The 115,343-nt window shown below is 74.1% G+C and carries 87 protein-coding genes and 1 pseudogene (2 of these 88 running past the window's edge); 38 read left to right on the top strand and 50 right to left on the bottom strand.

The genetic code is table 11. The annotated features are described in order from the left end of the window. Both AWW66_RS00710 and AWW66_RS00705 read left to right on the top strand, forming a co-directional pair. Positions 1-656, top strand: partial view of a peptidoglycan-binding protein gene (locus AWW66_RS00710; RefSeq protein WP_157527032.1) — the end only. The gene continues 2,452 nt to the left of window position 1, outside the view; 656 of the gene's 3,108 nt are visible here — the last part of the coding sequence; its start codon lies off the left edge, out of view; the stop codon is at positions 654-656. Between the two features lie 58 nt (positions 657-714). Continuing rightward, positions 715-3,489 (top strand): peptidoglycan-binding domain-containing protein, encoded by a 2,775-nt coding sequence (locus AWW66_RS00705; RefSeq protein ID WP_067359305.1) that lies wholly within the window; start codon positions 715-717, stop codon positions 3,487-3,489. 138 nt (positions 3,490-3,627) lie between these two features. Here AWW66_RS00705 and AWW66_RS00700 read toward each other — a convergent pair whose 3' ends face one another. The 3 genes from AWW66_RS00700 to AWW66_RS00690 all read right to left on the bottom strand — a co-directional run bounded on the left by AWW66_RS00700 (position 3,628) and on the right by AWW66_RS00690 (position 7,590). Continuing rightward, positions 3,628-4,287, bottom strand: coding sequence for a response regulator transcription factor (locus tag AWW66_RS00700; RefSeq protein ID WP_067359304.1), 660 nt, complete (start codon positions 4,285-4,287; stop codon positions 3,628-3,630). After that, a complete protein-coding gene (locus tag AWW66_RS00695) occupies positions 4,284-6,458 on the bottom strand; it encodes a sensor histidine kinase (protein WP_067359303.1) in 2,175 nt (724 codons plus the stop codon). Before AWW66_RS00695 ends, AWW66_RS00700 begins: the two co-directional genes overlap by 4 nt. A gap of 109 nt (positions 6,459-6,567) precedes the next feature. Beyond that, positions 6,568-7,590, bottom strand: a complete 1,023-nt coding sequence (locus AWW66_RS00690; protein WP_067359302.1) for a peptidoglycan-binding domain-containing protein — start codon at positions 7,588-7,590, stop codon at positions 6,568-6,570. 200 nt (positions 7,591-7,790) lie between these two features. Between AWW66_RS00690 and AWW66_RS00685 the strand changes: the two genes are divergently transcribed. After that, the gene (locus tag AWW66_RS00685) at positions 7,791-10,088 is read left to right on the top strand and encodes a tetratricopeptide repeat protein (protein ID WP_169807032.1); all 2,298 of its coding nucleotides are present in this window, start codon (positions 7,791-7,793) and stop codon (positions 10,086-10,088) included. A gap of 108 nt (positions 10,089-10,196) precedes the next feature. Here the strand turns inward: AWW66_RS00685 and AWW66_RS00680 are convergent, their stop codons facing one another. From AWW66_RS00680 to AWW66_RS00625, 12 genes are all read right to left on the bottom strand, one after another. After that, on the bottom strand, positions 10,197-10,958 hold the full coding sequence (locus AWW66_RS00680; RefSeq protein ID WP_211271798.1) for a GntR family transcriptional regulator: 762 nt from the start codon (positions 10,956-10,958) through the stop codon (positions 10,197-10,199). Between the two features lie 142 nt (positions 10,959-11,100). Next, entirely contained in the window at positions 11,101-11,982 is an 882-nt protein-coding gene (locus AWW66_RS00675; RefSeq protein ID WP_067359300.1) for a fumarylacetoacetate hydrolase family protein, read from the bottom strand. Continuing rightward, positions 11,979-12,392, bottom strand: a complete 414-nt coding sequence (locus AWW66_RS00670) for a RidA family protein (RefSeq protein WP_067359299.1) — start codon at positions 12,390-12,392, stop codon at positions 11,979-11,981. The genes AWW66_RS00675 and AWW66_RS00670 overlap by 4 nt, the downstream gene beginning before the upstream one ends. Before the next feature lie 26 nt (positions 12,393-12,418). Then, complete coding sequence (locus AWW66_RS00665) at positions 12,419-12,955, bottom strand: cupin domain-containing protein (RefSeq protein ID WP_211271797.1); 537 nt, start codon at positions 12,953-12,955, stop codon at positions 12,419-12,421. Beyond that, positions 12,952-13,323, bottom strand: a complete 372-nt coding sequence (locus AWW66_RS00660) for a cupin domain-containing protein (RefSeq protein WP_067359298.1) — start codon at positions 13,321-13,323, stop codon at positions 12,952-12,954. Before AWW66_RS00660 ends, AWW66_RS00665 begins: the two co-directional genes overlap by 4 nt. A gap of 32 nt (positions 13,324-13,355) precedes the next feature. Beyond that, positions 13,356-14,960 (bottom strand): FAD-dependent monooxygenase, encoded by a 1,605-nt coding sequence (locus AWW66_RS00655; RefSeq protein ID WP_067359297.1) that lies wholly within the window; start codon positions 14,958-14,960, stop codon positions 13,356-13,358. Further along, positions 14,957-15,691 (bottom strand): SDR family NAD(P)-dependent oxidoreductase, encoded by a 735-nt coding sequence (locus AWW66_RS00650; RefSeq protein ID WP_067359296.1) that lies wholly within the window; start codon positions 15,689-15,691, stop codon positions 14,957-14,959. Before AWW66_RS00650 ends, AWW66_RS00655 begins: the two co-directional genes overlap by 4 nt. 97 nt (positions 15,692-15,788) lie before the next feature. Further along, positions 15,789-16,856, bottom strand: coding sequence for an Ldh family oxidoreductase (locus AWW66_RS00645; RefSeq protein WP_067359330.1), 1,068 nt, complete (start codon positions 16,854-16,856; stop codon positions 15,789-15,791). Beyond that, positions 16,853-17,668 carry an ABC transporter permease gene (locus AWW66_RS00640; RefSeq protein ID WP_245647800.1) on the bottom strand — a complete coding sequence of 272 codons (816 nt, stop codon included), beginning with the start codon at positions 17,666-17,668 and terminating at the stop codon, positions 16,853-16,855. Before AWW66_RS00640 ends, AWW66_RS00645 begins: the two co-directional genes overlap by 4 nt. Beyond that, complete coding sequence (locus AWW66_RS00635; RefSeq protein ID WP_067359295.1) at positions 17,665-18,432, bottom strand: ABC transporter ATP-binding protein; 768 nt, start codon at positions 18,430-18,432, stop codon at positions 17,665-17,667. The genes AWW66_RS00640 and AWW66_RS00635 overlap by 4 nt, the downstream gene beginning before the upstream one ends. Positions 18,433-18,491: 59 nt before the next feature. After that, the gene (locus AWW66_RS00630) at positions 18,492-19,493 is read right to left on the bottom strand and encodes an ABC transporter substrate-binding protein (protein ID WP_067359294.1); all 1,002 of its coding nucleotides are present in this window, start codon (positions 19,491-19,493) and stop codon (positions 18,492-18,494) included. Between the two features lie 330 nt (positions 19,494-19,823). Beyond that, positions 19,824-21,266, bottom strand: a complete 1,443-nt coding sequence (locus AWW66_RS00625) for a glycoside hydrolase family 43 protein (RefSeq protein ID WP_067359293.1) — start codon at positions 21,264-21,266, stop codon at positions 19,824-19,826. A gap of 391 nt (positions 21,267-21,657) precedes the next feature. On the opposite strand from AWW66_RS00625, the gene AWW66_RS00620 reads away from it, so the two are divergent. Next, complete coding sequence (locus AWW66_RS00620) at positions 21,658-24,141, top strand: M14 family zinc carboxypeptidase (RefSeq protein ID WP_067359292.1); 2,484 nt, start codon at positions 21,658-21,660, stop codon at positions 24,139-24,141. Between the two features lie 116 nt (positions 24,142-24,257). Here the strand turns inward: AWW66_RS00620 and AWW66_RS00615 are convergent, their stop codons facing one another. Both AWW66_RS00615 and AWW66_RS00610 read right to left on the bottom strand, forming a co-directional pair. Further along, positions 24,258-26,804, bottom strand: coding sequence for an FtsX-like permease family protein (locus AWW66_RS00615; protein WP_067359291.1), 2,547 nt, complete (start codon positions 26,802-26,804; stop codon positions 24,258-24,260). Next, entirely contained in the window at positions 26,801-27,571 is a 771-nt protein-coding gene (locus tag AWW66_RS00610) for an ABC transporter ATP-binding protein (protein WP_157527030.1), read from the bottom strand. The genes AWW66_RS00615 and AWW66_RS00610 overlap by 4 nt, the downstream gene beginning before the upstream one ends. 144 nt (positions 27,572-27,715) lie before the next feature. On the opposite strand from AWW66_RS00610, the gene AWW66_RS00605 reads away from it, so the two are divergent. Beyond that, positions 27,716-28,966, top strand: a complete 1,251-nt coding sequence (locus AWW66_RS00605) for a sensor histidine kinase (protein ID WP_245647799.1) — start codon at positions 27,716-27,718, stop codon at positions 28,964-28,966. Then, a complete protein-coding gene (locus AWW66_RS00600; RefSeq protein ID WP_067359289.1) occupies positions 28,963-29,607 on the top strand; it encodes a response regulator in 645 nt (214 codons plus the stop codon). Before AWW66_RS00605 ends, AWW66_RS00600 begins: the two co-directional genes overlap by 4 nt. Before the next feature lie 60 nt (positions 29,608-29,667). On the opposite strand, the gene AWW66_RS00595 is transcribed toward AWW66_RS00600, so the two are convergent. The 10 genes from AWW66_RS00595 to AWW66_RS35870 all read right to left on the bottom strand — a co-directional run bounded on the left by AWW66_RS00595 (position 29,668) and on the right by AWW66_RS35870 (position 42,125). After that, complete coding sequence (locus tag AWW66_RS00595) at positions 29,668-31,326, bottom strand: carbamoyltransferase C-terminal domain-containing protein (RefSeq protein ID WP_067359288.1); 1,659 nt, start codon at positions 31,324-31,326, stop codon at positions 29,668-29,670. A gap of 29 nt (positions 31,327-31,355) precedes the next feature. Then, positions 31,356-32,603, bottom strand: a complete 1,248-nt coding sequence (locus AWW66_RS00590; RefSeq protein WP_067359287.1) for a beta-ketoacyl-[acyl-carrier-protein] synthase family protein — start codon at positions 32,601-32,603, stop codon at positions 31,356-31,358. Beyond that, positions 32,596-33,648, bottom strand: a complete 1,053-nt coding sequence (locus AWW66_RS00585; RefSeq protein WP_157527029.1) for a MupA/Atu3671 family FMN-dependent luciferase-like monooxygenase — start codon at positions 33,646-33,648, stop codon at positions 32,596-32,598. Before AWW66_RS00585 ends, AWW66_RS00590 begins: the two co-directional genes overlap by 8 nt. Before the next feature lie 9 nt (positions 33,649-33,657). Continuing rightward, positions 33,658-35,040: a condensation domain-containing protein gene (locus AWW66_RS00580; RefSeq protein WP_067359286.1), complete on the bottom strand. Its 1,383-nt coding sequence runs from the start codon at positions 35,038-35,040 to the stop codon at positions 33,658-33,660. Between the two features lie 82 nt (positions 35,041-35,122). Beyond that, positions 35,123-36,166 carry an NAD-dependent epimerase/dehydratase family protein gene (locus AWW66_RS00575; protein ID WP_211271796.1) on the bottom strand — a complete coding sequence of 348 codons (1,044 nt, stop codon included), beginning with the start codon at positions 36,164-36,166 and terminating at the stop codon, positions 35,123-35,125. A gap of 3 nt (positions 36,167-36,169) precedes the next feature. Continuing rightward, positions 36,170-36,868: a phytanoyl-CoA dioxygenase family protein gene (locus AWW66_RS00570; protein WP_067359285.1), complete on the bottom strand. Its 699-nt coding sequence runs from the start codon at positions 36,866-36,868 to the stop codon at positions 36,170-36,172. Positions 36,869-36,891: 23 nt separating this feature from the next. Further along, complete coding sequence (locus AWW66_RS00565; protein ID WP_157527028.1) at positions 36,892-37,815, bottom strand: glycosyltransferase family protein; 924 nt, start codon at positions 37,813-37,815, stop codon at positions 36,892-36,894. A 10-nt stretch (positions 37,816-37,825) separates the two neighbouring features. Further along, on the bottom strand, positions 37,826-38,671 hold the full coding sequence (locus AWW66_RS00560; RefSeq protein WP_067359283.1) for a glycosyltransferase family 2 protein: 846 nt from the start codon (positions 38,669-38,671) through the stop codon (positions 37,826-37,828). Further along, a complete protein-coding gene (locus AWW66_RS00555; protein WP_067359282.1) occupies positions 38,668-39,978 on the bottom strand; it encodes an MFS transporter in 1,311 nt (436 codons plus the stop codon). The genes AWW66_RS00560 and AWW66_RS00555 overlap by 4 nt, the downstream gene beginning before the upstream one ends. After that, positions 39,975-42,125, bottom strand: coding sequence for a hypothetical protein (locus AWW66_RS35870; RefSeq protein ID WP_157527026.1), 2,151 nt, complete (start codon positions 42,123-42,125; stop codon positions 39,975-39,977). The genes AWW66_RS00555 and AWW66_RS35870 overlap by 4 nt, the downstream gene beginning before the upstream one ends. Before the next feature lie 368 nt (positions 42,126-42,493). Between AWW66_RS35870 and AWW66_RS00545 the strand changes: the two genes are divergently transcribed. From AWW66_RS00545 to AWW66_RS00515, 7 genes are read left to right on the top strand one after another with little or no spacing between them, the layout of a single operon-like run. Beyond that, the gene (locus tag AWW66_RS00545; RefSeq protein WP_067359280.1) at positions 42,494-43,447 is read left to right on the top strand and encodes a ribonucleotide-diphosphate reductase subunit beta; all 954 of its coding nucleotides are present in this window, start codon (positions 42,494-42,496) and stop codon (positions 43,445-43,447) included. Beyond that, complete coding sequence (locus tag AWW66_RS00540) at positions 43,444-44,667, top strand: aldehyde dehydrogenase family protein (RefSeq protein ID WP_067359279.1); 1,224 nt, start codon at positions 43,444-43,446, stop codon at positions 44,665-44,667. The genes AWW66_RS00545 and AWW66_RS00540 overlap by 4 nt, the downstream gene beginning before the upstream one ends. Continuing rightward, positions 44,660-45,355, top strand: coding sequence for a hypothetical protein (locus AWW66_RS00535; RefSeq protein WP_157527025.1), 696 nt, complete (start codon positions 44,660-44,662; stop codon positions 45,353-45,355). The genes AWW66_RS00540 and AWW66_RS00535 overlap by 8 nt, the downstream gene beginning before the upstream one ends. Then, on the top strand, positions 45,352-47,103 hold the full coding sequence (locus tag AWW66_RS00530; RefSeq protein ID WP_083978101.1) for a thiamine pyrophosphate-binding protein: 1,752 nt from the start codon (positions 45,352-45,354) through the stop codon (positions 47,101-47,103). The genes AWW66_RS00535 and AWW66_RS00530 overlap by 4 nt, the downstream gene beginning before the upstream one ends. A gap of 6 nt (positions 47,104-47,109) precedes the next feature. After that, positions 47,110-48,492 carry a class I adenylate-forming enzyme family protein gene (locus AWW66_RS00525; protein WP_067359277.1) on the top strand — a complete coding sequence of 461 codons (1,383 nt, stop codon included), beginning with the start codon at positions 47,110-47,112 and terminating at the stop codon, positions 48,490-48,492. Then, positions 48,482-49,627: a beta-ketoacyl synthase N-terminal-like domain-containing protein gene (locus AWW66_RS00520; RefSeq protein ID WP_067359276.1), complete on the top strand. Its 1,146-nt coding sequence runs from the start codon at positions 48,482-48,484 to the stop codon at positions 49,625-49,627. The genes AWW66_RS00525 and AWW66_RS00520 overlap by 11 nt, the downstream gene beginning before the upstream one ends. 1 nt (position 49,628) lies before the next feature. Continuing rightward, entirely contained in the window at positions 49,629-50,381 is a 753-nt protein-coding gene (locus tag AWW66_RS00515) for an SDR family NAD(P)-dependent oxidoreductase (RefSeq protein WP_067359275.1), read from the top strand. Positions 50,382-50,457: 76 nt separating this feature from the next. On the opposite strand, the gene AWW66_RS00510 is transcribed toward AWW66_RS00515, so the two are convergent. Continuing rightward, on the bottom strand, positions 50,458-51,042 hold the full coding sequence (locus AWW66_RS00510; RefSeq protein ID WP_067359274.1) for a DinB family protein: 585 nt from the start codon (positions 51,040-51,042) through the stop codon (positions 50,458-50,460). 112 nt (positions 51,043-51,154) lie between these two features. Here AWW66_RS00510 and AWW66_RS00505 point away from each other — a divergent pair, with 112 nt between their 5' ends. Continuing rightward, positions 51,155-52,747 carry a mucoidy inhibitor MuiA family protein gene (locus AWW66_RS00505; RefSeq protein WP_067359324.1) on the top strand — a complete coding sequence of 531 codons (1,593 nt, stop codon included), beginning with the start codon at positions 51,155-51,157 and terminating at the stop codon, positions 52,745-52,747. Positions 52,748-52,798: 51 nt separating this feature from the next. Here the strand turns inward: AWW66_RS00505 and AWW66_RS00500 are convergent, their stop codons facing one another. Further along, positions 52,799-55,060 carry a hypothetical protein gene (locus AWW66_RS00500; protein WP_245647798.1) on the bottom strand — a complete coding sequence of 754 codons (2,262 nt, stop codon included), beginning with the start codon at positions 55,058-55,060 and terminating at the stop codon, positions 52,799-52,801. Between the two features lie 237 nt (positions 55,061-55,297). Beyond that, a complete protein-coding gene (locus AWW66_RS00495) occupies positions 55,298-55,876 on the bottom strand; it encodes a TetR/AcrR family transcriptional regulator (protein ID WP_067359272.1) in 579 nt (192 codons plus the stop codon). Positions 55,877-55,985: 109 nt separating this feature from the next. Here AWW66_RS00495 and AWW66_RS00490 point away from each other — a divergent pair, with 109 nt between their 5' ends. Continuing rightward, a complete protein-coding gene (locus tag AWW66_RS00490) occupies positions 55,986-56,921 on the top strand; it encodes an SDR family NAD(P)-dependent oxidoreductase (RefSeq protein WP_067359271.1) in 936 nt (311 codons plus the stop codon). 100 nt (positions 56,922-57,021) lie between these two features. Here AWW66_RS00490 and AWW66_RS36275 read toward each other — a convergent pair. From AWW66_RS36275 to AWW66_RS00475, 4 genes and pseudogenes are all read right to left on the bottom strand, one after another. Next, positions 57,022-57,081: pseudogene (locus AWW66_RS36275) on the bottom strand (VOC family protein); the annotation flags it as partial. Positions 57,082-57,145: 64 nt separating this feature from the next. After that, on the bottom strand, positions 57,146-57,679 hold the full coding sequence (locus AWW66_RS00485) for a nuclear transport factor 2 family protein (RefSeq protein ID WP_211271795.1): 534 nt from the start codon (positions 57,677-57,679) through the stop codon (positions 57,146-57,148). Next, entirely contained in the window at positions 57,676-58,134 is a 459-nt protein-coding gene (locus AWW66_RS34745; RefSeq protein ID WP_083978099.1) for an Atu4866 domain-containing protein, read from the bottom strand. The genes AWW66_RS00485 and AWW66_RS34745 overlap by 4 nt, the downstream gene beginning before the upstream one ends. 337 nt (positions 58,135-58,471) lie before the next feature. Next, the gene (locus AWW66_RS00475) at positions 58,472-60,565 is read right to left on the bottom strand and encodes a family 43 glycosylhydrolase (protein ID WP_067359270.1); all 2,094 of its coding nucleotides are present in this window, start codon (positions 60,563-60,565) and stop codon (positions 58,472-58,474) included. Positions 60,566-61,185: 620 nt separating this feature from the next. Here AWW66_RS00475 and AWW66_RS00470 point away from each other — a divergent pair. Beyond that, positions 61,186-62,838, top strand: a complete 1,653-nt coding sequence (locus tag AWW66_RS00470; RefSeq protein WP_067359269.1) for a glycoside hydrolase family 27 protein — start codon at positions 61,186-61,188, stop codon at positions 62,836-62,838. 230 nt (positions 62,839-63,068) lie between these two features. On the opposite strand, the gene AWW66_RS00465 is transcribed toward AWW66_RS00470, so the two are convergent. The 5 genes from AWW66_RS00465 to AWW66_RS00445 all read right to left on the bottom strand — a co-directional run bounded on the left by AWW66_RS00465 (position 63,069) and on the right by AWW66_RS00445 (position 69,752). Next, the gene (locus tag AWW66_RS00465) at positions 63,069-64,697 is read right to left on the bottom strand and encodes a lipase family protein (RefSeq protein ID WP_067359268.1); all 1,629 of its coding nucleotides are present in this window, start codon (positions 64,695-64,697) and stop codon (positions 63,069-63,071) included. A gap of 125 nt (positions 64,698-64,822) precedes the next feature. Continuing rightward, entirely contained in the window at positions 64,823-65,788 is a 966-nt protein-coding gene (locus tag AWW66_RS00460) for a TauD/TfdA dioxygenase family protein (RefSeq protein WP_067359267.1), read from the bottom strand. Between the two features lie 611 nt (positions 65,789-66,399). Further along, positions 66,400-67,131, bottom strand: a complete 732-nt coding sequence (locus tag AWW66_RS00455; RefSeq protein WP_067359266.1) for a DMT family transporter — start codon at positions 67,129-67,131, stop codon at positions 66,400-66,402. Between the two features lie 171 nt (positions 67,132-67,302). Continuing rightward, on the bottom strand, positions 67,303-68,460 hold the full coding sequence (locus AWW66_RS00450; RefSeq protein ID WP_067359265.1) for an MGDG synthase family glycosyltransferase: 1,158 nt from the start codon (positions 68,458-68,460) through the stop codon (positions 67,303-67,305). A gap of 98 nt (positions 68,461-68,558) precedes the next feature. Beyond that, positions 68,559-69,752: an acyltransferase family protein gene (locus tag AWW66_RS00445; RefSeq protein WP_067359264.1), complete on the bottom strand. Its 1,194-nt coding sequence runs from the start codon at positions 69,750-69,752 to the stop codon at positions 68,559-68,561. Between the two features lie 110 nt (positions 69,753-69,862). Between AWW66_RS00445 and AWW66_RS00440 the strand changes: the two genes are divergently transcribed. After that, on the top strand, positions 69,863-70,492 hold the full coding sequence (locus AWW66_RS00440; RefSeq protein WP_067359263.1) for a TetR/AcrR family transcriptional regulator: 630 nt from the start codon (positions 69,863-69,865) through the stop codon (positions 70,490-70,492). Between the two features lie 2 nt (positions 70,493-70,494). Here the strand turns inward: AWW66_RS00440 and AWW66_RS00435 are convergent, their stop codons facing one another. From AWW66_RS00435 to AWW66_RS00405, 7 genes are all read right to left on the bottom strand, one after another. Beyond that, entirely contained in the window at positions 70,495-71,184 is a 690-nt protein-coding gene (locus AWW66_RS00435; protein ID WP_067359262.1) for a response regulator, read from the bottom strand. Further along, positions 71,181-73,730: a sensor histidine kinase gene (locus AWW66_RS00430; RefSeq protein WP_067359261.1), complete on the bottom strand. Its 2,550-nt coding sequence runs from the start codon at positions 73,728-73,730 to the stop codon at positions 71,181-71,183. The genes AWW66_RS00435 and AWW66_RS00430 overlap by 4 nt, the downstream gene beginning before the upstream one ends. Positions 73,731-73,826: 96 nt before the next feature. Continuing rightward, complete coding sequence (locus tag AWW66_RS00425; RefSeq protein WP_067359260.1) at positions 73,827-74,708, bottom strand: potassium-transporting ATPase subunit C; 882 nt, start codon at positions 74,706-74,708, stop codon at positions 73,827-73,829. Further along, positions 74,708-76,948 (bottom strand): potassium-transporting ATPase subunit KdpB, encoded by a 2,241-nt coding sequence (kdpB, locus tag AWW66_RS00420; RefSeq protein WP_067359321.1) that lies wholly within the window; start codon positions 76,946-76,948, stop codon positions 74,708-74,710. The genes AWW66_RS00425 and kdpB overlap by 1 nt, the downstream gene beginning before the upstream one ends. Before the next feature lie 5 nt (positions 76,949-76,953). Further along, positions 76,954-78,609: a potassium-transporting ATPase subunit KdpA gene (gene kdpA, locus AWW66_RS00415; protein ID WP_067359259.1), complete on the bottom strand. Its 1,656-nt coding sequence runs from the start codon at positions 78,607-78,609 to the stop codon at positions 76,954-76,956. Beyond that, positions 78,609-78,698, bottom strand: a complete 90-nt coding sequence (locus AWW66_RS00410; protein WP_067359258.1) for a potassium-transporting ATPase subunit F — start codon at positions 78,696-78,698, stop codon at positions 78,609-78,611. The genes kdpA and AWW66_RS00410 overlap by 1 nt, the downstream gene beginning before the upstream one ends. Positions 78,699-79,161: 463 nt before the next feature. Continuing rightward, on the bottom strand, positions 79,162-79,773 hold the full coding sequence (locus AWW66_RS00405) for a class I SAM-dependent methyltransferase (RefSeq protein WP_067359257.1): 612 nt from the start codon (positions 79,771-79,773) through the stop codon (positions 79,162-79,164). A 447-nt stretch (positions 79,774-80,220) separates the two neighbouring features. On the opposite strand from AWW66_RS00405, the gene AWW66_RS00400 reads away from it, so the two are divergent. The 14 genes from AWW66_RS00400 to AWW66_RS00340 all read left to right on the top strand — a co-directional run bounded on the left by AWW66_RS00400 (position 80,221) and on the right by AWW66_RS00340 (position 97,239). Continuing rightward, entirely contained in the window at positions 80,221-80,565 is a 345-nt protein-coding gene (locus AWW66_RS00400; RefSeq protein ID WP_067359256.1) for an STAS domain-containing protein, read from the top strand. 169 nt (positions 80,566-80,734) lie between these two features. Further along, on the top strand, positions 80,735-80,869 hold the full coding sequence (locus AWW66_RS35865) for a hypothetical protein (protein WP_281179548.1): 135 nt from the start codon (positions 80,735-80,737) through the stop codon (positions 80,867-80,869). 208 nt (positions 80,870-81,077) lie between these two features. Next, the gene (locus AWW66_RS00395; protein WP_245647797.1) at positions 81,078-82,577 is read left to right on the top strand and encodes a sugar ABC transporter ATP-binding protein; all 1,500 of its coding nucleotides are present in this window, start codon (positions 81,078-81,080) and stop codon (positions 82,575-82,577) included. Beyond that, the gene (locus AWW66_RS00390; protein ID WP_083978095.1) at positions 82,574-83,632 is read left to right on the top strand and encodes an ABC transporter permease; all 1,059 of its coding nucleotides are present in this window, start codon (positions 82,574-82,576) and stop codon (positions 83,630-83,632) included. Before AWW66_RS00395 ends, AWW66_RS00390 begins: the two co-directional genes overlap by 4 nt. Beyond that, entirely contained in the window at positions 83,622-84,671 is a 1,050-nt protein-coding gene (locus tag AWW66_RS00385) for an ABC transporter permease (protein WP_083978094.1), read from the top strand. Before AWW66_RS00390 ends, AWW66_RS00385 begins: the two co-directional genes overlap by 11 nt. Continuing rightward, positions 84,668-85,723 carry a rhamnose ABC transporter substrate-binding protein gene (gene rhaS, locus AWW66_RS00380; protein ID WP_067359254.1) on the top strand — a complete coding sequence of 352 codons (1,056 nt, stop codon included), beginning with the start codon at positions 84,668-84,670 and terminating at the stop codon, positions 85,721-85,723. The genes AWW66_RS00385 and rhaS overlap by 4 nt, the downstream gene beginning before the upstream one ends. Before the next feature lie 73 nt (positions 85,724-85,796). After that, positions 85,797-86,978 (top strand): L-rhamnose isomerase, encoded by a 1,182-nt coding sequence (gene rhaI, locus AWW66_RS00375; RefSeq protein ID WP_067359253.1) that lies wholly within the window; start codon positions 85,797-85,799, stop codon positions 86,976-86,978. A 96-nt stretch (positions 86,979-87,074) separates the two neighbouring features. Then, positions 87,075-87,296, top strand: a complete 222-nt coding sequence (locus tag AWW66_RS00370; protein ID WP_067359252.1) for a LuxR C-terminal-related transcriptional regulator — start codon at positions 87,075-87,077, stop codon at positions 87,294-87,296. Between the two features lie 74 nt (positions 87,297-87,370). Continuing rightward, positions 87,371-89,401, top strand: a complete 2,031-nt coding sequence (locus AWW66_RS00365; protein ID WP_067359251.1) for a bifunctional rhamnulose-1-phosphate aldolase/short-chain dehydrogenase — start codon at positions 87,371-87,373, stop codon at positions 89,399-89,401. Positions 89,402-89,469: 68 nt separating this feature from the next. After that, positions 89,470-90,945: a rhamnulokinase gene (locus AWW66_RS00360; RefSeq protein WP_083978104.1), complete on the top strand. Its 1,476-nt coding sequence runs from the start codon at positions 89,470-89,472 to the stop codon at positions 90,943-90,945. A 1-nt stretch (position 90,946) separates the two neighbouring features. Then, complete coding sequence (locus AWW66_RS00355) at positions 90,947-91,684, top strand: (Fe-S)-binding protein (protein WP_067359316.1); 738 nt, start codon at positions 90,947-90,949, stop codon at positions 91,682-91,684. Then, on the top strand, positions 91,681-93,111 hold the full coding sequence (locus tag AWW66_RS00350) for a lactate utilization protein B (RefSeq protein WP_067359250.1): 1,431 nt from the start codon (positions 91,681-91,683) through the stop codon (positions 93,109-93,111). The genes AWW66_RS00355 and AWW66_RS00350 overlap by 4 nt, the downstream gene beginning before the upstream one ends. Then, positions 93,093-93,704, top strand: coding sequence for a LutC/YkgG family protein (locus tag AWW66_RS00345; protein ID WP_083978093.1), 612 nt, complete (start codon positions 93,093-93,095; stop codon positions 93,702-93,704). Before AWW66_RS00350 ends, AWW66_RS00345 begins: the two co-directional genes overlap by 19 nt. 331 nt (positions 93,705-94,035) lie before the next feature. Next, positions 94,036-97,239, top strand: a complete 3,204-nt coding sequence (locus AWW66_RS00340; protein WP_067359249.1) for an alpha-L-rhamnosidase — start codon at positions 94,036-94,038, stop codon at positions 97,237-97,239. 207 nt (positions 97,240-97,446) lie between these two features. On the opposite strand, the gene AWW66_RS00335 is transcribed toward AWW66_RS00340, so the two are convergent. After that, positions 97,447-98,382 carry a GlxA family transcriptional regulator gene (locus tag AWW66_RS00335; protein ID WP_067359315.1) on the bottom strand — a complete coding sequence of 312 codons (936 nt, stop codon included), beginning with the start codon at positions 98,380-98,382 and terminating at the stop codon, positions 97,447-97,449. A 72-nt stretch (positions 98,383-98,454) separates the two neighbouring features. Here AWW66_RS00335 and AWW66_RS00330 point away from each other — a divergent pair, with 72 nt between their 5' ends. Continuing rightward, positions 98,455-98,790 (top strand): cupin domain-containing protein, encoded by a 336-nt coding sequence (locus AWW66_RS00330; protein WP_067359248.1) that lies wholly within the window; start codon positions 98,455-98,457, stop codon positions 98,788-98,790. Positions 98,791-98,920: 130 nt separating this feature from the next. Here AWW66_RS00330 and AWW66_RS35860 read toward each other — a convergent pair whose 3' ends face one another. Next, entirely contained in the window at positions 98,921-102,055 is a 3,135-nt protein-coding gene (locus tag AWW66_RS35860; protein ID WP_157527023.1) for a hypothetical protein, read from the bottom strand. A 238-nt stretch (positions 102,056-102,293) separates the two neighbouring features. On the opposite strand from AWW66_RS35860, the gene AWW66_RS00320 reads away from it, so the two are divergent. Further along, positions 102,294-105,632, top strand: a complete 3,339-nt coding sequence (locus AWW66_RS00320; protein WP_169807031.1) for an ATP-binding protein — start codon at positions 102,294-102,296, stop codon at positions 105,630-105,632. 25 nt (positions 105,633-105,657) lie between these two features. On the opposite strand, the gene AWW66_RS00315 is transcribed toward AWW66_RS00320, so the two are convergent. Then, entirely contained in the window at positions 105,658-106,344 is a 687-nt protein-coding gene (locus tag AWW66_RS00315) for a hemerythrin domain-containing protein (RefSeq protein WP_067359245.1), read from the bottom strand. 289 nt (positions 106,345-106,633) lie between these two features. Here AWW66_RS00315 and AWW66_RS00310 point away from each other — a divergent pair, with 289 nt between their 5' ends. The 5 genes from AWW66_RS00310 (at position 106,634) to AWW66_RS00290 (ending at position 115,300) form a co-directional block, all read left to right on the top strand. After that, on the top strand, positions 106,634-108,979 hold the full coding sequence (locus AWW66_RS00310) for a lysylphosphatidylglycerol synthase transmembrane domain-containing protein (RefSeq protein ID WP_067359244.1): 2,346 nt from the start codon (positions 106,634-106,636) through the stop codon (positions 108,977-108,979). Between the two features lie 141 nt (positions 108,980-109,120). After that, complete coding sequence (locus tag AWW66_RS00305) at positions 109,121-109,303, top strand: hypothetical protein (protein WP_067359243.1); 183 nt, start codon at positions 109,121-109,123, stop codon at positions 109,301-109,303. Between the two features lie 35 nt (positions 109,304-109,338). Continuing rightward, complete coding sequence (locus AWW66_RS00300; protein ID WP_067359242.1) at positions 109,339-111,105, top strand: thiamine pyrophosphate-dependent enzyme; 1,767 nt, start codon at positions 109,339-109,341, stop codon at positions 111,103-111,105. Between the two features lie 32 nt (positions 111,106-111,137). Next, positions 111,138-114,215: an FAD-binding and (Fe-S)-binding domain-containing protein gene (locus AWW66_RS00295; protein ID WP_067359241.1), complete on the top strand. Its 3,078-nt coding sequence runs from the start codon at positions 111,138-111,140 to the stop codon at positions 114,213-114,215. Further along, on the top strand, positions 114,212-115,300 hold the full coding sequence (locus AWW66_RS00290) for an enolase C-terminal domain-like protein (protein WP_067359314.1): 1,089 nt from the start codon (positions 114,212-114,214) through the stop codon (positions 115,298-115,300). Before AWW66_RS00295 ends, AWW66_RS00290 begins: the two co-directional genes overlap by 4 nt. A gap of 33 nt (positions 115,301-115,333) precedes the next feature. Here AWW66_RS00290 and AWW66_RS00285 read toward each other — a convergent pair whose 3' ends face one another. Next, positions 115,334-115,343, bottom strand: the final stretch of a protein-coding gene (locus tag AWW66_RS00285) for a glycoside hydrolase family 15 protein (RefSeq protein WP_067359240.1). Its footprint extends 1,757 nt past the window's final position; 10 of the gene's 1,767 nt are visible here — the last part of the coding sequence; the start codon falls outside the window, past its right edge; its stop codon occupies positions 115,334-115,336.

The raw sequence follows: 115,343 nt of genomic DNA, 5'->3' as shown, positions 1-115,343 counted from the left end.
CCCTCGTCCTGCACGGCGGCCAGCAGCACGCGGCGTACTCGTTCACCAGCTACTCGGCGTGGCGGTACAACGACGACAACCGGTCGGCGATCCGGGGCAACACCCACTACGACTGCCTGTCGTACCGGTCCGGTGACGCCTTCAAGAACTACTCGATCAAGATTGTCACCCCCGGCGAGGACGACCACGTCGCCCACGGCCGCTACTACCTGGACGACATCAGCAACCCCCGGCCGTTGCCCGGCGTCAACCCGACCTGGCACCCGTTCGCGCCGCTGCTGCACGTGCGCGACGACCCCGACGGCAAGCGCTTCATCCGGTTCCACGACGGGCACACCAACACCGGGGACGACGCGGCCTCCAGCACCGGATCGGCGGGCTGCATCGTCTCGCCCGCCTACTTCGACCTGCGGCAGACCCTGATCGGGCTGCACCAGCAGGAGCGGGCGCTGCTCGGGTTGGCGCCCGACCCGCCGCTGGCCGACCTGGCCCCGCTCGGGCGCGCCGAGTCCCGGGCCCTGTGGACCCGCAGCAGCACCGACCCGCTGACCCCGCCGCCACCGCACGTCACGACGGCCCAGTGGCAGAACATGATCGCCGCCCGGCTGTGGCTGGTCCGCCCGGACGAACGCCCCGTCGGGCCGGCCGCGCCGTGAGCCGCCGGCCCTTCCCCCGACGTCCACCACCAGGGCCGGTACCGGCCGAGGGAGGATCATGAGCACCGAGACGACCGACCCGGTCGCCGTCGTCCTGTCCACTGCGCTGCACACGCTGCCGCAAGAGGGCCGCCGCTGGATCGACGGCCCCGTCACCCTGCGCCGCGAGTACAAGGCCTTCAGCCCCGACCTGGAGCAGTACCTGGACTGGCTGTCCGAGGTCGAGTCGACGATCGGCGACAGCAAGGAGACCGCGCAGCGGATCCGCATGCTGCACTACGGGCTCACCAATAAACAGCCGGAGTTCGACGTACTGCTCAACTCCCACCGGGGCTGGAGGTTCGCGCCGCTCATTCGAGAGCACGGAACGCAGGAAGCCCTCGACGGCCTGGTCAGCACCGGCTCGGTCAGCACCTGGAGCGATGGCCCCGACGGCCGGCTGCGCCCGGCGGTCGAGCTGTCCCACTTCTGGGTCTGCGCCGACAGGGCGCTCAACGGGCTGACGATCCACGGGATCGCCCTCGGCACCTACACTGATCTGTACGGGCTGTTCAGTTGGGTCGGCGACCTCGCCTCGTGGTGGATCGGGTACAACGAGGCCCGGCGCGAGGCCAAGAAAGCGGCCGGCGACGGGTGGGAGGAGCCCACCGATCCGGAGTCACTGGCGGTGCCGACCGCCTGGCTGGATGCCGCCGCCGGTCGGTGCGCCGTCGACGACATGCTCGGCGACATGGATGCCATCATCCTCATGCCCGAGATGGAAACGCTCGACCCGACGCTGCCCACCCCCCTGACCGACCTCCTGCGCCGCTACTACGGCCCCGGCACACCCGGCACCGGCGCCGACGGCACCCCGCCCGACCGGCGGGTGCTGCACTCCGACAACCGGTTCCACCTGTTCGTCCGGCGGTCGCACCCGGCGATCCCGCACTCCTACGACGAGACCACCGGCACGGTCACGCTGGACCCGCAGGCCGAGAGCGCGATCGCGGCGTCCGTGCGCAGTGCCGTCTCGGCGATGATGTGGTCCAAATTCAAGATCCCCTCCTCCGACCTGGACAGCGAGTGGGGCCTGGCGATGATGGACCTCGTCGTCGCGCGGTTCACCCGGTTCCTGCGCGACGGGCTGGCCAGTCACGGCTGGCACATCGGCTCGTGGCGGGTGAACCCGCAGGCGATCCACGGGTACGGCGGGGAGATGCTGCGCATCGGTGACAACGACGCCGAACACCGCTACGGCGGCGTGCTCCACGGCGACGTCCCACCCCGGACCGCCGTGCGTGACCTCCAGGAACACCTGGCCGCGGTCGGCTTCTCGACCGCGCCGGACCCGTCCGGAAGCTTCGGCCCGCAGACGGCGTCGGCGCTGCGCGAGTTCCAGATCTCGGCACGGCTGGCCCAGGTGTACACCGTGTGGCGGGACCAGGCGGGCAACCCGGTGGGCCACGCCCGGGAGCGGGCAATCCGCCGCTACCAGGGCCTGATCAACGGCTGCCTGACCCCCGACACGGCCACGGTGTTGGCCGCCTGGCTTACACCGGTCAGGGGCGAGGCCCGGCGCACCCGCAACGCCGCCACCGTGGACGCGTACCGGATGCAGGGCACCGTGCCGGGTGAGGTCGTCACGGCGAACCTCTGGCACCCGGCCGACGGGGCCGACCCGACTCTCGGCGTGTACGCCACCGACCACCTGGAGCGGTACCCGATCCCGGCGGCCCGGCGGCTGCCGGGCGGTCCCGGCCGGGTCGCGCTCGGGCGGTACGCCGCACCCGGCCCCGGCCCCGGCACCGGCACCGGCACCGGCGCACCCGGCGGTCCCGACGTGACCGGGGCCGCACTCTGGCCCGAGCTGGCGCTCACCCCGGCGTGGATCCCGCCGGAGTACGAGGACAACCCACCACCGCCGCTGCCGGCGGACCTGAGCACGTACCGGGTGATCCGGGCGGTGGCCGAGGCCGGCGGCGGGACGCACTTCGACGCGGTCGACGCCAGCGGCACAGACCTCCTGCGACTGGGACCGCTGCGGTGGTCGCTCGGCGCCGACGGCTTCGGCGACCTGCCCGCCCTGCTCGCCTACTACCAGTTCCTCGATCCGGCCGGGTATCAGCGCGACCTCGGCCAGTACGGGATCTGGCCGGCTCAGCCGTGGTGGGCGCGCGACGTCTGGTCGGCCGGCGAGGCCGGGCACCGTGCCCGTGAGGCGGGCCGGCTCGCCCTGTACGGGCTGCGCGACGCCGACGGCCGGGTGCACCCGTACGACCTGCTGCCGCTGGGCCCCGCCGACGGCCAGGTGCTCGACCACCTGCGGGGCTGGCACACGGTGCACCGCCTGGTGATGACCCTGCGCACCACCGACGGGCTGCGCCGGACGATGTGGCGGTTCGCCGTCCGGCGGATCCGCCGGCTGCGGCAGCGGAGCTGGCGTTACCCGGGTAGCACCGTACCGACCGGTCCGGTGGTGCGCTACGGAACGGACTCGTCCCGGGACGCCACCCTCGGCGAGGTCTTCACCAGCGAGCAGGCCGTGGCGGCGCTGCTGCGGTGGCACACCGCCGTACCGGAGCAGGTGCTGGGCGAGCACGGCGTCGAGGACGCGCTCCGGGCGGTCTTCGAGGCGGTGTACGGCCCCGGACCGCACCTGCTGGACCCGCGCGTCGGCGCCGAGGCGGACTGGGCCCAGGCGGCCCTCACGGCCGCGCTCGTGGACCTGGCCCCGGCGGCCCCACCGGGGTTCGGGGGCAGCGTGGCCGTGGCTGCGGGCTACACCGGTCTCTCGCCGGTCGCCGGCTCGTTCCAACTCGCGCAGCTGTGGCCCCCGGACGTCGACGAGTAGACGGCCCGCGCCTCGGGAGGGTCGACCGGCCGGTGACCCGGTCCCGCCGCCCGGCCGGCATCCGGACGGGCGGTGGGACCGGGCCGTCCCGTGCGCCGGCACGGGCGGGTCGTGCACGTCACGCCGGGGCCGGCCCGCTCAGCGCCGGCCGAGGCCGTGGTCCCGGGCCCGCACGATGGCCTGGGCCCGGTCCCCGACGCCGAGCTTGACCAGGATGTTCGACAGGTGGTTGCGGACGGTCTTCGGGCTGAGCGCGAGCCGGTGCGCGATGGCGGCGTTGCCCAGCCCCTGCGCCACGTGGTCGAGGATCTCCCGTTCCCGGTCGGTGAGCTGCGGGAAGGGCGTCGGATCGGCGCCCCGGGTGAAGAAGCCGACCGCCCGGGCGCCGATCTCCGGACCGAGCAGCAGCTCGCCGTTGGCCACCGCCCGGACGCCCCGTTCCACCTGCTGCGGGGCCGCGCCCTTGAGCAGGTACCCGGACGCGCCGGCCCGCAGCGCCCCGAACAGCGAGTCGTCGTCGTCGAACATCGTGACCACCAGCACCGCGACGTCGGGATGCCGGGCCCGGATCAGCCGGGTGGCCTCCACCCCGGAGCGTTCGCCCAGGTGCAGGTCCATCAGGACGACGTCCGGCGCGTGGCTGGCGACCAGAGCCAGCGCCGAGTCGACGTCGACCGCCTCGCCGGCGCACTCGATGCCGGCCAGGGTGCCGAGCAGCGCGGTCATGCCGAGCCGGAACACCGGGTGGTCGTCCACGACGGCGACCCGGATCGGCCGCTCCGGCTGGTCCCGGCTCACCGGAGGCTCCCGGGCAGCAGCAGCCGGACGCGGGTGCCCGGGCGTACCGGTCGAGCGTGGGCGGGACCGATGGTCAGGTCGGCGCTGATCCCCTCCGCCCGTTCCCGCATGGAGCGGGTGCCGACCCCCACGGCCGCCTCGGGCGGGATGCCCGTCCCCTCGTCCACCACACACACCTCCAGCCCGTCCGGCCCGTCCGTCACGTCGATCGCGCAGCGGTCCACATCGGCGTGCCGGTGCACGTTGCGGACCGCCTCGGCCACGATGCCGTACACCGCCGTCGCCACCGGCTCCGGGAGGTTCACCTCGGGGGACCGGATCCGTAGGAGCAGCCCGGCGTCGGCGTAGCGCTGCCGCAGCCGTTCCAGCGCCGGTCGCAGCGCCCCGTCGTCGAGCAGCGGGGGCAGCAGGTCCCGGGCGTTGTCCCGCACCGCCACGGTCTGCCGGTCGACCTCGGCGATCAGCCGCTCCAGCAGGTCGTCCACCGCCGCGACCGCCGGCACCTCCCGGTGCGGGCGGAGCATGTTGCGCCCGGCGGCGAGCCCCAGCGACACCCCGCTCAACGCGGGTCCCAGGTCGTCGTGCAGGTCCCGGCGCAGCTTGCGGCGCTCCTCGTCCCGGCCCCGGGCCAGTTGCAGCCGCGACCGCTCCAGGTCCTGCTGGGCGACCGCCAGTTCGGCGAGCGCGGCCAGCACCGGGGCCAGGTCGGCAAGCACCGACGCCGTCCGGCCGGCCACCCGCTCGCCGGTACGCGGCCACGCCCGCAGCACCCCCACCAGCCGGTCGCCGGTGACCAGGCGCACCGTCAGCGGCGCCGCGCGTCGCCCCGTCGGCCCGCCGGCCGGACCGCCTGCGGTGGCCGGCGCGACCGGGGTCGAACCGCTCCACCACTGCGCGGGCACGGACACCGCAGGGTCGCCGGTCACCGTGATCGTCACCGTCGCCAACCGCAACGAGTCCGCGATCCCGTCGGCCACCGCGTCGAGCATCTGCATCCCTCCGTCGGCACTGCGTAACCGGTCGGCGACCTGGCGGATCAACGGCTGCCCGCCGTCGCCGTGCACCAGCCGGTCGACCCGGCGCTGCACCCACTGACGCACCGGGTGGAACACCGCCGCCAGCGCCGCGGTCACCAGCACCTCGGGCAGCACCGAGGAAGCCGGCGAGAGCGCGCCGAGCGCCACCACCCCGAGGGTGTACGCGCCGATCAGCAGCCCGGTGGTCAGCGCCCACACCAGGGTCCGCCGGACGGTGTGCGCCAGCGCCCACAGCCGCTGGCGCAGCACCAGCACCAGCACCGCCGCCGGGAGGAACGCCTGCGCGGCGAGCATCAGCAGCGGCGCGGCCGGGGCCGGGACGCCGAGCGGCAGGACCGGGTGCAGGGCGAACGCCAGCAGCGCCAGCGCGTGCAGCAGGGTGCCGACGGCGAGCCAGCCCAGGCCGTGCCGCTGCCACGGCGGCAGGGCGCGGCGGCGGGCCAGCACGCCGGCCACGGCGGCGAACGCGAGCAGCGCGAGGACCGGGGGCAGCCAGGCCCCGAGCGCCGCCCCCGCGGCGTCGCGGGCCGGTCCGGTGAGCGGCTCCGGCCCCCACCCGCGCGGCAGGACCCAGCCGTGCGCCACGGTCGGTACGATCGCCGGCGCCGCGACGGCGGACACGACGGCGGCTCCCACGGCGATCCGGGTCGACCGGTCCACCGGCCACACCGGGAGCAGCCACGGCAGCACCACGACCAGGGCCGACCAGGCCGGCACCCCGGCCCCGGGAGACGGGACCTCCGGTGCCCACAGGTGCGGCCAGCGGTGGGCCGCCGTCGCCCACCCGACGGCCGCCGCCGAGCCGGCAGCGGCCACCCCGACCAGCGCCATGAGCCCGGCAGCCGGGTGCGACCGGCGCAGCAGGGTCAGCCAGGCGACCAGCCCGTAGCTGGCACCGACGGTCAGGTCGACCAGCCACCAGAGCGTCCCCGGCGGCCAGGGCGGGGCGGCGACCGTCCAGACGACCGCCGCGCCGACGGTGAGCCCGCCGGTGACGGTGAGCACCAGCCACGCCACGACCGGACGAGCCCGGTCAGTGCCGGCCACCGCCATCGCGTCCTCCACCGCCGGGCCGCCGGCCGGTTCCGGTTCGGAACCGGTCGGGTCGATCTCGCCGCACGCATCATGCCTCACCCGTCCGCCTTCCCGGCACCGACGAACCGCCGACCCGACACCACCGCGCCCGCCCGGTCCCGCCACCACCACGGGGCCGGTGGTCACCGCCGGCCGGGCCGGGCGACGGTCAGTAGGTCACCTGGACACCCATCTGCCGCCACGTCTGCGGACCGACGACGCCGTCCACGGTGATCCCCCGGATGCCCTGGTACCACTGCACGCCCGACTCGGTCATCGCGTCGAACGACCCGGTCGCCGGCCCACACCGCCGCTCGCCGACGAAGCGCTGGACGAAGGCCACGTCCGCGCCGGTGCTGCCCCGACGCACGGTCCGCGACCCGGGCTTGGGGCCGGTCGACGGCGTTGCGGGCGCCGGGGTGGGTGCGGTCGCCGCCCGCAAGGCGGCGAGGGTCCGGGGACCGACGATGCCGTCCACGGTGAGCCGCTGCGCCTTCTGGAAGTCGCGGACCCAGGCCTCGGTGCGGGAGCCGAAGTCACCGTCGACGGCGAGCTTCGCGCCGAGCCGGCCGGCGAGCGTCTGCAGTTCCCGCACGTCGCTGCCCGTACTGCCACGGCGCAGCACCCGGTCGCCGAGCTTCGGGACGACCGCGTCGGCGATCCCCCAGCTCCGGGTGCTGTTCTCCAGGGCCCGGTCGTGGCTGACGCTGACGTGCAGGTGCTTGTCGTGCGGGTTGCTGCCGGTGTACCGGGCGGCGGCGAAGTTGCGGGTCCGGCTCCAGATGGTCCGGTCGAAGATGACGTACTGGGTCGACGGGTGGGCGATGCACCGGCGGACCACCAGCATCGGGTCGATGCCGTCCCGGTCGATGTCGAGGGCGTTGACCGACCCGTTGTCGGCGTCGGGGTTGTGGTCGGACCGGGTGCCCCGGTGCGCCGCGTCCCCGATCCAGCCGTCCGAGGTCCGGTCCCGCTTCGGCCAGCGCCGGTCGACCTCGTCGCGCAGCACCTTCAGCGTCGGCGCGAGGTGGTACGCGGCCCGCGCCCCCGCCGGGTCCTCCTCCACGGACCCCGGATCCTCCTGGTCCTCGCGGTCGAAGAGGTCGTAGTCGACCGCCTCTCCGATCCGGCTCTCCGGGTCCTCGTCCTCCAGCAGCGTGCCGGCCACGGGCACCTCGACGGTGATGTCCACCGGGTCCTCCTCTCGACTCCGGCGGCGAGTCTGTGTCGCGCGGCGACCCAGGCACCAGGGACGGCTGTCCCGGGCGACCGGGACGGTGCCGGGCACGACCGGTGTGACACCACGCGGACCGGGCTGCCCCGGTGAGCGCGAGCGAGAAACGCCCACCCCGCCGACGGCGGGGCGTTGCAGCGATCGACGACAATTGCCGGGTGACTCTCCGGGTTGTCTCCCGTCGTGTGCGTTACGTGGGGATCGGCGGGGCGGCTGTCGTGGGCTCCTCCGTCGCCTCGGCGTTCTTCCTCGAACCCCAGGTCGTCAGCTCGGTCGGCGTCCTGCTGGGCGTCGCGGTCAGCGCGGTCAGCGCGGTCGCGGGCTGGGCGCAGGTACGCCAGGCCCAGCCCGGCCGGGCCCAGAGCCCTGCCGTCGCGGGGCCGGCCGAGCAGTCGGTGGCGGCACCGGTCGGCAACACGCCGGCGACGCTGCGCGGACGCGACGCCGAGCTGTCCCGGCTGCGGGCCGCGCTGGCCCGGCCATCGGGGCCGTTCCGGGTGCTGGCCGGCCTCGGCGGCGTCGGCAAGTCGGCGCTGGCGCTGGCCCTGCACACCCACGCGGCCCGCCGCCGTGGGCGACCCGTCTGGTGGATCTCGGCCCGCACCCCGGAGACGTTCGTCGAGGGACTCGTCTCCGTCGCGATCTCGCTCGGCGCCACGACCCCCGCCGACGCCGACGCCATCCGGGCGGGCACCGGCCACGCCCGGGACCGGTTCTGGGAGCTGCTCGGTCGGGCCCGCCGTGGCTGGCTGCTGATCGTCGACGACGCCGACGACCTCGGGGTGCTGGGCACCCTGGACGGCCGGGGCTGGCTGCGCCGGAGCCGGCGGGGGCTGATCGTGGTGACCAGCCGGGTCCGGAGCCGGCAGGTGTGGGGACGCGACGCCGAGATCATCGAGCTCGACCGGCTCGGGGCCGACGCCGGCGCCCAACTGCTGCTCGACCTGGCCAGGGCCGGCAGCGAGGCGGAGGCCCGCAGCCTCGCACGGCACCTGGGCGGGCTACCGCTGGCGCTCAGGCTCGCCGGCAGCGCTCTCGCCTGGGAGTTCTCCCGCTGGGACTCGTTCCGCGCCTACCAGCGGGCCCTGGAGTCGGAGGACCTGGCCGACGTCCTCGACGGCGGGACGCCGACGGACCAACGCCAGGCCGTCACCGCGACGTTCGAGCTGTCCCTGGAGAGCCTGCGGCAGGCGGGCTTCCCGCAGGCCACGCCCCTGCTCCGGCTGCTCTCCTGCTTCGCGCCGGACCTTCCGGTCCCGGTCGGTCTGCTGGCCTGCCCGGCGGTCCACGCGCTGCTCGACAGCCCTCCCGGGGACACCGCCGGGCAGCAGCACCTGCACGCCGCGCTGCGGGAGCTGGCCCGGTTGAGCCTGATCACCGAGGAACACCTGCACCACGACGGGGCGCGGACGAGCGCCGTGTCGCTGCACCCGCTGGTCAGCGAGACCAACCGCGGCCACCTGCGCCGCGCCGGCGACCCGTCCTCGGTACGCACACCGCACGAGGTCGCCGTCGAGACGGTCGCCGGCGCGCTCGGCCCCCTGCGGCCCGACGACAGCCGTACCTGGCCCCTGGCCGCGACGCTCGTCCCGCACGTCCGCCAGCTCCTCGCCACCAGCACGCCGTATCTCGGCGAGCGGCACGGCACCCTGCTGCTCGATGCCGCCGCCCGGCTCGTCGCCGCCGGGGCGTGGAGCGGGGACGCCACGACCAGCGAGCAGCTCGCCGCCGACGCGCTGGCCCGCACCGAGCCGCTCGGCGACCACGTCTCGCGCCTGGCGCTGCGGACCGAGCTGGCCTGGGCGAGGGGCCGCAACGGCCGCTGGGACGTCGCACAAGCCCTGTTGACCTCGGTGCTCGACGCCTGGACGGCCCAGCCCGAGCCGCCGCCGCAGATCGTGCTGGACGTCCGTCACAAGCTCGCCTGGTCGGTCGGGATGACCGGGGACTGGGCGCTGGCCCGCGCCCAGCTCACCGCCGTACGCGAGCAGCGTCGGAGCCTGCTCGGCGACAACCACCCGGACACGTTGCACACCCGCTGCTGCCTGTCCTGGGCGTTGTGGCGCACCGGGTCCCCCGACGAGGCCGAGGCCGGGTACCGCGCGGTGATCGCGGACCGGCGGGCGGTGCTCGGCGACGACCACGTCGAGGTCATCGACGCCTACCACTCACTGGCGGAAGGCTACGTGCTTGACGGCCGCCACGCGGAGGCGGAGGCGGTGTTGCGTCAGGTCATCGACGCCCGGGGCCGGCTCGTCGGCTCGGAGCACCCGGAGACGTTGGACAACCGGCCGCGCTACTGGCTCGCCCGGGCCCTGCGGGGCCAGGGCCGCGACCGCGAGGCGAACCGAATCCTCACCCGCCTGGTGGAGCAGCAGTCCACCATGCTCGGCGCCGACCACCCGGCGACCGTCGCCACCCGGGAGCTGCTGTCCGGCCCCGACCCGGCCTCCTGACCGGAGCGCCCCTGTCGGAGCGGGGGCGAGGGCGCGCGGTGGACCAGACCAGACGTGGGCGTACCGGACCTGACGGCGCGACCCGGACGGCGGCCGGCGCGCGGCCGGTCATCCGGCGGGGCGTGCCTGCGGTCCCCGGGGTGGGGGCACCGCCACGGCGTCGGTGTTCATCTTGGCCAGCACACGTTCGGCGGCGTGCCGGATGTGCACCTGGACGGCGGCGACCGCCGCCGCCACGTCACCGGTCACGCACGCGTCCAGGATGGCCTGGTGTTCCCGGACCCGCTCCTCGTGCTGCCCCGGCGGGGTGACCGTGGCGAACCGGTACCGCTCGCTGTTCTCCCAGACCGGCTCCAGCCCGCGCAGCAGCCAGCGCGACCCGGCGGCCCGGTAGATGGTGAAGTGGAACTCGGTGTGCGCGCGGCGGGCGGCCGGCGCGTCGCCGCGCGCCGAGGCGGCGACGTGCTCGGCGAGGGCCGCCGCGGCACGCTGGGCGTCGGCCTCGGTGAAACGGGTCGCCGCCCGCTCCACCAGCGCGGTCTCCATGGCGATCCGGGCCTCGTGGGTGTCGATGGCGTCCTCGACGGTCAACGGCATGACCCAGGCGCCCTTGTGCTGCACCACCTCGACCAGACCGATCGCGGCCAGCCGGCGGATCGACTCGCGGACGGGGCTCATGCTCATGCCGAGCAGGTCGGCCATCTCGGTGAGCCGCAGCGGGGTCCCGGCCGGCAGCCGGCCGGTGAGGATCGCCTCGTGCAGGATCGCGGTCGCCGAGTCGGCGAGGGTGCGGTGCTGCTGCCCGTCGGCTCCGGCGATGCCGTCACCGCCGAGGTCACCCGGGGTGGTCCCTGGCCGCGTTGCCGTCACGGTGTGCCTCCGGATCGAGGCGCACGGTCGTCGGATGATTCCGCCAACGCGCTCGCACCCCCTGGAAATGGTATCAATCCCGGCCCTGTCCAGGGGTGCGGGACGTCTCGGTGTCGCCACGCCCGCACCCCTGTCACGGTCGTCAGTGCAGGCTGGTGAGCCGTACCCGGTTGCGCAGCTCACCGAGCCCGTCCACCCGGGTCACCACCAGGTCGCCGTCGGTGAGGAACACCTGCGGGTCCCGGGCGTTGCCGATGCCACTGGGCGTGCCGGTGAGCAGCACGTCACCGGCCCGCAGGGTCATCCCCCAGCTCAGCTCGGCGATCAGGCGGGCGAACGGGAAGGCCATCTGCGCGGTCGAGGCGTCCTGCAACGGCACCCCGTTCACCTCGCACCGGATGCGCAGGGCCGCCGGGTCCGGCACCTCGTCCACCGTGGTCAGCCACGGCCCGAGCGGCATGGTGGCGTCGATGCTCTTGCCCTTGAGCCACTGCCCGCCGTGGGCGCGTTGCAGGTCGCGCTGCGACACGTCGTTGGCGACGCAGAACGCCGCCACGTACGACATCGCGTCCGCCTCGCTCACCGACCGGCAGTCCGCCCCGATGACCAGCGCGACCTCCGCCTCGTAGTCCCACTTGGCCGACACCTGCGGGTCGTAGGCGATGTCGTCGTACGGGCCGACGACGGTGTCCGGGCCCTTGGTGAAGAAGGTGGGGTGCTTGGGGCGTTCGGTCGGGTCCTGTCCCTCCCGTCGGCCCCGGGACTCCTCGAAGTGGTCCCAGTAGTTCCAGCCCGTGCAGAGGATGTCCCGGTTGAACCGGCGCAGCGGCGCGTCGAGCCGGACCTGCGCCAGCGGTACGGGGGTGACCCGCGCGGCGGCGTCGCGCACCGCGTCCAGCGCGGCGGCCCCGCCCCGGATCGCGTCGTCCAGGACGCCCGCCTCGGCGGGGAGCACCGCGACCGTGTCGCCGTCGACCACCCCGATGCGCCGGCCGGTGTCGGTGCGGACACTGGCGAGCCTCACCGGTCGTCCTGTCCGTCGTCGACCACCGCGATGGCGTTGATCTCGATGAGGTAGTCCTTGTTGACGAACTTCGAGACCTCCACCATGGTCGAGGCCGGCGGCTCGCCGGTGAAGTACTGCCGGCGTACCGCGTGGATGGCGTCGAAGTCCTCCATGTTGCGGACGTAGACGTCCACCCGGACGACGTCGTCCAACGACCCGCCGGCGGCCGTCATCGCGGCGCGCAGGTTCTGGCAGACCTGGTGGGTCTGGGCGGTGACGTCACCGACGCCGGTGACCCCGCCGTCGCGGTTGCGGGCGGTCATGCCGGACACGAACACCATCCGGCCACGCGCCCGGACCTGGGTCGCCTGGGCGAAGTGGCCGTTGGGCGCGGCCAGCTCGGGGGAAACGATCTGCTGCTTGGGCATGGTGCTCTTCTCTTTCGGGCGTGGTGCTAGCGGGCGTCCGCCGGATCGGTGTACCACTGCGGCTGGGTCGGGTAGTGCGGCCCGTCGTAGATCTCCAGCAGCACGCTCTCCTCCTCGGCGAGGGTGGGGCCGTGCAGGCTGCCCTTCGGGTTCCAGTAGAAGGCGCCCGGGGTGAGGGTCAGCCCGGTCGGCACGTAGGTGTAGCGGCCGCTGAGGCAGAACATGAACTGGTTGGAGGCGTGCGAGTGGCGCAGCGGGATACCGGCGCCCTGGCGGAACCGGATCAGCGAGATGGACGCCTCGGTCTGCTCGTCGCGCCACAGGGCCTTGTGCGACAGGCCGGCCAGGGTCTTGTCCGCCCAGTCCAGCTCGTCGGTCTGGAGCAGGATCTCCCGGAACCGGGCCAGCACCAGGCCGTCCGGGCCGGCGACCAGTTGCTCGCGGGAGCGGTCGGCCGCCTCGCCGCCGTAGGCCGACGGCTCGGAGAGGTTGTGGGCCCACTCCTGCGGGTCGACGCCGGCCGGCACCGGCGGGGCCGGCACCACCGCCGGCTGCCCGGTCACCGGTCACCCCCGCCGGCCACCAGGTTCTCCCCCAGGCACTTGAGCTCCACGAGGCGGCTGCGGTACCGGCTGGTGCCGTGGTTGGTCAGCATGTGGATCTCCCCCGGCTCGCGGTAGACCACGCCGCCGACCTGCTCGTGCACCAGGCGCGGGTCGCCGCCGGCGAGGGCGTCGATCCGGTTGTCGGCGGCCTCCAGGGCGATCACCAGGTACGGGTTGAGGTGGTGGTGCCAGGGCTGCTGCTCGCCCGGCTCCAGGGTGATCTCCCAGACCCGCACCTGCTCGTTCTCGAAGACCACCTCCTGACCGACGGCGCCGAGGGGGACGGAGCTGCCGTCCGGGGCGGTCGCGTGACCGTACTCGCTCATCTGTTTCTCTCCTTCCGGGACGAGGGGTGTGGTCAGGCCGGGTCGCGGGGCGGCGGGCACCCGGTGATGCGCTGGTAGATGCCGCTGGCCGCGTCGCGGTCGGCGCCGGGGTCGAAGGGTACGATCGCGGCGACGTGCCCGTCCGGGCGGATCAGCACCAGGGTGTCGTCCGCTACGGCGAACCGGCGCCGGACCCGGTCGCCCGGGTCGAACAGCGCCCGGTCCCGCAGCCCGGAGTCGTGCGGCGCGTCCCACCGGCTCACCACGTAGTGCCGCAGCGCGGGCGAGTCCTGCGGCGGCAGCACCGGGGCCCGGCGCGGGTCGGTGAAGTACAGCGCCACGAAGGCGTCGGCGGTCAGGTCGTGCAGGTGCACCCGGCCGGTGCGGCCGATCAGCGGCAGGTCGGGGCTGCGCGCCCCGGCCAGCACCGGCAGCGGGTCGTCGCCCGCGGCGACCATGGACCAGTCGCCGGTGCCGTCGACGTCCAGGCGTACCCCGAGCATGCCGCGGGTGAAGGCGTTGCCCCAGTTGCCGGCGGTCATCACGCCCGGGTCGTCGGCGCGGCGGGCCATGTACGCCCGCGCCGCCGCGGCCATCGCCGCCGAGCCCTGGGAGGCCACCGGGGCCTGCTCCGTCTGGTACCCGTCGAGCAGGTCCGGCTCGGCCCAGCCGCGCAGCACCCAGGCCATCCGCCACGGCAGGTTGGAGGCGTCCAGCACCCCGGTGTTCAGGCCCAGCGCCCACATCGGCGTGATCAGGTGCGCGGCGTCGCCGAGCAGGAAGACCCGCCCGTCCTGCCAGCGGTCGGCCACCCGCTGGTGGACGTGGTAGATGTTGGTGCCGATGATCTCCAGGGTCTTCGTGTCGCCGATGAACCGGCGGGCCTTGTCGGCCAGTTCCTCGCGGCTCGGCTCGGCCTGCCCGGCCTGCAGGGGGTACAGGAACCGCCAGCAGTGCGGCTGGCGCACCAGGATCATCCACTCCTGCGGGTCGCCGAAGTAGGCCAGGTACGGGTAGTCCCGGGGGTTCTCCACGTCCAGGTCGACCTTGAGGTCGACCAGCATGTACCGCTCCTGGTAGGTCTCGCCCTCGACCACCGCGCCGATCTGGTCCCGCACGGCGGACCGGCCGCCGTCGCAGGCGAGCAGGTACCGCACCGGCACGGTCCGGTCCCCGTCGGCGGTGCGCAGCCGGACCTCCACCCGGTCCGGGTGCTGGGTGAAGTCGAGCAGCCGGTGCCCCATGTGCAGCGCGCCGGGGACGGTGGCGTCGAGGCGCTGCCGCAGGATCGGCTCCAGTTCGTGCTGCGGGATGTTGATGACGAAGGGGAACCGGGTGTCCTCGGTCAGGTCGCCGGTGCGGACGCTGAGCGTCTGCCGGTTGGTGGCCCGGTCCAGCTCACCGATCTCGTCGATGCGCAGCGCCCCGGCCAGCACGTCGTCGAGGGCGCCGTAGCGGTGCAGCACCTCCAGGGTGCGGGTGAGGACCGTGCCGGCCTTGGTGTCCCGCGAGAGGGTGTCGTCCTCCTCGAAGACGACCACCGGCACCCCGTAGTGGGCCAGCCCGAGTGCGGTGATCAGGCCGACGGGTCCGGCGCCGACCACGCCCACCGGCAACTGCTCGGTCGTGGTGCTCATTCTGCCTCGTTCCTCGGGTAGGCGCGGTCACGGGTCAGGGTGGATCCGGTCATGGTGGCGGCGGCGGAGAGCAGGAACATCAGCGGTCCGACGACGTCCTCCGGCGTGCCGATGCCGGTGGCCCGTTCCCAGTGCTCCCGCTCGCCGCCGGTCGGGTTGGCCTGCCGGAACTGCGGGGTGTCCACCACGCCGGGGAAGACGGTGTTGACCCGGATGCGGTGCTCGGCGACCTCGGCGGCGAGCGACTTGGCGAAGGCGATCAGGGCGCCCTTGCTCGCCGCGTACGCCGAGGCCTGCGCCCGGCCGGCGGTGGCCAGGCCCGAGGCGAAGACCAGGATGCTTCCCGACCGGCGGGCGATCATGTCCGGCAGGACCGCCTGCGCGCACCACACGACCCCGTCCAGGTTGACCGCGAGGGTGCGCCGCCACTCCTGCGGGTCCATGACGGACACGTCGCTGCGGGGCTGCACCGCCGCGCCGGCCACCAGCGCGTCGATCCGGCCGTGGTCGGCGAGGACCCGGGCGACCGCGGCGTACACCGCGTCCCGGTCGGCGACGTCGACGTGGTGGGCGTGCACCCGCCCGCTGGGGTGCGGCCCGGCGGGTGCCACGTCGAACACCACGGCCGTGCCCCCGGCGTCGGCGTAGGCGTGGGCGAGGGCGGCGCCGATGCCGTTGGCGCCACCGGTGACCACGAGCACCTCACCGGTGGCGTCGAAACTGGCCTGCATGTCGTTCCTTCTCCTTGTCGTCCTGGCCGGCTCCCCCGCCGGTTCCGGCCGGGTCCCTTGTCGGGGGCGGCCGGGTCCCTTGTCGGGTCCGGCCTGGTCAGCCGGCCCCGCCGGGCTCCGGCAGGGTCACCCCGAGCCCGGCGGCGACCCGGGTCAGGCCGGCGAGGACCGACGGCTGGAGCGCGACCCCGTCGCGCACCGCCCGGTCGTACCGGTCGGCCTCGATGTCACCGGGCAGGTGGACCCGGTCGGTGCCCGGAGCCAGCGTGGAGCCGTACACCTGCTGGGCCAGGTCGTCGACCCGGCGGGCGATGGCCTGCGTGTCCTCGGCGAACGTCTCGGCGTCCAGGGCCAGGAAGAAGTGCGCGCAGTCGTTGGGTACCGACACGTCGGCGTAGAGGCCCTGCACCCCCTGGCCGTACGCGCCGCCGGACAGCACACCGGTGAGCACGTCGATCATCAGGGCCAGACCGTATCCCTTGTGGGCGCCCGAGGGCAGCAGCAGCCCCCGGAGTGCTTCGGTCGGGTCGGTGGTGGGACGTCCCTGCGCGTCGGTCGCCCAGGTGGCGGGGATCTCCCGGCCCTCGCCGGCGGCCAGCCGGATCTTGCCGAGCGCGGCCTCGGAGAGCGCCACGTCGAGGATCACCGGTCGACCGCCCGCGCGGGGCACCCCCACGGCGATCGGGTTGTTGCCGACGACCGCCGACGCGCCGCCCGGCGCCGGCATCAGCGGACGGGTGTTGGCCGCCGCGATGCCGACGCACCCCTGGGTGGCGGCGAGGTCCACGTACCGGAAGGCGCCCCCGAAGTGGAACGCCCGGCGGACGGTAACCACCCCGACGCCGTAGTGCTGCGCCTTCGCCACCGCCAGCCGCATCGCCTGGTCACCGGTGAGCTGTCCCAGCGCGTGCCCGGCGTCGAGCACCGCGATGGCGCCCCTGTCCCGGACCACCTCGGCGTGTTCGGCCCGGCTCACCGAGCCGGCGGTGATCCGGTCCACGTACATCGGCAGCAGCATCACCCCGTGCGAGGCGATGCCCCGCATGTCGGCGTCCACCAGGCTGCCGGCCACCAGGTAGGACGCGGGCCCGGAGAAGCCCAGGGCGCGGAAGACCGAGGCCACGGCGTCGGTCAGCCACCCGACGGAAACCCTCGACGCGCTCACGACCGGTCCGCCCACGGCACGAAGAACCGCTCGACGGCGGCGGTCAGGTAGAACAGCACGACGCTGAGCACGCCGAGGAGGATCATCGCGGCGAAGGCCAGCGCGGTGTCGGCGCTCGCTCCGGAGGCGACGATGACGTAGCCGAGCCCCTCGGTGGCGCCGACGAACTCGGCGATCACCGCGCCGATGACGGCGAGGGTGATGGCGAGCTTGAGGCCGACGAAGAGCTGCGGGACGGCGGCGGGCATCCGGATCATCCGGAAGGTCTGCCACCAGTTCATCTTCAGCGATCGGCCCAGTTCGACCAGGTCGGCCTGGGTGGAGCTGAGCCCGGCGGCGGTGGAGATGACGATCGGGAAGAAGCAGACCAGGAAGACCAGGAAGACCTTGGGGAACTGACCGAAGCCCATCCAGACCACCAGCAGCGGCGCGACGGCCACCTTCGGGACGGCGTTGAGCATCAGCAGCAGCGGGTAGACGGTCCGTTCCAGCATCCGGGAGGCGGTGACGACCAGGGCCAGCGGCACCCCGACCACGATGGCCAGCAGGAAGCCCAGCAGCGTCTCCCAGAGGGTGACCAGGGTGTTGTCCCACAGGTAGTCGGCGTCCTCGACCAGGGTCTGCGCGACCTGGAGCGGGGACGGCAGGATGAAGCTCTCCACCTCGAAGACGACGGTGACCGCCCACCAGAGGGCGACCGCGGCGGCCAGGCCGAGCACGGGTGGGAGATGCTGCGACCACTGACCGATCCGGCGGACGGTGTCGCGGCCGGCGGTGTCGCGGCGGGCGGGTGGGGCCTGGGTGACGCTCACCGGGTCACCTCCTCGGTGGTCATGAGCAGGTCGTGCAGTCGGGCCCGCAGCTCGCCCAGGGCGGCGGAGTGGCCGTCGTGGCCGAGCGACCGGGGGCGGGCGACGTCGACCTCGACGATCTGCCGCAGCCGGCCCGGTCGCGGGCTGAGCACGACGACCCGGTCGGCCAGCAGCACGGCCTCGTCGACGGAGTGGGTCACGAAGAGCACCGTGGAGGCGTGCTTCATCTGCAGGCGTTGCAGCTCGACCGTCAGGTCGGCGCGGGTGAGCGCGTCGAGCGCGGAGAACGGCTCGTCCATCAGCAGGACCCGGGGCTGCTGGATGAGGGCCCGGCAGAGCGAGACCCGCTGCTGCATGCCGCCGGAGAGTTCGTGCGGCAGGCGCTTGTCGAAGCCGTTCAGCCCGACCAGGTCGAGGAGTTCGTGCGCGCGGGTCCGGGCGACCCGGCGGTCCACCTTGAACACCTCCAGGGGCAGCATGACGTTGTCGATGACCGACCGCCACGGCAGCAGGGCGGGCCGCTGGAACATGAACCCGATGTCCTGCCGGGGGCCCCGGATCGGGGTGCCGGCGACGGTGATCTCGCCCGAGGTGGCCGTCTGGAGGCCGGCCACCAGCCGCAGCAGGCTGGACTTGCCGCACCCGGAGCGTCCGACGATCGCCACGAACTCGCCGTCGGCGACGTCCAGCGACACCTCCCGGAGGGCTTCCACGTCGCCCGCGCGGGTGCGGTACACCTGCGAAACGTTCCTGATTCCGATCATGTTCGCCTCTCGCGGCGCACGCGGCCCACGGGCCGTCCGCACCGCCGTCGTCGAGGGGGTCAGGGCGTGGTGATGTCGTAGGCGCCGAGGTCGTCGGCGCTCGGCGTGGACTTGAGGGTGCCGGTGCCGGCCAGCAGCGTGATCATGCGCTCCATCCGCGCCCGGTCCAGCGTCCCGGCCGATCCGCCGTCGCCGAGGACGTAGGGGCGCATCTCGGTGAGCTCGGCGGCGGCGACGGTCTCGTCGGCGGTACGGTCGTGCTTCTTGAGCAGCTGGGCGGCTTCCTCGGGGTGCTCCACCGCGTAGACCAGGCCCTTGACCAGCGCCTCGGTGAACTTCTCGACCTCTTCCCGGTCGCTGTCCAGCTTCGCGGCGGAGACCAGCAGGCCGTTGCCGTACAGGTCGGGCAGCTTGTCCGCGTACGGGAGCATGGTCACGGACTTGCCACCGGCCGCCTTCTCCAGCAACGGCTTGCCGGCGGCGAACTGACCGATCGCGTCCACCGAGCCGGCGGCGAGCAGTTGGGGCAGCGACTGGGGCGAGGACGGGACGAAGGTGACCGTGGCGGGGTCGATGCCGGCCGCCGTGGCGTACGCCGGGAAGATGATCATGTTGGTGGAGCCGGAGCTGTCGGCGATGGTGGTCCCGGCCAGCTTCTCCGGGGAGTCGATCGCCTTGTCGAGGGAGGCGATCCCGGCCATCGACCGCTGGTGGATGGCGGCCACCGCGCGGACCGGGATGGGCTCGTTCGCCATCGTGGTGATGACGCCGGAGAGGTCGCCGGTGCCGTAGTCGGCCTGGCCCGACCCGATCAGCTTCATGACGTCGACGGTGCCGGTGCCGGGCTTGACGGTGACGTCGAGCCCCGCCTCCCGGAAGTAGCCCTTCTCCAGGGCGACGTAGACGTACGAGTCCCGACCGAACGTCCCGAAGGAGGTCAGGTAGGTGACGGAGGTGCCGTCGGCGGCGTCCTCCGCCGCCGACGATCCACCACAGGCGGTGACGGTGAACGCGAGAGCCGATGCGGCGACAACTGCGACGAGACGGCGACGACCTGACATAAGACCTCCTCCATGAGCGGGTTTTATCAAATGTCAAATACGTCGAGTCGTCAAGGTCTCATTTCGGCATCGGCCACCGGCCGCCCCTCCCGCCGACGCCGCCACCTGCGAGCAGGCGCGCACGCGCCACCGGTCCACGACCCCCTGTCGGGGAGCCGGGGACCGGTGGCGGGGAGCGTGGGCAGGTGGCGGGTGACCGGGCGCCCGGGGCGGCGCCGACGGTGGCGGTCGGGGTACCGGGTCAGGCCCGGACGGGTGCTCGCCGCAGAGGCGCCGGGCAGCCGGCGGGCCCCGGAGTCGTCGGCCGGGCCACCCCGCGCCGAGGCCGGGTCACGAGGTCAGGCGGAAGGTGGCGTCGCTGCGGCCCTGGGCGTCGCCGATCGGGTCGAGCCGCAGCAGGTAGTTGTCGTGCCGGAGGTACCGGTCGGGGTAGTTGTACGACTGGAACGAGGTCCACGACGCACTGGCGAGTCCGGCGACCGGGCGGAAGGTGGCGTCGGCGGCGAAGGTGGCGGTGCCGTCGTGGGCTTCCAGCCGCAGGTCGAACCCGTAGTGACGCAGGTAGTGGCCGGGGTAGTTGACCGACTGGAAGGACACGTGTCCGGAGCCGTTGGCCAGGCCGGGGACGAGCCGGAACTGCGAGTCGGCCAGCGGGCTGACGTTCGCGTCGATCCGCACGTCGAAGTCGACGTGCCGCACGTACCGGTCCTGGTGGTTGTAGGACTGGATCCGGTTCGGCGCGGTGCTGCGCCAGCGGGCCAGGACGCGCTCCTGCTCCGCGCCGGTCAGGTTGAGGATGGCGCCGTGGCGCTTCTTCGTGCCGCCCAGGTGGTACGACCCCGCCCCGGCCGTCCGGTAGGTGGCCGGGCTCGACGGGTTGGTCGTCAGCACCGGCAGGTAGCCGCGACCCGACGCGTACTGGTCCAGGTACAGCACCCACTCGTTGCGGGTGTTGACCTTCGTCCACATCGGGCCCTCGACCTGCGCGCCGGTCAGCCCGATGCCGGACAGGTTGCCCAGGTGCGTCCAGGTGCCGAGGAGCGAGTTGCTGCCCTCGATGGTGATCTGGCCGTCGCGGGAGGCGCGGACGTACCGGTGGCTGCCGACCCCGGCGGGCAGTTCGACGATCTGGGTGTCGATGATGTCCTGGGCGCCGGCCCGGTCGATGTAGAGCTGCGGCGTGGTGATGCTGCGGAAGTTCGTCGTGCGCGCGGCGTAGACGCGGTGCTTGAGCACGCCGTTGACGGTCGCGTTGGTCGCCCAGTAGAGGTGGTAGTCGTTGCTGGCGGGGTTCCAGATCGCCTCCGGCGCCCACGCGTTGCGCCCGTCCGGAATGGCGCCGGCGACGTTGAGCAGCCACGGCGCCGACCAGGTGACCAGGTCGGTGGACTCCCACACCACGAGGTTGCGGCTGCCGTTGAGCTGGGCGTCCTGCCAGTTCTGGCCGCAGCCGATGCACAGGTCGGTCGCGAGCAGCCAGTACCGGTCCCCGGCGGGTGACCGGACCAGCGCGGGGTCGCGGACGCCCCGGGTGCCCACCGTGGAGCGCAGGACGGGGCCTCCGTTGGCCAGGTCGGTCCAGGTCAGGCCGTCCGGGCTGTGGGCCAGGTGGATCTGCTGACCGGTGGCGGACTCCCCGGTGAAGTGGGCCATCAGGTAGCCGGTGAACGGGTCGAGGGCGAGCGCCCGGGTCGGCGCGACCACCGACCACGAGGTGAGCAGCAGCAGGACGGCGGCGACCAGGGCGCCGCACCGGGTCACGACTCGGGACATGCGCGTCTCCTAGCGGCGGGGAGGATCCGACGGGTGGCACCCCCACCAGCACGTCGGGCCCGTTGCGGGTGTGTCAGGGACCACGGTAGTGACATAGTGAACCCTGTCAATGACTAGTGCCGGCCCGGTGGGCCCGACCGCCGGCAGCCGCGCCGACGACAAGCTCAAGTAATGCTCAAGACCCAGGTCGGGCGATCCGTCGATGCGACGGATGCCCATACGCTCGCCGCACCCGACTCGCCTCCGCCTCCCACCACGGCGACCGTTCCTGGTCACCACGTCCACCGGGGCGAGCTCAGCACAACCGTCCTGACCGGATCGATTCCGGTCGGGCCCGCCCGCGGGTCCGGCCACGGCATCAACCACAGGCCGCACACAGAAGGAGGGGAGCATGCGACGCACACGACTGCGCGCCACGCTTCTCGCGTTGCCCGCCCTGATGGGTATCGTCCTCACGGCAACCACGCCGGCGGGGGCGGACCCCACCGGGCCCACGACCACCGGATCGGAACGGTCCCACCTTGAGCAGGAGGATGCGGTACGCCACGTCCGCATCCAGATGACCGGCGCCGCCATGCTCGAGAAGGTGGTGGAGGCCGGCTTCGACGTGGGGCACGGCCTCCAGCGCGTGCCCGACGGCATCGAGGCCGAGGCGGTGGTCACCGCCGAGCAGGTGGCCAGGCTGACCGCGATGGGAGTCCGGGTCCTCGGCGCCGACGAGGGCTTCGAGTGGAGCCACGTGGCCGACGGTGGCCTGAACACCGCCAGCGCACGGACCGCCCAGGCGACGGCCCCACCGGCGAACACCGCCACGGTACGGGTCGTGCGCGCCGACTGGTTCACCACCAAGGGCCAGGGCTTCCTGTACGTCGAGGCGCGGACCACCGAGGGGCAGCAGACCACCCCGATCGTGGGGATGCAGCTGGAGAACGACTCGGGCCGGACCACCGAGTTCGGCTTCGCCCGGACGATGAGCCGCTTCGTCGACTCCGGGCAGTACATGTTCCACCGGAACCTGTTCAAGCTCGACACCCGGCCGCACAAGATCCGGGTCACCAGCTCGACCGGTGGTGTCGCCACCGGGCTCGTCTCCGACTGGCTGGAGAACGCGCCGCCGCCGCTGACCTCGGCCCGGGGCTACAAGTCGGACTTCATCGACGGCTACAAGACGCCGCAGCAGCTCTTCGCCCGCGCCGAGGAGATCGCCCGGCAGTACCCGGACATCGCCGAGATCGTCTACCTGCCGCACCAGACCAACGGCTACCAGCGCAAGGCGCAGGCCACGATCGGTGGCACCGGGCAGTCCGCGGTCGTCGTCAGCTCGGCGGCCTGGGGCCACGAGGGCGGCAACGACATCACCGTCGAGTTCGCCAACCAGCCGGGGGCGAACCTCCCGCTGGCCGTCGAGGTGACCGGCAAGGCCGTCCGCGTCCTGCTCGCCACGGACGCCGCCGGTGCCCCCACGAGCACCGCCGCCGAGGTCTCGGCGGCCCTGCAGACGCAGTCCCAGGGGCTCATCGACCGGGCGCACCCGTACCGCACCAACACGGGCACCGGCGTCGTCGTGCCCACGGCCACCCCGGTCGCGCTGACCGACTTCCTCGACCAGAAGCGGGTCGGCGCCCCGGAGGGCGAGGTGCCGCGCGGCCCGGCCACGATCCCCGTGCTGCGGATCGGCAAGCACCGCGACGGCCGTAACCCCGGTGTGCTGATCCAGGCGCAGGACCACGCCCGCGAGTGGGTGCCGCCGACGACCACGCTGGAGACGGCCGAGCGCCTCGTGCAGAACTTCAAGAGCGACCCGGAGACGAAGAGGATCGTCCGGAACACGGACATCTTCCTCATCCTCTCCAACAACCCGGACGGGGCGAACTACAGCTTCTACAACTTCGCCTCGCAGCGCCGGAACATGACGAACCACTGCCCGGACGCGAACGCCGATCCGGCCCGCCGCAACTCCTGGGGCGTGGACCTGAACCGGAACTACCGGGTCGGGTCGGGGCACGACGGCTACGCGGGCGCGTCGACGAGCTGCGTCAGTGACACCTTCCAGGGGCCGGAGAAGCTCTCCGAGCCCGAGTCGAAGAACGTCATCTGGCTGGTCGAGAAGTACTCGAACATCAAGTTCATGATGTCGGTGCACTCCAACGGCGGCCAGCTCTTCTGGCAGCCCGGCGCCTACATCGCCGACGGCCGGATCACCACGCCGCGCCCGCCGCTGGGTGACGAGGCGTTCTACTGGCAGTCGGCCGCCCGGATCCTGTCGCAGGTCAAGGCGCACCGGGAGACCGTGGTCACGCCGCAGAACGTCGGCGGTTCGTCGGACGTGCTGTACTCCTCCGCCGGCAACGTGCGGGAGGACCTGTACCACACCTACGGGATCTACTCGTTCGGCTGGGAGGTCGGCGGCTCGATCTACAACCCCGCCACCGGCAACTGGCAGGGCGGCTCGTTCCAGCCGCCGTGGGCCGGCGACCCGGCGCTCGTCAGCGGCCACGCCGAGACCATGGAGTACGCCAACGGGATCATGGAGATGTTCCGGGTCGCGGCGGACTGGGGCAACGACAAGAAGAAGCCGACGTCCACGCTCGTGCCCGGCGGCGGGACGTACGTCCGGCCCGTCGACGTCCGCTTCGAGACCAGCGAGCCGGCCACCATCTACTACACCACCGACGGCAGCCGGCCCACCCTCGAGTCGCCGCGCTACCAGGCGACCGAGTTCCGCGAGCCGGGGCAGGTGTTCCGGGTGACCGAGACGACGACGTTCAAGTGGTTCTCGGTCGACGCCGCCGGCAACATCGAGCGGAACTACGACCCGACGAAGAGCGACAGCCGCGACAACTACCGCTCGGCCACGGTCACCATCAAGAAGTAACGGCCGGTCCGTGACCACGGCCTCGTCGACGCGGGTGGCACCGCGTCGACGAGGCCGTGCCGCGTCCGCCCCCGGCCGGGCCACCAGCGGCGCGACCCGCGCCGGCCCCGGCCTGGTCAGCCGTCGGCGGCCAGGGCCGTGACCGGGCTGATCCGGGCCGCCCGCCGGGCCGGGAGCAGACCGGCCAGCGCCGTCGCCGCCGACAGGGCCGCGACCACCAGGAGCAACTGTCCGACCGGGAAGACCACCGGCGCGTTCGCGCCGAGCGCCCGCACCGCCAGTCCCCCGTACGGCACGGCCAGCAGCAGGCCGAGCACGGCACCGATCACCCCGTACAGGCCCGCCTCCACCGTCATCATCAGCCGCAGCCGTCCCCGGGACAGGCCGACCGCGCGGAGCAGGCCGGACTCGCGGGTTCGTTCCACCACCGACAGCGAGGTGGTGGTCCCCACCCCGACCACCGCGACGACGACGGTCAGGCCCAGCAGGGACAGCATCACCGCCACCACCGCGTCCAGGCTCCCGCTGAGGTCGTCGCGCTCGTCCGCCAGGACCGTCAGGTGCGCCTCGGGTCCACCGGCCGCGCGCAGCGCCTCGACCGCCGCCGTCCGGTCCCGGTCCCGGTCACCGGCCACGTCGGCGAGCAGCGCCGTCGGCTCCGCCGGCATCCCGAGCCGGTCCAGGTCCTGCGGGTGCACCAGCGAGCCGGCGTTGACCGGGGTGTTGTCCAGGGTGCCGGCGACCACCAGCTCCACCGACCGGTCGCCCCGGGTGAGGGTGACGGTATCCCCCGGCCCGACCTGCGCCGCCCTGGCCACCGCCGTGAGCAGCACCACCCGGCCGGGGCCGAGCTCCGCCACGCTGCCGGCGGTGGCGTGGAAGTCCGACCAGGTGGCCAGGGCGCGCAGGTCCACGTCGGTGGTGTCCAGCCCCTCGATCGCGACCTCGTCGACCCGCACGTCACGGACCGCCCGGAAGGGCACCACCCGGGTCAGCTCGTCGGCGGCGCGGACCCGGTCCAGCACCCCGGCGGGCAGCGGCACGCCGCTGGTGGGGCTGGCGTGCAACTCCAGGTCGGCGGGGGCCGTCCCGGCCAGTTCCCGGTCCAGCAGGTGCCGCAGCGAGGCGTTGCCGACCAGCACCCCGGCGATCAGGGTGACGCCGAGCGCGACCACCACGCTGACCGCCGCCGCGCGGCGCGGCGCGCCACCGACCCCGCCGACCGCGAGCCGGCCGAGCGGGCCGAGCCGGCGCAGCGGCCAGCCCACCGCCGCCAGCACCGGCCGGACCAGCGCCGGGCCGAGGGCGACCAGCGCGCCGTAGCCGAGGGCGCCGGAGACGACGATCAGCAGCAGCGGCCCGGTCGCGTCGTACGCCTGTGGTTCGGTGCCGGGCAGGCGGGTGACCACCAGGGCGGCGGCGGCCACCGCGCCGGCCAGCAGCAGCCCGCCCAGCCCGGCGCGCAGCCGGGGCACACCGCTGCGCCCGGCGGTGGTGTGGGCGGTGCGCAGCGCCTCCAGGGGGGCGACCCGGGCGGCGGTGACCGCCGGGGCGAGCACCGCGCCCACCGTCAGCAGCATGCCGCCCAGCACCACCGCGACCGCCGCGCCGACCGGTTGTCCGGGGGCGACGACCTCGACGCCGGCCAGGCCGGCCAGCGGCGGCAGGAGCAGACCCAGGGCGTACGCGATCGTCACGCCGACCGCGCCGGCGACCAGTCCGGTGAGCGCGCCCTCGGTGACCAGGGCCCGGAGCAGGGCGCCCCGGTCCGCGCCGACGGCGCGCAGCAGGGCGAGCTGACGCATCCGCTGGGCGAAGACGATCCGGAAGGTGGAGGTCGCCACCAGGGCGGCGGCCACCACGGTGACCGCGACGAACATGCCGATCAGGGCGAAGAGCCGGTCGACGTTGTCGCTGACCGCGTCGAGTTCCGCCTGGCGGATCTCCGCGCCGGTGGCGATCGACGGGGCCGGCGCGTCGGCGCGGGTGCCCGCCGTGGCCCGGCGCAGCGCGGTCAGCGCCGTCTCGGGGTCGGTTCCGGGGGCCAGCCGCACGTCGATCCGGGTGGCCCAGTCGTCGACGAGGCGCAGCATCGTCGCGTCGGTGGTGTAGGCCGCCGCGCCGCCGTCCTCGGGGGCCTCGACCACGCCGACCACCCGCAGGGTGACCGGCGGCGCCGCGTCCGGCCCGGTGGTGACCGGCTCGACGCGGACGGTGTCGCCGACGTCGAGCCGCGACCGTTCGACGGTACGGCTGGTCACCGCGATCTCGGCGGCGCCGCTCGGGTAGCGGCCGGCCGTCACCCGGACCGTGGCCAGCGGGCCGGTGCCGGGGTCGGCGGTGACCGTGAGCAGCCGGCCGTCCCCGACCACCGGGGTGGTCACGGCGAGGCGGGTCACCGCCTCGGCGACCTCCGGCAGCCCGCGCAGGGCGTCGAGGTCGGGCCGGGTCGCGCCGGTCTCGTGGCCGACCACGTAGTCGACGGCGGCGGGGGTGCCGGCGAAGTGCGCCGTCACGGTCCGCTCGGTGCTGCGCGCCGCCAGCACCGTGCCGAAGGTGACGAACGCCGCGATGATCATCGCCAGCCCCATCAGCAGGACCCGCCGGGGCCGGCGGATCCCGTCGATCACCTGGGTCCGCAGGACGGTGGTACGCCGGCTCACCGGGGCACCGCCAGGTCGTGCAGCGCGCCACTGATCGTCGCCCGGTCCGGTCGGTCCAGGTCACCGGCGATCCGGCCGTCGGCGAGCAGGACCACCCGGTCGGCGTACGCGGCGGCGGCGGGGTCGTGGGTGACCATCACCACCGTCTGCCCCCACTCCCGCACGCTGGTCCGCAGGAACGACAGCACCTCCGCCCCGGAGTGCGAGTCCAGGTTCCCGGTCGGCTCGTCGGCGAAGACCACCTCCGGGGCGGTGACCAGGGCCCGGGCCAGGGCGATGCGCTGCTGCTGGCCGCCGGAGAGCTCGCTGGGCCGGTGCCGGAGCCGGTCGCCGATCCCGAGCACCTCGACCACCCGGGCGGACAGCGCCGGGTCGGGGGCGCGGCCGGCGAGGTCCAGCGGCAGGCGGATGTTCTGCTCGGCGGTGAGCTGCGGCAGCAGGTTGAACGACTGGAACACGAAGCCGATCCGCTCCCGCCGGACTCGGGTGAGCACCCGGTCCGGTTGCCGGGTCAGGTCGGTGCCGCCGAGCAGCGCCTGGCCCGAGGTGGCGGTGTCCAGCCCGGCCAGGCAGTGCATCAGGGTCGACTTGCCGGAACCGGAGGGCCCCATGATGGCGGTGAAGGCGGCCCGGCCGAACCCGACCGTGACCCCGTCCAGCGCCCGGACGGCGGTGGCTCCCGTGCCGTACACCTTCACCAGGTCGACCGCCGCCACGGCCGTCGTCGGCGACTGCGCCCCGGCGGGGTCGCCGTGCTGCATTCTCATCGTTCCTCCACGTCTGCGGTGACGTCGACGATCGTGGCCGGGGCCCGGCCCCCGGCACATCCGCCCACGGGCAGGTCCGGGGGCGGCGACTCTGACTTTCGGCCGATCCGGGTGCCGGCCGGTGGTGGCTACCGTTGGCGGACGATGACGGAGACCATGCAGCGCTGGTGGGGGCGGGCCGGGACGGCCTTCGCCCTGGTCGCTCTGGGCGTGGTGGGGCTGTTCGAGCTGACCTACGGGCGGATCCTCGCCGACGGTCACCTGCTCGATCCGGTCTTCCTGGTCCGGGGCGTGCTGGCGGTCCTCGCCGCCGGGGTATGGCTGGCCGCCGGACGGCTCGGTCCCACGTGGCTGCCCGTCACGGCCGGCGCGGTCGCCGTCGTCTCGGCGGCCGTCAGCCTCGGGCCGTACCTGGCGCTCCGGACCCTGGTCGTGCCGGACCTCCGGTACGGCGGCGGCTCGTCCACCTTCTGGGGGCTGCCCGAGTCGGTGGCCCTGCTCGGCGTCGTCTTCGCGCTGGCCCGGACCGCCCGACCGGTGCCCGCGTTGCTGGCCATCACGGTCACCGGTGGCGCCCTGACCGTCATGCCGCTGCGCAGCGGCACGGACTACGTCTTCCTGTTCATCGGCATGGTCTACGCGCTGCTCGCCACCGGGGTGGCCGCCGGTGGCATGTACCTGCGCCTGACCGCCGCCGTCCGGGACCGCCAACTCGCCACGGTCCGCGCCGAGCAGCGCGCCGAGTTCGCCCGCGACCTGCACGACTTCATCGCCCACCACGTCACCGGGATCGTGGTGCAGGCCCAGGGGGCCCGGTACGTCGCCGGCCAGGATCCGGGCCGGGCGGTCGAGGCGCTGGAACGGATCGAGCACGCCGGCGCGGAGACCATGACCGCGATGCGCCGGATGGTGGGGGTGCTGCGGGACCAGGCCAGCGCGCCGGACGGCCCGCTGGCCCCGCTCGCCGGGGTCGGCGACCTGCCGGAGCTGGTGGACCGGTTCACCACCGCCGGGCCGGTGCGGGCCCGGCTGCACACCGAGGGGGTCCTCGACGACCTGCCGGTGGAGGTGACCTCCTCGGCGTACCGGGTGGTGATGGAGGCGCTGACCAACGTCCGGCAACACGCCCGGGGGGCCCGGCGGGTGGACGTCTGGCTCAGCCGTACCCCGGGCCGGCTGCTGGTCCGGGTGGTCGACGACGCACCGGCGCAGCGCGCGTCCCGGCGCGGCGGGCAAGGCTTCGGGCTGGCCGGGCTCGCCGAGCGGGTCGGTGCCACCGGGGGCCGGCTGCGCGCCGGGCCGGGCATCGACGGCGGCTGGACCGTCGACGCGGAACTGCCGCTGCCGGAGGGTGACGCGGACATGCCGCTACCGGAGGGTACGGTGCCCCGGTGATCAGGGTGATGGTCGCCGACGACCAGGCGATGGTGCGGACCGGCTTCGGGATGATCATCGGGGCGCAGCCGGACATGGAGCTGGTCGGCGAGGCCGGTGACGGCGTCGAGGCGGTCGAGCTGGCCCGGCGGACCCGCCCGGACGTCGCCCTGCTCGACATCCGGATGCCGCGGATGGACGGCCTGGCGGCGCTGCGGCTGCTCACCGGGCCGACCGCGACCCATCCGACCCGGGTGGTCGTGGTCACCACCTTCGACCTGGACGAGTACGTGCACGCCGCGCTGCGCAACGGCGCCTGCGGCTTCCTGCTCAAGGACTCCGGCCCGGCCCTGCTGGTGGAGGCGGTCCGGGCCGCCGCCAGCGGCGACGCGCTGATCAGCCCCTCGGTCACGGTCCGGCTGCTGCGGCACCTGAACCCGCCGCAGACGCCGGCCGGCGCGCCCGAGGGCGGCCTCTCCCCGCGCGAGCTGGAGGTGGTGCGGCTGGTGGCCCGGGGCGCGACCAACGCCGAGATCGCCGGGCGGCTCTACATCTCGGTCGGCACCGTCAAGACGCACCTGGGCAGTGTCCAGGCCAAGCTCGACGTCCGTAACCGGGTGGAGATCGCCGCCTGGGCCTGGGAACGCCGCCTGGTGGACTGACCGGCGCGAGCCGACCGAGCCGGCGTGGGCCGCCGGGGCGCGGTGGCGGCGGCCGGTGGATCACCGGGCCTTGCGGATCAGTGAGTCACCGAGGACGAGGAAGTCCAGGTCCATCGACCGGAACGCGGCGAGCGCGTCGGCGGTGGTGTTGACGATGGGCTCCCCCTTGTCGTTGAACGAGGTGTTGAGCAGCACCGGCGGTGCCCCCCGGCGCTCCAGGACGTCCAGGATCGCCCCGACCGCCGGGGCGTCGTCGCCGTGCAGCACCTGGGGCCGGGTGGTGCCGTCGACGTGCACCACCCCGGGGGCGACCGTCCGGCCCAGCTCGGTGACCCGGGCCGCGCCCAGCATGTACCGGCTCAGGTGCTCCTGGCCCGCCCAGAGCTGGGCACCGTACTCGGCGCGGGTCACCCCGGCGAAGGGGCGCCACGGCTCCCGGTGCTTGATGGCGTTGACCCGGCCGTTGACCTGCGCCTGGTACGGCACGGCGATGATCGAGCGGCGGCACAGGGCGCGCGGGCCCACCTCGGCCCGGCCCTGGGCGACCGCGCCGACCCGGCCGTCGAGCAGCAGCCCGACCACCTCGTCGACGTCCAGGTCGGTGGCGGTCAGACCGGACAGGTCGACCGCCGCGCCGGCACCGCCCCGGGGCGGGCCCGCCACGTCCATGCCCAGGTACGGGCTGAGCGGCCCGGCGCGCCGGGCCGGCGGGCGGACCGTCCAGGCGGCGCCGAGCGCGACCCCGGCGTCGTGCGGCACCGGTGGCACGTACACCGGGCCGGGCAGTCCGCCGTTGGTGGTGCAGTTCAGCGCGACCCCGCCGCTGAGGCACAGGGCGTCCACGCCCGCCGCCGTCCGGGCCAGCGCCGCCAGGTGCCCGACGGTCTCCTCGACGATCCGCTGGGCGGTGTACGCCACCGCGACGGCCCGGGGGTCGTCGGCCAGCCGGTCGCCGGGCACGGTCGGGCCGTCGGCGCGCACGAGCGCGCAGTACCGCTGTCGCCAGGCGGCGACGGTGGCCCGGTACTGCCGTTCGACCTCGTCGGCGGTGGCCGGCCCGTCGTCGTGCCCGGCGGTCCGCACGGCCAGCCGGAACCCGTCGCGGTCCAGCTCGACCAGGGGGTCCACGGCCAGGCCCCGGGCCCGCCCGTACGCGGCGAGCCCCATGGTCTTGCCGGCGTTGAGGAAGGAGAAGCCCAGCCACGTCGACGCGGCGTCGTAGGCGTACCCGAGGGAGGCGCTGCGCGGCCAGCTCCGCTCCAGCCGGGGCTCCTCGCCGTCGGCGAAGGTCCAGATCGTCGAGGACTCGTTCTCCCCGTTGCCGTCCACCACGACCACGGCGGCGCGGCGGAACGGCGAGGCGTAAAACGCCGACGCGGCGTGCGCGAGGTGGTGCGGCACCTGCACCACCTCGGGGGTCCGGCCGCCGAAGTCCAGGCCGACGGCGTGCGACAGCAGCTCCGCGTCGGTGGCGAAGCGGTCCGGGTAGAGCTGCTCGCCGTCCCAGCCGATGGCCACCACGTCGATGTCCGCCGGATCGATGCCGGCCTGGTCCAGGCAGAACCGGACGGCGCCGGCCGGCTTGCGGAACAGCGAGTGCCGGCGTCGGTTGATGCGCTCCTCCTCCGCGAAGGCGACCACCTCGCCGGCACCGTTGACCAGACACGCGGCGGTGTCGTGCCAGCCGGTGGGTGGCGCGTTGACCCCGAGGACCCACATGGCGCTGCCTCCCTCTCCATCCCCTGGTTTCACGGCCACCGTTGGACGACCAGGACCGCGTTGTGCCCGCCGAACGCGAAGGAGTTGGTCATCGCGCGGCGTACCGGGCGTTCCCGGGGCCGGTCCCGGACGAGGTCCAGCTCCGGGTCCTCCGGCTCGTCGCAGTTGATCGTCGGCGGGATGCGGCCGGTGCGGACGGTGTGCACGGTGGCGACGAGTTCGGCCGCCCCGGCGGCGCCGAGCATGTGGCCGGTCATGGACTTGTTGGCGGTGATCGGTACGCGGGTGGCGTGGTCGCCGAAGACCCGCCGGATCGCCCGGACCTCCACGGTGTCGTTCAGCCGGGTGCCGGTGCCGTGCGCGTTGACGTGGTCCACGTCGGCCGGGCCGATCCCGGCGTCGGCCAGGGCCGCCGTCATCGCCCGGCCGCTGCCGAGCCCCTCGGGTTGCGGCGCGGTGAGGTGGTGCCCGTCGGTGGTCGCGCCGTACCCGGTCAGCTCCGCCAGGATGGTGGCGCCCCGGTCCCGGGCGTGTCCGGCCTCCTCCAGCACGACCACGGCCGCGCCCGCGCTCATCACGAACCCGTCCCGGCCGGTGTCGAAGGGCCGGCTGGCCCGCTGCGGGTCGTCGTTGCGGCGCGACAGCGCCCCGGCCATCGCCGCGGCGCCGACGTCGAGGACGGTGAGCGGGGCGTCCGCGCCGCCGGCCAGCATGACGTCCACGACACCGGCCCGGATCAGCCGCATCGCCTCGCCGACGCAGGTGGTGCCCGTCGCGCAGCCGGTGGCCACCGACATCGTGGGGCCCTGGATCCGGTACCGCAGGGCGATCTCGTTGACCGCGTGGTCCTGGCCGCTGACGGCGAAGAAGTGCGGGCTGACCGCCCGGTGGCCGCGCCGCTGCGACGCCAGCGCGCCGTCCACGCAGAGCTGGGTGGGGCCGACCGCCGTGCCGACGAACGCGCCGGCCCGGGGTCCGAGGCCGCCGTCGGCCGGCAGGCCGGCCTGCGCGACCGCCTGCGCCGCCGCCGCGATCGCGTACTGGGCGTAGGCGTCGATGCGGCGGCTGAGCGTCCGCGGCATGTAGGGGGCCGGGTCGAAGTCGTGGATCTCGCCGCCGATGCGCACCGGCAGCTCGGCCGCGTCGATCCGGCGCAGGGGGCCGATGCCGCTGCGCCCGGCGAGCAGCCCGGCCCAGAACCGCGCGGTGGTCGACCCGATCGGGGACACCACGCCGCAGCCGGTGACCACGACCCGGCGCGGCCCCTGCTCAGGCACCGCCGCGCACCTTCCGGCGGACCGCGTCCAGGTACGGCAGGGCCGCCAGCACCTGGTCCTCGTCGACGCCGAAGTCGACCAGGGAGGCCACCTCGGTCACCCCGATCGCGGCGAGCTGCTCGACCAGGCCGACGCACTTCTCCACCGACCCGAACAGCGCCGACCTGCCGAAGTAGCGTTCGAAGGCGAAGCTGGAGAGCCGGTCCAGGTCGGAGCTGGCCAGCTCCGGCCACTGGTGACGCCACAGGTTGACCGAGGAGCGCAGGTAGCGGACGAAGGGCTCCCGGATGACCTCCCGGACCCGCTCGTCGGACTCGTGCACGAAGGTGTGCAGCATCAGCGTGACGGTGCCGGCGTCCGGGTCGTGCCCGGCCGCCCGGCGGGCCTCCCGGTACGCCTGGATCTTGGTGGCGAGCTGGTCGACCCGCTGCACCAGCAGCCCGGTGAGCACGTTCAGCCCGTGGGTGCCGGCGAGCACGAAGGTCTCCACCCCGGACGTGCAGGTCAGCCAGAGCCGCAGGTCCCGCTGGAGGGGCCGGGGGAAGGTCCGGAACTCGGTCGGCTGGCCCTCGCCGTTGGGCCGGGTGATCGGGGTACCCGCCCAGAGGTCGCGCAGCACCGGGATGGTGTCGATCACGAACTGCCGGCGTCCGGCGAACCGGTCGGGGGCGAGCACGAAGTCGTTCGCGATCCAGCCGGTGGCCAGCGCCAGGTCGACCCGTCCGCCGGAGAGGTTGTCGACGAACGCCCAGTCCTCCACCACGGTCACCGGGTCGCGCAGGGGCAGCACCACGCTGCCGGCCCGCAGCCGGATGCGGCTGGTGGACACGGCCAGCGCCGCGGCGGCCAGCGCCGGGTTGGGGTACGAGCCGCCGAAGGGGTGGAAGTGTCGTTCGGGCACCCACAGCGCGGTGAAGTCGTGGCTGTCGGCGAACCGGGCGGTCTGGATGAGCAGGTCGTACTCGCGCGGCGGGTCGGTCGCCTCACGGTTGGCGAAGTAGAGCAGGCTGAAGTCCATCGCTCCCCCGAAGGTGCGCTCGGTCACGGGCCGGGCTCATCCGGAGCCCCAGGTCTGGCGAGCCTCCTTGATCCACTGCTGGAGCGGCAGGTCGGCGGCGGAGGTCAGCACGGTCGCGGCCCGGCGGACGACGGCCAGGAACACCTCGGCGTCCGGCAGGTCCTCCGGGTCGTGGTGCAGCGCCACCTCCAGCCGTCCGCCGCGCAGCGCGAACAGCCGCAGGCCGGTGTTGTGGGGCAGCACGGTGCGCTGGTGGATCGGGTGCGGGCGGGCGGCGGCCAGTTCCTCGTTGGGCAGCGGGACGGCCCGCAGCGGCCCGATCGGGATCGGCCGGGTGGTGGGGTACACGTTGACCGTCACCCGGCGCAGCTCCATCACCGTGTCCAGCGTCGCGTAGTCCACCAGCGCCCGGCTGCGCAGCGGCGGGGCGGAGGCGTTGGCGGCGACGAAGCCGGCCGCCCAGTCGCCGACCGTGCCGCCCGTCGCGTCGCCGGCGGGTGGGCGGGTGATCAGGGTCTCCCACAGCGGCCCGGGCAGCCGCAGGGTGGCCCGGACCCGGCCGTGCCGGTGGCCGGTCAGCGGCAGGAACTCCCCGTCGAAGGCGGCGAGCAGCGCGAGGGAGACCGCCGCCTGGAACAGGTGGGCCAGCGACGCGCCGGTGCGGGTGCCGAGGTCGGTCAGTGCCCGGCCCTCGTCGAGCGGGAGCGCCACGAAGTGGTTGACGCCGGCCTGGCGCTGCTGCCACGGTGTCCACCCGCCGCCGGGGAACGTCACCCGGGGCGGCGGCTCGGCCAGCGCGGGGGCCCAGAACCGGTCCGTCTCGGCGAGGCCGTCGCGGTCCGCGGCCACGCTGCGGGCGTACGCGAGGAAGGACGGCGTCCGGGCCGCGCGGGCCGCCTGCGCCGGGTCGCCGTCCAGCAGCGCCTGGTAGACCCGGCCGACCGTACGCAGGATCGCGGCCATGCTCTGCTGGTCGGCGACGGTGTGGTCGATCGCCATCGCGAGCACGTGCCGGTCGTCGGCCTCCCGGATCAGCGTCACCGCGGCCAGCGGACCGTCCTGCATGTCGATCAGCGGGGTGTAGCTGCGCATCAGGTGCAGGCCGAGCCGGGCCCGGTACCGGTCGTCCGGGCAGCCGCGCAGGTCGACCTGCTCGACCGACACGGCGGCGGCCCCGTCCTCGGGCACGAACCGGAAGCCGTCGGCGCCGCCGCGCAGCCGCGCGGTGAACACGTCGACCGCATCCGTCACCAGCCGCAGCGCGGTCCGGAAGTGGTCCTCGTGCAGGTCGCCTCGGAGCTGGAAGGCGTCCCACACCGGGTTGACCGGTGGGCGGCGCGGGTGGCCGGCCTCGTCGAGGGTGGCGCGCAGGCAGAACTCCCGCTGCATGCCGTACGCGGCGATCGGCTCCGGGGTCACGTGCGCCTCCCTGTCTCGGCCGCCGTGGCCAGGGGTACCGGTGTGGTCCGGCCGGACCGGGCCGGGCGGATGCGGCGCGCGGTCACCGGGTCCCCGACAGGGCGGCGGTGGACTCGACGCGGCGCAGCCAGCGGGCGTGCCGGGCCATCCCCTCGGCCAGGCCGACGCGCGGCCGGTAGCCGAGCACCCGGGCGGCCACGGTCAGGTCGGCGGCGGTGGCCGGCACGTCACCGTCGCGCTCGGGCAGCCGGTCCAGCCGGACCGGTCGCCCCGTCACCCGTTCCACCAGGTCCACCACCTCGGTCATCGGCACGCTCGCGCCGCCGCCGACGTTCACCGTCACCGAGCGGGGCGGCCCGCCACCGGGCGCGCTCCGGGCGGCCGGGCCGCCGGCGGTCAGGTCGGCCGACGCGGCGGCCACCGTCGCGGCCACCACGTCGGAGACGAAGGTGAAGTCCCGCCGGTGGCTGCCGTCGCCGTAGAGCGGGAACGGCTCGCCGGTGGCGGCGGCGGTCAGCAGCCGGCCGATCGCCATGTCCGGCCGCTGGCGGGGCCCGTACACGGTGAAGTAGCGCAGCGCGACGACGGTCGTCGGGTGCCCGGGGCGCGCGGCGTACGCGTGGCACAGCTGCTCCCCGGCCAGTTTGGACACCCCGTACGGTGAGGCCGGCGCGGTCGCCTGGTCCTCCCGGCTGGGGCCGCCGACCAGCCCGTACACGCTGGACGAGGAGGCGTACACCAGCCGCCGGACGGCCCCGGCCAGGCACGCCTCGGCGACCCGCTGGGTGCCCACGACGTTCGTCTCGGCGTACCGGCGGAAGGAGTCCCAGGAGGGGCGTACCCCGGGGATGGCGGCCAGGTGGAAGACGGTGTCGCAGCCCTCGACGGCCGGTGCCAGGTCGTCGGTGGTGATGTCGGACCGCAGCGGGGTGTAGCCGGGGCGGGCGGGCGGGGCGGCGGGGCCGGCCGGGGGGTGCCCGTCGGGGGTCCGCAGGTCCAGCCCCACCACCTGGTGCCCGTCGGCCAGCAGGGCGTCGACCAGGTGCGAGCCGATGAACCCGGCCGCGCCGGTCACCAGGACCCGGGACCTCGGCGGCAGCCCGTGCCCGGGGTGTCGGTCGGCCATCGGTCAGCTCGCGTGCCGGCGGCAGAGCGCGGACAGCCGCGCCGCCTCGGCGGGGTCGGCCACCATGGTGGGCAGCGCGGCCAACAGGTCGTGGTATTCGTCGCGCTCGGGTCGGGCGGCGGCGCCCGGCCCGACGAAGCTGTAGTTGAGGTAGTAGCGCACGGTGCCGTGCGGACTGGGCGGGCGCATGTGCCAGGTGGCGGAGTTGACCACGGCCACCGTCCCGGGGCCGCCGACGACGGTCAGGTCGTCCGGTGCCACCTCGAAGCCGTGCTGGTTGGGGTGGTGCCGGGGCACCCGGGCCGTGTGCGTGTCGGGGCGCAGCACCAGCGGGCCGTTGTCGGCGGTGAGACCGGCGGGGTAGATCATGACGTGCACCATGGCGGTGTCGGACCGGCCGTCCCAGGGCTGGTCGCTGTCGTAGTCGTGGTGCCAGACCTTGCCCTCGCCCCGGGTCAGCCGCATGCCGTTGGCGTGGTGGAACAGGTAGGTGTCGCCGAGCACCGGCCGGACCAGCGGGTCGAGCACCCCCTCGGCGAGCAGCCGCAGGAACGGCGGGTGCGGCATGAGCCGCTTGCGGCCCGGCTCGGTGGTGGCGAGGTCGTCGAGGCCGGCGCGCAGCCGGTCACACCACCGTGGCGGCAGCCAGTCGGGTGCCACGACGTACTCGCGGGTGGCGGTGCCTCCCCCGTGGGTACCCATGTTCTCTCCTCTCCGCGCCCGGGTCATCGCGCGCTGATGCCCGCCTGGGTCAACACCTCGGCCGCGCCGCTGCGCTCCAGCGCCCCGGAGACCAGGTGCCGTGCCCACGGGTCGGCCTTGTTCTGGGCCAGGTGCAGGATCGCGGCGTCGCGGTACGCCCGTTCGTCGAGGTGTTCGGTGCCGACGGGTACCGGCACCAGGTGCCCGGCCATGAAGTTCCACCGCACCGGCATCTCCTCGACGCGCAGGTCGTGGCGCAGCTCCCACATGGTCAGCCAGAAGCCCAACTGGTCGCGCGGGATCATCACCCCGGCCGCCGCCATCGGCAGCATCGCCCGGTAGTGCCGCAGCCACCGGTCGGCGATCCGACGCAGGGCCGGAGCCGAGCCGAGCAGGATGCCGCTGTTCCAGCAGTGCATCTCGTCGAGCGCGGCGGCGGGCAGACGGACGCCGAAGGTCCGGTGCACCAGGTCCAGCACGCCGGCCCGGTCGATGTCCGGGTCGGTGAAGTAGAGCCGCCGGTCCCCCCAGAGGGTCGGCGCGACGGGCCGGTTGAGCAGCGAGTACAGGTCGACGTCGGGGCCCAGCTCGGTGGCCATCAGCCCGATGTCGGCGCGGACGATGGTGTCCGAGTCGAGGTACAGGTGCTGCGCGGTGGTGGCCCGCGCCATCGAGGTGATCTTGACGATCCGGGACCGGATCGACTCGGCGTCGGCCGGCCGGGCGCCGGCCAGGTCGTCCGGGCCCACCGGCACCACCTCGACGTCGACGTCGAGCAGGTCGGCGAGGCGGGTGAGCGCGGACGAGGCCTCGTCGGCGAAGACGGTGACCGGCACGGACCGGTTGTGCTCGCGCAGCGAGGCGATCGCCGCCGCGACGTACGGCAGGAAACCCGCCGTGGCGGTCAGCGTCACCCGGAACGCCCCCGGGGTGCCCGCCGGGCTCACGCCGTCCACCTCATCGGACCAGCCCCTCTCGCTCGTCGGTCGTTCGCGCGTCGTCCGGGCCGGTCACCTGGCGCACCGATCCGGCGTCGGCGTTGGAGTAGCCGCCCATGTAGTAGTCCAGCGTCGCCCGCTCCGAGCAGGTCACCGGCACGCCCTGGCGGACCAGCTCGATGCTGAAGGCCAGGTCCTCCGTGTAGCCGCGGCGTCGCCGCCAGGACGGGTACCGGGTCGGGAACGGGATGCGCTCGTGCAGGTCGCGGCGGACCAGGTACTCGCTGGTGTCCACCCGGGTGATCGGGATGCCGGCCGCCCGCAGGGTGTCGCGCACCACGTTGGACCCCGGCGCCAGCACGCCCCACCCGACGAGCTGCCGGTACGACTCGGCCCGCTGCTGCGGGTCGGGGTGCCAGGGATCCTCCCCGTCCGGCACGAACGGCCGGCCGTCCTCGGTGAGCAGTCGCCGCCAACTGTGTGCCACCTGCGCGCCCGGCTCGGCGGCCAGCGCGTCCACCAGGGACCGCAGGTGCTCCGGGTGGTAGGCGTTGTCGTCGTCGAGCTGCGCGACGTACGCGCCGCGGGCCAGCCCGATGCCCTCGTTGCGCAGCCGGGCCAGCCGGGCGGGCAGGTACTCCCCGTCGTCCGCCGAGCGGTGGACCACCCGGATGACCGCCGCCGGGAACCGTCGCCGCAGCGACTCGCGGGCCGCCGGGTCGCCCAGGTACGGGCAGTCGTCGCCGAGCACGATGTGCTCCACGCGCACGCCGCGCTGCGCCACCACGGACGCCATCGCGCGGCGTAGCTGGCGCGGCCGGTCGCGGGTGAGCGTCACGACGCTGACCAGGGGCGGCGACGTCACGGCGACCCGCCGGGGGGTGACACCCGGACGAACGACCGGGTGAAGGCGAGCACCGGCACGGCCATCAGCAGCGTGATCAGCACCGCCGACCAGCCCAGCCCGAGCAGCCCCACGGCGGGCGCGCCACCGATGAACCCGACGGCCACGAACAGGTCCGTCAACGGGACCAGGCCGGCGTAGTACCGGCCCATGTGGGAGGCGGGCAGCCGGCGTTGCACCTCGGCGAAGAAGACCACCGTGGCCACCGACTCCAGCACGCCCGCCACGAAGGTCAGCCCGAGCAGCACCACCACCGAGCCGGCCAACGGCATCGCCAGCCAGCACAGCCCCTCCACCACGTTGGCGAGCAGGTAGAGCCAGCCGGCGGGGAGGCGACCGAGCCGTCCGCCCAGCAGGCCGCCGAGCACCCCGCCCACGCCCATGGCGGCCAGCGCGTACGCGAACGCGCCGGAGCCCGGCCACCGCTCGGTCTCGAAGGCGGTCAGGAACACCCGCCCCAGGCTGACCGCGGCCACGTACGTGAACGCCGTGACCGTCAGCCCCAGCATCAGCCGGTCCCGGCGGACCAGGCCGGCCAGCTCGCGGGGGCTGGTGATCAGCACCCGGCGGACCAGGTCCCAGGCGACCCGGCCGACGGATCGGCGTCCGCCGGTCGGCGCGGGCGCGTCGCCCGGTGCCGGGGGCGACGCGGCGGCCCCGGCCGCGTCCGGGCGCGGCACCGGCGGCAGACCCAGCAGCAGCACCGCCGCCAGCACGGCGGTCACCGCCTCCACCCCGAACAGCCAGCCGATGCCGGCGAAGGCGACGATCGGTCCCGCCGTGGCCGGGCCGAGGAAGCTGGTCAGCCGCTCGCTGGTCACCAGCAGGCTGTTGCCGCGCAGTTCGCTGCCGCTGGGCATGACCGCGGGCCGCAGCGCCATCCGGGTGGGCACGCCGAACATGAAGGACAGCCCGACGAGGAACGCGAGGACCTGGATCTGCCACATCGCCGTGGTGAACGGGAACAGCGCGACCACGGCCGCGCTGGCCAGCGCGCTGTAGACCGCGACGCGGCGCGGATCGTACCGGTCGGTGACGTGTCCGACGGCCGCGCCGAGGAAGATGTTGGGCAGGAACCGGATGCCCAGCGCCAGGCCGACGTCGAGGCCCAGGCCGTACCGGTCGAGCACCAGCAGCGGCAGGCCGACGGTGGTCATCCCGGTGCCCAGCCGGAGCAGGAACAGCGACAGGGTCAGCCGGACGAACGGGCCGTTGCGCAGCAGCGACCGGGTGGTCAGGTCCGGGGGCGCGGCGGCGGGCCGGGTCATCGGGCCGCCCCGGTCGCGGCCGGTGCCTGCGCCTCGACGTGCCCGGGGTGGGCCCCCGGGTCGGCCAGGTGGGCCGGGTCGCGCAGCACGTGTTCGCCGTCGGCCACCTCGACCAGCCCGGCCCGGGTGAAGACCGTGCGGGCCGGCTCGTTGCGGGGGGTGCGGACCACCAGCCCGCGCAGGCCGGCGCGGTCGCGGCCGGCCGCGCGGACCGCGGCGACGAGGAACGGTACGGCCACGTCCAGGCCGAGCACCCGACAGCTCACCGCCATCGCGGTGACCGTCTCCCCCTCCAGCACCAGCGCCCCGGTCAGCCCGTAGTCGGCGAAGCGGTCGCGCACGGTGAGCGCGAAGACGACGGCGTCCGGGCGGTCCAGCAGGCGGCGCACCTGGGCCTGGGTGAGCGGGCGGGCCGTGGTGGTGAACTGCGTTGTCCGGCTGAACAGCTCCGCCAGGCGGGCCGCGTCGGCGGCGACGGCGGGCCGGACGGTGAGCCGGATCCCCAGCTCCCGCAGGAAGTCGGCGCGGTCGGTGGCGCGCGCCTCGACCGCCTGGCGGGCGAGCACCGCCCGGGTGGTGTCCGACCGGGCGGCCCCCTCCGGGGTGGTCCAGGGGACCTCGCAGCGGGGGTCGGTGAGCAGCAGCCGGCGGAAGTCGGCCACCGGCGCGTCGAGGACGTGCACGTCCGGCAGGGCGTGCCGGATCTCGGCCCGTTCCACCGGGTGGTCGTCGAGGACGAGGACCTGGTGGTGGGCGATGCCCAGGTCGGCGCAGAGCGCGGCGAGGTTGGCCGACTTGGGCTGCCAGTTGATCCGGTGGGCGACGAAGTCGTCCGGCCCGAGCGGCAGCCCCGCCGCGTGCTGCCGCCACAGCCCCAGGGTGACCTCCTCGGTGCCCTTGCTCAGACTGACCAGCAGGATGCCCCGGTGCCGCAGGAGCCGCAGCGCCTGGTGCAGGCCCAGGTGCAGCCAGCGGCTGGTGGTGTCCCGGTCCAGCCAGCCGAACCCGTCCTCGGCCGCCACCGAGGGCCACAGCGTGCCGTCCAGGTCGACCGCGACGCACTTGATCCGGTCGGCGCCGGTGTGCAGCAGGTACAGCGCGACGTACTCCTCGGCCAGCAGGTCGCTCAGCGGCCCGGTCTGGTGGGGCTGCTCCACGGCCGGGTCGACCGCGCCGCCGTGGTGGGCGTACGGGAACACCAGGTCGTCGAGGAGGTGGGCGGCGCCGTGCCGGGCGGCCAGCGCCTGCTCGTCGACGACGAGCACGGTGGGGTGCGCCTGGGCGCACCGGTCCAGTTCGCTGTTGACCGCGTACACGATGTCGCGGACGTTGACCGGCTGGCGGAAGTCGGTGCGCCCGAACGGGGAGACCGCCGGGGCGGCGACGTTGTGCACCAGGACGGGCCGGTCACCCGCGGCCCGCGCCAGCTCCGTCACGGTCGTGCGCAGCACCCGGAGCAGGGCGGTCAGCCGCCGTCGCCGGTCCTCGCCGGAGCGGTACGGGCCGTCGTCCCACAGCGGCGCCAGGAAGTGGACGGTGGTCGGCTGGAAGACGACCAGGTCCACGTCGTCGAGGGGCTGCTCCCGCCAGGAGTCGGGCCACCGGTGGGTGGTCCGCACGTCGAGCCCCCGCCGGGCGGCGGCGCGGACCAGGGAGTCCTCGGCGAACTGGAGCACGCAGCCGCCGATCAGCAGTACCCGCAGGGGGCGTGGCGCACCGGGCCCGACGGCGGCCAGGTCGGCCACCCGCAGGGGGTTCGGCTGGACGTACCGCGCGGACGTGGCGGCGGCGAGCGGGCCGCCGGGCGGCGCGGCGGCTGGCCCGGGAGGTGACCGGTCGACGTCGTCGGGCGCGGTCGCCGGAGGGTGACCGGTGGTGGCCCCGGGCGACCGGCTGTCGCATGGGGACGGCGCGGCGCAGGCCAGGCCGCGCGACAGCAGCAGGGACAGCAGCCGCTCCCCGACGCCGGGCCGGGGCAGCAGGTCGTCGAATTGCGCGACCGAGTGCGGGGACCGGGCGAGCGCGGCACACGCCGCCGCCAACTCCTGGTCCACGCACAGCCGCTCGTCGGCCCGACTGAGCTCCACGTAATTGCCCGCGTCCACGCTGACCGTCGCAGGATGCAGGCGGTATCTGCGGTCGGACATGCCCCCGTTTTCTGACTCAATATGCATTGTCTTACCTGGATTCGCACGACTGTCAGCGTCGACCGCCGGTCGACCAACCCGACCGACCCTAGCAAACGATCACCCCTTGAGAAAAGGCTTTCCCGTCGATCCGGGACGAGTGCCACTGAGGACTGACGCAGACATCGATCGTCATGCTACTCTCCGAGCATCGGGACGTCGGCGACACTTTTAATCGACTCCAACGGACACTCAGCAATGCAATGACATTGACTACTGTCGCCCAATCAGGCGGTGTTTTTCGGCGCGGGGGAACCGGGAGTGGTCGCAGCGCGCGGTATTCACGCACTGGCCAGGGGCATTGTCGATAACCTCCCGGAAGGTTGATCATGACAAGGTGGAGCACACTGCTGCTCGACGAAGCGCGACTCGACGACCTGCCCCACGTCCCCGTCTCCGAGATCCTGCGCCACCGCGAGGCGCTGGCGACGTACCGGCCGTCGCCGGCCGACCTCTACGAGCGGTGGGAACGGCAGCAGTGGCGGGCCGAGGACATCCCGCTGGAGCCGGACCGGGACCGGTTCGACCAGCTCTCCGAGGGCCACCGCCGGTACCTGACCGCCACGATCCACACCTTCATCGTGGGCGAGTACACCGGCCTGGACCTGCTCGGCCCGATCCTGGCCGGCGCCCCCGCCGAGGCCGACCTGCTGTTCCTGGGCACCCAGGTCGCCGACGAGGCGCGGCACACCCGGCTGATGCTGCGGCTCGGCACCGACCTGCTCGGCCTCGACCTGGACACCCGCCGGCTGCTGGACGAGGCGTGGCTGGCCGTCACGCCGGCCCACCGGCGCCTGGCCGCGCTGGAGACCCGCATCGTCACCGACCTCCAGGCCCACCCCGGCGACTACCGGCGGTGGCTGCGGGCGGTCACGCTCTTCCACCTCATCACCGAGGAGGTGCTGGCCGTCGCCGGGCAGACCGCCATGATCCGCCTGCTCAAGCAGCTCCCCGGGTTGCCCGGCCTCACCACCGCGTTCATCGCCATGACGCGGGACGAGTCCCGGCACGTCAACTACGGGATCCACACCCTGCGCGAGGCGGTGGCCGCCGGGTACGCCGACGAGATCAGCGAGACGATCGAGGAGGCCGCCACGCTGACGGTGTGGATCGACGCGGTGGCCGCCCCGACCCGGGCGCAGGCCCGCCACATCCAGGCCAGCGCGCAGCTCTGCGCCCGGCGGCTGGGCCGCGCGATGCGCCGGCTGGACCTGCCCGAGCCGTACGTCGAGCACGTCACCCGCCGTGCCCTGGCCGCCGAGCCGCAGGAGGCGATCCGGTGAGCCCGGTCCGCCGCACCGACCTCGACCTGCTGGCCATCGACGTGATCCGCCGCAACCACGACGCGCTGCTGGACGCCCTCGTGCAGGTCGCCACCCACAGCGCCGCCGTGGACGAGATCCGCCGGTCCATCCGCGCGCTGGCCGGGGCGCAGTGGGAGCTGGCCCAGAACCGCCCCGCCGAGCGGGAGCAGCTCATCGTCTTCCTGCCGTCGAACAACGTCCTCTACTCGTACGTGCTGTTCGGGCTGGTCCCCGCGCTGTACTGCCGGGAGGTGGTGGCCCGGCCGTCCAGCCGGGTGGCCGCGACCACCGCGGCGGTGCACCGGATCCTCAGCGCGGACCCGGCGATGCCCCGGCCGGCGCCGGTGACGTTGGCGCACGCCTCCCAGCGGGAGTTCCTCACCCGGCACCGCGACGCCGACGTGGCCGTCTTCACCGGGCAGCCGGCCAACGCCGACAGCGTGGCCGCCAGCCTGTCCCCGCAGACCCTGCTGCTGACCTTCGGCTCCGGCCCGAACCCGGTGGTGGTCGGCCCGGACGGCGACCCGGAACAGGTCGTGCCGGACCTGCTGCGCGCCCGGCTGTACAACTCCGGCCAGGACTGCCTCTGCCCCGACGTCGTCTTCGTGCACCGCGCGGTGGCCGCCGAGCTGACCGACCGGCTGGTCCGGTCGGTCGGTCGGCTGGCCGTGGGCCCCCGGGCCCGGCCGGACACCGTCGTGTCGGCGCTGACCTACCCGGACGTCCTGCCCCCGCTGGAGCAGTACCTGCAGCAGCACGCCCGGTACGTGCGCGGCGGCGGGCGGGTGGACCGGGACCGGCTGCTCGTCGAGCCGACCGTGCTGCTGCGGCCGTGGACGGCCGACATCCAGCCACCCGAGTTCTTCGCGCCCGTCTTCGACCTGGTCGAGTACGACCACGCCGGGCAGATCCGGGCCTGGCTGGAGTCGCCCCCGCAGCGGCGACGCGGCATGTACGTCTCGGTGTACGGCGAGCCCGGCCTGCCCGCCGGGGTGCTCGGCACCAGCGTGGTGCTGCCCGGGGTGACCACCCTCGACGTGGAGGACGGCAACCGGCCGTTCGGCGGGTACGGCATCGAGGCCAACTCCGTACGCCGGGGCGACCAGGTGGCCGCGCGCCCCCTGCTGCTCTCCGCCGAGCTGGGGCCGGCCGGGCCGGCGCTGCGCGCCCGACCCTCCGGGGCGGTGCTGCATGCCTGAGCCGACACCGACGCGGACACCGTCCACCGCCGCGCCCCCGCCGGTCGGCGCACCGCCGTCCGACCCGCCGCCGGTGGCCCCGACCGGGGCCGGTCCGGTCGTCGTGCTCGCCCGGTCGACCGGTGCCACCGGGACGCTGCCGGGTCCGGTCGAGCCCGCCGGGGCCGACGGCCCGGTGCCGCCGGCCCGTCACCCGGGCTGCGCGACGGCGCCGGAGCTGGTGCACCGGGTGCTCGGCAGCGTGCTGGCGCACCTGCCACCGGACGGCCGGACCGGTGTCGCGCTGGTCTTCGCGGCCGACGCGTACTGCGCCTGGGCCGCCGACCGGTACGCGGGGCGGTGCCGGGACACCAGCCGGCGGCTGCGCCCGTCGGACTCGATCCGGTTGGAGACCGCCGAGCTGCTGCGGACCTTCGACGCCGGCGCCGGCTGGCCGGGGGACGCGGTGATCCTGGCCGGCGCCGACGCCCACGGGCCCGCCGCCCGGGCCGCCGTGGCGGCCCTGAGCCGGGTCCGCTCGCCGCTGGTGCACTGTGAGCTGCGGGCCGCCGCCCCGGACCGCACGCCCGCCCCGGCCCGCGTCGGCGCGCCCGCCGGCACCGTCCGGGCGACCGACGACAGGGCAGCGGCCGGTGACGGGGCACCGGACTTCGTGGCCACCGCGACGCTGTGGGGACGGCAGCCGTGACCGCCGGGCCCACCACCGCCGCCGGGGAGCCGACCACCGCCCCGGCATCCGGCACCACCCCGGCACCGGCCGCCGGGCCGGCCTGGGTCGTGCTGGCGGACACCCTGGCCCGCGCCGGGTGCCGGGCGGTCTTCGGCCTGCCCGCCGACGAACCGGGCCTGCTCGACGCGGCCGAGGCGCATCCCGACCTGACCGCCGTGGCCGTCGCCGACCAGCGCGTCGCGGCCTGCGCCGCCGCCGGCCACGCGCTGACCTCCGGCACGCCGGCCGTCCTCGCGCTGACCACCGGACCGGCCTTCGTCAACGCGCTGGCCGGGCTCTCCGAGGCCGCCAGCCTCTGCGCGCCCGTGGTCGTGGTGACCACCCGCGCCCCCGGCGCGCAGCTCGGCCGGGGCGCCTTCCAGTACGTCGACCAGGCGGCCATGGCCGACCCGCTGCTGACCTGGTACACCCTGGTGGAACGGCCCGACCGGCTGGTCTGGGCCGTCCGCCGGGCGGTCGCGCTGGCGGTCGCCGGCCGACCGGGGGTGACCGTCGTCGAGGTCACCGACGAGGTGGCCCGCGAGGTCGTCGACCCGGCCGGGGAGCCGGTCGCACCGGCCCGGCGGCTGGTCGCCGTCCCGCCCGCCGCCGACCTGGACCGGGCCGCCCGGCTGCTGACCGGGGCCCGGCTGCCGGTGGTCCTGGCCGGCGGCGGTACCCGCTGGGGTGACCAGGCCGCCGCCGTGGTGCGCCTCGCGGAGCGGCTGCACGCGCCGATCGTCACCACCGCCGCCGGTCGCGGGGTGGTCGACGAACGGCACCCGCTGTCGCTCGGCTGCGCCGGCCTGTACGCCACGCCCCCGGTGGACGCGCTGCTGGACCGGGCCGACGTGGTGCTGGCGCTGGGCAGCCGGTTGGAGGAGACCGTCCGGATGGACTGGCCGGGCCTGTCCCGGGCCGCGCTGGTGCAGGTGGACCTGGACGTGCGGGCCTTCGACGCTGGCGTACCCCCGGCCCTGGCCCTGCTCGGCGACGCCGGGGCCACCGCGGCGGCGCTGACGGACCGGATCGCCGCCGACGACGTCGACGCCGTCGGTCGCGCCGACCGCGCGGCCCTGCTGCGCGACGTCCGGGCCGGCACCACCCGCACGGTCGCGGAGCAGCTCGACCGGTCGCCGGTGCGCCGGGCGCTGCGCGAGGTCGCCGCCGTCTACGGCGACCGGGTGGTCTGGGTGCACGAGAACGGCCTGCACGACATCTGGAGCTACCACCGGCCCGCGCTGACCGTGGCGGCGGGGGCCACCGTGGTCTGTCCCGGCGAACAGACCATGATGGGTTTCGGCGTCGCGGCGGCGATCGGGGCCGCGACGGCGGCGCCCGAGCGCCCGGTGGTGGTGCTCGCCGGGGACGGCGCCGTCCAGCTCAGTGTCAACGCGCTGCCGACGGCCGCCGCCCGCCGGCTCGGCATCACCGTGCTGATGTTCGACAACCAGGGCTTCGGCTGGCCCCGGCACCTGCGGGCGCTCTCCGGCGAGCCGCCCGGACCGGCCCGGTTCCCGACCCCCGTGCCGGTGCTCGACTGGGTGCGGGCCTGCGGCGGGTGGGCGGCGGACCTCGCCGTCACCCCCGACCTCGGCGCGGTGCTGCGCGAGGCCCGCGCGGCGGCCGGGCGGGGCGAGCTGGCGCTGGTCCGCGTCCCGGTGCCGGACACCGACGTGCCGGTGGGGGTGCGCCGGCTGCTCGGGCCACCGCAGGACGGCGGGTAGCCCCGGATGAGACGCGGACGCCTGCACCTGGACGGGGAGCCGGTGCCCGAGGCGGCGCTGGCGGCCCTGGTCCGGCAGTGCGCGGCCGAGGCCGCCGACGCCGGCGTCGGGCCCGGCCACGCGCTGGGGGTCGCCGACGAACAGCCGCTGAGCACGGTGGTGGCCGCGCTCGCGGCCGACCGCCTCGACGCGCCGCTGCACCTCGGCGGGCCCGCCCCGACCGGCGCCGGGCCCGCGCGCCCCCTGCCCGTCCTGGCCCGGGTACGGACCCACGCCGGGCGGACGCGGACGCAGCCGGTACCCCTCGACCGGGCCGCCGGCCGGCTGCCCGAGCAGGCCGGTTACCTGTTCACCACCTCCGGCAGCACCGGCGACGTCAAGACCGTGGTGCACAGCCCGGCCGCGATGCGCTACCAGGTCCGGGCCACCGCCGCCCGGCTGGGCTACGCCCCGTCCGACGCGCTGCTGCTGCCGCTGTCCCCCCGTCACGCCTACGGCTTCAGCGTGCTGGCCCAGTGGATCGCCGGCGGACCGGACCTGTTCGTGGAGAGCCGGTTCAGCGTCGACCTGGTCGCCCGCCGGCTGGCCGAGCACCGGATCACCACCCTGGACGGCGTACCGGCGATGTACCGGCTGCTGCTGCGCCAGGCCCGCCACTCCCCCACGCTGCGGGCGGCCCTCGCCGCGCTGCGGGTACGCGGCTGCGGCGGCGACGTGCTGGCGCCGGGGCTGCGGCACGAGTTCGCCCACCGCACCGGTGGGGCGCTGCACGACGGCTACGGGCTGACCGAGGCGGGGCCGAACGTGGCGCTCACCGGCCCCGACGAGCCGGCCACGGCCGGGGTCGGCCGGCCGCTGGACGGTACCCGGGTCCGGCTGGGCGCCGACGGCGAGGTGCTCGTCCACAGCCCCAGCGTCATGCTGGCGTACCTCGCCGACCCGCAGGCCACCGCCGCGCACCTGGTGGACGGCTGGCTGCACACCGGGGACCTCGGCGAGATGGACGCCGCCGGCCGGCTCACCATCACCGGCCGACGGCGGGAGATCATCAACGTGTACGGGCGGACGTACGCGCCGGTACTGCTGGAGGACGCGCTCGTCGACCAGCCCGGCGTGCGGGAGGCCGCCCTGGTCGGGCTGCCCGGGGCGGACGCCCGGCGGGGGGACCGGGTGGTGGCGTACCTGGTGCTGGAGCCCGCGCCCGACCCGGTGGACCGGGCCGGGCGGGCCTGCCGCGCCGCGCTGCCCCCGGCCCTGCGCCCGGCCCGGGTCACCGTCGTGCCTCGGCTGCCCCGGCTCGCCTCCGGCAAGCTCGACCGGCGCACGGTCCGGGCCTGGGCACTGGCGGGGACGGTCGACCCGGCGGAGGTCGGACCCGGTGACCGGTGAGGTGGCGATCGCCGGGCTCGGCCTGGTGACCGCGTTCGGGGCCGGTGCGTCGCGCTACTGGCGCGAGCTCTGCGCCGGCCGCAGCGCGCTGCGACCGGCCACCCGGCCCGGCTACGGCGTGGTCGGACAGGTACCCGGCGACGACCCGGGCGTCCCCGCCGCCGACCCGGACGAGCCCCGCAAACTCCGGTACGCCGAGACCGCGCTGCGCGAGGCGCTGGCCGGGGCCGGGCTGTCCGCCGTGCCGCCGGACGCCGTGGTGGTGGTGGCCAGCCAGGCGCCCCCCGCCCCGGAGCGCGCCGACCGCCCGGCCGGGATGCGCGAGTTCACCGGCCCGGACCTGACGGCGCGGCTGCCGCCGTCGGTGCCCGTCTGGTACGTCTCGCACGCCTGCGCGTCGGCGGCGTTCGGGCTGCTGCTGGCGCGGGACCTGGTCCGGTCCGGGCACACCGGCACCGCCGTGGTGGTCGGCGCGCACGTGCTCAACGAGTACGAGTACCGGTCGATGGAGGTCGTCAAGGCGCTGAGCCCGGAGCCGGCCCGGCCGTTCGACCCGGCCCGCGCCGGCATCTCGCTCGGCGAGGGCGGCGGCGCGGTCGTGCTCCAGCCGGCGACCGGCGCGGCCGGGGAGATCGTCGTCGTCGGGGGTGCCACCCGGGTGGCCGGTGCCCTCCCCGCCGCCGCGGCCACCGCCGACCTGGCCGGGTGCATGCGGGCCGCGCTGGCCGACGCGGACGCGGTGCCCCCCGCCGGGGCCGGGGAGCCGGCCCGACCCGACTACGTCCACGCCCACGCCACCGGGACCGCGCAGGGCGACGACGTCGAACTGGACGCCCTGGGCGAGGTGCTGGCCGACCTCGGCCTCGCCGACGTGCCGGTCAGCTCGCACAAGGGCGCCGTCGGGCACCTGCTGCACTCGTCGTTCTTCCCGGCGCTCGTCGCCGCGAGCGCGGCCCTGCGGACGGGGACGGCGCCACCGACCGTCGGCCTGCGACGGTCCCGGCGCGCCGGCCCGTCCTGGTTGCCGGCCACCACGGCACCGCTGGCCGGCCGCCGACTGGCTATGGTGAACAGCTTCGGATTCGGCGGCAGCACGGCCAGCGTGCTGCTGCGGCACCGGACGAGGGGGGTATGACGTGGCGCGGCTCAGCATCGTGTCGGGTGGGGGTACGGGGATCGGCAGGGCCGTCGCCGAACGCCTGGCGCAGGAGGGTTCCACCGTGGCGATCCTGGGCCGGCGGGCGGCCGTCCTGGAGCGGGCCGCCTCGGAGATCAACGAGACGGTGGGCGACGATCGGGTCGTCCCGTACCCGGTGGACCTCACCGTCGCCGACGAGGTCGCCGCCGTGGCGAGCCGGCTGCGGGAGCGGGGCGACGCGGTGGACGTCCTGGTCGCCAACGCGGGCGGCAACGCCGGGCGGCGGCACACCGGCCCCGGGCTGGACGCCGAGGTCGCGGCCTGGCGCGCCGACTTCGAGACCAACGTCGTCACCTCGGTGCTGCTGGTGGAGGCGTTCCGGGCGGACCTGCGCCGCCCCGGCGGCGCGGTCGTGCTGCTCGGCTCCGTGGCCGCGTACCGGCCCACCGGCTCGTACGGGGCGGCGAAGGCGGCCGTGCACGCCTGGACGTACACGCTGGCGACCCAACTGGCCGACGACGGGATCACGGTGAACACGGTGGCCCCCGGGTTCATCCCGGACACGGAGTTCTTCGGTGACCAGATCACCCCGGAGTTCCGGCGGTCCCGGGTGGACGCCACGCCGCTGGGCCGGCCCGGTACCCCCGAGGAGGTGGCGGCGGCGGTGGGTTACCTCGCGTCGCCGCAGGCACGGTTCACCACCGGCCAGATCATCCAGGTCAACGGCGGCATGGTGTACGGGCGTGGCTGACCGGCGGCGGGGCCGCCGCGTGGCCGGGGCTGCCGCGCCGACGGGGCGGCCGGGCTGACCGGGTCGGGTGGTCGGTTCAGTCGGTCGCCCGCACGGCCCGGCCGTGGGTGTGCCGGTACAGGTCGCGCAGCAGGCACACCTCGGCCAGGTGGTGGATCAGCTCGCGGTGGATGTGCAGCACCAGCGTCGCCAGCGGATACTCGGCGTACGGGCCCTCCGCCGGTCCACAGGCACGGGTGAGGCCGGCGTCGCCGAGGGACTCGACCCCGGCCAGCCACGTGGCGTACTCCGCGTCGAGCTGGGCCAGCGCCGTCGCGGCGGTCGGGGCGTACTCGAACGACTCGTAGTCGGTGGGCGCGCGGCCGAAGTGCGCGGCGTTGCGCACCGCGAGCACGCCGACGATGACGTGCCCGAGTCGCCAGGCGATCGTGGTGAACGGCGGCGGGTCGGGTACCGGGATCGCGAAGTCGATGGTCATCGCGCCCGACCCGGCCCGTACCGGTGCGGTGGCGGTGCCGCGGGAACGCACGCTCCAGCAGCCGGGCACCGGCTCCCAGAAGTACTCGTCGTCGGTGAGCCCGTCGAGGCGGTCGCGTAGCTGGTGGGTCCAGTGCCAGGTGAGCTGCTCCCGCAGCAGGGCGTTCCAGGTCTGGTCGGTCATGCTTCCAGCTTTCCCCAGACAGCGGACGGATGCGTCCCGTCGTCGCCTTCCGGTGTGGAGCCCGGCCGGCGGGCGGGCCGGGGACGGGCGCGGCTCGACTACCCTCGCCGCCGTGGAGACAGCGGAGATCGAAGCACCCATCGTCGGCGTCACCGTCTACCCGGACCGGGCCCGGATCACCCGTCGGGGCAGCGCCCGGTTGGCCGCCGGCGAGCACCGGGTGCGGATCGCGCCGCTGGCTTTGGGCCTGCGCCGGGACTCCATCCGGGTCGGTGGCCGGGGCGCGGCCACCGTGCTCGGCGTGGACGTGACCACCTGGCGGCAGGCCCGCAGCACCGACGGGCAGGTCAGCGAGCTGGAGCAGCGACGCCGCGAGCTGACCGACGACCTGGCCGAGGTCGACGACGCCGACGAGATCGAGCAACAGCGGGGGCAGTTCCTGGCCCGGCTGGCCGAGCGGGCCGGCGGCACGTACGCCCGCGCGCTGGCCACCGGCGACGCGACCCCGGGCGACGTGGCCACCTTCACCGACTCGGTGGCCGGTCAGCTCGCCGACTCCCGCACCGGACGACGCGCGCTGGCCCGTCGGCGCGTCGCCCTGGCCGAGGAGCTGGCCCTCGTCGAGCGCCAGCTCGACGCCGCGCACGGCAAGCGGGAGCCGGACCGGCTGGCCGCCGAGGTGACCGTCTCGGTGGAGGCCGACGACACCGACCTGGAGCTGGAGCTGACCTACCTGGTGGACGGGGCCCGCTGGCAGCCCTCCTACGACCTGCGGCTGGTCGACGACACCGTGACCGTCACCTGGTTCGGGCTGGTCAGCCAGGACACCGGGGAGGACTGGCCGGAGTGTGACCTCCAGCTCTCGACCGCCCGGCCGGCGGCGGCGACCGTGGTCCCCGACCTGTCACCCTGGTACCTCGACCGGCGCCGGCCCACGCCGCCGCCGATGCCCGTGGCGGCGGGCTCGTTCACCGAGATGGCCCTGCCTGCGGGCCCTGCGCCGATGCCGGCCCCCGCCGGTGGCACGGCCCGGTCCGGGTCGCCCCGGCCGACGATGCGGACCGCCGCCGCCGAGGTCGAGCACGGCGTCAGCGCGGCGACCTACCGCCCGGCCCGGCCGGTGGCGGTGCCGGCCGACGGCACCGCCCACCGGGCCACCGTCGCGGTCCTGGAGCTGCCGGCCCGGCTGGACCACGTGACCGTGCCGGTCCGGGCCGTCGAGGCGCACCTGCGCGCCACGGTCCGGAACACCTCGGCGCACACACTGCTGCCCGGCCCGGCGGCGGTGTTCCACGGCGCCGACTTCGTCGCGGCCACCCGGCTGCCGGTCTGGGCGCCGGGCGAGGAGACCGACCTGGCGCTCGGGGTGGACGACCGGCTGCGGGTGGAGCGCACGCTGCACCGGCGCTCCGACACCAGGGCCACGCTCGGCTCGACCCGGCGACGGGAGGTGGAGTACCGGATCAGCGTCACCAACCACACGCCCCGGCCGACGACGGTCGAGGTGCGCGACCAGCTCCCGGTCTCCCGCGACGACGGGGTGGTGGTCCGGGAGGCCACCCTGGTCCCCCCACCGGCCGAGCGTACCGAGTTGGGCGAGCTGACCTGGCGGCTGCCGCTCGGGGCCGGGGACAGCGGCGAGATCGCCCTGGGGTTCCGGGTGGACCTCGCCAAGGGGGTGGAGTTGACCGGCTGGCGGGAGTGAACCCCTCCCCCGGCCCGCTGGCGGAGCCGGGGCGGTGGCGGCCCGGGGGGCCTACCGGTCAGCCGGGGCGTCGGTCAGGTCGAGCCGCCCCGCCAGCTCACGCACCGCCGCCTCGTACGCCCGGTCGGTGTGGTAGGGCCAGTGCCGGTCGATCGGTGGCGGGACGGTGTCGTCCGGATCGACGACGACCGCGCGGGGGTCGCGTAGCCGCCGGTCGACCGTGCCGGCCGGGCCCGGTGTCCGGGGTGGCTCGCCCGGCCGGTGCGCGGAGAACAGCGGGCCGCCGATCGGGTCGGTGTCACGCCACAGGTTCACCCACCGCCAGCCGATCCGGTCGCCCAGCTCGTGCAGGGTCGGGTCGCCGAGGAAGGCGGGGCAGAGCCGGGCGTAGAGCCGGTGCAGCGGGCTGCCGTGGGTCAGCAACGCCACCCGCCCCAGCACCTCCGCCGGCAGCTGGAGCAGGGTGGCGGCGGCGAGGACCGAGCCGTGGCTGTGCCCGGAGAGGATCACGCCGCCCCGGGCGGTCAGCGCGGTGACCCGCTTGGCGAGTTCCGGCACGGCCCGTTCCGCGTAACAGGGCGGCGCGAACGGGTGCACCGTCCGGGGCCAGAAGGTGCCCAGGTCCCAGATCACGGCGACCGTGCGCCGGGTGTCCCCCGACCGGTAGGAGAGCAGTCCGAGCACCAGGATGCCGAGGGCGACCAGACCGATGACGTAGATCCCGGCATCGGTCGCGATCGCCAGGTTGGTGGTCGCCTGGCCGTCGGTGTGGACCAGCTCCTCACTCAGGTTCGACGGTCCGACGCCGATCAGGTCCAGGGCGACGACGGCAACGCCGAGCAGTGACAGCACCAGGAACACGATGAAGGCCGGGCTGAGCTGCTCGGCGACCGCCGCCCGGGCGACGACGTCCCGGACGGCGGCCCGGCGGGGCAGCGCCTCGGGCGGGGTGTCGGGAAAGTCCCGCCGCACGACCTCCTCGGCCAGCCGGCGGCGCCGCCGTCGCGTCGCGACGATCCGCCAGACCGTCGTCGCGGCGACGACCACAACCGCCACCAGCCCGGCCAGGGCCGCCCACCGGTAGGAGACGGGTGGCTCCAGCGGCGGCGCGCCGGGGAGATTCGGCCGGGCCGGGTTCGGGATCTCACCCCGGTCGAGGACGTCGGCGACCCGGTAGACGAGGGCGGCGGCGAAGCCGTACGAGGCGGCGACCGCCGCAGCGGCGAGCACCGGGGTGGCCAGTCCGCTCAGCCAGGACGAGGCGGTGTTGTGGCCGCGTCGCCGCTGGTGCAGGCTGGTGGCGGTGAGGACGGCCAGCAGGGCGGCCTGGACGGCGATCAACGCGGCCACCGCGCCCTCGTACCCGGGCAGCTGCTCGTGTGGCGGCTGCGGTTCCAGAGGCACCGCGGTGTAGAGGAGGGCCAGGACGGTGAGCCCGGTGGCGACCCGCCGCAGGGTCCGGATGCCGCGCAGGTCCACCGGCCCTCGGCCCGACCCGTCCTCGCCGCGCCGGGCGGGCAGGCAGAGCAGGACGGCACAGGCGGCCAGGAGGAACCAGACCGCCACGAAGAGCACGTACGCGACCGGGGTGGGGTAGATGTGCAGCTGCGCGCCGAGCAGGCTGGCGTCGAGCGTGCCGAGCCCGACCGCGACGTGGATGGCCCGCAGGCGCTGGACCACGAGCGCGTCGTTCCAGAAGCCCGGCCGGTCGATCCGGTCCTCCCCGCCGCTGCTCCGGTCCTGCCCGCGCTCGGCCGGGAACGCCTCGAACGCCCGGGCGGAGCGTTCCCCCAGCCACCAGAGCAGCCGCAGCGCGGCGATCGGCAGCAACGCGAGCAGCGCCAGGCGCGGCCCCAGCGGCAGGTCCGCCAGCCAGCCCAGGTAGCCGCGGCTCCGCACGCAGGGCGGGTAGGGGGTGCACTGCCAGCCGACGATGTCGACGGTCACCCCGACGATCGACAGGACGAACGCGGCGGTCAGGGTGGCGGCGAGCAGCCGGCAGAGCGGGCCGATGATCCCACCGCTGCCGCCGGTCGGCGGCCGGGTCCAGACCGCGATGTTGACCAGCATGAACGGCAGCAGGAACAGCAGCGACAGGGTCCGTACCGCGCCGCCGGCGGTCAGCGCGCCCCAGCGGTACGCCTCCACCCGGAAGCCGGGCGGCCGGTCGCTGACCCCGTACCCGGGGCGGGGCCGGTAGAAGCCGGCGTTGTCGTCGCCGGCCACCCGACTCACCACCGGGTGGTCGAGCAGCGCCTCGGCGGACGCGCCGGAGACCCCGTGCACCCGCAGCTCGACCACCTCGTGTGCCACCGCCCGCCCGCCTCCCGGCAGCTACCGACCCCGGTTCACGGTAGTGAGCCGCGCTGCGGTTCCGTCGCGATTCAGGCAAACAGTCGTATGACCGGACGGGTGGGCGTGGCGGTCAGGACACCGGGGCCGGGGCTCGGCGCCTGCTGCCCGGCTCGACAGGCACCGGCGGGGTGGACCGCCGGGGGCGACGAGAGCGCGGCGACCGGCGACGGCCGCCGTCCTGCGGGTCGGTCCTGCCTAGCCGGCGTCGGCCCGCAGTCCGCGTACCAGGACGTCGAGGTAGCGGTCGGTGGTGGTGTCGCCGCCGACCTCCACGGCACGCCGCAGGCCGCAGAGGAGTGCCTGGATGTCGGCGGCGGTGATGCCGGGGCGGATCACGCCGGCGGCGCGGGCCCGCTCCAGCAACCGGTTTACGGCGGCGGTCAGCGCCCGGCCCAGCTCCACGGTCTCCGGGCAGGCCGCGTCGGGTCGGGCCAGGACCAGGGCCAGGGCCGGGTCGACGCGCTGCGACTCCAGGGCCGACCGCAGCAGGTCGGTCACGCCGGCGGCGACGTCGGGTGCGGCGGCGGCGCGGTCGGCGGTGGCCACGAGCCGGGTGAAGTGCTCGGCGGCCAGGGACTCCAGCAGCACCTGGCGGGTGGGGAAGTGCCGGTAGACGGTGCCGACGCCGACCCCGGCCGCCTTGGCGACGGCGTTCATCGGCAGGTCGAGGTCGCCTGCCGTGATCCGGTCCCGGGCGGCCCGCAGCATCCGGGCGCGGACCCGGGCGGAGTCGGCCCGCAGGGAGTCGGCACTGGCGGTCGGGGTGCTCTCCACGGTGGTGAGGATAGCCCGTCACAGCGGAGCGGATAAGTTATCCGCTCCAGTGCTACGCTTCGGGCGACGAACGGATAAGTTATCCGATCGGTCGAACCGGAGGTGCACCATGCCCATCGCCTGGACTCCCGACGACATGCCCGACCAGACCGGCCGGACGGCCGTGGTGACCGGCGCGAGCAGCGGACTCGGCCTGGTCGCGGCCGAACGGCTGGCCGCCCGGGGCGCGACCGTGATCATGGCGGTCCGCGACGTGGCCAAGGGCGAACGGGTCCGCGCCGGGCTCACCGGCGACCTGCTGGTGCGCCGGCTCGACCTCGCCGACCTCGACTCGGTCCGCGCCTTCGCCGACCGGCTCCGCGCCGAGGACCGCCCGGTCGACCTGCTGCTCAACAACGCCGGCGTCGGCGGCGCGCACGGTCCCGAGCGCTCCGCCCAGGGGTACGAGTCGATCGTCGCCACCAACCACCTGGGTCACTTCGCCCTGACCGGCCTGCTGCTGGACCGTTTCCGCCCGGACCGGGACCCCCGCGTGGTCACCGTCGGCTCCGGCTTCTACCGGCTGCTGTCCGGCGGCCCCGACCTGGACGATCTCACCGGCATCCCGGCCGGCCCACCGATCGTCCGGTACATCCGGTCGAAGCAGGCCAACCTCCTCTTCGGCGTCGAACTCGACCGCCGGCTCCGCCGGGCCGGCAGCCCCGTACGCAGCCTCCTCGCCCACCCGGGCATGGCCCGGACCCCCATGCAGGCCAACGCGGACGGTCCCGGGGCGTGGATCGTGACCCGGATCGGTGGCGCCGTCCTGGCCCGCAGCGCGGCGAGCGGCACCATCCCGCTGCTCTACGCCGCCACCGCCCCCGCCGCCGAGAGCGGGGTCTTCCTCGGTCCCGCCCTGCACCGGTGGGACCACCGGGTGCACGCCCGCCCCCTCGTCCGACCCGCCACCGACCCGGCGCTCGCCAGTCGGCTCTGGGCCGTCTCGCAGACCGCCACCGGGGTGCGCTACCTCGACGACACCGCCCAGCCGAGCCCGCGCCCCTGACCCCCGCGGCCGTTCCCGCCCGGACCCGGGGACGCCCGGCCGGCGTCCCCAGTCCGAGCAACCGCTCCACCTCCTCGTCGCGGGTCCGGTCGGTCGGCTGGAGGTCCAGGTGCACCCGGTTCTTCCCGGTCCGGCCCTCCGGCACCCGCTGGAAGAGCATCCCGCCCTCGGCCCGGTCCGCGCCGGATATCCGGACGCCCCCACCGCCGCCGACGGAGGACGGCTCAGGGCAGCTCGACGCGATCGACGAGTTCCCGGACCGCGATCATGTCCAGGAAGGCGTGGCAGCGCACGACCCGGCCGCCCCGCAGTCGCCAGACCCAGCAGTACTCGTTGTGGTAGGCGATGCCGTCGATCGCCGTGGCGTCGCCGTCGAAGCGGATGATCACGGTGTCGTCGTCGGCCCACAGGTCCCGGATCGTCATGACGAGCGTCGAGGCCAACCGATCCAGGATCGGCGCGGATCCCTCGGCGAGGAACTCCGCCTTGGACAGGTACGTGCGTCCGTTGACGATCGTCCACCGCACGTCGTCATGGAGGATCTCGTAGATGTCGCCGCCAGCGTTCTGCCGCTCGAAGGCCCGGAGCACGGCCGCCGTGTTGCGACGTTCCCTGCCCCGGCGGTCGGCACGCGGCCCGTCGTCGTGCTCACGCGACCCGGCAGCGGCGGCACTGGTCCCGGCGACCATCGTCAGGCCGCCGGCGATCCCGGCGGTCACCAGCAGACGCCGGCTGGGTCGCCCTGCGCTGGTCGTCATCGCCGGCCCTCCCCCGCCCGCCGCTGCGCCTCGCTGCCCTCGCGGTAGAAGACGTAACCCCCGTGGTGCAGGACGTCACCGTCGAAGGTGCCGTCCGCGCTGAACCCGGTGTCGTCGACGTACTCGATCCGGTTCCCGAGGACCCGGTAGGAGCCCGTGTAGGCGCTCTGCCGCGCGCCCCGGGCCTCGTCGTAACGGCCGTTCGCCAGCAGTTCCTGACGGATGTGACCGTCGGCGGTCACCCACATCCCGACGTACGGGTGCGGTCCGACGTCAGCGGAGGGTGGCGTCGGAGTCTGCGGAGCCACCGTGCCGGGCGGCGGGGACTCCGGTGGGCTCGGCTGCGCCGCGTCGTCGGTGACGGTCCGGCCTGCGGTGTCCGGCCCGACGGTGCACGCCGCGAGCAGCACGGCGACGCTCGCGCCGCCGAGCACGATTCTGGCCAGGTGCCTCATGAACTCTCCCGTGGGGTCGCTGTCGGATGGGGACCGGCGACGGTCCGCCGTGCCACCCACGCTAGGGGCGCGGCCCGCCGGGAACCTGGCCCCAGCACTCCCAGGACGCAGCCGGCCTTCCGCCGTCCGCAGCCCGCCGGGAACGGAAGCGTGTCGCCCGACACCCCCGCGCACGGGGGGGCCGTGCCTCAGGCGGCAGGCGTGACGGGCTCGTCGAGACGCCAGGTCCGCACCGTGGTCGGTACCGGGCCCGCGCCACGGCCGTCCCCCGCCGCCCGGTCGTACCCGGGTGCCCGGTCCGGGGCCGTGCACGTCCACGGCCCGGACCGGGCCGGGGTCACGGTGTCGTCAGGGAGAACTGGCGCACGGTGACCGCGCCCCCCAGGGCCTGGGTGGCGTAGTTGAAGATGCCGAACCGGTACCCCATGAAGAACTGCCAGGCGTTGTTGAGGGTCAGCGCGTTGCCCAGCGGGACGAAGGTGACCCCGTCGGTGCTGTACGAGAACCTCGCCTGGCGGCCCGAGCCGGGGCGGATGTCGGCGTTGGCCCGCAACCAGATCCGCCCGCCGGAGACCGGGGCGCTGGCGATCTCGGTCCCGGTGCCGACGGTGTTCCAGTTGTCGGTGCCCATGGTCAGGCCGTTGGTCATGACCACGCGGGTGGTGCCGTTGTCCCGCTTGACGCCGATCCACGCCGACGTGTCCCGCAGCATGGCGAGCCCGCTCCGGTCGCCGTCGCGCATCGCGGAGTAGTCCAGCTCGATGGTGCCGGTCGAGGTGGGCCCCTGGATCCGGTGGGTCAGCGTGTTGCGGGCCCGGTACAGGTCGTTGGTCACCGACGCGGTCTGCAGGCGCAGGCCGTTGTTCACCGACCACCGGCTGTTGTCCGGGTTGTGGTTCCACTCGTACTGGACGCCGAGGGTGCTGCCGGGGAACGTGTCGGTGCCGGTGAGGGGCTTGACCGGGCGCAGCGGCAGCGGGTTGGGGTAGTTGACGCCCCAGGACCCGTTGACCGTCTGCACCTGCGGCCAGCCGTCGCTGGTCCAGGTGATCGGGGCCAGCGTCGGCACCCGGCCGCCGGGGTACGCGTCCGTGAACGCCATGTAGTACCAGGCGCCGTTCGGGGTCTGCACCAGCCCGCCCTGATGGGGTACGCCGCCGCCGGAGATCGGGCCCGGCATGTTGAGCAGCACCTGCCGCTGCTCGTACGGGCCGAACGGGCCGTTGGTCGACTTGAGGACGTACTGGCCGTTCGCCGGCCGGGTGAGCCAGATGTAGTAGGCGCCGTTGCGCTTGTAGAAGCGGGCCCCCTCCAGGGTGCCGATGCTCGACGGCGTCTGGTACACCTGCTGGGCCCTCACCTGCGAGCGCCCGTCGGCGGACAGTTGGGCCACGCTGATCGTGCCGTTGCCGTAGGCGACGTACATGGTGTCGTTGTCGTCGATCAGCATCCCGGCGTCGTAGTAGCAGTTGGGGATGGTGGCGTGCCGGCTCCAGGTGCCGTCGACGGCGGAGGCGGTGTAGATGTGCGTCTGGGCGAAGTCGATGCAGCCGGCCCAGTAGAAGGTCCGGTTGCTCGGCCGGTAGTTCAGCGTGGAGGCCCAGATGCCGTCGACGTACGCGTGGCTGCCGTTGGCCATGTCGTACTTCGAGCCGAAGTCCAACCGGGGCACCGAGTGCCCGGCGAACTCCCAGTTCACCAGGTCCCAGGAGCGCAGCACCGGCGCTCCGGGCGAGTAGTGCATGGTGGAGGCGGACATGTAGTAGACGTCGCCCACCCGGATGATGTCGACGTCGGCGAAGTCCTGCCAGACGACCGGGTTGGTGAAGGTGCCGCCGGGGGTGCCGGGGTTGCCGGAGCCGTCCACCCGGACGAGCTGCCACTGCTGGTGGCTGCCGTTGAAGTCGTCGTACTGCACGATGTTGCCGCCGTCGGCGGTGGCGGCGTTCTGCACCTCCAGCACCTTGTTGGAGTTGCGGTTGAGGAGCCGCACGTACCCACCGGCCGAGTCCGCCAGCCGGAACTGCTGGTTCGTCCCGTTGAGGTCCGCCCACTGCACGATGCTCGCGCCGTTGGCGGTGGAGAAGTTGTGCACGTCGAGCACCTTGCCCGAGTGCCGCGACCGCAGCCGGTAGTAGCCGCCGCCGGAGTCGACGAACTGCCACTGCTGCCAGGCGCCGTCGTTGCGGGACCACTGGGTGATCCGTGCGCCGTCGTTCGTGGCCGAATTGTACAGGTCCAGTGCCTTGCCGCTGTTGCGGTTCACCAGCACGTACCAGGCGCTGGTGTCCACCGTCGCGGCCGAGGCCGGCGTCGGGGCCACCGCGACGAGCGTGCCGCCCACCAGCACCGCCGCCACGGCGGCGACGGCGCGCGACCACCACCTGCGCCGCCCGGGTACGGCCTGGGCGAGCCCACCGTTGACAACCATGATCCTCCTCAGAGATGACAGGAACCGGGTCGCTCGCTGTCGCGATCCGGGCACCATCGGCGGGCCGGCCAGCCACCCCCGCACATCGACTGTGAACGATAACATCATGGCAGTCAAGCCGTAACACGACGGGACGACAGCGGGACCCGCAGGGGGCCTCCGCGGCCGGGAAGCCGGCCGCGAGCGGGCAGCCGGGCGCTGCGGAAGGCCACCCTCACCACAGGACCCGACCGCAGGCCATCACCATGATGGAGGGCGGAAACGCCGGACCGGCGGTGAGCCCGCTCCACCCGATGGTGGACCCCACCACGCCAGCGCCGAGGCCGCCCCCTCACGGGTCACGCAGGAACCTGGTTTACATACATCGATGTTATCGATAACATCATTGCCATCATCGTGACATCACCTGGCCGGGCGCCGCGACGGGAGCCGACCGGGTCCGCGACGACACGGCAGCCGCCGCCACCCGAGCCGCGGGTGGCCAGCGGTCCCCGCGCCACCGCAGACCCGGACAGGGGCGAGGAGCGCCGACCGCGCCCGGTACGGCACGCGGGCCCGGCCTGCCCCGCACCGGCGGCCGACCCACGGCGGCCGACCACCTCTCCGACAGGAGGAGCAACGTGCGTAGACCGAAGAGATGGCTGGTGGCCGTCCTGAGCGTGCTGGCGGTGACGCTCGCGGCGACCGTCACCGACAGCGTCGTCGCCCCCCGCCCGGCCCAGGCGTTGAACAACGGCGTCGCCCGGACCCCACCGATGGGCTGGAACACCTGGAACACCTTCGGCTGCAACATCAACGAGACCCTGATCCGGCAGATGGCCGACGCGATCGTCAACCACGGCCTGCGGGACCTGGGGTACAAGTACGTCGTCGTGGACGACTGCTGGTTCAACCCGGACCGGGACGCGCAGGGCAACCTCCAGGCCCACCCGCAACGCTTCCCGAGCGGGATGAAGGCCCTCGGGGACTACCTGCACTCCCGGGGCCTGCTGTTCGGCATCTACCAGGGGCCCCTGGACCAGACCTGCGCCCAGTACTTCGACGCCTTCCCCGGCTCCACCGGCAGCCTCGGGCACGAGTACCAGGATGCCCGGCAGTTCGCCGCCTGGGGGGTGGACTACCTCAAGTACGACTGGTGCTCCCCCACCGGGACCATCAACGACCAGGTGGCGCGCTTCGGCATCATGCGCGACGCCCTCGCCGCCACCGGCCGGCCGATCGTGTACAGCATCAACTCCAACAGCATCCACGAGAAGACCGGGCCGCAGCGCAACTGGAGCGACGTGGCGAACCTCTGGCGGACCACCGAGGACATCACCAACGCGTGGAACACCGGCCAGACCAACGGGTACCCGATGGGCATCCAGAACATCGTCAACGTCAACGTGCCGCTGGCCGGGTACGCCGCCCCCGGCGGTTTCAACGACCCGGACATGCTGGAGGTCGGCAACGGCGGCATGACCGACACCGAGATGCGCAGCCACTTCGCCCTCTGGGCGATCATGGCGGCCCCCCTGATGATGGGCAACGACCTCCGGTCGGCCAGCGCCGCGACCCTGGACATCCTGCGTAACCAGCAGCTCGTCGCCATCAACCAGGACAGCCTCGGCCTCCAGGCGGTCCAGGTCGCGGGCGACGGCACCCGGCGGATCCTGGCCAAGCGGCTGGCCAACGGGGACGTGGCGGTGGCCCTGTTCAACCAGAGCAACGCCACCACCACCATCTCCACCACGGCGGCGGCGATCGGCAAGACCGGCAGTTCCTTCACGCTGCGGGACGCCTGGACCAACGCCACCTCCACCACGAGCGGGGCCATCTCGGCGAGCGTCCCCGCGCACGGCACGGTGGTGTACCGGGTCAGCGGCGGCGGCACCACCAACCCCCCGACCCCCACCACCTTCCGGCTGCGCAGCGAGTCGGCCGGCCGCTGCCTCGACCTCGACAACTCCAACACCGCCAACGGCACCGGAGCCCTGATCTGGGACTGCCACGGCAACGCCAACCAGCAGGTCAGCCAGGAGGGTCAGACGCTTCGCATCCTCGGCAAGTGCCTGGACGTGCCGACGACCGCGGTCGCCGGCACCCGGGTGCAGATCTGGGACTGCAACGGCGGCACCAACCAGCAGTGGACGTTCACCAGCAACGGCACGATCAGCAACGTCCGCCATCCGTCCCTGTGCCTGGACGTCAACAACGGCGGCACCGCGAACGGCACGACGGTGCTCCTCTGGTCCTGTCACGGCAACGCCAACCAGCGGTGGAGCCGGGCGTGACCCGTGGGCCGGTGACCCGGGAGGGTGCCGGCCCCGCACCGCCGCGCGGCGGCCCCCCGGATGCGCAGCGGCGCGGGTACGGCTCCGCCGGCAGCCGGCGAGGGTTTCCCGCCTGATCCGGCTCGGGGTGCGGGCGGTGGAGGGTCCGGTCCCCCACCGCCCGCGTGCCCACGGCCGGCCCCGGGCGTGGGCTCAGCGGGGGTTGCCCCACCGGGCACCGCCCGTCGGCCTCAGTCCGGTGGCAGGCACACCCGGCCGGTGAAGGCCGGGTCCGGTTGCCGGTTGTGGGCCCAGGCCGGGTTGGCGTGGATGGCCAGGGGTGGTGCCTGCCAGGCGGCGCCGAGGCGTTGGAGGAGTTCGTACTCGCCGCGGAGCTGGCTGACGTCGGCGTTGGCGAGGAAGGTGACGAGATGGTCCTGGACCGGGGCGCGGTGGAGGAACCCGGCGTGCACTCCGGGGGTCTGGAAGACCGGGATGCGGGTGTACTGCCCGGGGGGCGCCTCGGTGGCGGTGGTGGTGGGCAGGAAGGCCACCATCCGCACGCCGGGTACGGGGCACATCAGTTGGTTGCGGTAGAACGGGGCGTCGTCGAGCAGGGAGCGGATGAACGGCTCGTCCGGCCCGTTGTCCGGCCCGCCGGCGAGGCCGACCAGCCGGAAGACGGCCCGGAGCTGCCATCCGGTGACCACGCCGTAGCCCTGGTTCCGGTCGGGGGGCGGGTAGTAGGCCCGCCCGGCGTTGATCAGAGGGCTGAACATGGCCAGCATCTCCACCGCCGGGTGCGGGTCGCGGTCCAGGTAGGTACGGGCGACCATGGCTCCTTCACTCTCCCCGACCAGGACGATCCTGCGGCCGGTCCGGCGGTGCAGGCTCTCCACCTGCTGGTGGAGTAGTCGGACGCTGTCGGCCACGGAGATCCCGGTGTCCGCCGGCCGGTACGGCAACGGCCGGTGGTCGGGGCCCAGCCCCCGGTAGGAGAAGCGCTGCACCCGGGGGTCGGTGGGCTCCTCACCGGTGTAGGCGGAGCCGTAGCCGGCCAGCACCACCAGGGCGTGCCGGACCTGCGGGGGCAGGGACTGTTCCGCGACCACCGTCTCCACCCGCACGTGCGCGCCGGGCACCACCTGCACCAACGGCGGGATGACCAGCGGTACGGCGAGGGAGAGCAGGGCCGCCAGGGGGGTCACCGGCACCCGGGCCCACCGCGTCCGGGGGGCGAACAGGGCCGCCCGGAGGGTGCGGTGCCACAGCAGCCCGTTGACCACGCCCGCCCCGGCGGCCACCGGTACCGTCCAGGCCGTGGGTACGCTCCAGCACACCGCGCCGGCCACGGTGAGCACCACGAAGTTCAGCAGGGACCAGCCGACCAGGGCGGCCGAGGGCAGTCCCCGCCACCACGGGGTCACCACCGCGGCCCGTTGCAGGAACGGCGCGATCAGGAACAGCGGCAGCAGCGACGCGAACAGCACCCAGGACAGCGCCACCACGGAGGCCGCCACCGAGACCAGGGCCCAGGGGGCGACGAAGAAGGCCACCACCAGGGCCAGGCCCAGGTTGCGGCCCACCAGCCACCGCAGCGGCGGGCGGGTCACCTCGGCCGGCCAGGCCAGCATCACCAGGACGGTGTGGAACAGCCCCCGGGACACGACCAGGAAGGTGAACCACAGCCCGAAGCTCAGCCAGGAGTCGTGGTAGACGAAGAGCCACCGCAGGTCGTGGTAGGTGTCGTACGGCCAGACGGCGGCGGCCTGCGGCGCGAGCCCCTCGGCGGCGACGAATCCCAACCCCACCAGGACGCTCGCCTCGACGGCGGGCGGAAGCCCGGTGAGCACCAGCAGGCCCACGAACCTCCGGTCCACCCCGATGCCCCCCAGCCCGCTGCCGCACCCACCTCGCAGCCTGCCCCGGCCGGCCGCACCGGGGCGTCGGAAACCCCGGAACGTCCAACGATCGAGGGGGGCGCGGCGTCACGCTGGTCGGGCGGTCACCCGCTCAGCACGACCGTCCGCTCCGACCCGTACGGCTCGCCGGCCACCAAATCGGACGGGCGCCCGTCCGGCCCGACGGGGCGTTCGCCGACGAGCGTGACGCGGTACAGGGTCCGCCCGCCCTCGATGCGGTTGAGGTCGCGCGGGGCGAGGTGGGCCGTGGTGCGGTTGTCCCAGAACGCGACGGTGCCCGGCTCCCAGCGCAGTCGCACGGTGTACTCGGGCCGGGTCAGCTCGTCGAAGAGCACGTCCAGGACCGCCCGGCTCTCCCGGGGCGAGAGGTCGACGATGTGGCTCGTGAAGCCGGGGTTCACGAACAGCCCCCGCTCGCCGGTGTACGGGTGGACCCGTATCACCGGGTGGACGGCGATCAGCGGGTTGTCGTTGATCCGGCGCGCGTACTCGCCGTTGCCGGCCGGCCAGTCCCGGCCGCCGTAGCGGTGTTCGGCCCGGAGGGTGTCGACGAAGGCCCGCATCGGGGTGGAGAGCCCTTCGTACGCCGCGACGAGGCTGGTCCACATGGTGTCGCCCCCTTCGGCGGGCACGACGTGGGCCCGCAGGATGGAGGCCGCCGGCGGGTTGACCGCCGGGGTGATGTCGGTGTGCCACCCCGTGAGGTAGGTGTACTGGCGTCGGCGGTTGGCGGTGAGGTAGTCGTCGCCGTAGCGTTCCCGGTTCCAGTTGGGGTCCACGGTGAAGATCTCCGGATACCCGGCGGGCGGCGCCTCGTCGTGCGGGTGGGCGTAGGTCAGTTCGCCGAAGCGACGGCCGAGGGCGACGTGGCTGGCGTGGTCCAGGTGCTGGTCGCGGAAGAAGATGACCCGGTGGCGGTGCAGCGCGTCGGTGATCTGCGCGACGACGCGGTCGGACAACGGTCGGGACAGGTCGACACCGCCGATCTCCGCGCCCAGACAGGTGGCCACTCGGCGCACGTCGATGTCACCTGTTTGCGGCGTACTCATGACAGGCTCCCCAATCGATGACGGTGACGATTCCGACACCAGCCGGCCCGTGCCGGTGGGCGGGTGACGTGCCGGTGTAACCGGCCATTCGCCGATGAGCTGAAATGCGACGGGCACATTCGGGGCGAACCGAATACGGCCGCTTCCGGGCCACCTGACCACAACCACGGAATTCCGGGCGGCTTCGCCGCGTCGCGAAGCCTGACGGGCCGGCGGCGTGCGATACCCCCGCAGGGGTGGAGCAGGTCGACCACGGGGTCGCTCGCCACGAATCGCCCGGACGCCGGATGGCGCGTCGCCGGAGCGACATCGACGATGGTGCCATGTCGTGAGGACGTCAGGCAAGCGCCTTCCTGACTGCCCGGAAGCGTGAGACGGTTACGCCGGCGGCGCACTCATCGACACCCCGCACGCCCACTCGGCGAATAGCCCACGTCTTGACATCGACAAATGCATGACATTGACTGTCGGCGGCGTTGAAAGCGGTCGGTGACCGCCGACGACGACGGTGTCACCCTTTCCCGGAAAGCGACCCCCCGGAGTGTTCCGGTGGCAATGCGGTTCAGCAGGCAGGCGTGACCCTCGTCCCTCGGGTACCAGGTGGCACCAGCTCAGCTCCGGTCGCTGCGCCGGCCGGCCACGGCGGGGCGGGTCGGGGTGGTCGTGGCGGCGAGCCAGACCCCGACGGCGACGACGCCGCCGGACACGACGAGCCCGGCCAGGCGGGCCGGCTCGGGGGTCAGGGTCTCCCGGAAGACGGTGACGCCGATGACGAAGCCGGCGATGGGGTCGGTGAGGGTGAGGGCGGTCAGGGGCGCGGCGAGGCGGCCGTGTTGGAAGGCGGTCTGGTTCAGCAGCAGCCCGACGGCGACGGCGACCAGGAGGGCCGCCGTGGGCCAGGTCGCCAGGGTGGTCCACGGGTTGCCGTGGTAGCGGCCGGTGAGGTCCTTGACCAGGGCCGCCGCGAAGCTGTAGGCGAGACCGCCGGCGACGCCGAGCAGCGCGCCCCGCGCCGCGCCCGTCACCCGGTGCGCGGCCCCGACGCAGGCCGAGACGATCACCGCGGCGCCGGTGACGGGTGCCGTCCAGGCTGCGGCCCCGACGCTGGGCACCCCGGCCCCGATGTCGGCGAGGAGCAGGAACACGGCCAGACCGGTCACCCCGACCGTGACGGCGCAGAGGTCGCGGCGCACGACGCGGCGGCGCAGGACGGCGGCTTCGATCAGCACCGCCATGAACAGCCCGGAGGCCATGACGGGCTGCACGACCGCGAGGGGACCGAGTCGCAGCGCGACGGCCTGGAGGACGACAGCGGCGGTGTCGGGATCCAGCCGGAGAGCCACAGCCAACTCCGGAGCAGACGGAACAGCAGGCGCGGATCGGCGACGCCGTGCGGCTTCTGGCGTTTCGCGGCGCGCTGGTGCACGACCGAGGCGAGGGCGAAGAAGAACGCCGCGGCGAGAGCGGCCGGGATCATCCGGTGGCCGTCGGCAGGTCGGGGAGGCTGCGGCGGGTCATCGGTGGTCGGCCGGGCCGGTGGGCTCGGGGTGGATGGCTTCGGCGACCACGGCGGCCATGTCGTCGGCGGCCACCAGGGTTGGGGCGTTGTCGGTGGCGGTCAGCGCGGTGAGCACCGGTCGGAGGTGGGTGGGGGTGGTGACGTACGTGGTGAGGCCCGCCTCGGCCAGCACCCGGGCGTTGGCCCGGCCGTGCCCGGGGATCGGCCGGTAGGTGACGGTGGGCAGTCCGGACGCCAGGGACTGCTGGCAGGTGAGTCCCCCGGCGTTCTCCACGACGACGTCGACCGCCCGCATGAGGGTGGGCATGTCGTCGACCCAGCCCAGGACGTGGCCGGGAAAGGTGTGCAGCCGGCGGCGCAGCGCGTCGTTGCGGCCGCAGACGACGACGGGGGTGACGCAGCCGGTGGCGAGCACCTCCGCGGCGGTGCGGGTCACCTCGCCCAGGCCCCAGGCGCCCGCGACGATCAGCGCGAGCCGGTCCTGCTCGGGCAGGCCGAACCGGGCGCGGGCGGCCCGCCGGTGCGCGGTGGGCGTCGGCGCGAACCGGGTGGACACGAGAGGACCGACCACCCGCACGTCCTGCGCGCCGCGCGCGGTGGCCTGCCGGTGGGCGATCTCGTGGATGACGCAGTAGACGTCGATGCCGGGTGATATCCAGGTCGGGTGGACGACGAAGTCGGTGACGTAGGTCATCACCGGGGCGGTGAGCTGTCCCCGGTGACGCAGGGGGCCGAGGAGTTGGTTGGCGAACGGGAAGGTCGTGACGACCAGGCGGGTGTCCGGCGGTAGCCGCCGGAGCGTGCGCTGTGCGGCCAGCCGCAGGCCCGCCCTGATCGCGGTGACCGTCAGCGGGGACCGGTCGGTGATCGTGAACAGGGTGTCGTAGCCCCAGGGCAGCCAGCTCAGCAGGCCCCGGTACCCCTCGCGGACGAGGGCGTGCAGCGGGCGCGGCAGGGCCGCGAAGAAGTTCAGGTATTCGGTCACGATGCCGTCGGCGGCGAGCCGGCCGGCCAGCTCGACGGCGGCGGCGTCGTGTCCCGCGCCGATGTCCGCCGACACGACCACCACCCGCCCGTCACCGGACCGGCTCTCCGGGTCACCGTCCCGGTCCCGGTGACCGGCCTCAGCGTGTCCCCCACCCGGTCGGTTCACCGGGCGCGGTTACCCGCCGGCACCACCGTCATGCCCGGCCCGGGACCGGCAGCGCCGAGCCGGGCGACGGACCGGACAAGGGGTACGGATGTCCGGCTTCACAGGATGGCGCGCAGTCCCGGCAGGCGGCGGAGCAGCACGGCGACGCAGACGCTGAGGACCGTGCCGAGGCAGGCGACGGCGGCGAAGGTGGCCAGCACGGGGAGGCCGGCGTGGGCGAAGGCGAACTGCAGGGCGACCACGATCGGCAGGTGGACGAGGTAGATCGAGTAGGAGCTGGCGGCCAGCGCCCGGGTGAGCGTGGTGTGCCCGGCGGCGACGTCCCGGAACAGGGTGAGCAGCCCGACGCCGAGACCGACACAGACGAACGTCTCCACCAGGGTCCAGTGCGCCGAGGCCCAGGAGGCGCCGCCCGGGGCGAAGAACCGGGTGTCGGTGCCGGTCCAGAACAGCGCGCCGGTGAGCACCACGCCGACGGCCAGCCAGGTGTATCCGGTGGCGCGGGGCAGCCGGGCCAGCCAGTCGTGCCGGTAGGCGACGATGCCGGCGACGAAGAAGGCCGTGTACTGGGCGAGACGGGCGGGCTCGGCCTGGATGAACTCGAACAGCGGTACCCAGGTGTCGAGCGGGTACCGGATCCGGACGAGGAACACGACCACGGCCAGGGCGAGGGTGAAGGCGACCAGGCCACGGCTGGTGGGTACCCGGGTCAGCCAGGCCGGTGCCGTGCTCGGCCGGATTCGCCGGCGCAGCCGGCCCAGCCCGCAGGCCAGCACGTAGAGGGCGCTGAGGGCGAGCAGGTTCTGGATGAACCACAGGTGCCCGAACTGCAGGTCGGGCCAGCTGGGGCCGGTCCAGCCGGGTGGCTGCGGGGCGAGGCCGAGGAACACGTCGAAGTAGTAGCGCGGGAACGACAGCGGTGGGTGGTCACGGTACTCGCGGTAGTAGATGTAGGTCAGCACCGGGATGATCGTGGCCGAGCCGACCAGGAACGGAATGCCGAGGCGCGTGAGCCGGCCGCGCAGGAATCCCCAGCCACCCCGACGGTCGGCGGCGCGGGGCACGAAGAACGCGGCGACGAAGAACAGCAGGCTCATCCGGAACGCGCCGCCGACCGCCGAGAGGGTGGCCAGGCCGGGGGCGTGTCCGTCGCCCTGGAAGTACCACCAGTCGGCGGGTCCGTAGGGCTGGGCGGCGTGATGGATCACCACCATGAGGATCATCGCCACCCGCAGGTTGTCCAGGTAGTGCAGGTGCGGACGGCGGGGTGGGTTCTCGATGGAACTGGTCATGCGTTCAACGTACTGAACGGATGTTCAGCCCCGGATCGGGTGGACCCCGGAGATCAGGCATCGGGGATGTCCCGGACGGCGGGTCGGGTGCGGTGGCATACGGTGCTGACATGCGAGCGTCGCCGTCGGACCTGACCGGACGGGCGCGGCTGCGCGAGGCGGCCCTGCGGCTGTTCGCCGAGCGCGGCTTCGCCGCCACCTCGGCCCGCGCGGTCGCCGCCGAGGCCGGCCTCTCGCCGGCCCTGGTCATGCACCACTTCGGCTCCAAGGAGGGACTGCGCGCCGCCGTCGACGAGGAGGTCCTGGCCCGGCTCGGCACCGCCCTGCGCGACGTTCCCGCCGACGGGGACCTGATGGGGTCACTGGGCGAGGTGTCGGCGCGGATCTTCGGCGCCGACCCGGTGCTGCGCGGCTATCTGCGCCGGGTGTTGCAGGAGGACAGCCCGGCCAGCGCGGCGCTCTTCGGCCGTCTGCTGTCGGGCGCGCGGACCGAACTGGAGCGGCTGCTCGCGGCCGGCGGCGGCCATCCGGATGCGGACCTGCGGTGGGCGCCGTTCCAGATGCTGTGCCTGATCCTCGGCCCGCTGCTGCTGGAGCCGGTCATGCAGCCCAACCTGGACCAGCCCATGTTCGACCCACAGGTGCTGGCCGGCCGGAGCGCCGCCAACCAGCGCCTGCTGCGGCGGGGCCTGCTCGGCGCCGACCCACCGGGCCCGGTGGAGCCGCCCGTCGGTGGGTGACGTCAGGGGCGGTAGCGGTAGCCCATGCCGGGTTCGGTGATGAGGTGGCGGGGGCGGGCGGGGTCGTCCTCGAGCTTGCGCCGCAGCTGGGCCATGTACTGGCGCAGGTAGTTGGTCTCGTGCTGGTACTCCGGGCCCCAGACCTCGTGCAGGAGCTGGCGTTGGCTGACGAGCTTGCCGGGGTGCCGCAGGAGCTGATCGATCATCCCCCACTGGGTGGGGGTCAGTTTGACCTCGGCGCCGTCGTCGCGGGTGACGGTGCGCTCGGCGAGGTTGACGGTGTGCCGGCCGATGCGGTGGGTGGCGGTCTGCGGTGCCGCGTCGGTCCCGGCGGTCCGCCGGCGGGTGACGGCGCGGATGCGGGCGAGCAGTTCGTCGACGCCGAACGGTTTGGTGACGTAGTCGTCGGCGCCGGCGTCGAGGGCGGCGACCTTGTCCGCGCTGTCCGCCCGGCCGGAGAGCACGATGATCGGCACGGCGGTCCAGCCGCGCAGACCGTGGATGACCTCGAGGCCGTCGATGTCGGGGAGCCCGAGGTCGAGCACGACGAGGTCCGGTGGGTGGGTGGCGGCGGCGTGCAGCGCGGCGGCACCGGTGGCGGCCACCACGACGTCGTAGCCACGGGCGCGGAGGTTGATGCGCAGGGCGCGCAGGATCTGTGGTTCGTCGTCGACGACGAGGATGCGGCTCACTGCGGTGGCTCCTGCGGCGGCGCGGTGGCGGCGGGTAGGCGCAGCACCATGGTGAGTCCGCCGCCCGGGGTGGTCTCGGGGATGATGCTGCCGCCCATCGCGGCGGCCAGGCCCCGGGACAGGGCCAGGCCGAGACCGACGCCGGTGGTGTTGTCGCGGTCGCCGAGGCGCTGGAACGGCAGGAAGACGAGTTCCCACTGGTCCTCGGGGATGCCGGGGCCGGTGTCGATGACGCGCAGTTCCACCTGCCCGCCGAAGGTGCTGGCGGTGATGCGCGGGGGCTGGTCGGGCGGGCTGTGCCGCAGGGCGTTGGCGACGATGTTGACCAGGACCCGTTCCAGCAGGCCGGGGTCGGCGAGCGCGGCGGGCAGGTGGGCGGGCAGGTCGGTGGCCACGTGGGCGGCGGGTGGGCCCAGCTCGTCCAGGGCGCGAGGGACGGCGTCCTCCAGTCCGATGGCGACGGGATGCACACCGAGGACGCCGGTCTGCAACCGGCTCATGTCGAGCAGGTTCGTGACCAGGCGGCCGAGCCGGTCCAGGGACTCGTCGGCGGTGGCGAGCAGTTCGGCCCGGTCGGACTCGTCGAACTCGACGTCCGGGCTGCGCAGGCTGGTGACCGCCGCCTTGGCGGAGGCCAGTGGCGAGCGCAGGTCATGACTGACCGCCGCGAGCAACGCGGTCCGCATCCGGTCGGCCTCGGCGAGCGGGCGGGCCGAGGCGGCCTCTTCGGCCAGGCGTTCCTGACGCAGCGCGACGGCGGCCTGGGCGGCGAACGCCTCCACGACCCGCCGGTCGGCGGCGGCCAGGCGGCGGCCGGCGAGCACCACGGTGAGCCGGTGGTCCACCGGTACGGCGGTCTCCCCCGCCTCCGGGCTGGTGGCCGGGGCCTCGCCGACGCTGGCGACCACCCGCCAGACGCCCTGCGCGTGCGCCCCGGCGGGTCGACCGGCGGGCGCGGCGACGGCCTCCAGGACGCTGACCGCGCGCAGGGCGAAGGTCTCCCGCATGCGGTCCAGCAGGGCCGGCAGGGGCCGCGCGCCACGCAGCACGCTGCCGGCCAGGGTGGCGAGGGTCTGTGCGTCGGCGGCGGCGCGGGCGGCCTCCCGGGTACGGCGGGCCGCCACGTCCACCACCCCGCTGACGGCGACGGCGACGGCGACGAAGACACCGAGGGCGACCAGGGTGTCCGCCTCGGCGATGGTCAGCGTGTGGAAGGGCGGGGCGAAGAACCAGTTGAGCAGCAGGGTCCCGCCGAGCGCGGCCAGCAGCGCCGGCCAGAGGCCACCGATCAGCGCGACGCCGACGACGGCGGCGAGGAAGATCAGGATGTCGTTGGTGAGGGTCAGGTCGGGCGGCACGGTGAGCAGGAGGGTGAGCAGCGGCATGCCGAGCCCGGCGACGGCGAAGCCGAGCAGCCGGCGACGCCGGGAGAGGGCGGTCGGCACGCCGGCCGTGCGCCGGCCCCGGCCGGCCTCGGCGTGGGTGACCAGGTGCACGTCGATCGTTCCGGACAGCGCGGTGGTGGTCACGCCGACCCCTCGGGAGAACAGGTGCGCCAGCGGGCCACGGCGGCTGGCCCCGAGGACGAGCTGGGTGGCGTTGACGCCCCGGGCGAAGTCGAGCAGCGCGGTCGGGATGTCGGTGCCGAGGACCTGGTGGTACGTGCCGCCGAGGCTCTCGACGAGCACCCGCTGCCGGGCGAGGTGGGCGGGGTCGGCCCCGGCCAGGCCGTCGCTGCGGGCGACGTGCACGGCGAGCAGGTCGGCGCCCTTGGTCCGGGCGGCGATGCGGGCGGCCCGGCGGATCAGCGTCTGGCCCTCGGGGCCGCCGGTGAGCGCGACAACGACCCGTTCGCGGGCCTCCCAGGTGGCGGAGATGCCCTGCGCGGCGCGGTAGGCGTCGAGTTGGTCGTCGACGGTGTCGGCGAGCCAGAGCAGGGCCAGTTCGCGCAGCGCGGTGAGGTTGCCGACGCGGAAGTAGTTGCTCAGCGCCGCGTCGATGCGGTCGGGGCGGTAGATGTTGCCGTGGGCCATCCGGCGGCGCAGCGCCTCGGGGGTCATGTCGACGAGTTCGACCTGTTCGGCGGCGCGGACGACGGCGTCGGCCACGGTCTCCCGCTGGGTGGTGCCGGTGATCTGGGCGACGACGTCGTTGAGCGACTCGAGGTGCTGGATGTTGACCGTGGAGAGCACGGTGATCCCGGCGTCGAGCAGCGCGTGCACGTCCTGCCAGCGCTTCTCGTTGCGGGAGCCGGGGACGTTGGTGTGGGCCAGTTCGTCGACGACCGCCACCTCGGGCCGCCGGGCGAGCACCGCGTCGAGGTCCAGCTCGGTGAACTCGGCCCCCCGGTAGGTCAGCCGGCGGCGGGGCACCTGTTCGAGGTCGCCGACCATCGCGGCGGTGTGCGGGCGGCCGTGGGTCTCGACGACGGCGACGACCACGTCGGTGCCCCGCTCCGCGCGCCGGTGGGCCTCCTCCAGCATCGCGTACGTCTTGCCGACGCCGGGGGCGGCGCCCAGGTAGATGCGGAGTTCGCCTCGTGGCACGGGGACATCCTCTCTGACCTGGTCGGGGGTGGGTGGAAGGTGGTCGGCGACGCCCCGGGCCGGGCCGTCGGCGGCGACGGTCCGGCCCGGCGGCGGTCAGCGCGCGGGCAGGTGCCGGTCCAGCGCGATGTTGAGTTCCAGCACGTTCACCGTGGGGGCGCCCAGGAAGCCGAGCGACCGTCCGCTGGTGTGCCGCGCGACCAGGCGGCGGACCGCCGCCGGGTCGGCGCCCCGCGCCCGCGCCACCCGGTCCACCTGGATGCCGGCGTACGCCGGGGAGATGTGCGGGTCGAGGCCGCTGCCGCTGGCGGTGACCGCGTCGGCGGGCACGGCGGGCTGGGCCGGGGCGTCCCCCCGGATCGGCGTGACCAGTCCACCGGCGGCGACGTAGTCCCGGCCCGGCTGGGCCAGTTCGACCGGTACGCCCTCGTAGCTGGTGAGGAACGGGGTGGCCGGTGGGACCTGGTTGACGCTGACCACCCGGGTGGCCGGGCCGGTCAGGCCGTCCCGGCGGAAGACGGCCAGCACGGCGCCGACCCCGTCCGGGGTGCAGTACGGGCGGCGGCCGTCGACGCCGTCGCGCTCGCCGACCGCCCGGCTGCGCTGGCAGACCCGGGTGAGCAGGCTGGGCGTGGCGTCCGCCGGGTCGGTGGCGGTGGTGTCGACCACGCTCTCCGGGCCGAGGTTGCTGGCGGCGGTGGCGGTCGGGTCGTAGCCGTCACCGGCCGCCGAGGGGCGGGACTGGAAGTAGCGCGGGACGGGGTTGCCCTCGGCGTCGGTGAAGGACTGGCCGAGCAGCGTGCTGCCGACGGGAACGCCGTCGACGGTGACGAGGGACCCGTCGGCCTTCCCGGCCAGGCCGGGGAGCCGGCCGACCGCCACCAGTGCGAGCGGGTACGCCAGGCCGAGCAGTGCGGTGAGGACGAGCAGCGCGCGCAGCGCGGCGAGGTGGGGGGCGAGCCAGGTGGGCAGGCGCATCACACGATCCCTGGGAGGAGGTGCAGGAGCAGGTCGATGAGTTTGATGCCGACGAACGGCACGACGACGCCGCCGAGTCCGTAGACCAGCAGGTTGCGGCGGAGCAGCCGGGACGCGGACGCCGGCCGGTACCGCACGCCGCGGATGGCCAGGGGGATCAGCGCGACGATGACGATCGCGTTGAAGACGACCGCCGCCAGGATCGCCGTTTCCGGGCTGGCCAGTCGCATGACGTTGAGCGTGTCCAGGCCCGGGTAGAGACCGGCGAACATGGCCGGGATGATCGCGAAGTACTTCGCGATGTCGTTGGCGATGGAGAAGGTGGTCAACGCGCCCCGGGTGATCAGCAACTGCTTGCCGATCTCCACGATCTCGATCAGCTTGGTCGGGTTGGAGTCGAGGTCGACCATGTTGCCGGCCTCCTTGGCGGCGGAGGTGCCGGTGTTCATGGCGACCCCCACGTCGGCCTGGGCGAGGGCCGGGGCGTCGTTGGTGCCGTCGCCGGTCATCGCAACCAGCCGGCCGCCCTCCTGTTCCCGCCTGATCAGCGCGAGTTTGTCCTCCGGCGTGGCCTCGGCGAGGACGTCGTCCACCCCGGCCTCGTCGGCGATCACCCTGGCGGTCTGCGGGTTGTCGCCGGTGACCATGACGGTGCGGATGCCCATCCGGCGCAGCTCGTCGAAGCGGTCCCGCATGCCGGCCTTGACCACGTCCTTGAGGTGGATCACGCCGAGCGTCCGGGCCGGTTCCCCGTCGACGTGCTCGGCCACCACGAGGGGGGTGCCGCCGGCGGCGCTGATCTCGTCGACGAGGTGGCCGACCTGCTCGCCGGGGTGGCCGCCGTGCTCGCCTACCCAGCTGGTGACCGCGGCGGCGGCGCCCTTGCGGATCCGCCGGGCCGGCCCGGCGCTGCGGCCGTCGACGGTGGTGTCGGGGGTCAGGTCGACCCCGCTCATCCGGGTCTGGGCGGTGAACGGCACGAAGGTGGCGTGCGGCAGCAGACCGGGTTCGCGGTGCCGCAGCCCGAACTGGTCGCCCGCCAACGCCACGACCGACCGGCCCTCGGGGGTCTCGTCGGCGAGGCTGGACAGGTGCGCCGCGGCGGCCACCTGCTCGGCGGTGACGCCGTCGACCGGGAGGAACTCGGCGGCCTGCCGGTTGCCGAGCGTGATGGTGCCGGTCTTGTCCAGCAGCAGGGTGCCGACGTCACCGGCGGCCTCGACGGCCCGCCCGCTCGTGGCCAGGACGTTGCGTTGGACGAGGCGGTCCATGCCGGCGATGCCGATCGCCGACAGCAGCGCGCCGATGGTGGTCGGGATCAGGCAAACCAGCAGGGAGACCAGCACGACGCCGGTCACGCCGCCGTCGGTGATCGCCGGGGTGTCCGGGGCGGCGGCCTGGACGTCCTTCGAGAAGATCGCCAGCGGTTGGAGGGTGACCACGGCCAGCAGGAAGACGATCGTGAGCGCGGCGAGCAGGATGTTCAACGCGATCTCGTTCGGGGTCTTCTGCCGGTTGGCGCCCTCCACCAGGGCGATCATGCGGTCGACGAAGCTCTCGCCCGGCTGCTGGGTGATCCTGACGACGATGCGGTCGGAGAGCACCCGCGTGCCGCCGGTGACCGCGCTGCGGTCGCCGCCGGACTCCCGGATGACCGGGGCCGACTCGCCGGTGATCGCGGACTCGTCGACGCTGGCGATGCCCTCGACCACGTCGCCGTCACCGGGGATGACGCCGCCGGCCTCGACCAGGACGATGTCGCCCCGCCTCAGCTCGGGAGCCGGTACGGCCGACTCCCGGTACGCTCCGGCCGGCGCGCCCGGGGTCCAGCCGGTCAGCCGGGTGGCGACGGTGTCCTTGCGCGCGGCGCGCAGGGTGGCCGCCTGCGCCTTGCCGCGCCCCTCGGCGACCGCCTCGGCGAGGGCGGCGAAGAGCACGGTCAGCCAGAGCCAGACCGTGACCGCCCACGCGAAGGTCGAGGGGTCGCGTACCGCGAGCACGGTGGTGAACGCGGCCCCGACCTCGACCACCAGCAGCACGGGGTTGCGCCACAGGGTACGCGGGTCGAGCTTGCGCACGGCGTCGGGAAGGGACCGGACCAGGTGCGCGGGGTCGAGCAGGCCGCCGCCGGCCCGGCGGCCCGCCGGGAGCGGGGTGCCGGCGGTCGCCGCGTCGGTGCTGCCGTGCGGCGTCGGCGTCCGCGTGACGGTGGTGGCCGTGGTCGTGGTCTCTTCTCTCATGGCGGTCACAGCCCCTCCGCCAGCGGGCCGAGCGCGAGCGCGGGGAGGAAGGTCAGCGCGACCAGGATCACCGTGACACCGACGACCATCCCGACGAAGAGCGGGCGGTGGGTGGGCAGGGTGCCCTCGGAGACGGGTACCGGTCGTTGGCGCGCGAGGGCGCCGGCCAGGGCGAGCACGAAGACGATCGGCAGGTACCGGCCGAGCAGCATGCACAGCCCCAGCGCCGTGTTCCACCAGGGTGTGTTCACGGTGATGCCGGCGAACGCGGAGCCGTTGTTGCTGCTCGCCGAGGTGAACGCGTAGAGCACCTCCGACAGGGCGTGCGGGCCGACGTTCAGCGCGGTGGAGTCGTTGCCGGTGGCGACGGCCGCCGCCGCGCCGACCAGCACCAGCGCCGGGGTCACCAGGACGTACAGCGAGGCGTACTGGATCTCCCGCGTGCCGATCTTCTTGCCCACGTACTCCGGGGTGCGGCCGACCATCAGCCCGGCGACGAACACCGTGATCACCGCGAGGACCAGCAGCCCGTACAGGCCGGCGCCGACGCCACCGGGCGCGACCTCACCCAGCATCATGTTGACCATCGTCATCATGCCGCCGAGCGCGGTGTACGAGTCGTGGAACGAGTTCACCGCGCCGGTGGAGGTGAGCGTGGTGGCGGCGGCGAAGGTGGCCGAGTTCGACACGTCGAACCGGACCTCCTTGCCCTCCAGCGCCGCGCCGACGGCCTGCGGCACCGTGCCCTGGCCGGACAGTTCGAAGACGGTGGTCAGGGCCACGCTGGTGACCGCCAGGACCGCCATCACCGCGACGATCGCGTGGCCCTGCCGGGGCTGGCCGACCAGCCGGCCGAAGACCCGGGGCAGGCTGAACGGGATCAGCAGCAACAGGTAGACCTGCAGCCAGTTCGTCCAGGTGGTCGGGTTGGCGAACGGGTGGGCGCTGTTGACGTTGGAGAAGCCGCCGCCGTTGGTGCCCAGGAGCTTGATCGCCTCCTGGCTGGCCACCGGCCCACCCGTGATCGTCTGGCCACCGCCGGTCAGGGTGGTGACCTCGGTGCCGGTGGAGAGGTTCTGGACCGTACCGCCGATCATCAGCGCGAGCGCGCCGAGCACCGACAGCGGCAGCAGGACCCGTACCGTGATCCGGGTCAGGTCCACCCAGAAGTTGCCCAGGTCGCCGGTGCGGCTGCGGGCGAACCCGCGCAGCAGCGCGACGGCGACCGCCAGGCCGACGGCGGCGGAGACGAAGTTCTGCACCGCCAGCCCGCTCATCTGCGCCAGGTGGCCCATGGTCGACTCCCCCGCGTACCACTGCCAGTTGGTGTTGGTCGCGAACGAGACGGCGGTGTTCCAGGCACCGTGTGGCACCACCGCGTCGAAGCCGAGCGACAGCCACAGGTGATCCTGGAGTCGCAGGAGCCCGTACAGGGCCAGGACCGAGACGGCCGAGAAGGCGAGCACGCTGCGGGCGTACCCGCCCCAGGACTGCTCGGCCGCCGGGTCGACGCCGACCAGGCGGTAGACGGCCCGCTCGACGCGGGAGTGCCGCCGGCCGGACACCACGCGGAACAGGTGATCGCCGAACGGCCGGTGGACGGCGGCCAGCGCCACCGCGAGCGAGAGGACGAACAGGACGCCGGCGGTCGTCGGGGTCATCAGAACCGCTCCGGGAAGAGCAGGGCGAGCAGCAGAAGCACGGCCAGGCCGAGCGCCAGCGCCAGCCCGACGGCGTTGGTGGCGTTCACCGCTTCTCCACGCCGGTCACCAGCAGGGCGAGCGCCGCGAACAGCGCCACCGTCACCAGGACGTACACCACGTCGGACACCTCAGACTCCTCACCTCGGAACAGGTCGCTCCAGCCGCTGTGCGACCGCGCCGGGCCATTCCAACGCCGGGCGCCGTTCGGTGACAGGGGCTATAACGCGACCATGACGGCGGTCCGGTGTTTTTTGACGCCCTTTTCACGCGGCCCGGCCGGCGGCGTGACCGCGGCCACGGAGCGCGCCGCTGGCGGGGCGGCCGGCGGGCACCGGCGGCGGCAGGTCCGGGCGCGACGGTGCGGGCGCGACCGTCCGGGGGGCGACGGTGCGGGGTGACGGTGCGGGGGGGGTGACGGGGTGACAGGAGTCGACCGGCCGAGGGTGGCCGGTGGCGGCGACCAGGTCCAGCCTGGTGCCGTCGGCGGCACCAGGCTGGACGGACGCGAGGCTAGGTGCCGCTGCCGGATGCCACGGCCTTCGGGCCACGGCAGTGGTAGACCAGGGCGGGCGGCAGGTTGCTCCAGACCGTACGGCCGACGGTCACCTCGTCGAAGGCCTCGGTCAGCAGCCGGTGGAAGCGCCGCGCCGGGCGGGTCGGCAGCGCGTGCCGGTACGCGAAGGTGGTGAAGACGCCGGTGGTGTCGAGCGCCCCGACGACGGCGTCGAGGATCGCCGACTGCCGGTTGCCGGGCAGGGCGGCCCAGGGCAACCCACTGATGATCACGTCGGCGGGGGCCAGACGCCGCTCCGACAGCAACCCGCCGAGCGTGGCGGCGTCGGCGTGCACCACGTCGACGGTGGGGTGCCGGCGCGCCAGGCCGGTGGCGAAGGTCGGGTTGAGCTCGACGGCCAGGTGGTGTCCTCGGCCGGCCAGCCGCTGCTGGATCGCCTGGGTGAACACTCCGGTGCCGGGGCCGAGTTCGACCACCAGGGGGTGTCCCCGCTGCGGCACCGTCGCCGTGATGTCCCGGGCGAGCGTCGATCCGCTGGGCAGCACGGCACCGGTGGTCAGGGGGTGCCGGATGAACTGGGTGAGGAAGGCCGAGCTGTCGTTGATCACGGGGGTCGACGTTAGACGGGGTACCGCGGGATGCCGTCGCGCGAGTGGTCGATGTGTCCGGCCGGTCGCCGGAGGCCCGCCGACCGATGGGCGGGCGGATGCGGGCGGTATGCCCGATACCGTGACCCGGGCCGTTCGCAGACTCCCTGCTCAGCGGCGGGACGCGGGAATCCGCCCCGCAGCCGGCACGGGTGGTTCTCCGCTCGCGTCGACGGGTCGGCAGCCGACGCGGCCGTCACACTGGGTGGCAAGACGACAACAGACCGACAGGACTCGTGAGCTGGCGTACCCCGGCGGCCACGGGTAGCGTTCGGGGTGGCGCTCGTGCGCCACGTCGAGGTCGGCACCGCCGCACTCAAGCTTGTCCTCCTTGGCGCCGGACAGATGGTGGCCGCCTCGTCCGGCCCTCCGATACGCCCGTCGCTGGGCGAGGACCGAAGTCTTCTGATGGTCACCACCGTTGACCGCACCGTTCTCCGTACCGACTATCACGACGGGACGTCGGGCGTCCGCCACGTCACCCTCACCGGCGAGGCCGACCTGGCCACCGTCGGTCAACTCGAAGACGACCTGGCGCTCCTGCTGGCACCCCGGTGGGTCACCCGGCTCGCCGTCGACCTGACCGCGCTGCGGCACCTCGACTGTGCCGCGCTCGCCGCGCTGCTGGCGGTCCGTGACCACGCGACGGCGCGTGGCCAGCAGGTGGTGATCACCGCCGCCGCCGGAGCGCCGGAGCGTGTTCTCGCGCTCGGCGACATCGGCCGGCTCTTCGACTACCCACCGCTGACCTGACCCGGCGACACCGGCGGGCCGTCGCGACCGACGGGTGAGCCGACCGGTCGGGGTGGCCCCGACGCCCCGGCGGGGCGAACGGCCAGCACGCCGAGCGGGCGATGGCGCGGGCGCCCGGCGGGGCGGAAACGGCCGTTTCCCGGCCGCGACGTGGCGTTGAATGGCAGGCATGGACAGCGCCGCCGGCGGGGTCGAGGGCGCCGGTGGCGCGGTACGGCTGATCCTGCCGCTGATCTGGGTCTGGACCATCACCACGTACGGGACGGCGCGCTTCGACCCCCAACGGGCACAGGTCGCCCCGTAGAACGTTTCACTGCTCCGAGCCCGGCGTGGGGCGGCGCACGGCAAGGCGTCGGACGCCGTTCACCGGCGCCAGGCGCATCCGATAACCGGCCGGCAACCGGATCGACACTCTTGACCTGAGGCGGAGGTCACACCTAGAGTCGGGGCACTTCGTGAAACGTTTCATGCACGTGACCAGGACATCTCCGACCACTGCTGAAGGAGACCGTGTGCTTCCGGTCTTGGCGTTGACGGGTGTGGACAAGTCGTTCGGTGCCGTCGCCGCGTTACGCGACGCCCGGCTGGAGTTGTTCACCGGCGAGGCGCACGCGCTCGTCGGCGAGAACGGCGCCGGCAAGTCCACCCTGGTGAAGATCCTGGCCGGCGTACACGGCCCGGACGCCGGCCAGGTGCTGCTCGACGGCGCCCCGGTCGTCTTCGGCAACCCCGGCGACGCCCGGGCGGCGGGTATCGCCGTGATCTACCAGGAGCCGACCCTCTTTCCCGACCTGTCGGTCGCGGAGAACATCTTCATGGGACGCCAGCCGCGCAGGGGGCTGGGACGCATCGACGCGGCGGCCATGCGGGCGCGCACCAGCGACCTGTTCGCGCGGCTGGGCGTCCGGATCGACCCGGACCGGCCGGCCCGGGGACTGTCCATCGCCGACCAGCAGCTCGTCGAGATCGCCAAGGCTCTCTCCTTCGACGCCCGGGTGCTGGTGATGGACGAACCCACCGCCGCGCTCTCCGGTGTCGAGGTCGAGCGGCTGTTCGCCGTGGCCCGGGCGCTGCGGGACGACGGCGCGGCGATCCTGTTCATCTCACACCGGTTCGACGAGGTCTTCGCCCTGTGTCAGCGGGTCACCGTGATGCGCGACGGCCGGTGGATCGTCACCGACGAGATCGGGAACCTCACCGTCGAGGGTGTCGTGCGCACCATGGTCGGACGCGACGTCTCCGCGCTCTTCCCGAAGCTGGCGACCACCCCGGCCGAGGTACGTCTGGAGGTCGAGGGGCTGACCCGCCGGGGCTTCTTCCAGGACGTCTCCTTCACGGTGCGCGGTGGCGAGATCGTCGCGCTCGCCGGGCTGGTCGGAGCGGGGCGCAGTGAGGTGGCGCGGGCGATCTTCGGTGTCGACCGGTACGACGCCGGCGAGGTCCGCGTCGACGGCCGGCGGCTGCGTCCCGGCGATCCCCCCACGGCGATCGCGGCGGGGGTGGCGCTGGTGCCGGAGGACCGCCGCCAGCAGGGCCTGGTGATGGAGCTGTCGATCGAGCGCAACGCCACGCTGCCGCGCCGGTGGGCGCTGAGCCGCTTCGGTCTGCTGTTCGGCGGCAGCGAGCGGCGCTCGGCGGCGCAGTGGGCCCGACGGTTGCAGGTGAAGGCCGCCCGCAACACCGACGCGGTGTCCACCCTGTCGGGCGGCAACCAGCAGAAGGTCGTGCTGGCCAAGTGGCTGTCGACCGCGCCCCGGGTGCTCGTGATCGACGAGCCGACCCGGGGCATCGACGTGGGCACGAAGGCCGAGGTGCACCGGCTGTTGTCCCAGCTCGCGGCCGAGGGGGTGGCGGTGCTGATGGTCTCCAGCGAACTGCCGGAGGTGCTCGGCATGGCCGACCGGGTGCTCGTCATGCACGAGGGCCGACTGGTCGCCGACATCCCTCGCGGCGAGGCGGACGAGGAGAACGTGATGCTCGCCGCGACCGGGCAACGGGAGGCTGCCGCATGACCGCCCCGGACGTGCGGAGAAGGGCCGTCGGCCCCGGCGGACGGGCGCCCACCGGCGAGTCCGGCGCCCGTCTGGTGCACCGGCTGTTCGTGGTACGGGAACTGGGCATCCTGCTCGCGCTGGTGCTGCTGGTCGGGGTGACCTTCGCCGTCAACCAGCGGTTCCTGTCCGCACAGAACGTCAAGGACCTGCTGCTCGGCTCGACGATCCTGGCGATCCTCGCCGTCGGGCAGGCGATCGTGATCATCACCCGCAACGTCGACCTGTCGGTCGGCTCGATCCTGGGCCTGTCCGCGTTCGCCACCGGGGTGTTGTTCGTCGACAATCCCGGCGTCCCGATCCCGGTGGCGATCCTGGTCGGGACGGCGCTCGGGGCGGCCTGCGGCGCGGTCAACGGCGGCCTGATCGCGGCGGCGCGCGTTCCGGCGTTGGTGGTCACCCTCGGCACGCTGTACGTGTTCCGCGGCCTCGACCACACCTGGGCCACCGGCCGTCAGATCAACGCCGCGGACATGCCCCCCGCCTTCCTGCGGATGGGCACCGCCACCGTCGCCGGGGTGCCGGTGCTCGCGCTCGTCGCGGTCGCCGTGCTCGTCGTCGCCGGCTACCTGCTGAAGCACTACCGCAGCGGCCGGGAGCTCTACGCCATCGGCTCCGACCCCGACGCGGCCCGGTTGTCCGGCATCGCGGTGGGTCGGCGGGTGTTCTTCGCCTTCCTGGCCAGCGGGGCGCTCGCCGGCCTCGCCGGGGTGCTCTACGCGGCCCGGTTCGGCACCGTCGACGCCAACGCCGGGCTCGGCCTGGAACTCAACGTGGTCGCGGCCGTGGTCGTCGGCGGTGTGGCGATCTTCGGCGGCAGCGGCTCGGTCTACGGCGCGGCGCTCGGCGCCGTCCTGCTGACCACCATCGGCAGCGCGCTGCCGGTGCTGGGGGTCACCCCGTTCTGGCAGCGTGCCGCCGTCGGCGCGCTCATCCTGGCCGCCATCGGACTGGACCGGGCGCTCGCGGTCCGGATGGCACGTCGTCTGCGAGGAGGCACGACCCGTGGCACCTGACACGCAGGCCGTCCCGGCCGGCACCACGGGCCCGCGGTGGCCCTTGCCCCGTCGGCTGCTCGGCTCGTGGGACGCGGTACTGCTCATCGCGCTGGCGGCGGTGGTGATCGTCGCCGCCGCCAGCGTCGAGGGCGTCGGCAGCCCTCGGTTCTACCGGTTCGTGGCGTTGGAGGCGATCCCGATCGCGCTGATCGCGCTGCCGATGACCCTGGTCGTCATCACCGGTGAGATCGACCTGTCGGTGGCGAGCACCGTCGGGCTCACCTGCTCGGTGCTCGGGCAGCTCTGGCACCTCGGGGTCACGTCGCTGCCCCTGCTGATCGGGCTGAGCCTGCTGCTCGGGGCCGTGCTCGGGGCCGTCAACGGGGTCTTCGTCACGGTGTTCGGCCTGCCGTCGCTGGCGGTCACCATCGGCACCCTCGCGCTCTACCGTGGGCTGGCCTACGTCGTGCTCGGGGACCGGGCGGTGGCCGACTACCCGCCGGCCTGGACGCGGAACGCGGTCGCCCCCATCCCGGGCACCGTCGTCCCCTGGTTCGTGCTGGTGCTGGCGGCCCTCGCCGTCGCGTTCGGCGTGCTGCTGTACGCCACCCCGGTCGGCCGGTCGCTCTACGCGATGGGCAACAACGCCGAGGCGGCCACCTTCTCCGGCATCGCGGTGCTGCGCACCAAGTTCTGGCTCTTCGTCGCCACCGGGGCGATGGCGGCACTGGCCGGGGTGTTCTGGACGTTCCGGTTCGCCAGCGCGCGGGCGGACAACGCGACCGGCCTGGAGTTGGCGGTGGTCGCGGCCGTCCTGCTCGGTGGCGTCTCCATCTTCGGCGGTCGGGGCGGTCTCGTCGGGGTGCTCGCGGCGGTGGCCCTGCTCGTCGTCCTGCGCAACGCCCTGCAGTTGGCCAGCGTGCCCGCCAACACGCTGACCATCGTCACCGGCACCTTGCTCATCCTCTCCGTCGTCGGACCGAACCTCGTGCGCGCGACGCGCGAGCGGTGGCGTCGGCGTCGGCCCACCACCACAGTTGAAGGGACTCCGTCATGAGCAGACGTACCCGGGTCGTCACGACCGCCGTCCTGGCCGCCATGGCCCTGGTCCTCGGCGCCTGCGCCGAGGACACCGGCGCCGGCTCCGGCTCCGGTGACGCCGGCAACCCCACCGGCACGATCCGGGAGGGCCTCAAGATCACCTTCCTGCCCAAGCAGGTCAACAACCCGTACTTCGAGACGTCCGACAACAAGGGCGGCAAGCCGGCGGTCGAGGAGTTCAAGGGGCAGTACGCCCAGACCGGGCCCTCGGAGGCGAGCCCGTCGGCGCAGGTGTCGTACATCAACACCCTGTCCCAGCAGGGCACCGACGTCATCATCATCGCGGCGAACGACCAGGACGCGGTCTGCGGCTCGTTGACCGAGGCCAAGGCCGCCGGGGCGAAGGTCATCACCTACGACTCGGACACCAAGCCGGAGTGCCGCGACGCGTTCGTCAACCAGGCCAGCCCGGAGGGCATCGCCCAGACGCAGATCAAGTTGATCTCCGAGGCGGTGGGCCCGGAGGGCGGCGAGATCGCCATCCTCTCGGCGACGGCGAACGCGACCAACCAGAACGCCTGGATCGAGCTGATGAAGACCGAGCTGGCCAAGCCGGAGTACAGCAAGCTCAGGCTGGTGGCCACGGTCTACGGCGACGACCAGGACGAGAAGTCCTTCCAGGAGGCCCAGGGGCTGCTGTCGAAGTACCCCGACCTCAAGGGCATCGTCTCCCCCACCACCGTCGGCATCGCCGCCGCCGCACGGTACCTGTCCGGCTCGTCGTACCAGGGCAAGGTGCAGCTCACCGGGCTCGGCACGCCGAACCAGCTACGCCAGTACGTCAAGGACGGCACCGTCAAGTCCTTCGCCCTGTGGAACCCGGCGGACCTGGGCTACCTCGCCGCCTACACCGGGGCCGCGCTGGCCTCGGGGATCATCACCGGCAAGGAGGGGGAGACGTTCACCGCCGGCAAGCTCGGCGAGTACACCGTCGGCGCGAACGGCGAGGTCCTGCTGGGTGACCCCTTCGAGTTCACCGCCGCGAACATCGACGAGTTCGACTTCTGAGGCACGGGTGGGTGGGGCGTGCGCCCGCCGCCCCACCGCGATCGTCCCGTGGAAGAACGACTGGGGAGCAGCGATGACCGAGATCGACCCGACCACGCGCCGGCGGATCGTCGACGCGTTGCGGGAGCAGCGCATCGAGACGCCGTCCTGGGGGTACGGCAACTCGGGCACCCGGTTCCGGGTGTTCCCGCAGCCGGGGGTGCCCCGCGACCCGTACGAGAAGGTGGCGGACGCGGCCACGGTGCACCGCTTCACCGGCGTCACACCCACGGTGGCGCTGCACATCCCGTGGGACCGGGTGGACGACTACGCCGCGCTGGCCGGGTACGCCGCGGAGCAGGGCATCGCGCTCGGCACGATCAACGCGAACGTGTTCCAGGACGACGACTACAAGCTGGGCTCGGTCACCAATCCCGACCCGGCGGTGCGCCGCAAGGCGATCGGGCACCTGGTGGAGTGCATCGACATCATGGACGCCACCGGATCGCGGGACCTGAAGCTGTGGTTCTCCGACGGCACCAACTACCCGGGGCAGGACAGTGTCCGGGAACGCCAGGACCGGCTCGCGGACGCGTTGCGGCAGACGTACGACCGGCTCACCGGCGAGCAGCGGTTGCTGCTGGAGTACAAGCTGTTCGAGCCGGCGTTCTACATGACCGACGTGCCGGACTGGGGCACGGCGTACGCGCACTGCCTCGACCTCGGCGAGCGGGCCCGGGTGGTCATCGACACCGGCCACCACGCACCGGGCACGAACATCGAGTTCATCGTCGCGTTCCTGCTGCGGGCCGGCAAGCTCGGCGGCTTCGACTTCAACTCGCGATTCTACGCCGACGACGACCTGATGGTGGGGTCCGCGGACCCGTTCCAACTGTTCCGGATCATGCACGAGATCGTCCTGTCGGACGCGCTGGGGCCACGCCACGGCGTCGCGTTCATGCTGGACCAGTGCCACAACATCGAGCCGAAGGTGCAGGCCGTCATCCGGTCGGTGCTCAACGTCCAGGAGGCGACGGCCAAGGCGTTGCTGGTCGACGTGGCGGCGTTGACCGCCGCCCAGCGCAGCGGTGACGTGCTGGAGGCCAACGCCGTGCTGATGGACGCCTACAACACCGACGTCCGGCCGCTGCTGCGCGAGGTGCGGGCGGAGATGGGCCTGGATCCCGACCCCGTCGCGGCGTACAAGCGGTCCGGTCACCTGGAGCGCGTCAGCGCCGAACGGGTGGGCGGGGACCAGGCCGGCTGGGGCGCCTGAGCACCGGCACGCCGGTCGTCGACCCGCGCCGGTCGTCCCGACCGGCCACCGGTGAGCGGCGCACCCTTCGTGATCCGCGGGCGAGAGGACCGCCAGATGCCTGACGATCCGCCGGCCGGCGAGCCGGTCGTGCTGACCGACGACGAGATCGCCGTGCTCGCGTTGCTGGCCGAGGGCCGGATCACGGCGAGCGTCGCGGTCGAGCTGCACCTGTCCGAGCGCAGCGTCCGGCGTCGGGTGCGGGTCATCTGTGAGCGGTTGAACGTGGGCACCCCGATCCAGGCGGTGGTGTGGGCCGCCCGGCGCGGGTTGGTGTGAGGGCCGGTGCCGCTTGACGCCGCCGGTGGACGCTCCATAATCGAGTGAAACGTTTCATGACAGCGAAGGACGCCATGACGAACCCCGCGGTGCGCGACCTGTTGGCCCGCAGCAACCGGCTCGGCGCCAACCCGGCCACGACCAACTACGCCGGCGGCAACACCTCCGCGAAGGGCACCGGGACCGATCCGGTGACCGGCCAGGCCACCCGGCTGCTGTGGGTCAAGGGGTCCGGCGGCGACCTCGGGACGCTCACCGAACAGGGCTTGGCGGTGCTCCGGCTCGACCGGCTCCGGTCGCTCGCCGACGTCTACCCGGGCGTCGCGCGGGAGGACGAGATGGTCGCCGCCTTCGACTACTGCCTGCACGGGCGGGGCGGGGCGGCGCCCTCCATCGACACCGCCATGCACGGCCTGGTCGAGGTGGCCCACGTCGACCACCTGCACCCCGACGCCGGGATCGCGATCGCCACCGCCGCCGACGGCCCGGAGCTGACCCGCACGATCTTCGGCGACCGGGTGCTCTGGGTGCCGTGGCGCCGGCCCGGCTTCCAACTCGGCCTCGACATCGCCGCCGTCCAGCGGGCCAACCCGCAGGCGATCGGCGTCATCCTGGGCGGACACGGCATCACCGCCTGGGGGGCCACCAGCGCCGAGTGCGAGGCCCACTCGATGGAGATCATCACCACCGCGGCCCGGTACCTCGCCGAGCACGCCCGCCCGGACCCCCTCGGCGCCCTGGCGCACGGGCCGCTGCCCGCGCGGGAGCGCCACGCCCGGGCCGCCGCCCTCCTGCCGGTGCTGCGCGGCCTCGCCTCCACCGACCGGGCCCAGGTGGGCCACTACACCGACAGCGACGTGGTGCTGGACTTCGTCGGCCGGGAACGGATGCCCGAGGTGGCCGCGCGGGGCACCTCCTGCCCGGACCACTTCCTGCGGACCAAGGTCCGGCCGATGGTCCTCGACCTGCCGCCCACCGCCGGCCTGGCCGAGACGGTCGAGCGGCTCACGGAGCTGCACGCCGCCTACCGCGACGACTACCGCGCCTACTACGAGCGGTACGCCGGGCCGGACAGCCCGCCGATGCGCGGCGCCGATCCGGCGATCGTGCTGCTGCCCGGCGTCGGCATGGTCAGCTTCGGGGCCGACAAGCAGACCGCCCGGGTCGCCGGCGAGTTCTACGTCAACGCCATCAACGTGATGCGGGGCGCCGAGGCGCTGTCGACGTACGCGCCGATCGACGAGGCGGAGAAGTTCCGGATCGAGTACTGGGCCCTGGAGGAGGCCAAGCTCCAGCGGATGCCCAGGCCCAAGCCGCTGGCGACCCGGATCGCGCTGGTCACCGGGGGCGGGTCCGGCATCGGCCGGGCGGTCGCCCACCGACTGGCCGCCGAGGGCGCCTGTGTCGTGGTCACCGACCGGGACGCCGCCGCCGCCGAGACCGTCGCGGCCGAGATCGGCGGGCCGGACGTCGCCGTCGCCGTGCCGCTCGACGTCACCGACGAGGCGCAGGTCGCCGCCGCCGTGCGGGCCTCGGTGCTCGCCTTCGGCGGGGTCGACCTGGTGGTGAACAACGCCGGCCTGTCCCTGTCGAAGTCGCTGCTGGAGACCACCACCGGGGACTGGGACCTGCAACACGACGTGATGGCCCGGGGGTCGTTCCTGGTCGCCCGGGAGACCGCCCGGGTGCTCGTCGCCCAGGGCATGGGCGGCGACATCGTCTACATCGCCAGCAAGAACGCGGTCTTCGCCGGTCCGAACAACATCGCGTACGGCGCCGCCAAGGCCGACCAGGCCCACCAGGTCCGGTTGCTCGCCGCCGAACTGGGCGCGCACGGCGTCCGGGTCAACGGCGTCAACCCGGACGGGGTGGTCCGGGGCTCCGGCATCTTCGCCGGCGGGTGGGGCGCCGACCGGGCGGCCGTCTACGGCGTGCCCGAGGAGAAGCTCGGCGAGTTCTACGCGCAGCGGACCCTGCTCAAGCGGGAGGTACTGCCGGTCCACGTCGCCAACGGGGTCTTCGCCCTCACCGCCGGGGACCTGTCGCACACCACCGGCCTGCACGTCCCGGTCGACGCCGGCGTCGCCGCCGCGTTCCTGCGGTGACGCCGGTGCCGCCGCACACCGGTCCGGAACCCGGGGCCGGGCCGCCGCCCGGGTCGGACCGACCGGCCGTGCCCGGGGCCACCCGCCCCGTTCCCGCGCCGCCGCCCCGGCGCGGTGGGGAGGTCAGCGTCGCCGCCGTCGACCTGGGCGCGTCGAGCGGCCGGGTGGTGGTGGCGCGGGTCGGCCGGGACACGCTGCGGCTGACCCCGGCGCACCGGTTCCCCAACGACCCGGTGCGCGTCGGCGGGACCCTCCACTGGGACGTCCTGGCCCTGTTCCGCGAGGTGTTGTCCGGGCTACGCCGGGCCGGCCCGGTCGCCAGCGTCGGCGTGGACTCCTGGGCGGTCGACTACGGCCTGCTCGACTCCACCGGCGCGCTGCTGGGCAACCCGGTGCACTACCGCGACGCGCGGACCGACGGGGTCCTGGAGCGGGTGACCCGGCGGCTCGGCGCGCAACGCCTCTACGCCACCACCGGGGTCCAGCAGCTGCCGTTCAACACGCTGTACCAGCTCACGGCCGCCGCCGGTTCGCCGCAGCTGGCCGCCGCCCACCGGCTGCTCATGATCCCGGACCTGATCGGGTACTGGCTCACCGGGGAGATCGGCGCGGAGGCCACCAACGCCTCCACCACCCAGCTCTACGACCTGCACGCCCGCGCCTGGGCGGACGAGCTGATGGCCGACGCCGGGGTCCCTGCGCACCTGTTCGCGCCGCTGCGGGAGCCCGGTACCCGGATCGGTGCGACGCTGCCCGGACTCGACCTGCCCCACCGCACGGACGTGGTGGCGGTCGGCTCCCACGACACCGCCTCCGCCGTGGTCGCGGTGCCGGCCGCCGACGAGCGGTTCGCCTACATCTCTTGCGGCACCTGGTCGCTCGTCGGCGTCGAGCTGACCGCGCCGATCCTCACCGAGGCCAGCCGCCGCGCGAACTTCAGCAACGAGGGGGGCGTCGACGGCACCGTCCGGTACCTGCGCAACGTGATGGGCCTGTGGCCGTTGCAGGAGTGCCTGCGCGACTGGGGCGGCCCGGACCTGTCCGGGCTGCTGGCCGCCGCCGCGCGGGAACCCGCGTTCCGCAGCGTGGTCGACATCGACGACCCGTCGTTCCTGCCGCCCGGCGGCATGCCGGACCGGATCGCCGAGGCGTGCCGGCGCGGCGGGCAGCCGGTGCCCCGGTCGCCGGCCGCCGTCGTGCGGTGCGTCGTCGACAGCCTGGCCCTGGCGCACCGCCGGGCGGTGCGGCAGGTGCAGGAGCTGTCCGGCCGGCACGTCGACGCCGTGCACGTCGTCGGCGGTGGGGCCCGCAACGCCCTGCTCTGCCAGCTCACCGCCGACGCCTGCGGGTTGCCGGTGCTCGCCGGTCCGGTGGAGGCCACCGCGATCGGTAACGTGCTGGTGCAGGCGCGCGCCGCCGGCGTGGTCGGCGACGACCTGGCCGCCCTGCGGCGGCTGGTCCGAAACACCCAGCGCGTCGAGCGGTACGAGCCGAGGGGTGGACCGGTCCCGGCGGGGCCGGACGACCGACGGGTGGAGGTGTGAGGTGCGGATCGCGCTGTTCGTGACCTGTCTGGCCGACACGGTGTTCCCGCAGGCGGCGAAGGCGACGGTACGGTTGCTGGAGCGGCTCGGCCACGAGGTGGTGTTTCCGGCGGGGCAGACCTGTTGTGGACAGATGCACGTGAACACCGGCTACCCGGGTGAGGCGGTGCCGTTGGTGCGGCGGTACGCGCGGACCTTCGACCCGTACGACGTGGTGGTGGCGCCGTCGGGGTCGTGTGTGGGGTCGGTACGGCACCAGCACGCGTGGGTGGCCCGGCGGGCGGGTGACGAGCGGTTGGCGAGCCGGGCGGAGTCGGTGGCGGCGCGGACGTACGAGTTGTCCGAGCTGCTGGTGGACGTGCTGGGGGTCACCGACGTCGGGGCGTACTTCCCGCACCGGGTGACGTACCACCCGACCTGCCACTCGCTGCGGTCGTTGCGGGTGGGTGACCGGCCGGCGCGGTTGCTGCGGGCGGTACGGGGGTTGACCCTGGTGGAGTTGCCGGCGGCGGAGCAGTGTTGCGGGTTCGGGGGGACGTTCGCGGTGAAGAACGCGGACACCTCGACGGCGATGCTGGCCGACAAGATGCGGCACGTGCTGTCGACCGGGGCGGAGGTGTGCACGGCGGGAGACGTGTCCTGTCTGATGCACATCGGCGGCGGGCTGTCCCGGCTGCGGGCCGGGGTGCGCACGGTGCACCTGGCGGAGATCCTGGCCTCGACGGAGGAGGCGGTATGACCCGGACCTTTCTCGGTATGCCGGCGACCGCGCCGCCGGGGGTGGGCCACCTGCGCGGCGACGAGCCGTTCCCGGCCGCCGCGCGGCGGGCCCTGGCCGACCCGCAGCTGCGCCGCAACCTCGGCCACGCCACCGGCACAATCCGGGGGAAGTCGGCGGCGGTGATCGACGAGGTGCCGGACTGGCCGCAGCTGCGGGCCGCCGGCGCGGCGATCAAGGCCGACGTCATGGCCCGCCTGCCGGACCTGCTCGTGCAGCTCGAAGCGGCGGTCACCGCCGCCGGGGGTGTCGTGCACTGGGCCCCGGACGCGGTCGAGGCGAACCGGATCGTCACCGGCCTGGTCGCGGCGACCGGCGCCGACCGGGTGATCAAGGTCAAGTCGATGGTCACCCAGGAGATCGGCCTGAACGAGGCCCTGTCGGCGGCGGGCATCACACCGGTGGAGACCGACCTCGCCGAGTTGATCGTGCAACTCGGCGAGGACCGGCCCAGCCACATCCTGGTGCCGGCGATCCACCGCAACCGGGCGGAGATCCGGGAGATCTTCCTGCGCGCGATGCCGGGCGTCGACCCCGGCCTCACCGACGAACCGGCCGCGCTGGCGGCGGCGGCCCGCCGGTACCTGCGGCAGACCTTCCTCAGCACGCCGGTGGCGGTCTCCGGGGCGAACTTCGCCGTCGCCGAGACCGGCACCCTCGCCGTGGTCGAGTCCGAGGGCAACGGGCGCATGTGCCTGACCCTGCCGCGCACCCTGATCACCGTGATGGGCGTGGAGAAGGTTATCCCCACCTGGCGGGACCTGGAGGTCTTCCTGCAACTGCTGCCGAGGGCGTCGACGGGCGAGCGGATGAACCCGTACACGTCGATGTGGACCGGGGTGACGCCGGGCGACGGGCCGCAGGAGTTCCACCTCGTGCTGCTGGACAACGGGCGCAGCGCCGTGCTCGCCGACCCCGTCGGCCGGCCGGCCCTACACTGCATCCGCTGCTCCGCCTGCCTCAACGTCTGTCCCGTCTACGAACGCACCGGGGGCCACGCCTACGGGTCGGTGTATCCGGGGCCGATCGGGGCGGTGCTGTCGCCGCAGCTCACCGGCGTCGCCGACAACGCCTCCCTGCCGTACGCGTCGACGCTGTGCGGGGCGTGTTACGACGCCTGCCCGGTGATGATCGACATTCCGTCGATCCTGGTGCACCTGCGCGCCGAGGCCCCCCATCCCCGCGCGGAGTCCACCGCGATGGCCGCCGCCGCGTACACGATGGACCACCCCACGCTGTACGCGGCGGCGCAGCGGGCCGCGCGGCTGAGCCGCCTCGCCGGCCAGCGGGGTCGGGGCCTGCCACCGCCGCTGTCCGGGTGGACCGCCAGCCGGGACCTGCCCGACCCGCCCGCGCAGACCTTCCGCGAGTGGTGGGCGGCGCGGTGAACGGCCGGGACGTGGTCCTGAGCCGGCTGCGCGCCGCGGTGTCCGCCGACGGGCCGGCCGGGCGGGTGCCCCGCGACTACCGGCGGGAGCGCCCGGTCGACCTCGACCGACTGGTGGAACGGCTGACCGACTACCGGGCCCGGGTGCACCGGGTGCCCGAGGCGGCCGTCGCCGACACGGTCGCCGGGCTGCTGCCGCCCGGCGCGACCGTCGTCGTGCCACCGGGGCTGCCGCCCGCCTGGCTGCCCCCGACGGTGGCCGCGCTGCCCGACGACGGACTCGACGTCGCGCGGATCGCCGCCGCGGACGGCGTCGTCACCGCTGCCGCCGTCGGCGTCGCCGACACCGGCACCGTCGTGCTCGACGGCTCACCGGACCAGGGGCGTCGGATCCTCACCCTCCTGCCGGACCTGCACATCTGTGTGCTCCGGGCCGCCCAGGTGGTGGCGGGGGTGCCGGAGGCGCTGGCCCGGCTGACCCCGCGCCGGCCGCTGACCTGGATCAGCGGGCCCTCCGCCACCAGTGACATCGAACTCGACCGGGTCGAGGGCGTGCACGGCCCGCGTGTCCTGCACGTCATCCTGCTGCCCTGACCGTCGGCGGCACCCGGCCGGGCGGCTACCGGCCGGCGGGGTGCCGGCGGCCGGATGCACCCCGGTTGACCAGGCACCACGTCCCGGACGGCCGAAGCCGGCCAGATTGTTTCTGGTCTATTGCCATGTGGTGACGTTTGCGCCAGGCTCATGGGCGCCCGGATCGATGAAACGATTCAAGCCCTGACCGGTCATCACCCTCACCCCCGCGACAGCGGTCGCTGTCGCGGCCCTCCCCCACCGGCTCCCGTGCCGGACCGGCGGGGACGGTCGCACCACACGGGTGGCTGATGACGGCGGGCCCCTGGGCACCTCTGTGAAGGGAGAACAGGTGCCATCCACCAGACGTACCAGCACCGTCCTCATCGGCGCCGGCCTGGCGCTCGTCCTGGCCGCGCCCCCGTTCGTCACGGGAGCACTCGGCTCCGGCCCGCCGACGGGAAAGCCGGGCAACGTCGAGGTGCTCGGCCTCGCCGTCGACGGCCGTCCCGACTCGCCCCGGGGCCTCGGCAACCCACGACCGACCCTGAGCTGGCAGTTCGTCGAGACACCCCGGTCCAGGTCCCACCCGTGCCACCGCCCGAACGCCCGTACCGCCTGCCCGGGTGACCGGCAGACCGCCTACGAGGTGCAGGCGGCCGAGAGCGAGAGCAAGCTCCACGCGGGACGGCTGATCTGGTCCTCCGGCAAGGTGACGGGCACCGAGCAACGCGCGGTGTTCGGCACGGCGCTGCGGTCCCGCGCCACGGTGGTGTGGCGGGTGCGTGTGTGGGACGCCGACCGGCAGGTCTCCGGCTGGTCCACCCCGGCCTCGTGGACGATGGGGCTGCTCGACCAGTCCGACTGGGGCGACGCCCGCTGGATCGACTACCCCGACCGCCAGGAGAACCAGCCACTGCCGATCTTCGCCCGGCGGTTCGACGTCCCCCGTGGCAAGAAGGTCAGCGCCGCCACGCTGCACCTGTCCGGCGTCGGCCTGCACCACGCCACGGTCAACGGCAAGGCGCTGACCGACGAGGTGCTGGCCCCCGGCAACTCCAACTACCAGCTCTCCAGCGAGTACCGCACCTACGACCTGACCCGGGTGGTGCGCAGCGGCAGCAACACCGTCGGCGTCGAACTCGGCAACGGCACGGCCTACGTGCGGCGCAGTGTCACCAACCCCGCCGTCGGCCGGACCTCCCCCTACTCCTGGTGGCAGAGCCAGCTCAAGGGCGCCGGGGTCCTCGCGGCCGACGTCCCGGCCGGGGCGACGACGGTCACCCTCGACGCCGTGACCGGGTACCACGTCGGCGGCACCATCAACATCGACACCGGCGGGGGCGGCGACCGCCTGGAGTCGCGCACCATCACCGCCATCGGCACCGCCGGCGCGGACGGCACCGGCATCACCTTCACCCCCGCCCTGAGCAGCGCCCACCGGGCGGGTGCCAAGGTCACCGGGTCCGGCAACTCCCTCGCGGCGAGCGACCCCTCGGCCGGGGCCGCCGTCACCCCCCGGTTCATCGGCCGGTTGGAGATCACGTACCAGGACGGCAGTCGCGCCGTCGTCACCGACCGGTCCTGGCGTACCGCGCTCGGCCCGCTGGTCACCGACGCCTGGTACGCCGGTTCCGACTACGACGCCCGCCGCGAGCAGCCGGGCTGGAACGAGGCGGGGTCGAACCTGACCGCGACCGCGACCCGCCGGGACGGCTCCCCGACGGGCTGGACCGCCGCCGGCATCGCCCCGCCGCCGAACCTGACCACCAGGCTGGTCGCCCGCGCCGCCGAGCCGATCGTCGAGTGGGAGCGGTTCACGCCGACGTCGGTGACCAACCCCGCGCCCGGCACCTGGGTCTTCGACTTCGGGCAGAACATCGTCGGGTGGCCCGAGCTGGACCTGCGGCGGGTGCCGGCGGGGACGACCGTGCGGATGTCCCCGGCGGAGTCGCTGAACCCGGACGGCACCGTCAACCAGAGCTCGCTCGGCCCGGGTGGCCGGGACACCGACCTGTTCAACACCTACACCGCGTACGGCGCCCCCCGGGGCGAGACCTGGCACCCGAAGTTCACCTACTTCGGCATGCAGTGGGTGCAGGTCACCGGCCTGCCCGAGGGGTACGTCCCGACGCGGGACCTGGTCACCGGCGTCCGGCTCCAGGCCGCCACCCCGGTGGCCAGCACCTTCACCAGTTCCGACGCGCGGATCAACCGGATCCACCGGATGTCGCGGTACTCGATCGCGGGCAACACGATGTCGGTCTTCACCGACTGCCCCGGTCGGGAGAAGCTGTCCTACCCGGCCGACTACACCATGCCGATGGGGGCCATCCACCGCAACTTCGACCTCACGGCGTACCTGCGGACCTCGATGCACCACCTGGTCGAGGGGCAGTCCGTGGCCGACACCCCGATGGCCGGCAACGTCGCGCTGAAGACCCCGGTCTACGACTGGGGGTACACCGGCAACTTCGGCGACGAGATCAACTGGGGCAACGCCATCGTCCTGGTCCCGGCGATGCTCTACGAGCTGTACGGCGACACCCAGACCATGCGGACGTACTACGACCGGATGGTGAAGTTCGTCGACTACATCCAGCGGGAGAAGGTGGGCACCGGCGACAACCAGCACATCGTCAACGCCGCCCTCGCCGACTGGGTCTCGGCCGAGCAGACCTCCGGCCGGATCGCCGGCACCTGGGGCTACTACATCATGATCACCAAGATGGCGATGATGGCCGAAGTGACCGGCCGTACCGCCGACGCCACCCGGTACACCGCGCTGGCCGCCGAGATCAGGACCGCGTTCAACCGGGCGTTCTTCAACGACACGCTCGGCTACTACACGGCCACCGGCAACGCCGGCACCGGCGGCGCCACCCAGGCGGCGCAGGCGCTGGCCCTCGACGCCGGGCTGGTGCCCGACGACAAGCGTCAGGGGGTGCTCGACCAACTCGTCAGGAACATCTACGAGTTCCACCCGAACGGCGACGGCCCCCACTTCAGCGGCGGCACCATCGGGATGGCGCCGATCGTGCGCGCGCTGGCCGCCGCCGGTCGCGACGACGTGCTGTGGGACCTGCTCCAGGAGGACACCGAGCCCAGCTACGGCTTCTTCCTCCAGTCCACTCCCGCCAACCCCGGTGGCTTCACCACCATCGGGGAGCGCTGGACCCGGGGCAGCTCGAAGAACCACATGATCCTCGCCCAGATCGAGGAGTGGTTCCAGTCCGGGGTCGCCGGCATCCGTGCCGCCGAGGGCGCGGTCGCGTACGAACGACTCGTGTTCCAGCCCAAGGCGGTCGGTGACCTGACCTTCGCCGAGGGCAGTTACACCACCCCCAGGGGTACGGCGGGCAGCGCGTGGCGGAAGTCCACCCAGCGGTTCACGCTGACGGTCACGGTGCCGACCAACACCACCGCCGAGGTCTGGGTGCCCACCGGTACGGGCCAGCAGGTCAGGACGCCCGCGCGGGCGACGTTCCAGCGCGTGGAGGCCGGGTACACGGTCTTCTCCGTGCCGTCCGGCACGTTCACCTTCACGGCCGCCTGAGCCACGAGGGGTGGGTCCTCCGACCGGACGGCGGAGGACCCACCTGCGGTGGCCCATGTGCCCGTCGCCGCGAGACGGCGTGTCGCGGACCGGGGGCGACCTCACGTCGGCGCGGAACACCCACCAGGAACAGATCTGCCACATTCGCTACGTCGCCTCGACGCCCCACGCGACGCGCTCTGGTCTGCCGGGTGTCGACGAGCGGCGTCACGACGCCCGGAAGGCTCGCCGGTAGGCGCTCGGGGTGGTGCCGACCTGGGCTCGGAAGCGGCGGCGCAGGTTGACCGCCGACCAGAGACCGACGCGGGCCGCGATCGCCTCGACCGGCAGGTCCGTCTTCTCGAGCAGGGCGCGGGCCTCGGACACCCGCCGCGACAGCAGCCACGCCCCGGGGCTCGTGCCGAGCTGCTCGGCGAAGCGCCGGGCCAACGTGCGGGGCGAGACGCGGAGGTGGGCGGCCAGGTCACCGACCGACAGCGGCTCGGCGAGGCGCGCGCCGGCCCACGCCAGAAGCCCGTCCAGCGCGTCCCCGGGGGTCGGGGATGGCACGTACGGCTTGTGGCCGCCCGCACGCTGCGCCGGCATCACCATGTGCCGTGCGAGCAGGGCGGCGTACGCGGCGCCGTGGTCCTGTCGGACCAGGTGCAGGCACAGGTCGATGCCCGCGCCCGCGCCGGCGCTGGTGGCGACGTCACTGTGGTCGACGTAGAGGGCGTCCGCCGTCACGCGCACCCGGGGGAACTCCCGCCGCAGTTGGTCGGCGCGCGCCCAGTGCGTGGTGGCCGACCGGCCGTCCAGCAACCCCGTGCGAGCCAGGGCGAACACACCGGAACAGATCGTGACGAGCCGGGCCCCACGGGCGTGGGCGTGCAGCAGCGCGGCGCGCACGTCGGCGGAGAGCGGCGCGCTCACCGGCGACCAACCCGGGATGATCACGGTGTCGGCGGCGTCGAGCGCCGACAGGCCCTGCGACACGGACATCACGTACCCGGCCGACGTCAGGACGGCACCGGGCCGCTCCGCGCACAGGCCGAACTCGTAGTGCTGCGGCACCTCGGCCCGGGCCGTACCGAAGACCTCGGCGGCCAAGCCGAGCTCGAACGTCGACTGCACCGGGCGCACCAGAGCCACCACCCGATGCATGGCAGGAAAGTACCCCACGGTGTCCCGGTCGACACTGTTCGCCGCGCGGTCCGTCACCGCACCGTGGGAGGCATGCATCCTGAGATCCTCGACCAAGAGGGCTACGCCTGGGCCACCGTCGCCGACTCCCCCGTCCGGGAACTCTTCCCCGGGATCCGGCTCCGCTCGCTGCGGACGGGGCCGACCGGCGCGCACGCCCACGTGCTCGAAATGGACCCGGGCACGTCCTGGCCGCGCCGCGACGTGCACGGGCCCGGACCGGAGGAGGTCTACGTGATCGCGGGCACCTTCCACGACGGCGCACGCGACTACCCGGCCGGGACGTTCCTGCACGCCCCGGCCGGTTCGTGGCACGTTCCCGCGACCGCCACCGGCTGCACGCTGTTCCTCTTCTACCCGCACGGATAGCGCCACCGCTCGCGGCCCCCGACGGCTGAACGGGTGCGACAGGCCAGGACGCTGACCGCAGCAGCCACCCCGGACCGTCGCGCCGGCGGAGGGCTCACCACGACGGTGAGCCCTCCGCACCTGGCTGCGGTCAGGCCGCGCGCACCGCCACGTTCGTCGCGCGGAGCAGCCCGACGACGCTCTTCACCGCCGCCAGGCCCTCCTGGTGGGTGCCGGCGGTGATCCGGCCGGACCAGTGGCCGTACCGGTCGGCGAGGGTGCCGATGCCGGCCGACCCGGCCTGGACGACGCACGAGCCGAGCGGGTCGTCCGGCGCCTGGGCGGCCGGGGCCGCCGGGCATCCGACGCCGAAGCGTTCCTGCTGCGCCAGCGGGCTCAGCCCGGAGACGTCACCCTGGCAGGGGTCCCAGTCCAGCTGCTGCTGGCAGCTGGCGTAGTTCGCCAGCGCCCGCTGGTAGGCGTTGGCCAGGTGCAGCGACCCGCTGTTGTAGCTGTCCTGGCTGCGCGGCAGGCGGTAGTCCGCCGGCAGCGACCGGTCACCGAAGAGGTGGCCGCGCATGACGTCGTCCCGATCCAGCGCCGAGGACCAGCCCAGGTCCGAGAAGATCTGCAGCATCCGTACCGCGTCGGAGACCTTCTTCCCGGCCTCCCACAGTTGGTGCGACAGCGACCAGGTGCCCGCCGGCGGGCGGTCCACGCCGGTGCCGAGCGCCGCCACCCGGTAGTAGTAGCGCTGCTTGCCGGTCAGCATGGCCTGGGTCTTGGTCCGGGCCAGCGCCAGCGCTTCGGCGTTGTCCACCACGGTGCCCCGGCTGTCCATCGCCGCCCGGTACGTCGAGTTCCACTTGCTGGTGAGGTAGTAGTCGGGTTCCCGGCAGTAGCCGCTCGGCGGGTTGGACCGCTGATCCCACAGGCAGATGTCGGTCAGCCTGGTCTGCCAGGTCACCGTCCGCACGTCCTGCCAGTCACCGCCGAACCACTTCGCCTGCTGCCGGACGACCAGCCGCAGGTCGCCGTTCGTCTGCTGGTATCGCGGGCCGTCGTTCACCTCCAGGTTGACGAACTCCCGGTCGATGCAGGAGCGCAGCTGCGGGCGGTGGCCGGGTGCCATCGCGTAGGCGGCGAGGTGGTAGACGTTGGGCAGGTCCGAGCGGTTGACCCGGCTGGGGACGGTGAGGTTCGTGCCCATCGAGGAGTCGCAGAAGGACAGGTGAGGGGCGTCCGGGACACGGCCGGCGGCCGGGACGTCCTGGTCGACGCTGCCCCACATGTCGTAGTCCCGGTCGGTCTCCACCCAGCGCACCCCCCGGCCGACGTCGTCGAGGGCGGTCTTCCACTGGCCGACCGCCGTCCGGTAGTCGGCGGTCAGCCGCTGAAACAGGGCGTTGGTGCCACCGTCCACGGTGGGCGCGCTGAACTGTCGCACCCGGCGGTTGACCGCGTCGCCCGCGGCGATCGTGCTCGCCGTCTCGGCGGCGGCGACCTGGGCCGCGTACTGCGGGTTCTGCAGTTGCAGGATGAGGTTGGCCCGAGCGCCGAGCAGCCACGCCGACGGGTTGGCCACTCCGGAGGCCGGCTGGTCGCCGGGGGCGGGGGTGAGCGCGACGCCCCGGGCCCCCACCCACTGGGCGAGGTAGTCGATCGCGCCGGCCGGCAGGTGCAGGTTGACCGTGCCCACCGGGTCGGCCAGCGACGTGCCGGCCGGGACGACGTACGGTGCCTGCCGGGCGCTGTCGGCCGCGAAGGTACGGGTCGGTGAGTCGGCCTGGTCGAAGTAGGTCGCGAGGGAGTCGATCGGCGTGCCGGTGCGGGCCTCCCGGTGCACGTACCGGTCGACGCTGGTCTTCAACGGCTGCTGGGCGATCTGCTCGAAAGCGGCCTGGCTCGCCAGCGCCAGGGTGTCGACCCGCTGGTCGAGGACGATCAGCTGGCCGGCGATGACGGTGAGCTGGGCGCGTACCTCGGCGAGGTCCCGGGACAGCGCGGTCAGTTGGGCGCTGAGCCCGTCGTACATCGCGCCGAGCATCTTCTCGATCCGGTCGAACCGCTTGTCCATGCCGGCGGCCAGTCGGTTGATCTGGTCGCGCAGGGCGGCGATCTCCCGGGCGGTGCCGGCGTCGGCGCCGCCGTCGCCGGTGAACAGCGGCAGCAGGATCATCGCCGCGCCGACCAGGCCGCCGACCAGGGTGAACGTCGACATCGCCAGCGCCGCCGTGGTGATGCCGGCCGCCGAGATCGCCGCGGTGTACGTGGTGATCGCCGAGATGGCGCCGACCACGGCCTTGGCGATGGTCTCGATCTGCTTGCCGAACTGCTTGTCCACCATCCCGGCGAGTTTGCCGAGGACGGTGACGGCCTGGCCGAGCTTCTCGTTGAGTTTGCGGTCGGCCTCCGCCTTCGCCTTGGCCGCCGCCTCGTCGGCGCTGGTCGGCTTGGTCGGCCCGTCGATCGGGAACCGGTCGGACTGGGCGACCACGTCGGTCACCGTGGTCGCGGCCCGCTGGCGGAGCGCGGCGAGGGCCGCGTCGAGTTGCGACTGGATCTCCGCCCGGTAGGCGTCCCGGTCGTGGCGCTTCGCGGTGATCGCCGCCAGGTCGAGGTGTCCGCTCAGGTCGGGCAGCTGCGCGAGGTCGGCCGCCGGGGTGTCCAGGCGGAGGCCGAGCCGGGTGCCGACCGCGCCGTTCCACACCTCGGCGAGGGTCGGATCGGTGGCGGCGCGGGCGTGCAGCGTGCCCCACACCTCGGTCAGCGCGCCCCGGGAGACGATCTCCCACAGGTGGTCCTGGGTGCCGCTGCGGATCTGTTCGATCGGCGGCACGATGCCGCCCAGTTCCTCTCCGGTGGTGCTGCGCAGCAGCGCCTTGACCGCCGGGCCGCCGAGGTGGGCGTCGCCGCTGCCGGCGAGCTTCGCCATCGCCGTGCCCAGCAGGTGCAGCTTCCCGGGTGACTCGTCGGACGCCGCGACGGCCTGCCCGACGAGGGTGGTGACGGTGTTCAGGTGGGTGGTGACGGTCGCGGTGTCGGCCGTCGGGTGCGTGCCGCGCCAGTCGCTCAGCTCGGCGGCGACCACGGCGTCCAGCAGGCCACGGGTGCCGCCCTCACGGACCTGGACGACCGCCGCGAACAGGGCGTGGTGCACGGCCTGCTCGTCGTACGGGACGGGGTCGGCGGCGACCGCCGGTCCGGCCAGCCCGACGGCCAGGCTCACGCCGGTCACGGCCGCGAGCCACCGGCAGGGGTGGCTGAGGCCTCTCGTGGTTCTCAATCGATGTCCTTCCTCCGGCGTCCCGCAGGTCTGTGGGACGGGGTGCGGGTTCCATCAGGCCGCAGGAGGGTTGGCGCGCCCTTAACGTCGTCTTGGTGGGCTGGTGGGGTCCGGTGGCAGGCGTCCGAGCGGACCGGTCCGGGGTGCTGCCGGGTCCGCGGGGGCTGGCCGACCGGTTGATCGGGTAGCTGTCGGATAGTGGATCTCCCGAATGGTCGCGGCTCACTACGGTGGCAGCGTGACGAGGATCGGTGTGCTCGGCCCCGTGTGGGCACTGCGCGACGGCGTCCCGATCGACCTCGGGGCGCCGCGACAGCGCGCGGTGCTGGCCCGGCTCGTCGCCGGCGGCGGTCACGTGGTCTCGGTCGACCAGCTCGTCGAGGACCTTTGGTCGGGAGACCCGCCGCCCCGGGCCCAGGCGGCCCTGCAGGTGTACGTGTCGAACCTGCGCCGGGCGTTGGAGCCGGACCGCCCGCCCCGCCATCCCGCCCGGATCCTCGTCACGGCGGCCCCGGGGTACGCCCTGCGGCTGCCGACGTCCCAGGTGGACGCCTGGCGGTTCGAGGCGGCGGTGCGGACGGCGACGCGGGTCACCGGGACGCCGCCGCAGGCGGCGCTGGCCGACCTGGACGAGGCCCTGGCGGGTTGGGACGGCGGTCTGCCGTACGCGGAGTTCGTCGGGGAGCCGTGGGCGGACCGGGAGAGCGACCGGCTGGGCCGGCTGCGGCTGACCGCCGTCGAACAGCGCGCGAGGCTGCTGCTCGACGTGGACCGCGCCGACGAGGTGGTCCTCGACCTCGATCCGCTCGTGCGGGAGCACCCGCTGCGGGAGCAGGCCGCGGTGCTGCTCGCGGTCGCGTTGTACCGCCTGGGACGGCAGGCCGACGCGTTGGACGTGGTGCGGGCGGCGCGGGCCGCGCTGAGCGAGCAGGTGGGCATCGACCCGGGGCCGGAGCTGCGGGGCCTGGAGACGGATCTGCTGCGGCAGGACCCCCGGCTGGGGCCGTCGGCCGCCCGGATCGCCCGTCCGGTGGCCGCTGCCGGGCGGGCCGAGCCACCGCCTGCCGGAGGGCATCGGCCGTCCGCCGCGCCGGCGCCGGTGGGGCGTGCGGCGGAGCTGGCCCGGATGCGCGCGGCGGCCGACCGCGTCACCGGCGCCGGGCTCGGCTTCTGCTGGGTCGGCGCCGACGCGGGCGGCGGGAAGTCGACGCTGGCCCGGCACCTCGCCGGGGGCCTCGCCGCCGACGGCTGGATCACCGCGACCGGCACCTGCCCTCAGGTGGAGGGCGCGCCACCGGCCTGGGCGTGGCACGAGGTGGTCACCGCCGCCCGTACGCGGTTCCCGCTCGACGAGGCGGAGGCGGCTGGCCTGCGGCTGCTCGTGGACCCCGGGACCGCCACGGCGGCCGGCGCCGGGCGGTACGACGAGTTCCACCTGCGGCAGGCGCTGGGGGCCTACCTGTGCCGGCTGGCCGGTCACGGCCCGCTGCTCGTCGTGATCGAGGACCTGCACCGGGCCGACGACGAGACCCTGCGCGTCCTGCGTCACCTCGCCGCCACCCTCGCCGACGCGCCGGTCCTGGTGGTGGCGACGTTCCGCCCGGACGAGGTGACCGAGGACGTGGTGGCGGCCCGGGCCGCGCTCACCGGCGTGCCGGCGGTGGAACTGCACCTCGACGGCCTCGACGACGGGGCCGTCGCCGAGCTGCTGCGGCGGCACGGCGTCGACACCACCGACACCGAGCTGCTGCGCACGGTGCGGGACCGGTCGGCGGGGAATCCGCTGTTCACGATCGAGTTGGCCCGGCTGATCGCGGCCGAAGGGCCCGGGTCGGCGCTGGACGGCATTCCCGCCGCGCTGGGTCACGTGCTGGCCCGGCGGTTGGCACGGCTGCCGGCCGCCGCCCAGACGGTGCTGCGGCACGCCGCCGTCCTGGGGCCCGACGCCGAGGTCGACATCCTGGTCGCGGTCGACGGCGGCCCCGAGGAGCCGGTTCTCGACGGCCTGGAGGCCGGGGTGACCGCGGGTCTGCTCGTGGAGCCCGAGCCGGGGCGGATCCGTTTCGCGCACGCCCTGCTGCGGGACGCGCTCTACCACAGCGTGCCGCTGCTGCGACGGACCCGGATGCACCACCGGATCCTCACGGTGCTGCGTGCCGAGCGCGCCGACGACGTGGCCGCGTTGGGGCGGCACGCCCTCGCCGCGCTCACCCCGGCCACCGCCGGGGACGCGATCGGTCACCTGGCCGCCGCCGCCCGCCGGGCCGGTGACCTCGGCGCGCCCCGGGAAGCCGCCGTGCTCTGGGCGGGCGCGCTGCGCGCGGCCGACCTCACCCCCGCCGCTTCCGCGCGTACCCGTCTGGACCTGCTCTGTCAGCGGGCCACCGCGAGCGCGCTCGCCGGTGACGTGCTGACCGCCCGCGCCGCGCGCGCCGACGCGGTGCGGCTGGCCACCGGGTTGGACGACCCGCTGGCGGTGCACTCCGCGTTGACCTGTTTCGACGCCCCGGTGACCTGGACCATCCGGCCGGACCGCGCCGTCGACGGGCCGTTGGTCCGGCTGCTGGAGCAGGAGCTGTCCCGGGTGGGCGGGGACGGGCCGGCGCTGCGGTCCCGGCTGCTGAGCACCCTGGCCTTCGAGATCGAGGGTGCCGATCTGCGGCGTGCCGACGAGGTCACCCGGGAGGGCCTCGCGCTGGCCCGCCGGCAGGACGACCCGGCGGTGCTCTGCCGGGCGCTCAACGCCCGCTACTTCGTCACGGTCGCCCCCGCGTACCGGGCCGAGCTGCCGGAGGTCGGGCGGGAGTTGCTGGCGGTCGCCGAGGCGGCGGGGCTCACCGCGTACCAGTGCGAGGCCCACCACATCCTGTACCAGGCCGCGCTCGCCGAGGCCGACTTCGAGCGGGCGCGGTACCACGTCGACCGGGCGGTCGAGGAGGCCACCACGGGTCAGCTCGGCCTGATCCTCGCCGTGATGGGGTGGTTCACCGGTCTGCGCGCGCTCTTCGCCGGGGATCTCGACGAGGCGTCGCGCCGGTACGCGGAGGTCAGCGAGCGGATGGTTCGCGTCGGTGGTCCCAACGCGGCGGCGATGGGGTTGATGGGCCGGTTCACGGTGCTCAGCACGGTCGGGCGCGGACACGAGGTGCTGGAGGAGATCCGGCAGGTGCACGCGCGGGTGCCCGACGACACGCACGACGTGTTGGCCCACGCGCTGCTGTCCGCGGGTGACCGGGCGGCGGCCCGGGCGGTGTGGCGGCCCCAGACCCCGATTCGCCCCGACTACCTGTGGCTGTACTGGATGACGCTGCGCGGGCAGGTCGCGGCGCGGCTCGGTGACCGGCCGGCGGCGCGGCGCTGCTACCAGGAGCTGTTGCCGTGGGCGGGGCGGTTCGCCGGGCTGGAGTGCGGGTCGATCTCGCTCGGTCCGGTGGACCAGACCCTCGCCGAGCTCGCCGCCGCGGTGGGTGACCCGGCCGCCGCCGGGCACCGGGCGGCCGGGCTCCGGCTGGCCCGCCGGGTCGGTGCCGTGCCGTGGAGCGACGAGTCGGCGTACGCGCCGGCGGCGGTGCGCTGAGCGGGTCACCGGTGCGGGGGCGGCGTCACGTGCCGAAGACCGTCGCCTCCCGACGACGGAACCCGGGTCGCAGCGCCACCAGCATCAGCCGCAGCATCGGCCCGGCGATCCGCTTCAGCTCGTCGAGTTCCTCCGGGTGGGCGTACCGCTCGATCCGGGGCAGCTCGAAGCGCAGCGCGCCGCCCTTGCGGACGGCCCGTTCCACGGTGTTCCAGTCGGTCACGCTGACGTACCGGCGGATCACCGGGAAGATCAGCCGTTCCTCCTCCTCGATGTGCTCGTCGAGGACGTCGCGCAGGTGGGCGAGGGTCGCGGCGAGCCGCCGGGCGACGGTGTGCGCCCGGCCCGCTGCGGGACGGCCCTCGGCGTACGCGGCCAGGAGGTCGTCCGCCGCGACGCGGACCTCGTCCAGCACCGGGTCGAGGGCCGCGTGGTCGTCGCTGAGGTCCCGCAGGTCGATCTCCGCGCCCGCCGACCGGGCCAGCACCGGCCAGAGGACCTGGTCCTCCATCGCGTGATGGTGGTGGATGCCGTCGCAGAGCAGCCGCAGGTACGTCCGCAGGGCCGTCGCCCGGCGGCGGTCGTACGTGAGCTGGCCGGCCGCCACGCGACCGACCAGGTCGGCCAGCCGGCGGGTGTCGGACCGCATGGTGCGGTGGTTGATCCGGAAGCCGGTGAGGTTCGGCTCGTCGTGGTGGGTCGTGCTGCCCATGGTCTCCTCCGGCCGCGCCGGCGGCGGCCTGGTCGGGGTGGTCGGCTACCGGTGGGCCGCTCCGCGGCGGCCACCGGCTGGTGTGTCCCGACTGTGGAGGGGGGCGTTTGGCGCGCACTTGGCGTCGACTTGGCGGGGCCGGCGCAAGGCCCCGACGACGCCGGTCGGTCGCTTTCGGGCGACCCGAGGGCGGAAACCCTGCGCGCCGCAGGGTGGACCCGTAGGTTCGAGCGGCGGCAGATCCGCGACGCCCCCGGGCGCCAGGAAGAGACAGCCCCGGCGAGGACCCGTGAGAGCCCGAACGCATCGTCCGACGCCGGCGGTGCTGGTCAGCCTGGCCGTCTCGGCCGTGCTGCTGGTCGTGGTGAGCCTGCTGGTACGCCACCAGCCGGTCGCGGCCTGGGAGCGGGACCTGTTCACCCTGCTGAACCGCCTGCCGGCCGGGGTGACCCCGGCACTGGTCGTGGTCATGCAGGTCGGCGTGTACCCCGCGGTCTTCGTCGCCGCCGCGCTCGCCGCGCTGCTCCGCCGGTTCGCGGTGGCCCGGGACCTGCTCCTGGCCGGCAACCTGGCGTACTGGCTGGCGGTCGTCACCAAGGCCGCGGTGGCCCGGCACCGCCCGGACGTCCTGCCGGCCGACGTCACGCTGCACGACACCGTCACCGGCACCTGGGGGTACCCCTCCGGGCACGTCGCGGTCGCCACCGCCCTGGCGCTGGTCGCGGCGCGGGCCGGCGGCGTCCGCTGGCGTCGCCTGATGGGGGTGCTGGTCGTGGTGGTGGCGGTGGCCCGGGTGCACGTCGGCGCGCACCTGCCGGTGGACGCCGTCGGCGGGGTCCTGGTCGGCTGGTTCGCGGTCTGCCTGACCCGGCTGGTGGTCGGGGAGGCCGGCCCGGAACGGTCCGTCGGTGTGCTGCGCCATGCCCTGTGGCGGCGCGGCTTCGACGTGGTGGCGTTGACGCCGTTGAGCGGCGACGCCCGTGGCTCGTGGCCCTGGCGGGCGGAGACCGCCGACGGGCGACGGTTGTTCGTCAAGGTGACCGGTGGGCAGCAGCGCGACGCGGACTGGGCGTACAAGCTCTACCGGCGGGTGCGCTACCGGCACGTCGCCGACGCGCCGCCGTCCCTCAGCGCGAAGCAGCAGAGCGAGCACGAGACGTACCTGACGCTGCTGGCGGAGCGGGCGGGCGTGCGGGTACCGCCGGTCGTCACGACCGCCACCCTGCCCGGCGGCGACGCGGTCCTGGTGCAGGAGTACGTCGACGCCACCCCGCTGGACTCGACCGTCGGGCCGCTGCCGGTGGAGCCGATCGCGGACGTGTACCGGCAGGTGGCGACGCTGCACCGGGCCGACATCGCGCACCGGGACCTGCGGGCGGCCAACATCCTCGTCGACCGGCGGGCGGCCTACCTGGTCGACGTGGGGTTCGGCGTCGACGACGCCCGGACCGACCAGCAGGCCCAGGACGTCGTGCAGGTGCTGGTCACCTGCGCCGTCCGGGTGCACCCGGTGACCGCCGTCGACCTCGCGATGGCGCACCTGGGCGCCGAGCGGGTCGCCGAGAGCCTGCCCTACCTGCAACGACCGGTCCTGCCCCGGGCCATCCGCGACGCGCTGGAGCACACCCCGGGCCTGCTTGAGGATCTCCGGGACGAGATCCTGCGCCGCTGCCCGCAGCGCAGGCCGAGGCTGGCGCGGGTCGTGCGGATCACCCCGCGCGGCGTGCTGCTGCTGATCGCGCTCGGCCTGCTGGTGCACGTCCTGCTCCCCCAGGTCGGCGAGGTCCGTACCGCGCTGCGGCTGATGCTGCACGCCCACCCGGTGGCGCTCGGCGCGACCCTGCTCGGCTCGGCGGCGACCTACCTGCTCAGCGCGGTCGTCCTACGCCTGGCCACCACCCGCCGGGTACCGCTCGGCGAGGCGACCGTGGTCCAGGTCGCCGCCTCGTTCGCCAACCGGCTGGCTCCCGGCAGCGTCGGCGGAGCCGCGCTGAGCCTGCGCTACCTGCACCAGAAGGGCCTGACCGCCGCCGAGTCGGCCACCGCCGTGGTGGTCTCCCGGACCGCCGGCGTGGTGTCGGTGGGGCTGCTGCTGCCCCTGCTGCTGCCCTTCGCGCGGCAGCCCACCCGTACCGCCGAACATGCCGCCACCAGCAAGGCCCTGCCCGTCCTCCTCGGTGTCCTCGCGGTGCTGCTCGCCACCGCGGGGGCGCTGGCCGTACCCCGGCTGCGGCACCACGTCCGCGCGGCGGTCCACCAGAGCCGCACCGCCCTGCGCGCCCTCGTCCACCAGCACCGGCTGATCCGGCTGGCGGGGGCGGCCACGGCCCTCACCCTCGCCTACGGGCTCAGCCTCTACGCCGGCCTGCTGGCCGTCGGTCAACCCGCGACGCTGGCCCTGCTGCCGCCGGTCCTGCTCGTCTGCATCATCGGCGAGGGGGTGGCCTCCGCGGCGCCCACCCCCGGCGGTCTCGGTGCCACCGAGGCGGCCCTGGTCTCCGGGCTGCTCCTGTCCGGCGTGCACACCGACACCGCCGTCGCCGGTGTCCTCGTCTACCGCCTGGCCACCTTCTGGATCCCCGTCCCGATCGGCTACCTCGCCCTGCGGGCGTTGTCCCGGCGACATCTCCTGTGACCACCCGCGTCGGCCGGGACCGGGGAGCGCCCAGCGGCGACGGTGGCGACACGCCGACGCCCTCCACAGCTGCGGTCCGGCGGGGACGTTTGGTCGCCGTGATGCCGGGTAGCCGGCGGCGGCTGAAAGGGCGGTGGACCGGTGGAGCGTGGCAGGTTCGGTGACGTGGTGGTGGGCACGGCCGGCGACGTGGCGGGCGGTGTGGTGGATCCGAAGGCGGCTCTCGGCAAGGTACGGGCCACGGTCGGGCCCCGCGCCCTGCTGGCCCTGGCCGCTGGCCTGGCCCTCGGCTACCTGCTGGCCCGGTCCCGGCTGCGCGCCTGAGGCGGGGCCGTCGGCGGCGGGACGAGGAGGACGACGTGCAGGAGATCGTGGGCGAGAGCCTGGCCCGACGGCTGGTGGCCTGGGGGGTCGACACCGTGTTCGGCCTGCCCGGTGACGGCATCAACGGCCTGATGGAGGGCTTCCGCCGGCAACGGGAGAAGCTGCGCTTCGTGCTGGTGCACCACGAGGAGGCGGCGGCCTTCATGGCCACCGGGTACGCCAAGGCCACCGGGCGGCTCGGGGTGTGCGCGGCCACCTCGGGTCCCGGGGCGATCCACCTGCTCAACGGGCTGTACGACGCCAAGCTCGACCACGTGCCGGTGCTGGCGATCACCGGCATGCAGGAGACCTCGGTGCTGGGCGCGCACTACCAGCAGGAGGTGCACACCACCCACCTCTACCAGGACGTGGCCTCGTACAACCTGATGGTGACCAACCCGCAGCAGATGCCGGCGGTGGTGGACCTGGCGATCCGTGACGCGCTGAGCAAGCGGACGGTGGCTCACCTGAGCTTCCCCAACGACGTGCAGGTGGCGCTCGCCAGTGAGGACCCGTACCGGCACGTCAGTCCGGGCAAGCCGCCGATGAGCGCGGCGCTGCTGTCGTACCCGCACCTGCCCCCGGACCCGCAGGAACTGGCGAGGGCGGCCGAGGTGCTCAAGGCCGGCCGGAAGGTGGCCATGCTGGTCGGGGTGGGTGCCCGGGGGGCCCGCGAGGAGGTGCTCGCGGTGGCCGAGGCGCTCGGCAGCCCGATCGTGAAGACCCTGCCGGGCAAGATGGTGGTGCCCGACGACCATCCGCTCACCACCGGCGGCATCGGCCTGCTCGGCACCGCGCCGAGCGAGGAGCTGATGGAGGAGTGCGACACGCTGCTGATGGTGGGTACCTCCTTCCCGTACGGGAAGTACCTGCCCGCGCCGGGGCAGGCGACGGTGGTGCAGGTCGACGTCGACCCGAGCCTGATCGGGATGCGGCTGCCGGTGGACGCGCCGGTCTGCGCGGACGCCCGGCTGGCGCTGCGGCACCTGCTGCCGCTGCTCACCCACACCCCGGACCGTTCCTTCCTGACGACGTACCAGCGCAAGATGGACACCTGGCGTTCGGAGATGGCCGCCCTGGTGGACCCGCAGCGCTCGCCGATCGCGCCGCAGTACCTGATGGGCTGCATCGACTCCGCCGCCGCCGACGACGCGATCCTCACCTGCGACTCCGGGACGATCGCGACCTGGTCGGCGCGGCACTGGACGATCCGTGGTGACCGTGAGTACTACCTGTCGGGCAACCTGGCGACGATGGCGCCCGGCCTGCCGTACGCCATCGCGATGCAGCACGCCCATCCGGGCCGGCAGGTGATCGCGTACGTCGGGGACGGCGGGTTCGCGATGCTGATGGCCGAGTTCCTCACCGCGGTCCGGCACGGGTTGCCGATCAAGGTGGTCGTGAACAACAACAACTCGTACGGTCAGATCCTCTGGGAGCAGATCATCCTCGGCTACCCGGAGTACGCGGTGCGGCATCGCGAGCCGGAGGCGGACTTCTCCACCTGGGCGCGCGGCTGCGGTGCCTTCGGGGTCAAGGTGACCGACGCGAAGGCCCTGCCGGGGGCCATCCGGGAGGCGCTGGCGTACCCCGGGCCGGCGCTGGTGGACTGCGACGTCAACCCGAACGAACCGCCGATGCCCGGCAGGATCAAGTACGACCAGGCGAAGCACTTCACCGAGGCGTTCCTGCGGGGCCAGCCGCACAAGGTCGCCACCCTCGCCACCGTCGCCCGCGACAAGATCAACGAGCTGCGGTCGTGACCAGGGGGTCGCCCGGCAGACGGGCCACGGTCATGACCGAGGTGCTGCCCGACCCGGTGTTACGCCCCCCTGATCCGGCCCGCGACGTCGACGTGGCCGCGCTCACCGCCGACCTGCGCGCCGAGGTCGACGGGGAGGTCCGGTTCGACGCCGGCTCCCGCGCCGCGTACTCCACCGACGCCTCCAACTACCGCCAGGTGCCGATCGGGGTGGTGGTGCCCCGGACGGTGGACGCGGCGGTGGCCGCCGTGGCCGTCTGCCGTCGGCACGGCGCGCCGCTGACCTCCCGGGGCGGCGGTACCAGCCTGGCCGGCGAGTGCACCAACACCGCCGTGGTCCTGGACTGGTCGAAGTACTGCCACCGGCTGCTGGAGGTCGACGAGCAGGCCCGTACCTGCCTCGTCGAACCCGGCATCGTCCTCGACGAGCTGAACGGCCGGTTGAGACCGACCGGGCTGGAGTTCGGGCCCCGGCCGGCCACCCACAACCACTGCACCCTCGGCGGCATGATCGGCAACAACTCCTGCGGCGCCACGGCCCAACGCGCCGGCAAGGTGGTGGACAACGTCGTCGCCCTGGAGGTGCTGCTCTACGACGGCACCCGCATGTGGGTGGGCGAGACCAGCGACGAGGAGTACGCCCGGATCCAGCACGCCGGTGGCCGCCCGGCGCAGGTGTACCGGCAACTGCGGGCGCTGCGCGACGAGTACCTGGCCGACATCCGTACCCGGTACCCGGACATCCCCCGGCGGGTCTCCGGTTACAACCTGGACAGTCTGCTGCCGGAGAAGAACTTCCACCTCGCCCAGGCCCTGGTCGGGTCGGAGGGCACGCTGGTCACCGTCCTGCGTGCCCGGCTGCGGCTGATCCCGCAGGTCAAGGCCGCCGCCATGGTGTTCCTCAGCTACCCGGACATCGCCGCGGCCGGCGACGACGTGCCGAGGATCCTGGCGCACCAGCCGATCGCGCTGGAGGGGATCGACGACAAGCTGGTCGACCTGGAAAAGCACAAGAGCCTGCACCCGCACGCCCTGCACGAGCTGCCCGAGGGCGGGGCCTGGCTGATGGTGCAGCTCGGCGGCGACACCCCCGAGCAGGCCCGGACGGCCGCCGACCGGCTGATCGCCGCGGTGCGCCGCGACGGTGGACCCCGGGTGCACGAGTTCGCCGACCCGGTCGCCGAGCGGCGGATGTGGGAGATCCGCGACGCGGCGCTGGGCGCGACCACCCGGCTGCCCGACTCGGACTACACCTGGCCGGGGTGGGAGGACTCGGCGGTCGCCCCGGAGCGGCTCGGTGACTACCTGCGCGACCTGGCGGCGCTCTACCGTGCGCACGGCCTCCAGCACGCGTCGGTGTACGGGCACTTCGGGCAGGGTTGTGTGCACTCCCGGATCCCGTTCCGGCTGCGGACCGCCGAGGGGATCGGGGACTTCCGCGACTTCCTGGAACACGCCGCCGACCTGGTCGTGTCCTACGGCGGGTCGTTCTCCGGGGAGCACGGCGACGGGCAGGCCCGTGGCGAGCTGTTGCCCAAGATGTACGGCGAGCGGCTGACCAGGGCGTTCGGCCAGTTCAAGGCGATCTTCGACCCGGACGACCGGATGAACCCGGGCAAGGTGATGCCCCCGTATCCGCTGGACAGCCACCTGCGGCTGGGCGTGGACTACGACCACGACGCCGGGGGCACGGTCTTCGCCTTCCCCGACGACGGGGGCGACTTCGCCGCCGCCGTGCTGCGCTGCGTGGGGGTCGGCAAGTGCCGTCGCCACTCGGGTGGGGTGATGTGCCCCTCCTACATGGTGACCCGGGAGGAGGAGCACTCGACCCGGGGCCGGGCCCGGCTGCTGTTCGAGATGCTCGACGGCACCGCCCGCGACGGCGTGATCGGTGACGGCTGGCGCTCCGACGCGGTCCGCGACGCCCTGGACCTCTGCCTGGCCTGCAAGGGCTGCAAGGCCGACTGCCCGGTCAACGTGGACATGGCCACCTACAAGGCCGAGTTCCTGTCCCACCACTACGCGGGCCGGCTGCGCCCCCGCACGCACTACTCGATGGGCTGGCTGCCGCTGATCGCCACCGCCGCCGGGCGCCTGCCCCGCACGGTCAACGCGCTGACCCACGCGCCCGGGCTCCGCCGGCTGGCCAAGACCATCGGTGGCATCGACCAGCGGCGCGACATCCCGCTCTTCGCGCCGGAGTCGTTCCAGCGGTGGTTCGCCCGCCGCGCCCCGGGCGGCGACGGCTCCCGGGGCGAGGTGCTGCTGTGGCCGGACACCTTCACCAACCGTTTCCACCCGGGGGTGGCCCAGGCAGCGGTCGAGGTCCTGGAGGCGGCCGGGTGGCGGGTACGCGTCCCGGACGCCCCGGTGTGCTGCGGCCTGACCTGGATCTCCACCGGGCAGCTCGGTGTCGCCAAGCGGGTGCTGCGGCGTACGGTCGAGGTCCTGCGACCGCACCTGCGGGCCGGTACCCGGGTGGTGGGGTTGGAGCCGAGCTGCACGGCGGTGTTCCGCAGCGACGCCCACGAGCTGTTCCCGGCCGACGACGACGTCACCCGGCTGCGGGAGCAGACCGTCACCCTCGCCGAACTGCTGCACGACCACAGCCCCGGCTGGCAGCCACCCCACCTCGACGCGCACGCCCTGATCCAGACCCACTGCCACCACCACGCGATCCTCGGCACCGCCGCCGACCAGGCCGTGCTGGCCGCCGCCGGGGTGGACGCCGAGTTCCTCGACTCCGGCTGCTGCGGGCTGGCCGGCAACTTCGGGTTCGAGCAGGGGCACCACGAGGTCTCCGAGGCGTGCGCGGAGCGGGTGCTGCTGCCCGCCGTCCGCGACGCCACCGAGACGGACGTGATCCTCGCCGACGGTTTCAGCTGCCGTACCCAGGTCGAGCAGAGCGCCGCCGCCGGCCGGGCGGCGATCCACCTGGCCGAGCTGTTGCGCGGCGGCCTGCACGACGACACCGTGCCGGTCCGGCCCGAGCGTCTCTGGGCCGCCCGGCCACGGCCTCCCGGGGCGCTGTCCCGGTGGCTGGCGGTCGGTCTGGTGGCGGCCACCGGGCTGGCCTCGGCGGCGGCGCTGGCGCGCCGGTGGGCGCGGTGACCGGGATCCGGCTGACCGCCGAGGCGTACCGGGTCCCCACCGACGCGCCGGAGGGCGACGGCACCCTCGCCTGGAGCAGCACCACCCTGGTGCTGGTCCGGGCGCAGGCGGACGGGCACACCGGCTTCGGTTGGACGTACGGGCCGGTGGCCGTCGTCGCCGTGGTGGCGGACCTGCTCGCCCCGACGGTCGTCGACCTCGATCCGGACGAGGTGCCGGCGGCCTGGACGAGCATGCAGCGGCGGCTGCGCAACGCCGGCCGACCCGGTGTCGCCGGGCTCGCCCTGTCGGCGGCCGACTGCGCCCTGTGGGACCTCAAGGCCCGCCGGCACGGCCTGCCGCTGGCCCGGCTGCTCGGCACCGCCCGCCGGGCGGTGCCCGTCTACGGCAGCGGCGGCTTCACCACCTACGACGCCGACCGGCAGCACCGGCAGCTCGCCGGCTGGGTGCACGAGCAGGGCATTCCCCGGGTGAAAATCAAGATCGGCGAGTCGTGCGGTACCCGGGTGGAGCGGGACCTGGCCCGGATGACGGCCGCGCGCCGCACCATCGGCGACGGCGCGGAGCTGTTCGTCGACGCCAACGGCGCGTACCAGCGCAAGCAGGCCGTCCGGGTGGCGCACGCCGTGGTCGACCTGGACGTGCGCTGGTACGAGGAGCCGGTCAGCTCCGACGACCTGCCCGGCCTCGGCCTGGTCCGCGACCGGGTCACCCCCGACGTGACGGCCGGCGAGTACGGGTTCGACCTGGCCTACTTCCACCGGATGGCCCCGTACGTGGACTGCCTGCAGATCGACGTCACCCGCTGCGGCGGGATCAGCGAGTTCCTGCGGGTCGCCGCAGTGGCCGACGCCGCCGGGATCCAGGTGTCCGGGCACTGCGCGCCGCACCAGCACCTGCCGGTCGCCGCCGCCGTGGCCAACCTGCGGCACCTGGAGTGGTTCCACGACCACGTGCGCATCGAGGCGATGTTCTTCGACGGCGCGGCGTCGGCCACGGGTGGCAGCGTCCCGGTGCCGCTGGAGCGGCCCGGCACCGGCCTGGAGTTCCGCGCCGAACAGGCGCAGCGGTACCGGGTGGCCTGAAGCGCCGGCACCGGCCCGCCCGGTCGGGTGCGGTCACCGGCAG

Origin of the sequence: Micromonospora rosaria, assembly GCF_001567585.1 — a bacterium.
GTDB lineage: Bacteria > Actinomycetota > Actinomycetes > Mycobacteriales > Micromonosporaceae > Micromonospora > Micromonospora rosaria.
This window is presented reverse-complemented; position numbering and strand designations above follow the sequence as displayed.

Coding starts and splice junctions, on each gene's coding strand:
- AWW66_RS00705 (WP_067359305.1), top strand. CDS start 715: ATGAGCACCGAGACGACCGACCCGGTCGCCGTCGTCCTGTCCACTGCG.
- AWW66_RS00670 (WP_067359299.1), bottom strand. CDS start 12,392: ATGCCCAAGCAGCAGATCGTTTCCCCCGAGCTGGCCGCGCCCAACGGC.
- AWW66_RS00660 (WP_067359298.1), bottom strand. CDS start 13,323: ATGAGCGAGTACGGTCACGCGACCGCCCCGGACGGCAGCTCCGTCCCC.
- AWW66_RS00655 (WP_067359297.1), bottom strand. CDS start 14,960: ATGAGCACCACGACCGAGCAGTTGCCGGTGGGCGTGGTCGGCGCCGGA.
- AWW66_RS00650 (WP_067359296.1), bottom strand. CDS start 15,691: ATGCAGGCCAGTTTCGACGCCACCGGTGAGGTGCTCGTGGTCACCGGT.
- AWW66_RS00635 (WP_067359295.1), bottom strand. CDS start 18,432: ATGATCGGAATCAGGAACGTTTCGCAGGTGTACCGCACCCGCGCGGGC.
- AWW66_RS00630 (WP_067359294.1), bottom strand. CDS start 19,493: ATGTCAGGTCGTCGCCGTCTCGTCGCAGTTGTCGCCGCATCGGCTCTC.
- AWW66_RS00625 (WP_067359293.1), bottom strand. CDS start 21,266: ATGTCCCGAGTCGTGACCCGGTGCGGCGCCCTGGTCGCCGCCGTCCTG.
- AWW66_RS00620 (WP_067359292.1), top strand. CDS start 21,658: ATGCGACGCACACGACTGCGCGCCACGCTTCTCGCGTTGCCCGCCCTG.
- AWW66_RS00610 (WP_157527030.1), bottom strand. CDS start 27,571: ATGAGAATGCAGCACGGCGACCCCGCCGGGGCGCAGTCGCCGACGACG.
- AWW66_RS00605 (WP_245647799.1), top strand. CDS start 27,716: ATGACGGAGACCATGCAGCGCTGGTGGGGGCGGGCCGGGACGGCCTTC.
- AWW66_RS00595 (WP_067359288.1), bottom strand. CDS start 31,326: ATGTGGGTCCTCGGGGTCAACGCGCCACCCACCGGCTGGCACGACACC.
- AWW66_RS00575 (WP_211271796.1), bottom strand. CDS start 36,166: ATGGCCGACCGACACCCCGGGCACGGGCTGCCGCCGAGGTCCCGGGTC.
- AWW66_RS00570 (WP_067359285.1), bottom strand. CDS start 36,868: ATGGGTACCCACGGGGGAGGCACCGCCACCCGCGAGTACGTCGTGGCA.
- AWW66_RS00555 (WP_067359282.1), bottom strand. CDS start 39,978: ATGACCCGGCCCGCCGCCGCGCCCCCGGACCTGACCACCCGGTCGCTG.
- AWW66_RS35870 (WP_157527026.1), bottom strand. CDS start 42,125: ATGTCCGACCGCAGATACCGCCTGCATCCTGCGACGGTCAGCGTGGAC.
- AWW66_RS00545 (WP_067359280.1), top strand. CDS start 42,494: ATGACAAGGTGGAGCACACTGCTGCTCGACGAAGCGCGACTCGACGAC.
- AWW66_RS00535 (WP_157527025.1), top strand. CDS start 44,660: ATGCCTGAGCCGACACCGACGCGGACACCGTCCACCGCCGCGCCCCCG.
- AWW66_RS00525 (WP_067359277.1), top strand. CDS start 47,110: ATGAGACGCGGACGCCTGCACCTGGACGGGGAGCCGGTGCCCGAGGCG.
- AWW66_RS00510 (WP_067359274.1), bottom strand. CDS start 51,042: ATGACCGACCAGACCTGGAACGCCCTGCTGCGGGAGCAGCTCACCTGG.
- AWW66_RS00490 (WP_067359271.1), top strand. CDS start 55,986: ATGCCCATCGCCTGGACTCCCGACGACATGCCCGACCAGACCGGCCGG.
- AWW66_RS00485 (WP_211271795.1), bottom strand. CDS start 57,679: ATGACGACCAGCGCAGGGCGACCCAGCCGGCGTCTGCTGGTGACCGCC.
- AWW66_RS34745 (WP_083978099.1), bottom strand. CDS start 58,134: ATGAGGCACCTGGCCAGAATCGTGCTCGGCGGCGCGAGCGTCGCCGTG.
- AWW66_RS00475 (WP_067359270.1), bottom strand. CDS start 60,565: ATGGTTGTCAACGGTGGGCTCGCCCAGGCCGTACCCGGGCGGCGCAGG.
- AWW66_RS00460 (WP_067359267.1), bottom strand. CDS start 65,788: ATGAGTACGCCGCAAACAGGTGACATCGACGTGCGCCGAGTGGCCACC.
- AWW66_RS00445 (WP_067359264.1), bottom strand. CDS start 69,752: ATGACCAGTTCCATCGAGAACCCACCCCGCCGTCCGCACCTGCACTAC.
- AWW66_RS00440 (WP_067359263.1), top strand. CDS start 69,863: ATGCGAGCGTCGCCGTCGGACCTGACCGGACGGGCGCGGCTGCGCGAG.
- AWW66_RS00425 (WP_067359260.1), bottom strand. CDS start 74,708: ATGCGCCTGCCCACCTGGCTCGCCCCCCACCTCGCCGCGCTGCGCGCG.
- kdpB (WP_067359321.1), bottom strand. CDS start 76,948: ATGAGAGAAGAGACCACGACCACGGCCACCACCGTCACGCGGACGCCG.
- kdpA (WP_067359259.1), bottom strand. CDS start 78,609: ATGACCCCGACGACCGCCGGCGTCCTGTTCGTCCTCTCGCTCGCGGTG.
- AWW66_RS00400 (WP_067359256.1), top strand. CDS start 80,221: ATGGTCACCACCGTTGACCGCACCGTTCTCCGTACCGACTATCACGAC.
- AWW66_RS35865 (WP_281179548.1), top strand. CDS start 80,735: ATGGACAGCGCCGCCGGCGGGGTCGAGGGCGCCGGTGGCGCGGTACGG.
- AWW66_RS00390 (WP_083978095.1), top strand. CDS start 82,574: ATGACCGCCCCGGACGTGCGGAGAAGGGCCGTCGGCCCCGGCGGACGG.
- rhaS (WP_067359254.1), top strand. CDS start 84,668: ATGAGCAGACGTACCCGGGTCGTCACGACCGCCGTCCTGGCCGCCATG.
- rhaI (WP_067359253.1), top strand. CDS start 85,797: ATGACCGAGATCGACCCGACCACGCGCCGGCGGATCGTCGACGCGTTG.
- AWW66_RS00370 (WP_067359252.1), top strand. CDS start 87,075: ATGCCTGACGATCCGCCGGCCGGCGAGCCGGTCGTGCTGACCGACGAC.
- AWW66_RS00365 (WP_067359251.1), top strand. CDS start 87,371: ATGACGAACCCCGCGGTGCGCGACCTGTTGGCCCGCAGCAACCGGCTC.
- AWW66_RS00350 (WP_067359250.1), top strand. CDS start 91,681: ATGACCCGGACCTTTCTCGGTATGCCGGCGACCGCGCCGCCGGGGGTG.
- AWW66_RS00335 (WP_067359315.1), bottom strand. CDS start 98,382: ATGCATCGGGTGGTGGCTCTGGTGCGCCCGGTGCAGTCGACGTTCGAG.
- AWW66_RS00330 (WP_067359248.1), top strand. CDS start 98,455: ATGCATCCTGAGATCCTCGACCAAGAGGGCTACGCCTGGGCCACCGTC.
- AWW66_RS00315 (WP_067359245.1), bottom strand. CDS start 106,344: ATGGGCAGCACGACCCACCACGACGAGCCGAACCTCACCGGCTTCCGG.
- AWW66_RS00295 (WP_067359241.1), top strand. CDS start 111,138: ATGACCGAGGTGCTGCCCGACCCGGTGTTACGCCCCCCTGATCCGGCC.